The sequence below is a fragment of the Mesorhizobium sp. M0772 genome, assembly GCF_040320135.1.
GTDB lineage: Bacteria > Pseudomonadota > Alphaproteobacteria > Rhizobiales > Rhizobiaceae > Mesorhizobium.
In genome coordinates, this window is the sequence record NZ_JAMYPB010000026.1 from 1 (window position 1) to 85,343 (window position 85,343).

The 85,343-nt window shown below is 63.4% G+C and carries 74 protein-coding genes and 1 pseudogene; 27 read left to right on the forward strand and 48 right to left on the reverse strand.

Annotated features, from left to right (window positions below; translation table 11 throughout):
* The 3 genes from NKI06_RS18060 to NKI06_RS18070 form a co-directional block, all read left to right on the forward strand.
* On the forward strand, window positions 1-1,243 hold a 1,243-nt coding region (locus tag NKI06_RS18060), incomplete at its 5' end, for a hydantoinase B/oxoprolinase family protein (RefSeq protein WP_352986479.1).
* A 31-nt stretch (window positions 1,244-1,274) separates the two neighbouring features.
* Window positions 1,275-2,573, forward strand: a complete 1,299-nt coding sequence (locus tag NKI06_RS18065; RefSeq protein WP_352986481.1) for a BtaA family protein — start codon at window positions 1,275-1,277, stop codon at window positions 2,571-2,573.
* On the forward strand, window positions 2,570-3,334 hold the full coding sequence (locus tag NKI06_RS18070) for a class I SAM-dependent methyltransferase (RefSeq protein ID WP_352986483.1): 765 nt from the start codon (window positions 2,570-2,572) through the stop codon (window positions 3,332-3,334). Before NKI06_RS18065 ends, NKI06_RS18070 begins: the two co-directional genes overlap by 4 nt.
* Before the next feature lie 6 nt (window positions 3,335-3,340).
* On the opposite strand, the gene NKI06_RS18075 is transcribed toward NKI06_RS18070, so the two are convergent.
* On the reverse strand, window positions 3,341-4,720 hold the full coding sequence (locus NKI06_RS18075; protein ID WP_352986485.1) for a serine hydrolase domain-containing protein: 1,380 nt from the start codon (window positions 4,718-4,720) through the stop codon (window positions 3,341-3,343).
* Between the two features lie 283 nt (window positions 4,721-5,003).
* Between NKI06_RS18075 and NKI06_RS18080 the strand changes: the two genes are divergently transcribed.
* Window positions 5,004-5,801, forward strand: a complete 798-nt coding sequence (locus NKI06_RS18080) for a glycoside hydrolase family 25 protein (RefSeq protein WP_023668254.1) — start codon at window positions 5,004-5,006, stop codon at window positions 5,799-5,801.
* Between the two features lie 32 nt (window positions 5,802-5,833).
* A complete protein-coding gene (locus tag NKI06_RS18085) occupies window positions 5,834-7,063 on the forward strand; it encodes a lytic murein transglycosylase (RefSeq protein ID WP_502900598.1) in 1,230 nt (409 codons plus the stop codon).
* A gap of 25 nt (window positions 7,064-7,088) precedes the next feature.
* Here the strand turns inward: NKI06_RS18085 and NKI06_RS18090 are convergent, their stop codons facing one another.
* A complete protein-coding gene (locus tag NKI06_RS18090) occupies window positions 7,089-7,988 on the reverse strand; it encodes a LysR family transcriptional regulator (RefSeq protein ID WP_023682153.1) in 900 nt (299 codons plus the stop codon).
* Window positions 7,989-8,119: 131 nt separating this feature from the next.
* Here NKI06_RS18090 and NKI06_RS18095 point away from each other — a divergent pair, with 131 nt between their 5' ends.
* Entirely contained in the window at window positions 8,120-8,851 is a 732-nt protein-coding gene (locus tag NKI06_RS18095) for an SDR family oxidoreductase (protein ID WP_023682154.1), read from the forward strand.
* Here the strand turns inward: NKI06_RS18095 and NKI06_RS18100 are convergent.
* Complete coding sequence (locus NKI06_RS18100) at window positions 8,848-10,068, reverse strand: alanine racemase (protein WP_023668250.1); 1,221 nt, start codon at window positions 10,066-10,068, stop codon at window positions 8,848-8,850. The two genes, NKI06_RS18095 and NKI06_RS18100, sit on opposite strands and share 4 nt — an antisense overlap.
* 211 nt (window positions 10,069-10,279) lie before the next feature.
* Here NKI06_RS18100 and NKI06_RS18105 point away from each other — a divergent pair, with 211 nt between their 5' ends.
* Window positions 10,280-11,197 carry a DMT family transporter gene (locus NKI06_RS18105; protein WP_023682155.1) on the forward strand — a complete coding sequence of 306 codons (918 nt, stop codon included), beginning with the start codon at window positions 10,280-10,282 and terminating at the stop codon, window positions 11,195-11,197.
* 449 nt (window positions 11,198-11,646) lie between these two features.
* On the opposite strand, the gene metF is transcribed toward NKI06_RS18105, so the two are convergent.
* Entirely contained in the window at window positions 11,647-12,564 is a 918-nt protein-coding gene (metF, locus tag NKI06_RS18110; RefSeq protein ID WP_023690856.1) for a methylenetetrahydrofolate reductase [NAD(P)H], read from the reverse strand.
* Entirely contained in the window at window positions 12,564-13,586 is a 1,023-nt protein-coding gene (locus NKI06_RS18115; protein WP_023753069.1) for an ArsR/SmtB family transcription factor, read from the reverse strand. Before NKI06_RS18115 ends, metF begins: the two co-directional genes overlap by 1 nt.
* Window positions 13,587-13,753: 167 nt before the next feature.
* Here NKI06_RS18115 and tsaA point away from each other — a divergent pair, with 167 nt between their 5' ends.
* Together tsaA and NKI06_RS18125 are read left to right on the forward strand one after the other, a co-directional pair.
* Window positions 13,754-14,260 (forward strand): tRNA (N6-threonylcarbamoyladenosine(37)-N6)-methyltransferase TrmO, encoded by a 507-nt coding sequence (tsaA, locus tag NKI06_RS18120; protein WP_023753070.1) that lies wholly within the window; start codon window positions 13,754-13,756, stop codon window positions 14,258-14,260.
* Window positions 14,257-14,571 (forward strand): DUF2293 domain-containing protein, encoded by a 315-nt coding sequence (locus NKI06_RS18125; protein WP_023668245.1) that lies wholly within the window; start codon window positions 14,257-14,259, stop codon window positions 14,569-14,571. The genes tsaA and NKI06_RS18125 overlap by 4 nt, the downstream gene beginning before the upstream one ends.
* Before the next feature lie 6 nt (window positions 14,572-14,577).
* On the opposite strand, the gene NKI06_RS18130 is transcribed toward NKI06_RS18125, so the two are convergent.
* Window positions 14,578-15,084 (reverse strand): hypothetical protein, encoded by a 507-nt coding sequence (locus NKI06_RS18130; protein ID WP_023682159.1) that lies wholly within the window; start codon window positions 15,082-15,084, stop codon window positions 14,578-14,580.
* A 152-nt stretch (window positions 15,085-15,236) separates the two neighbouring features.
* Between NKI06_RS18130 and NKI06_RS18135 the strand changes: the two genes are divergently transcribed.
* Together NKI06_RS18135 and NKI06_RS18140 are read left to right on the forward strand one after the other, a co-directional pair.
* Window positions 15,237-16,199, forward strand: coding sequence for a D-amino acid aminotransferase (locus NKI06_RS18135; RefSeq protein WP_023682160.1), 963 nt, complete (start codon window positions 15,237-15,239; stop codon window positions 16,197-16,199).
* 145 nt (window positions 16,200-16,344) lie between these two features.
* Entirely contained in the window at window positions 16,345-17,187 is an 843-nt protein-coding gene (locus NKI06_RS18140) for an SDR family oxidoreductase (protein WP_352986487.1), read from the forward strand.
* Between the two features lie 59 nt (window positions 17,188-17,246).
* Here NKI06_RS18140 and NKI06_RS18145 read toward each other — a convergent pair whose 3' ends face one another.
* On the reverse strand, window positions 17,247-17,858 hold the full coding sequence (locus NKI06_RS18145) for an MOSC domain-containing protein (protein ID WP_023753072.1): 612 nt from the start codon (window positions 17,856-17,858) through the stop codon (window positions 17,247-17,249).
* A gap of 196 nt (window positions 17,859-18,054) precedes the next feature.
* On the opposite strand from NKI06_RS18145, the gene NKI06_RS18150 reads away from it, so the two are divergent.
* A complete protein-coding gene (locus NKI06_RS18150) occupies window positions 18,055-18,621 on the forward strand; it encodes a methyltransferase family protein (protein ID WP_023668240.1) in 567 nt (188 codons plus the stop codon).
* On the opposite strand, the gene NKI06_RS18155 is transcribed toward NKI06_RS18150, so the two are convergent.
* From NKI06_RS18155 to ettA, 5 genes are all read right to left on the reverse strand, one after another.
* Window positions 18,622-19,743, reverse strand: a complete 1,122-nt coding sequence (locus NKI06_RS18155; protein WP_023668239.1) for a beta-ketoacyl-ACP synthase III — start codon at window positions 19,741-19,743, stop codon at window positions 18,622-18,624.
* Window positions 19,744-19,874: 131 nt separating this feature from the next.
* Window positions 19,875-20,663, reverse strand: coding sequence for a trans-aconitate 2-methyltransferase (tam, locus tag NKI06_RS18160; RefSeq protein WP_023690849.1), 789 nt, complete (start codon window positions 20,661-20,663; stop codon window positions 19,875-19,877).
* On the reverse strand, window positions 20,660-20,962 hold the full coding sequence (locus NKI06_RS18165) for a type II toxin-antitoxin system RelE family toxin (RefSeq protein ID WP_352986488.1): 303 nt from the start codon (window positions 20,960-20,962) through the stop codon (window positions 20,660-20,662). Before NKI06_RS18165 ends, tam begins: the two co-directional genes overlap by 4 nt.
* Window positions 20,922-21,182, reverse strand: a complete 261-nt coding sequence (locus tag NKI06_RS18170) for a DUF6290 family protein (RefSeq protein WP_031194871.1) — start codon at window positions 21,180-21,182, stop codon at window positions 20,922-20,924. The genes NKI06_RS18165 and NKI06_RS18170 overlap by 41 nt, the downstream gene beginning before the upstream one ends.
* A 50-nt stretch (window positions 21,183-21,232) precedes the next feature.
* The gene (ettA, locus tag NKI06_RS18175) at window positions 21,233-22,882 is read right to left on the reverse strand and encodes an energy-dependent translational throttle protein EttA (protein WP_023668235.1); all 1,650 of its coding nucleotides are present in this window, start codon (window positions 22,880-22,882) and stop codon (window positions 21,233-21,235) included.
* Between the two features lie 234 nt (window positions 22,883-23,116).
* Between ettA and NKI06_RS18180 the strand changes: the two genes are divergently transcribed.
* Entirely contained in the window at window positions 23,117-24,403 is a 1,287-nt protein-coding gene (locus NKI06_RS18180) for a GGDEF domain-containing protein (protein ID WP_023753074.1), read from the forward strand.
* Between the two features lie 5 nt (window positions 24,404-24,408).
* Here the strand turns inward: NKI06_RS18180 and NKI06_RS18185 are convergent, their stop codons facing one another.
* The 4 genes from NKI06_RS18185 to NKI06_RS18200 all read right to left on the reverse strand — a co-directional run bounded on the left by NKI06_RS18185 (window position 24,409) and on the right by NKI06_RS18200 (window position 27,527).
* Window positions 24,409-25,023 (reverse strand): hypothetical protein, encoded by a 615-nt coding sequence (locus NKI06_RS18185; RefSeq protein ID WP_031194875.1) that lies wholly within the window; start codon window positions 25,021-25,023, stop codon window positions 24,409-24,411.
* 70 nt (window positions 25,024-25,093) lie between these two features.
* A complete protein-coding gene (locus NKI06_RS18190; RefSeq protein WP_023753075.1) occupies window positions 25,094-26,101 on the reverse strand; it encodes a ribonuclease T2 family protein in 1,008 nt (335 codons plus the stop codon).
* Window positions 26,102-26,199: 98 nt separating this feature from the next.
* Window positions 26,200-26,622: a MarR family winged helix-turn-helix transcriptional regulator gene (locus NKI06_RS18195; RefSeq protein ID WP_245267064.1), complete on the reverse strand. Its 423-nt coding sequence runs from the start codon at window positions 26,620-26,622 to the stop codon at window positions 26,200-26,202.
* Window positions 26,623-26,645: 23 nt separating this feature from the next.
* Window positions 26,646-27,527 carry an alpha/beta fold hydrolase gene (locus NKI06_RS18200; RefSeq protein ID WP_023741717.1) on the reverse strand — a complete coding sequence of 294 codons (882 nt, stop codon included), beginning with the start codon at window positions 27,525-27,527 and terminating at the stop codon, window positions 26,646-26,648.
* Between the two features lie 133 nt (window positions 27,528-27,660).
* Between NKI06_RS18200 and NKI06_RS18205 the strand changes: the two genes are divergently transcribed.
* The 3 genes from NKI06_RS18205 to NKI06_RS18215 all read left to right on the forward strand — a co-directional run bounded on the left by NKI06_RS18205 (window position 27,661) and on the right by NKI06_RS18215 (window position 31,497).
* Window positions 27,661-28,593, forward strand: a complete 933-nt coding sequence (locus tag NKI06_RS18205) for an alpha/beta fold hydrolase (RefSeq protein ID WP_023741718.1) — start codon at window positions 27,661-27,663, stop codon at window positions 28,591-28,593.
* Between the two features lie 82 nt (window positions 28,594-28,675).
* Window positions 28,676-29,851: a CaiB/BaiF CoA transferase family protein gene (locus NKI06_RS18210; protein ID WP_352986492.1), complete on the forward strand. Its 1,176-nt coding sequence runs from the start codon at window positions 28,676-28,678 to the stop codon at window positions 29,849-29,851.
* On the forward strand, window positions 29,848-31,497 hold the full coding sequence (locus tag NKI06_RS18215; RefSeq protein ID WP_352986494.1) for a thiamine pyrophosphate-binding protein: 1,650 nt from the start codon (window positions 29,848-29,850) through the stop codon (window positions 31,495-31,497). Before NKI06_RS18210 ends, NKI06_RS18215 begins: the two co-directional genes overlap by 4 nt.
* Window positions 31,498-31,713: 216 nt before the next feature.
* Here the strand turns inward: NKI06_RS18215 and NKI06_RS18220 are convergent, their stop codons facing one another.
* The gene (locus NKI06_RS18220) at window positions 31,714-32,997 is read right to left on the reverse strand and encodes a cystathionine gamma-synthase family protein (protein WP_023739888.1); all 1,284 of its coding nucleotides are present in this window, start codon (window positions 32,995-32,997) and stop codon (window positions 31,714-31,716) included.
* 121 nt (window positions 32,998-33,118) lie between these two features.
* Here NKI06_RS18220 and NKI06_RS18225 point away from each other — a divergent pair, with 121 nt between their 5' ends.
* Window positions 33,119-33,577 (forward strand): Lrp/AsnC family transcriptional regulator, encoded by a 459-nt coding sequence (locus tag NKI06_RS18225; RefSeq protein WP_023682177.1) that lies wholly within the window; start codon window positions 33,119-33,121, stop codon window positions 33,575-33,577.
* A gap of 48 nt (window positions 33,578-33,625) precedes the next feature.
* On the opposite strand, the gene NKI06_RS18230 is transcribed toward NKI06_RS18225, so the two are convergent.
* Genes NKI06_RS18230 through NKI06_RS18250 form a run of 5 tightly spaced genes read right to left on the reverse strand, consistent with a single transcriptional unit; the run spans window position 33,626 to window position 37,983 of the window.
* Complete coding sequence (locus tag NKI06_RS18230; RefSeq protein ID WP_023668223.1) at window positions 33,626-34,597, reverse strand: ABC transporter substrate-binding protein; 972 nt, start codon at window positions 34,595-34,597, stop codon at window positions 33,626-33,628.
* Between the two features lie 38 nt (window positions 34,598-34,635).
* Window positions 34,636-35,790, reverse strand: a complete 1,155-nt coding sequence (locus NKI06_RS18235) for an ABC transporter permease (RefSeq protein ID WP_352803556.1) — start codon at window positions 35,788-35,790, stop codon at window positions 34,636-34,638.
* Window positions 35,787-36,665, reverse strand: coding sequence for an ABC transporter permease (locus tag NKI06_RS18240; RefSeq protein ID WP_023668221.1), 879 nt, complete (start codon window positions 36,663-36,665; stop codon window positions 35,787-35,789). Before NKI06_RS18240 ends, NKI06_RS18235 begins: the two co-directional genes overlap by 4 nt.
* On the reverse strand, window positions 36,666-37,226 hold the full coding sequence (locus NKI06_RS18245) for an endonuclease domain-containing protein (protein ID WP_502897960.1): 561 nt from the start codon (window positions 37,224-37,226) through the stop codon (window positions 36,666-36,668).
* Window positions 37,192-37,983, reverse strand: coding sequence for an ABC transporter ATP-binding protein (locus NKI06_RS18250; RefSeq protein ID WP_023687997.1), 792 nt, complete (start codon window positions 37,981-37,983; stop codon window positions 37,192-37,194). The genes NKI06_RS18245 and NKI06_RS18250 overlap by 35 nt, the downstream gene beginning before the upstream one ends.
* 110 nt (window positions 37,984-38,093) lie before the next feature.
* Here NKI06_RS18250 and NKI06_RS18255 point away from each other — a divergent pair, with 110 nt between their 5' ends.
* A complete protein-coding gene (locus NKI06_RS18255) occupies window positions 38,094-38,498 on the forward strand; it encodes a cupin domain-containing protein (protein ID WP_031193071.1) in 405 nt (134 codons plus the stop codon).
* 17 nt (window positions 38,499-38,515) lie between these two features.
* Here the strand turns inward: NKI06_RS18255 and NKI06_RS18260 are convergent, their stop codons facing one another.
* From NKI06_RS18260 to aptA, 6 genes are all read right to left on the reverse strand, one after another.
* A complete protein-coding gene (locus NKI06_RS18260; RefSeq protein ID WP_027050643.1) occupies window positions 38,516-38,899 on the reverse strand; it encodes a hypothetical protein in 384 nt (127 codons plus the stop codon).
* Window positions 38,900-38,915: 16 nt separating this feature from the next.
* Window positions 38,916-39,293, reverse strand: coding sequence for a hypothetical protein (locus NKI06_RS18265; protein WP_023668216.1), 378 nt, complete (start codon window positions 39,291-39,293; stop codon window positions 38,916-38,918).
* On the reverse strand, window positions 39,290-40,741 hold the full coding sequence (hydA, locus tag NKI06_RS18270; RefSeq protein WP_352986496.1) for a dihydropyrimidinase: 1,452 nt from the start codon (window positions 40,739-40,741) through the stop codon (window positions 39,290-39,292). Before hydA ends, NKI06_RS18265 begins: the two co-directional genes overlap by 4 nt.
* Window positions 40,742-40,803: 62 nt before the next feature.
* On the reverse strand, window positions 40,804-42,054 hold the full coding sequence (locus tag NKI06_RS18275) for a Zn-dependent hydrolase (RefSeq protein WP_023690832.1): 1,251 nt from the start codon (window positions 42,052-42,054) through the stop codon (window positions 40,804-40,806).
* A gap of 3 nt (window positions 42,055-42,057) precedes the next feature.
* Window positions 42,058-42,504 (reverse strand): endonuclease domain-containing protein, encoded by a 447-nt coding sequence (locus NKI06_RS18280; RefSeq protein ID WP_352986498.1) that lies wholly within the window; start codon window positions 42,502-42,504, stop codon window positions 42,058-42,060.
* Window positions 42,505-42,616: 112 nt separating this feature from the next.
* Window positions 42,617-43,945 carry an omega-aminotransferase AptA gene (aptA, locus tag NKI06_RS18285; RefSeq protein WP_023705584.1) on the reverse strand — a complete coding sequence of 443 codons (1,329 nt, stop codon included), beginning with the start codon at window positions 43,943-43,945 and terminating at the stop codon, window positions 42,617-42,619.
* A gap of 255 nt (window positions 43,946-44,200) precedes the next feature.
* Here aptA and NKI06_RS18290 point away from each other — a divergent pair, with 255 nt between their 5' ends.
* Complete coding sequence (locus NKI06_RS18290; RefSeq protein WP_023697053.1) at window positions 44,201-44,830, forward strand: TetR family transcriptional regulator C-terminal domain-containing protein; 630 nt, start codon at window positions 44,201-44,203, stop codon at window positions 44,828-44,830.
* Window positions 44,831-44,839: 9 nt separating this feature from the next.
* On the opposite strand, the gene NKI06_RS18295 is transcribed toward NKI06_RS18290, so the two are convergent.
* Window positions 44,840-45,712 (reverse strand): helix-turn-helix transcriptional regulator, encoded by an 873-nt coding sequence (locus NKI06_RS18295; protein WP_023729382.1) that lies wholly within the window; start codon window positions 45,710-45,712, stop codon window positions 44,840-44,842.
* Between the two features lie 99 nt (window positions 45,713-45,811).
* On the opposite strand from NKI06_RS18295, the gene NKI06_RS18300 reads away from it, so the two are divergent.
* Both NKI06_RS18300 and NKI06_RS18305 read left to right on the forward strand, forming a co-directional pair.
* The gene (locus NKI06_RS18300; RefSeq protein WP_352986501.1) at window positions 45,812-46,651 is read left to right on the forward strand and encodes an SDR family oxidoreductase; all 840 of its coding nucleotides are present in this window, start codon (window positions 45,812-45,814) and stop codon (window positions 46,649-46,651) included.
* A complete protein-coding gene (locus NKI06_RS18305) occupies window positions 46,648-47,370 on the forward strand; it encodes an SDR family oxidoreductase (RefSeq protein WP_352986503.1) in 723 nt (240 codons plus the stop codon). The genes NKI06_RS18300 and NKI06_RS18305 overlap by 4 nt, the downstream gene beginning before the upstream one ends.
* 45 nt (window positions 47,371-47,415) lie before the next feature.
* On the opposite strand, the gene NKI06_RS18310 is transcribed toward NKI06_RS18305, so the two are convergent.
* The 7 genes from NKI06_RS18310 to NKI06_RS18340 form a co-directional block, all read right to left on the reverse strand.
* Window positions 47,416-47,913 carry a hypothetical protein gene (locus NKI06_RS18310; RefSeq protein WP_352653196.1) on the reverse strand — a complete coding sequence of 166 codons (498 nt, stop codon included), beginning with the start codon at window positions 47,911-47,913 and terminating at the stop codon, window positions 47,416-47,418.
* A gap of 106 nt (window positions 47,914-48,019) precedes the next feature.
* Window positions 48,020-48,397, reverse strand: coding sequence for a DoxX family protein (locus NKI06_RS18315; RefSeq protein ID WP_023823188.1), 378 nt, complete (start codon window positions 48,395-48,397; stop codon window positions 48,020-48,022).
* Window positions 48,398-48,473: 76 nt separating this feature from the next.
* Complete coding sequence (locus NKI06_RS18320) at window positions 48,474-48,932, reverse strand: carboxymuconolactone decarboxylase family protein (protein WP_023690827.1); 459 nt, start codon at window positions 48,930-48,932, stop codon at window positions 48,474-48,476.
* Between the two features lie 32 nt (window positions 48,933-48,964).
* Window positions 48,965-49,483: an RrF2 family transcriptional regulator gene (locus NKI06_RS18325; RefSeq protein WP_352522047.1), complete on the reverse strand. Its 519-nt coding sequence runs from the start codon at window positions 49,481-49,483 to the stop codon at window positions 48,965-48,967.
* Between the two features lie 109 nt (window positions 49,484-49,592).
* A complete protein-coding gene (gene preA, locus NKI06_RS18330; RefSeq protein WP_023699020.1) occupies window positions 49,593-50,906 on the reverse strand; it encodes an NAD-dependent dihydropyrimidine dehydrogenase subunit PreA in 1,314 nt (437 codons plus the stop codon).
* Between the two features lie 12 nt (window positions 50,907-50,918).
* Window positions 50,919-51,761 carry a class I SAM-dependent methyltransferase gene (locus tag NKI06_RS18335; protein ID WP_352986505.1) on the reverse strand — a complete coding sequence of 281 codons (843 nt, stop codon included), beginning with the start codon at window positions 51,759-51,761 and terminating at the stop codon, window positions 50,919-50,921.
* Window positions 51,762-51,766: 5 nt separating this feature from the next.
* Entirely contained in the window at window positions 51,767-53,122 is a 1,356-nt protein-coding gene (locus NKI06_RS18340; protein ID WP_023699019.1) for an NAD(P)-dependent oxidoreductase, read from the reverse strand.
* A gap of 251 nt (window positions 53,123-53,373) precedes the next feature.
* Here NKI06_RS18340 and NKI06_RS18345 point away from each other — a divergent pair, with 251 nt between their 5' ends.
* The gene (locus NKI06_RS18345) at window positions 53,374-53,778 is read left to right on the forward strand and encodes a hypothetical protein (protein WP_155923166.1); all 405 of its coding nucleotides are present in this window, start codon (window positions 53,374-53,376) and stop codon (window positions 53,776-53,778) included.
* A gap of 68 nt (window positions 53,779-53,846) precedes the next feature.
* Here NKI06_RS18345 and NKI06_RS18350 read toward each other — a convergent pair whose 3' ends face one another.
* Complete coding sequence (locus NKI06_RS18350; protein WP_352986506.1) at window positions 53,847-54,566, reverse strand: gamma-glutamylcyclotransferase; 720 nt, start codon at window positions 54,564-54,566, stop codon at window positions 53,847-53,849.
* A 192-nt stretch (window positions 54,567-54,758) separates the two neighbouring features.
* Here NKI06_RS18350 and NKI06_RS18355 point away from each other — a divergent pair, with 192 nt between their 5' ends.
* A complete protein-coding gene (locus NKI06_RS18355) occupies window positions 54,759-55,535 on the forward strand; it encodes a VOC family protein (RefSeq protein ID WP_352986508.1) in 777 nt (258 codons plus the stop codon).
* Window positions 55,536-55,608: 73 nt separating this feature from the next.
* Here NKI06_RS18355 and NKI06_RS18360 read toward each other — a convergent pair whose 3' ends face one another.
* Window positions 55,609-56,097 carry a hypothetical protein gene (locus NKI06_RS18360; RefSeq protein WP_352986526.1) on the reverse strand — a complete coding sequence of 163 codons (489 nt, stop codon included), beginning with the start codon at window positions 56,095-56,097 and terminating at the stop codon, window positions 55,609-55,611.
* A gap of 207 nt (window positions 56,098-56,304) precedes the next feature.
* Between NKI06_RS18360 and NKI06_RS18365 the strand changes: the two genes are divergently transcribed.
* Window positions 56,305-56,697 (forward strand): DoxX family protein, encoded by a 393-nt coding sequence (locus NKI06_RS18365; protein WP_023746953.1) that lies wholly within the window; start codon window positions 56,305-56,307, stop codon window positions 56,695-56,697.
* 97 nt (window positions 56,698-56,794) lie between these two features.
* On the opposite strand, the gene NKI06_RS18370 is transcribed toward NKI06_RS18365, so the two are convergent.
* Complete coding sequence (locus NKI06_RS18370) at window positions 56,795-59,236, reverse strand: GcvT family protein (protein ID WP_352986510.1); 2,442 nt, start codon at window positions 59,234-59,236, stop codon at window positions 56,795-56,797.
* Between the two features lie 78 nt (window positions 59,237-59,314).
* Complete coding sequence (locus NKI06_RS18375; RefSeq protein WP_023729390.1) at window positions 59,315-60,853, reverse strand: trimethylamine methyltransferase family protein; 1,539 nt, start codon at window positions 60,851-60,853, stop codon at window positions 59,315-59,317.
* Window positions 60,854-61,070: 217 nt separating this feature from the next.
* Here NKI06_RS18375 and NKI06_RS18380 point away from each other — a divergent pair.
* Window positions 61,071-61,653, forward strand: a pseudogene (locus NKI06_RS18380) (transglycosylase SLT domain-containing protein).
* Between the two features lie 56 nt (window positions 61,654-61,709).
* Here NKI06_RS18380 and NKI06_RS18385 read toward each other — a convergent pair.
* From NKI06_RS18385 to NKI06_RS18420, 8 genes are all read right to left on the reverse strand, one after another.
* Window positions 61,710-62,147, reverse strand: coding sequence for a TA system VapC family ribonuclease toxin (locus NKI06_RS18385; protein ID WP_352986511.1), 438 nt, complete (start codon window positions 62,145-62,147; stop codon window positions 61,710-61,712).
* The gene (locus tag NKI06_RS18390) at window positions 62,144-62,371 is read right to left on the reverse strand and encodes a hypothetical protein (RefSeq protein ID WP_023668191.1); all 228 of its coding nucleotides are present in this window, start codon (window positions 62,369-62,371) and stop codon (window positions 62,144-62,146) included. Before NKI06_RS18390 ends, NKI06_RS18385 begins: the two co-directional genes overlap by 4 nt.
* Before the next feature lie 144 nt (window positions 62,372-62,515).
* A complete protein-coding gene (locus tag NKI06_RS18395; protein WP_023804942.1) occupies window positions 62,516-64,732 on the reverse strand; it encodes a dipeptide ABC transporter ATP-binding protein in 2,217 nt (738 codons plus the stop codon).
* A 45-nt stretch (window positions 64,733-64,777) separates the two neighbouring features.
* Window positions 64,778-65,935, reverse strand: coding sequence for an ABC transporter permease (locus NKI06_RS18400; RefSeq protein ID WP_352986512.1), 1,158 nt, complete (start codon window positions 65,933-65,935; stop codon window positions 64,778-64,780).
* Between the two features lie 13 nt (window positions 65,936-65,948).
* Window positions 65,949-66,983, reverse strand: a complete 1,035-nt coding sequence (locus tag NKI06_RS18405; RefSeq protein ID WP_023668188.1) for an ABC transporter permease — start codon at window positions 66,981-66,983, stop codon at window positions 65,949-65,951.
* Window positions 66,984-67,206: 223 nt separating this feature from the next.
* The gene (locus NKI06_RS18410; protein ID WP_352986514.1) at window positions 67,207-68,859 is read right to left on the reverse strand and encodes an ABC transporter substrate-binding protein; all 1,653 of its coding nucleotides are present in this window, start codon (window positions 68,857-68,859) and stop codon (window positions 67,207-67,209) included.
* Window positions 68,860-69,112: 253 nt separating this feature from the next.
* On the reverse strand, window positions 69,113-75,160 hold the full coding sequence (locus NKI06_RS18415) for a translocation/assembly module TamB domain-containing protein (protein ID WP_352986517.1): 6,048 nt from the start codon (window positions 75,158-75,160) through the stop codon (window positions 69,113-69,115).
* 2 nt (window positions 75,161-75,162) lie between these two features.
* Window positions 75,163-77,091, reverse strand: coding sequence for an autotransporter assembly complex protein TamA (locus NKI06_RS18420; protein WP_352986518.1), 1,929 nt, complete (start codon window positions 77,089-77,091; stop codon window positions 75,163-75,165).
* A 277-nt stretch (window positions 77,092-77,368) separates the two neighbouring features.
* On the opposite strand from NKI06_RS18420, the gene NKI06_RS18425 reads away from it, so the two are divergent.
* Together NKI06_RS18425 and pbpC are read left to right on the forward strand one after the other, a co-directional pair.
* Window positions 77,369-82,855 carry an alpha-2-macroglobulin family protein gene (locus NKI06_RS18425; RefSeq protein ID WP_352986519.1) on the forward strand — a complete coding sequence of 1,829 codons (5,487 nt, stop codon included), beginning with the start codon at window positions 77,369-77,371 and terminating at the stop codon, window positions 82,853-82,855.
* Between the two features lie 83 nt (window positions 82,856-82,938).
* Complete coding sequence (gene pbpC / locus NKI06_RS18430) at window positions 82,939-85,044, forward strand: penicillin-binding protein 1C (RefSeq protein ID WP_352986522.1); 2,106 nt, start codon at window positions 82,939-82,941, stop codon at window positions 85,042-85,044.
* Window positions 85,045-85,343 lie beyond the last annotated feature (299 nt).

Here is an 85,343-nt window from a genome sequence, read left to right on the forward strand (position 1 = left end):
GAAGATTACTTCCTCCCCCTCAAGGGGGGAGGAAGTAATCTTCTACGTAGCCTCGCGCGGCCACCATGCCGACATCGGCGGCACGGCACCGGGCTCGATGACGCCGCTTGCCACCACGGTCGACGAGGAAGGCGTGCTGTTCGACAATTTCCGCGTCGTCGATCGTGGAAAATTCCGCGAGACGGAGTTGCAAACGCTGCTCACCGACCACCCCTATCCCGCCCGCAACCCGCATCAGAACATCGCCGACCTAAAGGCGCAGATCGCCGCGAACGAAAAGGGCGTGGCGGAATTGCGCAAGATGGTCACCCATTTCGGTCTCGACGTCGTCGAAGCCTATATGGGCCATGTCCAGGACAACGCCGCCGAAAGCGTGCGCCGCGTGCTGGAGCGACTGCCAGATAGTTCCGAGTACGAATACCCGACCGACACCGGCCAGGTGATCAAGGTGAAGATAACCGTCGATCGGCAAAAGCGCGAGGCGACCGTGGACTTCACCGGCACCTCGCCTGTCATGAAGAACAATTTCAACGCGCCCGAGCCCGTCGCCCGCGCCGCCGTGCTCTATGCCTTCCGCGTCATGGTCGAGGACATGATCCCGATGAATGCCGGCTGCCTGCGGCCGATCAACATCATCATCCCCGAAGGCTCGATGCTGAAGCCCGCCTACCCCGCCGCCGTCGTCGCCGGCAATGTCGAGACCTCGCAGCACGTCACCAACGCGCTGTTCGGCGCCATGGGTGCCATGGCCAATGCGCAAGGCACGATGAACAACCTGACCTTCGGCAACAAGCAGTACCAGTATTACGAGACCATCTGCTCCGGTTCGCCGGCAGGCCGGATGAACTCCGGCCGCGGCTTTGCCGGGACATCCGGCGTCCACACCCACATGACCAATTCGCGCCTGACCGACCCGGAGGTGCTGGAATTGCGCTTTCCCGTGCTGCTCGAGGATTTTCACATTCGCGAAGGCTCCGGCGGCAAAGGCGAATGGAGCGCCGGCGACGGCACCAGGCGGACGATCCGTTTCCTAGAAAAGATGGAATGCGCCATCCTGTCCTCGCACCGCAACCGCCCGCCGCAAGGCCTCGACGGCGGCGGTGACGGCGAGGTCGGCTCGACCAAGGTCCGCCGCCAGGACGGCAGCGTCGAGACGCTGAAGGCCTGCGACCAGACCGTGCTCGACGCCGGCGACGCCGTCATCCTGACAACGCCGACACCGGGGGGATTTGGCAAGGCCTGAACTCGCGTCAACAGCCTGTCACCCGCCTGTCATGCCCCTGAGTTACCCGCTTGCGGCAAAGCAAATGGGGAATCACTTTGCCATGACGGACGTCTCCTCGGATCTCGTTTTTCGCCGCGGCAAGGAAGTTGGAAAAGCCGTCTACCAGAACCGCCCGCTGTCGAAGGCCGGCATCTCGGAGCGGCTGTTCGCCCTCTTGTTTTCCGGTCTCGTCTATCCGCAGATCTGGGAAGACCCTGAAGTCGACATGGAGGCCATGCAGCTTGGCCAGGGCCACCGCGTCGTCACCATAGCGTCGGGCGGCTGCAACATCCTCGCCTACCTCACCCGCTCGCCTGAACGCGTCGATGCGGTCGACCTCAACGCCGCCCACATCGCCTTGAACCGGATGATGCTGGAGGCGGTGCGGCATCTGCCCTCGCAGGGCGATCTGTTCCGTTTCTTCGGCGCCGCCGACACCAACCACAATTCGCAAGCCTATGACCGCTTCATCGCGCCGCATCTCGACCCGGTCAGCCGCCACTATTGGGAGCGTCGCAGCTGGCGCGGCCGCCGGCGCATCACCGTCTTCGACCGCAATTTCTACCAGACCGGCCTGCTCGGCCTGTTCATCGCCATGGGCCACCGCATCGCCAAATTCTTCGGCGTCGATCCCGCCGGTATCATGGCGTCGAAGAGCCTCGCCGACCAGCGCCGCTTCTTCAACGAAGAGCTGGCGCCGGTCTTCGACAAGAAGCTGTTGCGCTGGGCTACCTCGCGCAAGGCTTCGCTGTTCGGCCTCGGCATTCCGCCGGCGCAGTACGATTCGCTGATCACCTCGGGCGATGGTTCGATGGCCAGCGTGCTGAAGGCCCGGCTGGAAAAGCTCGCTTGCGATTTTCCGCTGAAGAACAACTACTTCGCTTGGCAAGCCTTCGCCCGTCGCTATCCCAATCCGGGTGAGGCCGCCCTGCCCGCCTATCTAGAAGAGGCCAACTACAAGGCGATCCGCAACAATGTCGATCGCGTCGGCATCCACCACGCCAATCTGATCGAATTTCTGGCCGGCAAGGACGCAGGCACCGTCGACCGTTTCGTCCTGCTCGACGCGCAGGACTGGATGACGAACGACCAGCTCAATGCCCTTTGGTCGGAGATCACCCGCACCGCCTCGGTCGGCGCCCGAGTCATCTTCCGTACCGCCGCCGAGCCCAGCCTGCTGCCGGGCCGCGTCTCGATCTCGCTGCTCGACCAGTGGACCTACGAGGACGAGGCCTCGCGCGACTGTTCGGCCCGCGACCGCTCGGCCATCTATGGCGGCTTCCACCTCTATGTGAAGCGCGCGGCATGAGCGCGAGCGAGCTGCCGGCCGACCATGCCGAACTGATGGACGGCGTCTATCGCTGGCAGCGCCACATCTACGACCTGACTCGCAAATATTACCTGCTCGGCCGCGACCAGATGATATCCGGGCTGGATGTGCCGGCGAATGGCAGAGTGCTCGAACTTGGCTGCGGCACCGGCCGCAACATCGCGCTTGCCGCCCGCCGCTATCCCGACGCCCGCCTCTACGGCCTCGACATCTCGGCCGAGATGCTGGAGACCGCCGGCAAGGCGATCGGCCGCGACGGCCTGTCCGGCCGCGTCGTGCTGGCGCGCGGCGACGCCACCGATTTCGACGCCAAGACGCTGTTCGGCATCGAGCGCTTCGACCGCATCTTCGTGTCCTATTCGCTGTCGATGATCCCCGGCTGGGAAAAGACGGTTTCAGCAGCCCTTGCGGCACTCGCACCCGGCGGCTCGCTGCATGTCGTCGATTTCGGCCAGCAGGAAGGCTTGCCCAACTGGTTCCGGACATTGCTGCGCGGCTGGCTCAAGAAATTCCATGTCACGCCACGTGAATCATTGCGCGAAGTCTTGGAATCGGAATCTCGGCGAACCGGCGCAAGCTTCTGTTTCCGCGCGCTTTATCGCGGCTATGCCTGGCTGGCGGTCGTCAAGATCGCGCACTCTTACCTCCCCCTCGATGGGGGAGGCCGCGCCCAAGGCGGGGGTGGCCAGGCACCCCGCCCCGGCGCTACGCGCCGACCCTCCCCATCAAGGGGAGGGTAAAGGGAGCTAGCGCAGTGCCTTCATCAGCGCGCCGACCATCACCTGCGGCCGGTAGCCGAGCTTGGCCGGCGTCAGCCCGAGCCGCACCACCACCAACTGCTCCGACGGGATGATGGCGACTGTCTGGCCGTCATGGCCCTCCATCCAGTAGGTATCGTTGGGCAGGCCGGCGGCGACGCCGGCGCCGGGATTTCCTTCGTCCCCCGGGGCTTCGATCCAAAGTTGCCCCTTGCCGTAGACTTTCGAGGCCGGTGCCGGTTCGCGCATCCAGTCGACGAAACCGGCCGGCAGGATCTGGTTGCCGTTCCAGACGCCGCCCTGCAGCAGGAATTGGCCGAACCGCGCCCAGTCATGCCCCGTGGCATAGAGGTAGGATGAGCCGACAAAGGTACCCTCCTCGTCGGTTTCGAGCACCGCGCTTTGCATGCCGAGCGGCCCGAACAGCGCTGCCCTTGGCCACATCAGCGCCTTGTCCTTGTCGCCGATAGCATCCTGCCACAGCCGCGACAGCATCACCGCCGTGCCGCTCGAATAGGAAAAGACCTTGCCGACGTCGCCGGTCAGCGGCTTGGCCTCGGCGAAGCCCGCCATATCCGGTTCGAGGTAGAGCATGCGCGTCACATCGGCAACGTCGCCATAATCCTCGTTGAACTCGAGTCCGCTCGACATCGCCATCATATCGGCAAGGCTGATGGCGGCGCGGCCGTCCGCCTTCCATGAGCCGAACAGGCCCTGGCTGGTCACAGCCATCTTGCCGTCCTTGACCAGCGTGCCGACAAGCGCGGCATTGACCGTCTTGGTCATAGACCAGCCCAGCAGCGGCGTTTTCGCCGAAAATCCGTCGCCATAACGCTCCGCAACAATGCGGCCGTTTTTGACCACCACCACGGCGCGCATGCCGATGCCGGTCATTGCCGCACCGTCCAGGATCTTGTTGATTTCGGGATTTTGCGAGGCGTCGACTCGATCTCCCTCGGGCCACAGATCGCCCTTGGTGGCCGCCGACGCCTCGGCAGGGATTGACGTGCGCCGTGCCTTGCCGACGTCGCCATCGGGAACCGACGCGCAACCCAGGCCGGCGCGCGCAACGGCAACGCTCTTGCCGAGGAAGCCAAGCAGCCCGGCCGAGACGGTCCCCCTGTTCTTGTCGACCGACACCTTCATCAGCCTGAGAAGCGGATGGCCAGGCGCCTGCACGTCGATGGCAAGCACCTCATTGGGATCACGGCCGGCGATAAAAACATTGGAGCAGACAATCTTGGCGGAATAACCGGAACCGACCCGGATCAGGTCGGGCGGCGCGATGTAGAGCCAGGTAAACAGGGCGGCTATGGCCAACACGACCAGGCCGAGCAGCCATTTGATGATCTTCACGGCGATCCGCATCTTTCCGTCCCTGCTTTTCCGCTGGCCGTGGCTTGCGGCCCGATTTATGTCATCGATTTGCCGCCATTGCTTCCGCACAATCGGTGTTCTTGTCGAGCGCCGTCAACCTGTTATCAACCATGATCGGCGATCACTGATGCATGTCGCCCAAAAGTGCGCAGCGGTTTTGGGACAACGACATGCACGAAAATAGCGTATCAGGCGATGCTGTGGGGCGATCGCCTGAGGGGCACTTGCAACGACAACCCAACAGCGACCGGCTGATTCCGGCTCGGGAAATGCGATGCGCCGTTTCGCGGCCCTCATCACGTTGACGCTGCTGGCCGCCTGCTCGACCGCCGGCGATCTCGTGCCCTCGATGTCGCCATCCAGCAGCCCGACGGTTGCCGTGCGCGCACCGCGTTTCGAAGATTCCAAGCCGCATGAATGGGATAGCGGCGCGCCTTGGAACTATGCCGTTCACGGCACCGACGTCTCCAAATACCAGACCTCGGTCGACTGGCCGACGGCCAAGGCCAGCGGCATCTCCTTCGCCTTCATCAAGGCGACCGAGGGCGGCGACCGCTTCGACGAGTATTTCAACGAGCATTGGTCCCGCACCAAGGCCAATGGCATTCCGCGCGCGGCCTACCATTTCTTCTATTTCTGCACGCCGGCCGCCACCCAGGCGCGCTGGTTCATCCAGAACGTGCCCGTCGACCGCTCGGCCATGCCGCCGGTGCTCGACATGGAGTGGAACCCGCAATCGCCGACCTGCCGGCTGCGCCCGGATTCGGCGACGGTGCGGGCCGAAATGACCACCTTTCTCGAGATGATCGAGCGGCACTATGGCAAGAAGCCGATCATCTACACCTCGGTCGACTTCTTCGACGATAACGACCTTTCGACGTTCCGCGGCTATCCCTACTGGCTGCGCTCGGTGGCCGGCCACCCCCGCCAAAAGTACGGCAGCCACCCTTTCACCTTCTGGCAATACACCGGAACCGGTATCGTTCCCGGCATGACCGGCAAGTCCGATATCAACGTCTTCAACGGCACTGAGGCAGCCTGGAAAAAATGGCTGCGGCAGAACACCCGTTGACACCGGCTCTGCCGCCTGCTTTTCGACGTCCCATGCGCACCTACCTGCAGCCACTGGGATATCCACGCCGGAAACAGTCGAGGAGCCGATTGCGCTCCGGGCTGCTCGCGGGCCTGCTGCTCGGCGCTACGGCGATGCCGGCGGGAGCGCAGGAATGCGGCGGCGACTTCGAAGCCTGGAAGCAAGGCGTGGCGGCGGAAGCCAAGGCAGCCGGTGTCGGCGCTGTCGGCCTTGACGCGCTGGAAGCCGCCACCATCGACGACAAGGTGCTGGCGCGTGACCGCGCCCAGGGCGTCTTCGCCCAGACCTTCATCCAGTTCTCCAACCGCATGATCTCGGCCTACCGGCTGAAGCAGGGCGCGGCCAACCTGAAGAAATACGCCGAAATCTTTGCGCGCGCCGACCAGCAGTTCGGTGTCCAGGCGCCGATCATCACCGCCTTCTGGGGGCTGGAGACCGATTTCGGCGCCGTACAGGGCGATTTCCACACGCTGAGCGCCTTGGTGACGCTGTCGCATGACTGCCGCCGGCCGCAGCTGTTTCGGCCGCAACTGGTGCCGCTGTTGACGCTGATCGATCGCGGCGTCGTTCCGGCCGACGTCACCGGCGCCTGGGCCGGCGAGATCGGCCAGACGCAGATCCTGCCTTCCGATTATCTCGCGCGCGGAGTCGACGGCGACGGCGACGGCATCGTCGACCTCAGGCGCAGCGTACCCGACGTGATCATGACCACGGCCAACAAGGTGCTGTCGCGCGGCTGGAAACGCGACCAGCCCTGGATCGAGGAAGTGCGCGTGCCCGAGGACATGCCCTGGGAGCAGACCGGCCGCACCAACAAGTTGCCGCTGTCGCAATGGGCCGCCTGGGGCGTCACCAATCCCGATGGCACGCCGCTGATCGACAATGGCCTGAAGGCCGGCCTGGCGCTGCCGATGGGCCGCAAAGGTCCGGCCTTCCTCGCCTACGACAATTTCGACGTCTATCTCGAATGGAACCAGTCCTTCACCTACGCGCTGACCGCCGCCAACTTCGCCAGCCGGCTGGCCGGGGCAAAGCAGTTCGACCCGCGCAATCCCGAAACCGGGCTCAATGGCGACCAGATGAAGGAATTGCAGACCAAGCTCGAAGCCAGGGGCTATGACGTCGGCACCGTCGACGGCATTCTGGGCACCAACACCCGCGAAGCCATCCGCAAGGAACAGATGCGGCTCGGCATGCCGGTCGACGGCTGGCCGACGCCGGAGCTTTTGGGGAAACTGTGAGTAGAATCTGCCCAAGCTGGGTTCCTTATTCCCTACTCCTTGCCCGGACGAAGTCGATAAATGCCCGCAAAGCCGGGGGGACGTGCCTCGAACTCGGGTGATACAGGAAGAAGCCTGGAAAGCTGGGCGACCAGGGCTCTAGAAATCTCATCAGCCTGCCCGCATTGATCCAGGACTGGACCTGATAGTCGATCATGTAGGCAACGCCTGCTCCACCCAGCGCCGCGTTCAGCATCAGCTCGGTGTCGTTAACAGTCAGGCTGCCCTCGACGGCGATTTCCAGAGACCGTTTGCCGCGCGCGAACTCCCATCGATAGAGGTTGCCGCCACCAGGCCACTGGAATGTTATGCATTGGTGCTGATGCAACTCCTGCGGATGGCGCGGTATGGCCCGATTTTCGAGATAGACGGGAGCGGCCACCGCCGCCATCTGCAAATCCCCGCTCAGTTTCACTGCCACCATGTCCTTCTCCAGCCGCTCGCCAAGCCTGATTCCGGCATCGAACCGTCCTCGAACAATGTCGGTCAGCGTATCGTCGACGATGACGGTCAGCGCGATATCAGGATAGGCGCGTTGGAAGTCGCCAAGGATCGGGCCGATGAACCGCACCGCGGCAACACGCGGCACGTTTATTCGTAGCGAACCCGCCGGCCGATCACGCGCGGCTTGAATGTCCGCTACGGCGCCCTCCAGCTCTTCGAACGCAACGGCAAGGCGCGCAAACAGCGTCTCGCCGGCACCAGTGGGTGAAACACTACGCGTCGTGCGATTCAGCAACCTGATGCCGATGCGAGCCTCCAGTTGCCGAATCGACTGGCTGAGCGCCGGCGGGGAAACACGCAGCCGGGCGGCGGCGCGGACGAAACTACGCTCTTCCACGATTGCGGCGAATGCCTTGAGCTCGGCGAATTCAGAACCGCGCATTGTGTATCCCTAGATTAACAAGCTAGTCAGATAATAGGCCATTATCTGATCAGTTGCATGGCCCTATTTCTCGACTAGCGGACCCGTCAGATGAAACCGGCACGGGCCTGAATGATTGAAGGAAACGTATCATGCCCAAGTCCTTGCAAGGCAAAACCGCACTCGTCACCGGCAGTTCGCGCGGCATTGGGCGAGCCATCGCCGAAGGACTCGCCTCCAAGGGCGCTGCCGTCGTCGTCAACTATGTCGGCAACCACGAAGCCGCTGACGAGGTCGTGGCCGCCATCGCCGGCAGGAGAGGAAAGGCGATCGCCGTCCAGGCCGACATATCAAGCGTCTCGGATATTCATCGCCTGTTTGACGAGGCTGAGAGTGAGTTCGGCGCGATCGACATCGTGGTTGCCAATGTCGGCGTCGCCGTCATCAAGCCTCTGACGGAGGCAACCGAAGCCGATTTCGACCATGTCTTCGGCACCAATGCCAAGGGCACCTTCTTCGTGCTTCAGGAAGCAGCGCGCCGTGTGCGAAACGGTGGCCGCATCATCGCGGTCTCCACCGGCGGCACCAAGATGTTCTTCACGCAAACGGCGCTCTATCTCGGCAGCAAGGGCGCCGTCGAACAATTCGTCCGTGTGCTCTCGCGTGAACTCGGACCGCGCGGCATCACCGTGAATGCGCTGTCGCCTGGCTTCACCGACACGGACCTGCTTCCCGAGCGCGATCGCGCCGTGGCGGCCGGCATGTCTCCATTTGGCAGGATCGGCGCGCCCCGCGACGTTGCCGATGTCGCGGTCTTCCTGGCCAGCGACGAGGCCCGCTGGCTGACCGGCGAGAATATCCAGGCCGGTGGAGGCGTCGCCTAATCCGCCATTGTCTCCAGGCTGGCGAATCCCTGCGGCGCATCGCCTTCATCGAAGGGTGTCGTCACCTCGACGAAGGTATCGGGATAAAAGCCGTTGAAGCGGGTTCTCAGCGACAGCGAATAGGCACCGATATGGCCGATCTCGATCCAGTCGCCGGTGTCGACGGTTTCCGGCAGCCAGAACGGCCGCGACAGGATGTCGACGGAATCGCAGGTCGCGCCGCAGACCTTGAACGGCACGATGTTCTTCTCCTCGCCATTGCGCGAGCGGATCGCCGGATCGGGGATGAAGCGGGCCGGCAGTGTGATCTTGCCGGTCCAAGAATCCGACAGCGACGCCCAGATGCCGTCATTGATGTAGAGCCGCTTGCCCTTGCGCAGCAGCACCCGCACGATCAGCGACAGGCAGCGCGCCACGATCACCCGGCCGGGCTCGGCCACCAACGGGATCTGGTCGAACTGGTATTCCCTCAGGTCGCCCGACAGCCGCGACATGATCTGGCCGAGCGACGGCATCTCGATCTGCTTGCGATTGGGGTCATGGCCGTACTCGGCGGGAAAGCCGCCGCCGACATCGAGGCCCGCAATGTCGAAGGTCAGCCGGTTGCGCACCCAATCGGCGGAGGCCAGTGCCCGTTCATAGGTGTCGGGATCCTCGATCTGGCTGCCGACATGGAAGCACAGGCCGACCTTGTAGCCGGTGCGGTTGAGCCGCTCGGCGAGTTCCACCGCATAGGCCGGCCCGGCGCCGAATTTCTTCGACAGTTCATAGGCCGCCGAACCCTTGGTCTGGATTCGCACGAACACGCTGATGGAGCCCGGATCGATGTCAAGCGCCCGCACCACCCGCGTCAGCTTGGTGATCTCGTCCTCATGGTCGAGCGAAATGACCCGGATGGCGTATTTTTCCAGCGCAAGCTTGATGTCCGACTGCGCCTTGACCGGATGCATGTAGAGCATCTCGGCGTCGGGTGAGACGGCGCGCACTGCGGCGAACTCGCCGGGCGAGGCCACATCGAAAGCGGTGACGCCGGCTTCGACCAGCGCCTTCAGCACGATCTGCTCGCCATTGGTCTTGACTGCGTAGGCGGTCTTGCCGGGAAACATGCCCATGAACTGTTTGGCATCCGCCTTCAGCACCTGCGGGCGAAAGCAGTAGACCGGATCGTCCGGCCGAAGCGCCAGCGCCGCCTCGCGGGCATTCTCGAATCGCTGCATGGACGAATCCCCTGACTTCTCGGCTGCGCACAATTAATCCAAGCTAGCGGCCAAAGAAAACAATTCTGTGTCTGGCGGGCACTGACCCAGCGGCGCACCCTCCTGGCAGCACTGTTGCCAGCAATCAGGTTTCGGGTGGCTCTTGTCGCCGGACCCGATATGCCTTCTGCCTGAGTGGCTGGCATTGATGCCGCGGGGAAGGACGTTCACGATGGCAATAGCCACGACAGCCGTGCAGCGCGGACCGATGACGCTGAGGGACTGGGGACAGCTTCTGCTGCTCGGCGCCATCTGGGGCGGCTCGTTCTTCTTTGCCCGCATCGCCGTTGCCGAAATGCACCCGCTGGTGCTGGTGCTGTTTCGCGTTGCCATCGCGGCCATTGCACTGCAGCTCTATCTCGGCATTCGCGGTCCGTCCTTCCGTCTCGCCTTCCCGCATGCCGGCCTGTTTTTCCTTTTGGCGCTCGCCAACAATGTCGTCCCGTTCTCGCTGATCTTTGCCGGCCAGACCGCGCTTGGCGCCGGCGTCGCCTCGGTGCTCAATGCGACGACGCCGTTCTGGACGCTGATCCTCGCCAACGCGCTGACAGCGGACGAAAAGCTCTCCTGGAACAAGCTTGCCGGCATCGGGCTCGGCATTGCCGGCACCGCTGTCATGATCGGCCCCGGCCTGCTGGCCGGGCTCGGCGGCCCGGTCTGGGCGAAATTCGCGCTGATCGGCGCTTCGCTGTCTTACGCCGTCGCGCTGATGATTGCCCGCCGCTTCAAGGGCGTGCCCTCGCCGGTCATCGCCACCGGACAATTGACGGCGTCGACCATCATCATGATCCCGGTGGTGCTGCTCACCTATGGCCCGGCCGGCCTGTTCTCGGCCTCGCCGCCGGTCTGGACGGCGGTGCTGGCGCTGGCGCTGCTCTCCACCGCCTTCGCCTACATCCTCTATTTCAACCTCGTCGCCTCGGCCGGCGCCACCAACGCCTCGCTGGTCACGCTCATCGTCCCGGCCAGCGCCATCCTACTCGGCCTCCTGTTCCTCGGCGAGCGGCTCGCTCTGTTCGAGTTCTGCGGCATGGCACTGATCGCGCTTGGCCTGGTGACGATCGACGGGCGGTTGTTTGGTCGGCGCTAATGCCTGTCGACCAAAAGTGCGCAGCGGTTTTGGGACAACGACGCGCTTTAGGTCTGGTAGCGCTGCCATGCCTCGCTTTCGCCACGGCCGCGTCACAATTTATTCACAGGCTGCCAGCGGCTTTTGCCGAAGAGTTTCAACGCTTAACGACAGGTGGCAGGTCGCAAATTCCACAATCGCGTCGCATTGCAGCATATTTTCCGCTTGCCTGTGGCACAAATGCCCCTAGACTCCACCCATAGCTCTTGAAGAGGAGACTATGACATGGGACTTACGAGGCCAATCAACGCATTGATGATCTGTGCTGCATTTGCCTTCATTGGCGCCCTTATCATAGGTGTTCTTCCGTAACCGCCGGAGCGGAAGAACAGCAGCAATAGCCCACAAATTCGAAAGGCCGGGTGTTTCGCCCGGCCTTTTGCATTTCAGATTTCATACCACGATGAAGCTCAGGCGGCGGCGGATCCAGCTGCCTCTGTTTCATGGGAGCGGATGCCGATCATATGGCAGATGGCAAACACCAGGTCGGCCCGGTTCATGGTGTAGAAATGGAAGTCGCTGACGCCGCGCTCGACGAGATCGAGCACCTGCTCGGCCGCCACGGCAGACGCCACGAGCGCATGCGTCTGCGGATCGTTGTGCAGCCCTTCGAAACGCTCGGCCAGCCATGCCGGCACCAGCGCGCCGCAGCGCGCCGAGAAATTGGCGACCTGGGTGAAATTGTGCACCGGCAGGATGCCAGGCACGATCGGGATGTAGATGCCGGCACGGCGCGCCTTCTCGACATAACGCTCGTAGAGATCGTTGTCGAAGAAGAACTGGGTGATCGCCCGCGTCGCGCCATTGTCGGCCTTGCGCTTCAGCATGTCGAAGTCGGTGGCGAAGTCGGGGCTTTCCGGATGCTTTTCGGGATAGGCCGAGACCGAGATGTCGAAATCGCCGGCGTCCTTCAGCGCTCCGACAAGTTCGGCGCCATTGGCATAGCCATCGGGATGCGGCCGGTAGGCCGTACCGACACCCGCCGCCGGATCGCCGCGCAAGGCAACGAAGCGCTTCACGCCCATATCGGCGAATTCGCGGACCACGGCATCGACCTCATGGCGGGCGGCGTCGACGCAGGTCATGTGCGCCGCCGGCGTCAGCGCCGTCTCGTTCAGGATGCGCTTGACCGTGCGCGCCGTGCGCTCCCGCGTCGAGCCGCCGGCGCCATAGGTCACCGAGACGAATCTCGGCTTCAGCGGCTCCAGCCTGGTGACGGTGTCCCAGAGCCTGGCTTCCATCTCGTCGGTCTTCGGCGGGAAGAACTCGAAGGAGACGCGGACCTTGTCGCCAATGTCGGGACGGCGGGAAAAGCGGAACTGGTTCATCAGGCGATTTCCCCCATAGGGTACGCTTTGGTGGGTTGGGTGTCATTTGAAGGCTCGGCGATCAGCATGCGGCGGTCGCGGCCGAGCCACAGCTTGACGGTGAGCCTGGCTTCGTTGCCGCCGCGCGGCTCGAATTCCTGGGCATCCCCGAGATCGAGCCCGGCATCGGCAAACCATTCGGAGATCTGGCGGTCGGAAAAGCCCAGCCTGACATGCGCATGCTGGTCTCGCAGGAATTCCAGTGCATGCGGCGCGAAATCGACGATCACCAGCCGGCCCGACGGGCGCAGCAGCCTTGCCGCCTCGCGGATGGCGCGGGCGGGATCGTCCAGATAGTGCAGCACCTGATGGATGGTGACGAGGTCGAAGGCGTCGCGCTCGACCGGCGGCGCGAAAATGTCGCCTTGGCGGACCTGGGCATTGGCGATGCCTGCCTTGTCGAGATTGGCCCGCGCCACCGTCAGCATTTCGCGCGACATGTCGATGCCGACACCGCGCCGGTAGAGCGGCGAAAATATCTCCAGCAGCCGCCCGGTACCGGTGCCGAGGTCTAGCATCGACTGGAATGGCCGCTTGCCGACCAGCTTGAGGAGTGCGGCTTCCACCGCGCGGTCCGGCACATGCAGCGAGCGGATGTGATCCCAGCTGGCGGCGTTCTCGGAGAAATACTCGGCGGCACGGTCCTGGCGCTTGCGCTTGACCGATGCCAACCGCTCGAGATCGCGCTCGACCTGTGGATCGGCGCCGCGAATGCCAGAGACCAGCCCCATGACGAAGTCGCGCGCGGAATCCGTATCCGACAGCCGGAAGAAGGCCCACGAGCCCTCCTGGTAGCGGCCGATCAACCCGGCCTCCAGCAGCAGCTTCAAATGCCGCGACACCCGCGGTTGCGACTGGCTGAGGATCTCGGTGAGGTCGGACACGGTGAGATCGCCGCGCGACAGCAGCGCCAGGATGCGGAGCCGGCTCGATTCGGCCGCAGCCTTCAATGTATCAACCATCGTATTGAGCGAAACATGCATCGGCGCGTTCTCGTTGAAAAAGATATAAACATATGTTTATGTCAGCTTTGACGACATGGCAAGGCCTATGTCGCTTCCTGACAAGAAAATGCCGCACACATGATCCCCGCCTGAGAGAACCGCTTTTCCCTGACGATCAGCTGGAAACTTGTGCTAGGGCGAAAGCCATGTTCGAGAAGCGCGACGGCGAAAAGCTCCTGCAGACTGACCCGGCTGACATGCCGGCGGATGGCCATATCGTGTTTATCGGCCGCATCGCCTCGCCATGGACCACGCGCGAAAGCTGCCCGAAGAACATGCGCGCCGCCCGCGAGACAGGACAGGCGGCCACCGTTCTCATCGACCCACCCTATCGCGACGGCCTGCTTGCGCTGGAGCGGGCCAGCCACATCGTCCTCCTGTCCTGGCTGCATCACGCGCCGCGGGCACTGATTGTCCAGAGACCCCGCCATGCGGCTGAGCCGAAAGGCGTTTTCTCGCTGCGCTCCCCTGCCCGGCCGAACCCAGTCGGGCTGCATATCGCCAGGCTGATCGCCGTCGACATCGACCACGGCCGCATCGCCATCGACGCCATCGATGTGCTCGACGGCACCCCGGTGATCGACATCAAGCCCTATTTCGCCTCGACCGACGCCTTTCCCGAGGCGACCATTGCCGGGCGTGACGAAAAATGAGCGCGCCCACCGGCCGCCGCCGCGCCATCGCCAAGGCGCTGACCGCACTGCTGCCCCTGGCGCCCTATGCCGATATGGAGAAAATCCGCACCGAGGCCGGCGCCGTGCACATGAAGACGCTGCCGCCGGGCATCGCGGTCTGGCTGGCGACGATCGCCCATATCAGGCACGGCCATACCGACTATGAAAAGCTGCTGGCCGAGGGCTATGACCGCGACTCGGCGCGGTTCTTCGTCATCGAGCAAACAAACATGGTGCTGACCCGTTGGCGCGCCACGCGCCTGCTCGATGCAGAGGACGAAGAGGAATAACTTCAGCTACCGTCGCTTCAATACGGCAACCGCATTGTAGGGCTGGCCGTCGGCCTGGCCAACCCAGGTCCAGGACAGGTTCCCTTTGAAAAATCGGACGGTGATGCCGCCACCGTCGATGCACTTGTCCTGGCCATAGCTGATGTTTTCCCGGTATTCCGCCGAACTGTCGTCGCGAGAAATCTGGGTCAACGATCCGCCGCAGCCGAGCGACGGATAGTCGATCGACGCGGCGCCATCGCCGATTGTCATTGCGATCGCCCAATCGGCGCCGGCAGCACCGGCCGGACTTTGATGACCGCTGCCGGTCCAGACGCCGTTGAGCCCCGCCGCGTTGACCACGCAAGGCACGTTCTGAAAGATCGGCGTCAGTTCGCTGCCCGTCTTCTCGCAACGATAGGTCTGGCCGTTCTGGCACAGCGCCTCGCCCTCGCGAGCGCATTGCGCGAAGGCATGGCCAGTGACGAAGACGAGGAAAATTGCAAAGCTGATGGTCCGAAAAGATCTGCCCATTTTGCCCCTCACGGCCGGATATTTTCAGGCCGGACCATAGGGCATATCGAATGTGCTACCTAGGACAAACAGCGATGGTTGGGTGGCCCTATGCCGCCTGCAGGGGACCACTAGCTTGACTCTGCCGTATCAAGCCGAAGGGACCAATCGCCATGAACCGAAGCGCAGCAGCGGGTAGCATCGTGCCATTGCCTTCCATGTCCGACCGCCACATCGATCCGCATTCCTATCCCGACGGCATCGCCTTCCTCGACGGCCAGTATCTGCCGATGTCGCAGGCCAAGATCTCGGTGCTGGATTGGGGCTTTCTGCATTCCGACGCCACCTACGACACCGTGCATGTCTGGGACGGGAGCTTCTTCCGACTCGACCTGCATCTCGACCGCTTCTTCGCCGGCTTGCAAAAACTGCGCATGACGATCCCGTCCGACCGCGATGGCGTGGCCGAGATTCTGCACAATTGCGTGGCGCTGTCGGGCCATCGCGCCGCCTATGTCGAAATGCTGTGCACACGCGGCGCCTCGCCGACCTTCAGCCGCGATCCGCGCCAGGCGGTCAACCGCTTCATGGCCTTCGCAGTTCCCTTCGGCTCGGTCGCCAATGCCGAGCAGTTGCGGCGCGGCCTGCATGTCGCCATTAGCGACAAGGTGCGCATTCCGCCGGTCTCGATCGATCCGGCGATCAAGAACTACCACTGGCTCGACCTCGTGCGCGGCCTCTACGACGCTTATGACCGTGGGGCCGAAACCGCATTGATTCTCGACTTCAACGGCAATGTCGCCGAAGGCCCCGGCTTCAACGTGTTCTGCGTCAAGGACGGCAGGCTGTCGACGCCAGCCGCCGGCGTGCTGCCCGGCATCACCAGGCGCACCGTCTTCGACCTCTGCGCCGAGGCAGCGCTTCCCACCACGGCCGTCGACGTCAGCGTTGCCGCGCTGAAGGCTGCCGACGAAGTCTTCATCACTTCCACCGCCGGCGGCATCATGCCGGTGACAGTGATCGACGGCGCTGCTGTCGCCGACGGCAAGATAGGCGGGATCACAAAGCGCTTGATGGCGCTCTACTGGCAAAAGCATGACGACCCGGCCTGGTCGAGCCCGGTGCGCTATCCCTGACCGGCGAAGGTCCTGCTCCACACGATGACGTGACCAAAAAGATTCCCCCTCGCCTCTGGAAAATCGCTCGACGCACCGTATATCGCGGAAGCGGAGAAGCCTCCGCTTCCCAGTTCACGGCCCGCATGGGCAAGGATTCCACGTCATGACAAGCAAGGTTTGGTTCATCACCGGATCGTCGAAAGGCTTTGGCCGAGTCTGGGCCGAGGCCGCACTCGCTCGCGGCGACCGTGTCGCCGCAACCGCGCGCGATGCCGGCACGCTCGCCGATCTCGTCGCGAAATACGGCGATAATGTCGCCGCGATCAAGCTCGACGTCACCGACAAGAAGGCTGTCGATGCGGCCATCGCCGAGGCGCACAAGCGCTTTGGCCGGCTCGACGTCGTCATCAACAATGCCGGCTATGGCCATTTCGGCGCCATCGAGGAAGTCAGCGAACAGGAAGCCCGCGACCAGATCGAGACCAATGTGTTCGGCGCGCTCTGGGTCACCCAGGCGGCTTTGCCGATCATGCGGGCGCAGGGCTCCGGCCATATCATCCAGATCTCGTCGATCGGCGGCGTCAACGCCTTTGCGTCGCTCGGCCTTTACCATGCCTCGAAATGGGCGCTCGAAGCCTTCAGCCAGTCGCTCAGCATCGAGGTCGCCGAATTCAGCATCCATGTGACGCTTGTCGAACCGGGCGGCTTCTCCACCGATTGGTCCGGCGCCTCGGCCAAGGTCTCCAAAGCGATCGAGGCTTACGCGCCGGCCCGCGCCAAGATGGCGGAACGCCGCGCCAACTCGGTCGCCGGCGACCCCGAGGCCACCGGACCGGCGATGCTTGAAATCGTCGACGCGGCCGAGCCGCCGCTGCGCGTCTTCTTCGGCGATGGCGGCCTGCCGATGATCAAGCAGGAATACGCCAACCGCATCGCGCTGTGGGAAAAGTGGGACCACCTTTCCGTCGAGGCGCAGGGCGCCAAGAAGAACCGCAAGGCGGCCTGAGCGCGTCTTGAAATTCGGCTGCGTCGCCCCGGCGGCGCAGCCCGTGCCCTAGCCCGGTACTAGGATCGATAAATCCACTGCTCGGGCACGCGCACCGAGATCTCTTCCCCTGTTGTCATACGACCCGGTTTCTCGACCCAGGCAACGAGGCCGCGCAGCCGTTTCGCCGCCTTCGGGAAGGCCAGCGCGCCGGCCTCCCGATCGGCCATCCCGGCGTTTTCGGCGATCGAACGTCCAGCAAGCCGGCAAGGCCCGTTCTGCGCATCAACCTTGATCGTCACGCCACCTCTAAAGAACAGCAGCGTGCCTGACGGCAGCATCGAGAGATGCGGCACGCCTTCGATCAGCAGATTGGCGCCGATCCATTCCGGCTTGATCTCGGCCAGCCCCATCCGCTCGGCAACGACGCCGAGTTCATTCGCTGCTACGATTGATATCTGCCGCTCGTTGCGGATTTCGGTGCCGCGCGGATACCAGGGTTCGCGACCGCCGGAACGACGGGTGGCGCCGGCGTGGAAGTCGCCGTCGATGCCTTCGAAACCGAGCTGCAATGCTTCCACCGGGCGCGTCTGGAAGTGATTCGACGGTGCGGCGTAGAGCGCCGTCACCCTGGCTACGAGTTTTCGCGCTGAAATGATCTCGATCGGAGCCTCAGGGAAAAGATCCAGCATGGCTTACTCCTTGTGCAAGGCGGCATTAGCGATAGCCATGAGCCCGGTCCAGTCCAAAGCAATGATGATCCGATCAAGCGGGCTGATGGCAGCCGATCACGATCTTCTTACCGCGGATCGCATATCCTATCGTACTGCGCCGCATTGCCGCCGTGCTGCACCGGCCTCATGGTGAGACAAGTCTGCGGAGGTTTCCATGCGTCCCGGGACTGCAATCGCGCTGCTTTGGCTGATCTGGGTCGTGTCCTGGTTTCTAGCCGCCTTCTGGGCCGACCCGGCGAAAAAGCGTGCCGGCATCCAGGAGGAGCTTCGCTATCGCGCTTTGTGGTTGATCGGCGCGGTGCTGCTGTTCATTCCCGCGCATGGCTATGCCGGCCGGCTGCGATTCTGGTTTCCGACCCTTGCCGAAGCGTGGATCTGCGCAGGGCTTGTTGCCGTTGGCCTGTTGTTCGCCTGGTGGGCGCGGTTGCATCTCGGCCGTCTCTGGTCGGCTTCGGTGACGGCCAAGGCCGAGCACCGTGTCGTCGACACCGGTCCCTACAGAATGGTCCGCCACCCGATCTATACCGGACTGCTTCTGGCGATGCTTGCCACAATGGCGGCCAAAGGCACGGTCTGGGGAATCGCCGGCGCGATTCTTCTCACCATCGGCATCGTCATGAAGGCAAGGCTGGAGGAACGCTTTCTGCGCGGAGAACTCGGCAACGCCTATGATGACTATGCCCGCAGCGTACCGATGCTGGTGCCGTTCATGCCGGCCTGATTACAGCATCCGCAAAAGCGCGCCACCGATCGAATAGCCGGCGCCGAAGGCGCACAGCACGCCGAAATCGCCGGGCTTCATGTCGGCGTGGTTTTCCGACAGCGCGATGATGGCGCCAGCGCCGGCGGTGTTGCCGAGCCGCTCCAGCACCATCGGCGCGCGGTCATGGTCGACCTCGTGGCCGAAGGCCAGTTTCAGGATCATGGCGTTCATTCGCGCATTGGCCTGATGCAGCCAGAATCGCCTGATGGCTTGCGGCGTCAGCCCGTGCTCGGCGAGGAATTCGACAATGAATTTGTGGCCGGCGACGGTGACTTCCTTGAACACCTTGTTGCCGACCTGTTTGATCAGATTGCCTTCGAGGTTGATCATGTAAGGATCGTCCTGGGCGGTGCGGGTGTGATAGCCCAGATTGGTGCGGATATTGTTCGACATCTGCGTCCAGGTGCGCGTGTCCAGCACCTCGAAACGCCCCGGCCGCCTCTCGCCCTCGCCCAGCCCCTCGACCACCATCGCCACCGATGCATCGCCGAAGATGAAATGCGTCTGCCGGTCGCGGAAATTGAGATGGCCGGTGATGATCTCCGGCGTGACCACCAGCACGCGCTTGTGCGCGCCCGCCCGGACCAGATTGGCCGCAATGTGCAAGGCGGCCGCGGCCGATGAACAACCAAGCCCCATGTCGAAGCCGGCGCCCTTGGTGCCCAGCGCCTCCTGCATTTCGATGGCGATCGCCGGATAGGGCCGTTGCTGGTGCGAGGCCGAGCAGATCACCAGGTCGATGTCGGACGGCTTCAGGCCGGCATGGTCGAGCGCCTTCCGGGCCGCGGCCACTCCAAACTCGGCCTGCAGCGACAGCGCATCATCGGGCCGCGCCGGAATGCGCGGCGCCATGCGGGTCGGATCGAGAATGCCTTCGCGCTCGATCACATGGCGGGTCTGGACGCCCGAGGCATGGACGATGAAGGCGCTGTCGGATTTCTGCAGCAGCGTCTCATCCGTGCCTTGCCGGCGCGCATTCTCGGTGTCGACCCAGGCGTTGAAGCTGGCGACCAGTTCTTCATTGGTGATCTTGGCTTCAGGGATTTCAACGCCAATGCCGCTGATGATGACGCGATGCATATCCAGTCCGTCCATGCGCAGGCGTTGTCGTTCTCATGTGAACGACCAGGGGGCGCGACACAACACTTTTCTCACCCCACCGGTTTACGCCGGCTTAAACCACAGGCTGTGGCCGGATGTCATCGGGAGTGCTAGCCGGCCCGCTTGGCGACGATGAAAATGCGCGGGAAGCGCAGCAGCACCTTGCCGTTTGCGGTCTTCGGATAGGCCTTGGCGATTTTGGCCGTGTAGCTGTCGAGGAAGATTTTGCGCTCGCCGGCGTCCAGCGGATCGAGGAAAGGCTTCAGCCCCGTCGACTTCACCCATTCGACGATCGCCTCGGCGTCGGTCAGCGGATGATTGTAGGCCGTATGCCAGATATCCACCCGGTCGGAGAGCGGCGACAAGAGATCATAATAGAACGACACCGCCGGCAGCGGTCCGCGCGCAGCACCTGCCATCTTGGCGGCGAACGGCATTTCGGCGGCCGTCTCGCGCATCACCTGATGCGACGGCTCAAGCAGATTGTCGGGCATCTGGACGGCGAGCGCGCCACCGGGGGCGAGAAAGCCCATCAGCCGCTGGAACACTACCGGGTGGGTGGGCAGCCACTGGAATACCGCGTTGGCGAAGATGACGTTGACCGGCTCGGCCGGTCGCCATGTCGAGACATCGGCGAGGTCGAAATTGACGCTGGGCAGGCGCGCCTTCGCCTTCTCGATCATGTCGGGAGAGGTGTCGAAGCCGCTGATATCAGCATCCGGCCAGCGCTCGACCAGCAGCTCGGTCGAATTACCCGGGCCGCAGCCGATGTCGACCACCCGGCGCGGGAAATCCACCGGCACCTGCGCAACAAGATCGCGCGCGGGCCGCGTCCGCTCATCCTCGAATTTCAGATATTGGGCGGCGGACCAGTCAGGTTTTGCGGCTGTGCTGTTCATCGATAAACCTCACGACGGTTGCCAACCTCCACGACCAGCACGACAAGCCGGCTGTCCTGGAACTGAGTAATGATCCTGTGGTCACCGACACGAAACCGCCAAGCTTCTTCCTTTGTGCCCGTCAGGCGCTTGGCAAGGGCTCTCGGATTGGGATGCGCTGAAACTCTCTGATTCAGGAACTCCAGGATGCGCCGTTGATCTTTCGTCGAAAGCCGTTCGATGTCTTTCTCGGCGCGCGGCGTGAACTCGACACGCCGGTCATTCAGCGGCAGGCTTCTTGCGACGCTCCTCGGCTTCACGACGTTCGAGCTTCCGGATCACTTCATCCAGCGGAATGCGCACACCGTCATCATCTCTCAGGCGTTCGTCCGCAATTGCGGCGTCGTGCCAATCTTCGATGGCCTCGAGGATCGCTTCGGCTGCAACCTGGTCGGCGGTGCGACCGCTGGCCTTGGCCATTTCGGCCAGCAGTTTCTCGGCTTTTTGCGGCAGTTTGACTGTGATCATGGACGACTCCATCCGATCAATTTAGGTCAAACGCACACCGCCTGCAACGGATCGCCGCAGCCCTACCGCGTCAGCCTCTTGTACGTCATCCTGTGCGGGTTGACGGCCTCGGGGCCGAGCCGGCGGATCTTGTCCTGCTCATAATCCTCGAAATTGCCCTCGAACCATTCGACATGACTGTCACCTTCAAAGGCCAGGATGTGGGTGGCCAGACGGTCGAGGAACATACGATCGTGCGAGATGATGACGGCGCAGCCGCCAAAGTTTTCCAGCGCGTCTTCGAGCGCCGCCAGCGTTTCCGTGTCAAGGTCGTTGGTCGGTTCGTCGAGCAGCAGCACATTGCCGCCGGTCTTCAGCATCTTTGCCAAATGCACGCGATTGCGCTGGCCGCCGGAGAGGTTGCCGACCTTCTGCTGCTGGTCCCCACCACGGAAGTTGAACGACGCGCAATAGGCGCGCGTGTTGGCCTCGAACTTGCCGAGCTTGACCACTTCTGCGCCGCCGGAAATCTCCTCCCACACCGTCTTTGACGGATCGAGCGCATCGCGGCTCTGATCGACATAGCCGAGCTTGACCGTCTCGCCGACGCGGACAGAGCCGGCATCCGGGGTTTCCTGGCCGGTGATCATGCGGAACAGCGTCGTCTTGCCGGCGCCGTTCGGCCCGATAACGCCAACGATGCCGCCCGGCGGCAGTTTGAATTCCAGACCCTCGATCAACAGCGTGTCGCCAAAGCCCTTCGACAAGCCTTCCGCCTCGATCACCACATTGCCGAGCCGCTCGCCATGCGGAATGACGATCTGCGTATCGCTCGGACGCCGCTTGTCGGCTGCATCCAGCAGGTCCTGGAACGCCTGGATACGCGCCTTGGACTTGGTCTGGCGGGCTTTCGGGCTGGACTGGATCCACTCGCGTTCGCGACCGATGGCGCGCTGGCGGGCGTCGTCCTCGCGACCTTCCTGCTTGAGGCGCTTGGCCTTGGCTTCGAGGTACTTGGTGTAGTTGCCCTCATAGGGGATGCCGCGGCCGCGATCGAGCTCGAGAATCCATCCGGTGACATTGTCGAGGAAATAGCGATCGTGGGTGATGATCATCACCGCGCCGGGATAGGCGCGCAGGTGTTTTTCCAGCCACGCCGTGGTCTCGGCGTCGAGATGGTTGGTCGGTTCATCGAGCAGCAAGAGGTCGGGCTGACGCAGCAGCAGCTGGCAGAGCGCGACGCGGCGGCGCTCACCGCCCGAAAGCTTGGTGACCTCGGAATCCTTGGGCGGGCAGCCCAGCGCTTCCATCGCCATCTCGACCTGCTGTTCGAGATCCCACAGGTTTAACCGGTCCATCTCGTCCTGGAGCTTGGCCGACTCGTCAGCCGTCTCGTCGGAGTAGTTCATCATCAATTCGTTGTAGCGCTCGATGATGGCGGTCTTGGCGGCGACGCCTTCCATGATGTTCTCGAACACCGTCTTGTTGGCATCGAGCGCCGGCTCCTGCGCGAGATAGCCTACGGTGGCGCCTTCGGCGAGCCAGGCTTCGCCGTTCCACTCCTTGTCGAGCCCGGCCATGATCTTGAGGATCGTCGACTTGCCCGAGCCGTTGGGGCCGAGGATGCCGATCTTGGCGTCGGGATAGAAGGAGAGATGGACATTCTCAAGCACCTTCTTGGTGCCATAGGCCTTGTTGAGGCCGGCCATGTGATAGATGAACTGGCGTGCCACGCGCGCTTTCCTTGATGATTGACCGAAATGTCGGATTGAATGGAGGTTGGCCGCTATGTAGGCGATGCCGGGCCGAACGGCAATCGCTTTTGCCATTTCAAGCCGGGTGTACACCGCACGTTAAGTTTTCCGCCGGTTGTAGGGAGCGTTGAAATCCCCGGTTAACCCTTCAGCGTCAAAACAGGATCGATCGCTGACCTGTCGCGATCGAAAGTAAAGATCGGACCGAAGGTAGTGCTGAACAGTTTCCTGCTCCTTGCCGAAGCGGTCGTCTACTTCAGCGTCATGGTCACGCTGTTCCGCTTCAGGGATCGCATCGGCCTCGGCGTCTTCGTATGCGCGCTGGGCGCCATGCATTTCCTCGAAACCTATCTCGCCAGCGTCTTCTATGTCGCCCTGCCCTTCGGCATGGTCTCGCCAGGCTCGGCGGTGCTGTTTTCCGGCAAGCTGGTGATGCTGCTTCTCCTCTACATGAAGGAAGATGCGGCCACGGTGCGCCAGCCGATCTATGGCCTTTTGCTCGGCAACGCTTTGATGATCGGGCTGGTCCTGATCCTGCGCCTGCACGATATTTCAGCCTTTTCCGACGGCAAGCTTCCCGATATCGGCTTCATCGACCAGATGGGCTGGCTGATGGTGTGGGGCACGACGCTGCTCTTCATCGACGCCATCCTGATCATCCTGCTTTACGAAAAGCTCGGGCGTTATCTACGCAGGGCGCCGTTCTCCCGCATCCTGATTTGCGTCGCCTGCGTGCTCACCTTCGACCAGGCCGGATTTTTCAGCGCCCTGCATTTCGTCGCCGGCGCGCCGATTGCGGTCTTCTTCGGCGGCTGGTTCGCCAAGATGGGTGCCGCTTTTGCCTACAGCGCCATGCTTGTCGCCTACCTCAGATGGTTCGAAACGCGTCAGGTCGTGGCACCACGTGGGTTGTCCGACGTCTTCGACACCTTGACCTATCGCGAGCGCTACGAAGCCCTGGTCGAACATGTCGGCCGCGACGGCCTCACCGGCCTGTTGCACAGGGGACGCTTTGACAGCGACGGCGAACGTCTGGTCGCTGTCAGCCTGCGCACTGCCCAACCGCTCAGCCTGCTGATCGTCGACGTCGACCATTTCAAGTCGATCAACGATCGCTTCGGCCATGCCGAGGGCGACAGGGTGCTGAGATCGATCGCCCAGGTGCTGACCCAGGCGGCCGGCGCACAAGATCAGGTTTTCAGGATCGGCGGCGAGGAGTTCGCCATCCTTTGCTCGCAGCCGCATGCGGTCGCCAGGTTGCTCGGAGAAAACCTCCGCCAGGCCGTCAAAGCGTGCGTAAACCGGTTCGACATCAGCGTCAGCGCCGGCATCGCCACTGTCGATGAGACCGTAGGCTCGCTTGCCGATCTCTTCGCCCTTGCCGACGAGCGTCTCTACAGGGCCAAGTCCACCGGGCGTGACCGCGTCGTCGGCGAAGCGCATGACGATGCCGAAGACCTAACTGCGTGGACATTGCCCACGCGTGGCGTCAGCGGATAAGGCTGTCAGCTCCGCTTGCGCTGCTGCAACGCGCCGACCGCAACTGAAACGGCTATCAGCGCGATGGCCAGCCATTTCAGCACGGTGATGATCGGACTGGCATCGATGTCATAAGCGATGAACAACAGAATGCCGGGCACCAGCAGGCCGCACATGACCAGCATGATGCGGTTGATCTGCCAAGACACTTTTGCTGCCAGCGCTTCGTCACCGGCTTCGCCGACAAGACCGGCGCGCATCTCCCGGGAGATGGCCAACGCGCTCGACAGGCGCATGGAGATCGGCAAGCCAAGCCCGATTATGAGGAAGGCACACGCCGCCAGCAGAGCCGAGAATTTGAGCGCGCTGGTGTCGGCCGGCACCGGAAACAAAAGTGTCGCCAGCGGCAGGAAGACACAGACGATGCCGAGCGCGGCAATGGCGATGAAGATCGCGGCATTGACCCAAGTGAACAGCTGGTAGCGGCTTGCCCCGATCGGCGCGGCAAGCACGCGCATGCGCGCCCACTCGGCATCGGTATAGGAAAAGCCCGGCCATTCCATGCGGCCGTCTTTTATGGCGGTCATCCCCCTGGCCCAGAAAGCCAGCCGCGCCAGCGCGCCTGATGTCATGCCACTCATCGCCACCCCCGCCGAATGAAACACATCCAGACCATATCACCGCGTCACTGCCAAGCGGCAGACGGATATCCTACTGGAACCCGGCCGCATCGACCGAGCCCTTCGGACAGCCCGCCTTGGTCGTCGGCGCCGAGGCGAGCATGAGAGTGCTCAGCGAACTGTCGGGGCCGATCGGGCCGGTCAGGCCGAGCGTCAGCTCGCCGATCAGCCGCCTGCCGCTCGACGGATCGACCAGGCAGGAGACACGCACCCGCGCGCCCGCCCCGGCTCCGAAGGCGCTGTCGAAGGTGCTGCGGATCTGGTCCGAAGTCAGTTGCTTGCCGACGTTCCTGGTGAAGAGCTCGCGCACAGGCGAGGCATTCACCGCCCGCATCAGATTCAGCGCCTCGGCAAAATACTCCTGCTGGCTCTTGCCGTAGCAGGTGCCGTGCTTGATCCATTCATGCCGTTCGAGCTTGGAGGCGGTGCCAGGCATCACCTGGTCGAGTTCGGCGCGCGTATTGGCATCGAGGTTGACCGGCGGCAGGTCGGCCCAATGGGCCGGATTGTCATTGGCCTTGTCGCTCGCCGGCACCTGGCAATAGAAATTGCCGTTCGGTTGCGGCCACAGACCATGCAAGGTGAAATGCGACGCGTCGAAGCCGCCCGCCGTCTGCGCCTGGCATTCGGGCTTGCTCGACTTGGTTTCGCAGAAGGCCGGCTGCCAGCTCAGCGCGAAAACATATTCGGGTTTTCCCGAAGCCGCAGGCTTGCCCTGATCGGCGGGCGCGGCCGGCAGGGCGGCTGCGCTGCCGCCGGTGACATGACCGCAGCTGATCTTGACCCAGCGACGCTCAGGATCGGCGCCCGGCACGCGGATGAGGTAATGCGTCGGCGCATCCTTGTTGCCGGCCAGGAGGTCGTAGCTCTGTCCAGCCGTTGTCGCGATATTGCCGGGGTTCTTGCCGCTTTTGATTGCCTGCGTCGCCGGGCAAGCCGCATCGGCCACGAAGGAGCCGCTCATCTTCACATCGGCGCGCGCTAGGCCGACACCGGCCAGCGCCACCAACACCGCACCCCATATCGCCGATATCCGCATTCCAGCACTCCTAGCGTTTCATAGCGCAAGCTAGAAACGTGCGACATGTCAGAATTACGATTTCTTTCGTCCGCCGCAAAAAACAATCGCTCGGTCGATCAGACCCCGCCCTCCTCGACCCGCTTCGTCAACATACGCAGCAGATCAAGCGCTGTCTCGAGCGCGCGAGCCTCGATGCCCTCGCTGATGCGGTTGGCCCAGACATGCTGGCGCGTGCCGATATCCCGGATCGCGGCCCGGCCGGCATCGGTCATCGCCAGGAGCTTCGCGCGGCGGTGCGCCGGGTTGTCCGCATAGGCGGCAAGCCCTTCGGCGGCCAGAATGTCGGCAAGGCGCTGCACGCTCTGGCGGGCAAGCCCCATGTCGCGGGCAATGTCGGCCACCGATTTCGGCTCCTTCAGCACCGCGCCCAGAACCTGCCAGCGCGCCGCCGTCAACCCGGCAGGCTCGGCCAGCCGGTCGGCCGCGTCGAGAAACCCGCCATTCAGCCGGAACACGGCAAGCACCAGTTCGGTGAGCACATCTCCGGCTTCGGTCCTGCTTGTCATTTCTGGCCGGCCTCGATGGTGGAAACGAAAGTGTTGACGGCTTCAGCCACCGCCTCCGGGTTGTCAAGCATCACCCAATGGCCGGAACCGGCGACGGTTCTGTGGCCAATTCCGCTGCGCAGCCGAAACAGGGCCGCCGCATTGTCATTGGCCTCCGTGGCCAGCACGAAGATCGGCCCGCGATAGGCGTCGAGCGTCGGTTCGGGATTCCATTCCGCCAGCGCCTTGCCGACGCCTGCCCGAGCCGCCGGATCGACCACCGCCGCATCGGCGAGGACCTGTTTGCGGACATCTTCATTGGGGCCGGCGATCGAGGTGTAATAAGCGCTCAGGACACCGCCGCCGTTTGGCCCCGCCAGATCGCGCACGAACCCGTCGCGAATCTCTTTGGGCAGGGCGCGCGGATCGGTCGCCGGATCGACCAGCAGGATGCCGGCAACACGGTCGGCATGGCCGGCGGCATAGGCGAGCGCGGCCCCACTGCCGCCGCTATGTGCAACGAGGACAAACCGCTTCAGGCCGAACGCATCGGCCACCGCACCGATATCGTCGGCACGGCCGTCATAGCCGTAGTCGGCATCAGCTGCAGGCGCCGATGCGCCATGGCCGCGAAAATCGAAGGCGACCGCCTCACGGCCACCTGCGGTGAGCTGCATCACCCGGTTCCACTGTGTGGCGCGGCTGCAATCACCATGCGCGAACAGGATCGGCAGGCCGTCGCCGGATTTGATGTCGTAGCCGGCAAGCTGGCCCTGCGGGCCGGCAATGGTCTTCATGGTCATCTCCCTGGTCTGGCTGGAAGCAATGCCGGGCAGGAGCATTGCGGATGAAAGGCTCGCCAGCAGAAACGCGCGGCGCGAAACGGTTTTCATGGTCATGCTCCGATCCAATTGACAGTATGCTGTCATATAACCAAATTGACAGCAAGCTGTCAATAGTGGCCCCGGCTGATTTCGACCTCCCCTTGACGTCGGTCCCGCCGTCGCCCAACAGTCGCCGAGGGAGCGAGACATGGCATTTGACAAGCAGACGACGCTGGCCTCACCGACCGGGGCCACGCTCAACCTCTATGTGAAGCACGCGAGCGGCTCTCCACGGGCCGTCGTCCAGATTAACCATGGCTTGGCCGAACACGCCGCGCGCTATGCCCGCTTCGCCGATTACCTCAGCACCCGCGGCTTTCATGTCTACGTGCACGACCATCGCGGCCACGGCGCGACCAAGGCGCCCGACGCGCCGCTCGGCAGGTTCGCCGGCACAAGCGGCCCGGCCAAGGTGATCTCCGATGTCGACGCAGTCCACGATTTGATTGCGAAGGAGCAGCCCGGCCTGCCGGTCATCCTGTTCGGCCATTCGATGGGTGCGTCGGTGGCGCTCAACTACCTGCTGGCGCACTCGCCGCGCGTCCACGCCGCGGCGATCTGGAACGGCAATTTCTCACAAGGCCTGCTCGGCCGGCTTGCGCTCGCCATCCTCGCTTATGAGCGCTTCAGGCTCGGTTCCGATGTCCCCTCACGCATCTTGCCCAGGCTGACCTTCCAGGCCTGGGGCAAGGCGGTGCCCAGCCACAAGACGCCGTTCGACTGGCTGTCGCGCGACGAGGCTGAAGTGGCCAAGTACATTGCCGACCCGCTGTGCGGCTGGGATGCCTCGATCTCGATGTGGCGCGATGTCGTGGAGATGGCGCAGAAAGGCGGCAAGGATGCGGGCTTTGCCGGCATCAGGCGCGACCTGCCCGTCAGCATCGTCGGCGGCGAGAAGGATCCGGCCTCCGACTACGGCAAGGGCATCGACCATCTCGCCAAGCGCATGCGCGCGATGGGCTTTTCGAATCTGGTTTCAAAGGTTTACGCCGACACCCGCCACGAAAGCTTGAACGAGGTGAACCGCGACTCCGTCATGACCGATTTTGCCGCGTGGGCCGATAGTGTGTTGAAACGCTGACATCGCTGGCCCACCGCAAGGCCCGTGACAGCGGCATCCCGGGTTGATAGAGGCTGCGGTTCCGACCCGTTTTTGGTGATTTATGGCTGAACCTCCGCTGAAAGGCGTCCGCGTCGTCGAACTCGCCCGCATCCTGGCCGGCCCGTGGGCAGGACAATTGCTGGCCGATCTCGGCGCCGATGTCATCAAGGTCGAGAGCCCCGATGGCGGCGACGATACCCGCAAATGGGGTCCGCCCTTCGTCATGAGCCATGATGGCGAGAACCTGTCGGCCGCCTATTACCACTCCTGCAATCGCGGCAAGCGCTCCATCGCGGTCGATTTCTCGACGCCCGAAGGGGCCGAGACGGTGCGCCGGCTGGTTGCCACGGCCGACGTTCTGATCGAGAACTTCAAGTTCGGCGGCCTCAAGAAATACGGGCTCGATTACGAGAGCCTGAAGGCGATCAATCCAAAGCTCGTCTACTGCTCGATCACCGGCTTCGGCCAGGACGGGCCTTACGCCCCACGCGCCGGCTATGATTTCATCATCCAGGCCATGGCCGGCATGATGTCGATCACCGGCGAGGTCGGGCGCGAGCCGCAAAAGGCCGGCGTCGCTATCTCCGACATCTTCACCGGCCTTTACTCTGTGATCGCCATCCAGGCAGCGCTTCGCCATGCCGAAAAGACCGGCGGAGGCCAGCACATCGACATGGCGCTGTTCGACACGCAGATTTCCGCACTCGGCAACCAGAACCTCAACTATCTCGTCTCCGGCAAGGCGCCGGTGCAGATGGGCAATGCGCATATGAACATTGCGCCCTATGAGGTTGTCCCGGTCAGGGACGGCCACATCATCCTGGCGGTCGGCAATGACGGCCAGTTCGCCAAATTCTGCGCCGCCGTCGGGCTCGACCATCTCTCAGCGAATCCCGATTTCGCCACCAATCCGGCCCGCGTCGCCAACCGGGTGAAGTTGCGCGAGCACTTGATCGAGACGCTGAAGAATTGGGATCGCGACCCGCTGCTGGCCAAGCTCGAAGCGGCAAGCGTGCCGGCGAGCCCGATCAACAATATCGGCCAGATGTTTGCCGACCCGCAGACGATCGCACGCGGCATGCGCCTCGACCTCGACGATGGCCATGGCAATCGTCTGCCCTCGGTACGCGCGCCGATGGTGATGTCCGGCACACCGCTGGTCTATGAACGCCCTTCGCCGCGCCTTGGCGAACACACGCAAGAAATCCTTGCCGAACTGGAGAAGTCTGAACGATGAAGACCGGTGGACAACTGATTGTCGACGCACTCGAGGCGAACGGCACCGACCGCATCTTCTGCGTGCCCGGCGAATCCTATCTCGCGGTGCTCGACGCATTGCATGACTCGCCCATCCGCACCATTGTCTGCCGACAGGAAGGCGGCGCCGCCATGATGGCCGACTGCCAGGGGCGGCTGACGGGCAAGCCCGGCATCTGCTTCGTCACCCGCGGCCCCGGCGCCACCAATGCATCGGCCGGCATTCACATTGCCATGCAGGATTCGATACCCGTCATCCTGTTCATCGGCCAGGTCGCCAGCCACGCCAAGGAGCGCGAGGCTTTCCAGGAGGTCGACTACAAGCGCTTCTTCGGCGACATCGCCAAATGGGTGGTGGAGATCGACGATGCCGCGCGCATCCCCGAACTCGTCACCCGCGCCTTCGCCGTCGCGACATCGGGCCGCCCCGGCCCCGTGGTCATCTCGCTGCCGGAGGACATGCTGACCACTCTTGTCGACGCGCCCGCGGCCTTGCCGCACACGCCGGTCGAAACCCGGCCCGGCGAAGCCGAACTCGATGCTTTGGAAAAGCTTCTGGCCAAGGCCAAGCGCCCTTTCGTCATCCTCGGCGGCACACGCTGGGACGAGGAAGCGGTGGCACGCATGCGCACCATTGCCGAGGCCTGGTCGCTGCCGGTCGGCTGCTCCTTCCGCCGCCAGATGCTGTTCGACCATCTGCACCCGAACTATGCCGGCGATGTCGGCATCGGCATCAACCCGAAGCTGGCCACCGCCATCAAGCAGGCCGACCTGGTGCTGCTGATCGGCGGCCGCATGGGCGAGATGCCGTCCTCCGACTATACGCTGCTGAAGAGCCCTTACCCAGACCAGACGCTGGTCCATGTCCATGCCGATGCCGGCGAACTCGGCCGTGTCTACCGGCCGACCCTGGCGATCAACGCTGCGCCGTCAGCCTTCGTCGAAGCCTTCGCCAAGCGCAAGCCAACCTCCACGCCAGCCTGGGCGGATGAGACAGCGAAAGCACACGCTGCCTACCTCGACTGGTCGACGCCGCCTGAGACCGGCCCCGGCACGGTCCAGATGGGGCCGATCATGAACTATCTGGAAAAGGTTCTGCCCGACGACGCCATTTTCACCAACGGCGCCGGCAATTACGCCACCTGGGTGCACCGCTTCCACCGCTTCCGCCGCTTCGCCACCCAAGGCGCGCCGACCTCCGGTTCGATGGGTTATGGCACGCCGGCTGCGGTCGCCGCCAAGGCGCTCCATCCCGACCGCACCGTGCTGGCCTTTGCCGGCGACGGCTGCTTCCTGATGAACGGACAGGAATTCGCTACCGCCGTGCAATACGACCTGCCGATCATCGTCATCGTCGTCAACAACGGCATCTACGGCACCATCCGCATGCACCAGGAGCGCGACTATCCCGGCCGCGTCGTCGCCACCGATCTGAAGAACCCTGACTTTGCCGCTCTTGCCCGCGTCTATGGCGGCCACGGCGAGACGGTCGAGAACACGGCAGATTTTGCCCCTGCCTTCGAGCGGGCCCGCGCCAGCGGCAAGCCGGCGATCGTCGAGATAAGGCTCGACCCCGAGGCGATCACGCCGACGCGGACGATGACGCAGATCCGCGACAAAAGCTGAGTGCCGACAAAGGGTATAGGCCGAGTTCCGTCACACCCCCCTCTGTCCTGCCGGACATCTCCCCCTCAAGGGGGGAGATTGGATGTCACTTCGCCCTTCGCCAATCTCCAGCGTTGCAGACAGGGCGCTATGGTCAGAGCTGCTGATCTCCCCCCTTGAGGGGGAGATGTCCGGCAGGACAGAGGGGGGTGCTGTCCCGCCGACCTTCGTCATCAGTCAGACCGCTGCCAGCGCCTGCGTCAGGTCGGCGATCAAATCATCCGGATGCTCGACGCCGATCGACAGCCTGACCGTGGTCTCCAGCACGCCGATGCGCTGGCGCACGTCGAAGGGGATGCCGGAATGGGTCATGGCCGCCGGGTGGCTGGCGAGTGACTCCGTGCCGCCGAGGCTCACCGCCAGCTTGAATATTTGCAGCCCGTTGAGAAAGGCGAAGGCCGCCTTCTCTCCGCCTTTGATATCGAAAGAAAATGTCGAGCCGGCGCCGCTGCATTGCGCTTTGTAGGCCCGTCCCGCTGCCGTGTCCTCGCCCAGGAACGGCAGGTAATGCACCTTTTCCACCTTGGCGTGATCGCGCAGGAATTCAGCCACGAGCCGTGCATTGTCGTTGGCGCGCTCCATGCGGATCGACAGCGTCTCCAGCGAGCGGCCGAGCATCCAGCAGGAATGCGGGTCGAGTTGCGTGCCGATGGCGCCGCGCAGCGCCTTGATCGGCTTGGTCACCGCCTTGCTGCCCATGGCCGCCCCGGCGATCAGGTCGGAATGGCCGCCGACATATTTGGTCAGCGAATAGACGGAGACATCGGCGCCATGTTCGATCGGCCGCTGGAACACCGGGCCGAGCAGCGTGTTGTCGCAGACGATGATCGGCGTTGATCCTTGGCTTGCGCCGATCTCGTCGGCAATCTTCCTGATCAGCGCGATATCGACCAGGCTGTTGGTCGGATTTGACGGCGTCTCGATGAGGATGACCGAGACACGCCCCTTTGCCACCGCAGCATCCGCAGCCGAGCGCACCGCCTTCTCGTCGACGCCGTCGGCAAAGCCGACAGCGCCGATGCCGAAGCCGGACAGCGTGCGCGTCAAGAGCGTCTCGGTGCCGCCGTAAAGCGGCTGCGAATGCAGGATGACATCGCCCGGGCGGGCATAGGCGAGCAGCGTCGTGGCGATCGCCGACATGCCGGACGAGAACAGGATGCAGGCGTCCGTTCCCTCATAGACCGCCAGCCGGTCCTCGACGATCTCCGAGTTGGGGTGATTGAAGCGCGAATAGACCAGGCCGGACGCCGTGCCGCTCGGCGGCTCCTTGCGGCCGGATGTGTAGTCGAAGAAGTCGCGCCCCTCCTCCGCCGATTTGAACACGAAGGTCGAGGTCAGGAACACCGGCGGCTTGACGGCGCCTTCCGACAGTTGCGGATCGAAGCCATAGCTCAGCATCAACGTCTCGGGGTGGAGCTTGTGGTTGCCGATGTGGGTTTTCGACGGGCGCGGCGCGGTCATGGCTTTTCCTGCATTGGAGGAGTCTCGTGCGGCAATTTATGCGATCCCGGTCCGCCAGTCCTTGCTATTTTCGGCCTCGCATGGCTGCATTCCGGCAACAAATTGCCGAGCGAGAGCAAAAGTGCAGCAGAAGATAGCCGACGATTTCGACCGCAAGATCCTGCGCGAGCTGCAGGCCGACGCCCGCATCACCAACAATGAGCTGGCGGAGCGCATCGGCCTGTCGCCGTCGCCATGTTTGAGGAGGGTACGCCGGCTGGAGGAGGCCGGCATCATCAGGGGCTATACCACGCTGGTCGACCCGGCCGCCTTCGGGTGGAACATGGTCGCCATCGCCACCGTCCGGCTCAGCCGCCAGAACGAGGACGAGATCGTCATGTTCGAGGACGCCATCCGCGGTTGGGAGGAGGTGCTGGAATGCCACCTCGTCACCGGGTCGCGCGACTATGTGCTGAAGGTGGTGACCGGCAGCCTCGAACAGTACGAGCGCTTCATCAAGGAAAAGATCGCGCGGCTGAAATGCGTCGCTTCGATCGAGACCAGCTTCGTCATGAACACCATAAAGGAACGGCGCCTCTGACATTTGGTCAAAGGCACCGCTCTCGAGGTCGAAATTGCCTGGCCAGGCTTATTTGATCGCCTTGTCGGTGATGGCCGTGGTGTAGGCGCCGGTCGGCGCCTTGGTGATGATCTTCTGGTCGAGCAGCGCCTTGGCGGTGCGCTCGTAGGTCGCCGGGTCGAGCTTGCCGTCGGCATTGTCGATCAGCTTGGCGACTTCGCTCATCATCCGCTTCTGGTGGTTTTCGTCCTGGCCACCGCCGTCCATGACAATGCCCGCGGCCTCGTCATTGTTGTCGATGGCATATTTCCAGCCCTTCATCGAGGCGCGCACGAAACGCACCATCTTGTCTTCGAAAGCCGGATCCTTGAGCTTGTCTTCCGAGGCATAGAGCCCGTCCTCAAGCAGGTCGTTGCCCATCGCCGAGTAGTTGAACACGGTGAGCTGGTCCGGCTTGTAGCCGGCATCGATCAGCTGCCAGTACTCGTTGTAGGTCATGACCGAAATGCAATCCGCCTGCTTCTGGATCAGCGGCTGCACGTCGAAGCTCTGCTTCAAAACCGTGACGCCATCCGGGCCGCCTTCGGTCTTCAGGCCGAGCTTGTTCATCCAGGCGTAGAAAGGATATTCGTTGCCGAAGAACCAGACGCCGAGCGTGTGACCCTTGAAATCGGCTTCGGTCTTGATCGGGCCGTCCTTCGGGCAGACCAGCTCCATACCGGCCTTCTTGAACGGCTGGGCGATGTTGACCAGCGGCACGCCCTTTTCGCGCGCGGCGAGCGCCCCACCCATCCAGTCTACGATGACGTCGGCGCCACCGCCGGCGATCACCTGCTCGGGTGCGATATCGGGACCGCCCGGCTTGATGTCGACGTCGAGGCCTTCGGCTTCATAAAAACCCTTGGCCTTGGCGACATAGTAGCCGGCAAACTGCGCCTGCGTGACCCATTTCAGCTGCAAGGTCACCTTGTCGGCGGCCATTGCCTGGAACGCGCCCAGCGACATCGCGCCGGCCAGCATCGGAATGATCAGTCTTTTCATGTTTTTACCCTCTGAAGTTAACACCCGAACCCACCGCCCTATCCACCACGGACAGAGGGATGCCAAAACGTGACGGCTCTCTCGACGAGAGCGACCACGCCATAAAAGACCGAACCCGCCAGTGCTGCAACTGCGATTTCGGCCCAGACCATATCGATGTTCATCCGCCCGACCTCGGTCGAGATGCGAAAGCCCATGCCGACCACAGGCGTGCCGAAGAACTCGGCGACGATGGCGCCGATCAGCGCCAGCGTCGAGTTGATCTTCAGCGCGTTGAAGATGAAGGGCGCTGCCGCCGGCAGCCGGAGCTTCAAGAGTGTTGGCCAGTAGCCCGACGCATAGGTGCGCATCAAATCGCGCTCCATATGGCCGGAGGCGGCAAGACCGGCAACCGTGTTCACCAGCATTGGGAAGAAGGTCATGATGATGACGACCGCGGCCTTGGACGGCCAGTCGAAGCCGAACCACATCACCATGATCGGCGCCACACCGATGATCGGCAGCGCCGAGACCATATTGCCGATCGGCAGCAGACCGCGGCGCAGGAACGGCACGCGGTCGGCCGCAATCGCCACCAGGAAGCCGGCGCCGCTGCCGATGACATAACCGAAGATCACCGCCTTGAAGATGGTCTGCCTGATATCGGCGCCGAGCACCGGCAGGGAACTGGCGATGCGCACACCGATGGCGCTCGGCGGCGGCAAAAGGATGAAGGGAATGCCGGCGCCACGCGTCACCGCTTCCCAAATGATCAGGATCCAGGCGCCGAAGATCGCCGGGATGATGAGGCGCAGCGCCATCCGCGCCCCTTTTGCCATCGGGCGAAGCCCCGACAGCACCGCCACACAGCGCCAGGCCAGCAGCCAGGCAGCGGCGAGCAGCAGGAAATAAGGCGCCATTGCCGTGCCTTCGAACCCTGTAATGCCCGAGATCAGCATCCAGGCGACAAGGTGAGCGCCGATAAACAGCACCGCAGCCTCGGCCACCGCCGAAATTCTGATCATCGAGATCAGCCCCGCCAGCACGGCCAGGCCGATCATCGGGGTCTTTATACCGAAATAGGGGTAGTCGAAACTTGCCGTCGGGTCTGCAAGGGTGGCCGCTTCCGGCTTCGACATCGCGCCGAGCGCGACGGCGACGAGGCACAGCGCAATGGCCAGCACGGCTTGCCAGGAGGGCTTCAGCCAGTTCATGCCGGCCTCCCGCCCATCGCGCGGTCAACGAGGCGCCCGGCTATGCCGACCACCATGACCAGAAGGGCCGCCACCACCGAGCCCGCCACAAGGGCGGACCAGATGTCGATGGACTGGCTGTAATAGGCGCCTGCCAAAAGCTTGGCGCCGATGCCGGCGACAGCACCGGTCGGCAGTTCGCCGACAATGGCGCCGACCAGGCTCGCCGCCACCGCCACCTTCATCGAGGTGAACAGGAACGGCACCGAGGCCGGCACCCGCAGCTTCCAGAAGGTCTGCGAGACACTGGCATTGTAGGTGTGCATCAGGTCGAGATGCATGAGTTCGGGCGAGCGCAGGCCCTTCACCATGCCAACCGTCACCGGGAAGAACGACAGGTAGGTCGAGATCATCGCCTTTGGGATCAGACCGCTGATGCCGATCGCCCCCAGCACGACGATGATCATCGGCGCCACCGCCAGAATGGGAATCGTCTGGGAGGCGATGATCCACGGCATCAGGCTGCGGTCGAGCGTCGCCACATGCACGATGCCAACCGCGATGACGATGCCGAGCGCCGTGCCGAAGGCAAAGCCGAGCAACGTCGACGACAGGGTCACCCAAGCATTGTAGACGAGGCTTCGGCTCGATGTGATGGGCCGCAGGAAGGTGTTCTCGAAGAAGTTCACCGCCACCTGATGCGGCGCCGGCAGCGTCGGCTTGGGCTGCGACAGCGTCTTGCCGATGAATTCGACGGTGTCGTGGGTTTCCCCGGCGCGCCGGTCGAGGTCGCGCTGGAAGGGCGCGTTTAGGATGACGGCGAAGACATACCAGAGCACCACCACGCCCAGGAGGATGGAGGTCACGGGGATGAGTTTTTCGCGGAAGGTGTCCATCTATCGCGCCTCGCCAGCGGGGCGCCCTCCTCTCCCCAACGGGGAGAGGGTGGCCGGAGCGAAGCGGAGGTCGGGTGAGGGGGTAGAAATCTTTCCGTCGAGACAAGCCAAGATCGTATCCAGGACCGCTCGGCGCTCAGCCAAAACTTCGTGATTCCAGAAGCGCAGAACCGAATAACCTTGTCCGTTCAGCCAGGCTGTCCTGGCGGGATCGGTCAGTGAATCCGCGTGTTGGCTGCCATCAAGTTCGACAATCAGCCCCTGCTCGCGGCAGACGAAGTCCGCGATGAAAGGTCCGAGCGGCACTTGCCGCACATATTTGTAGCCGTTGAGATGACGTCCTCTCAATTCCCCCCAAAGCCGGTATTCAGCTTCGGTCTCGTCAAACCGCAGCTTTCGGGCGCGAGCGGTTGCCCCGACATTTCTCTTGGTCGGATCCGTCGGCGCCGCCCCCTCACCCGACCTCCGCTTCGCTCCGGCCACCCTCTCCCCGTTGGGGAGAGGAGCCAGCCGGTCGTTCGCCCCCTCAATCATCATAGCTGTGCCCTGCCCGCAACCCATCGCGCACGCGGGCCGCGATCGCCAAAAACTCCGGTGTCTCGCGGATGTCCAGTGGCCGCTCCTTTGGCAGCGTCGATTCGATGATGTCGGTAACCCGACCTGGGCGCGGCGACATGACGACGATGCGCGTCGACAGATACACCGCCTCGGGGATGGAATGGGTGACGAAGCAGATCGTCTTGTTGGTGCGCGCCCACAATTCCAGAAGCTGTTCATTGAGATGATCGCGCACGATCTCGTCCAGCGCGCCGAAGGGCTCGTCCATCAGCAACAGGTCGGCGTCGAAGGCGAGCGCGCGGGCGATCGAAGCGCGCTGCTGCATGCCGCCGGAAAGCTGCCAGGGGTATTTCTTCTCGAAGCCGGAGAGGTTGACGAGCTCCATCGTGCGCTTGATGCGCTCGGCCTGCTCCGCTCTCGAAAGGCCGATGATCTCCAGCGGCAGCGCCACGTTACGCTCGATCGTGCGCCACGGGAAAAGGGCTGCCGCCTGGAAGACGTAGCCATAAGCGCGTTTCTCGCGCGCCTGTTCCGGCGTCATGCCGTTGACCGAGATCGTGCCCGATGTCGGTTTTTCCAGATCGGCGATGACGCGCAGCAAGGTGGTCTTGCCGCAGCCCGATGGGCCGATGAAGGAGACGAACTCGCCCTTGCCGATGGTCAGGTCGACATTGGAGAGCGCCTCTACCGGACCGTCATTGGTCTGAAAGGTAAGGCCAAGTCTGCTTGCCGAGACGACGGCTGGCGATTGTCCCGTCATCGCTTGCTGCCTGCCTCTCGCAGCCGCCCAGAATGAAATGCCGTTGCATTCGCGTTGATGTTGCTTTCCACTCGTCCAATCCCACCCAATCGACGCCCGGAGCCTTGCCGATGTCGCCCAAACCCACTTGTCACCTTATCCGTCCTGAAAGCACTTATGAAGGCAAGCAGGGATTGACCTATTTTGCCGGCATTGCAGCCGAGACGGTCGGCTCGTCCGGCATCTGCATGCATCTGCTCACCCTGCCGCCTGGCGCCCGCGCCAAGGCGCATCTGCATGAAAGCCATGAGACGGCGATCTATGTGCTCTCGGGCGAGGTCCACACATGGTATGGCGACAGGCTCGAGAACCACATCGTCGTCAAGGCCGGCGACCTCTTCTACATCCCGGCCGGCGTACCGCATCTGCCGGCCAATCTGAGCAACGCCCCGTCCTCGGCCGTCATCGCCCGCACCGATCCCAATGAACAGGAAAGCGTCGTCCTGTTGCCGGAACTGGATGCGCTGGTGGCCTGACGCTGACGGGACTGCCGTCATTTGCACCGCGCCACTTCGCCCATGACATTGCCGTCGTCGTCGGCGACCGTCAGCTTCTTGGCGTTCTTGGCGCTGCGCTTGATGGTGAATTTGGTCGGCTCCTGTCCCTCTTCGCCTTCCGCCTCGCATGTTGCCGTCACCACCAGCGACCCATCAGCCTGCGCTTGCTTCTCCGTGAAGGTGCAGGCGCTGGCGGCGGTGACCAATGCCTCGTCGGTCAAAAGCAGCATCCGATCGGCGGCGACTTCCTGGCCGTTGCGGTTGATGCAGCCATATTTGTCCCCATAGGGTTTCGTCAGGTCGATGCCTGCCGCAAGGGCCTGACCCGCAGCCAGAACGACTATCATCGCAACAGACGGCCCCAAACCGCGCGCGCTCATTCCCCCAGCTCCAACGTCACGAACACGGTTGCAACGGCCCCATTTCTTCAAGACCGGGAATGGTCACGAAGAACCCACCCTCGCCCTTGTTGGTGACCACAACGGTTTCAGCCGTCGTCCCCGCCTCGCCTTCGGCGGAACAGGTCGCATCAAGCGATTGCGTGCCCGGCGCCCACGTCAATTGCTGCGCGAACCGGCAGCCGCTGCCATAGGTCTCGATGCCTTCGGCGGTCAGCACGATATAATCGTCCCGGCCCTGAAAACCGGCCTTTGCAAAGACACAGCCGGCATCGTTGCCCCAGGAGCCGGCCAGCCTCTCGGCCCCTGTTGCCGGACCAGCGACCACCATCGCCACGACCAGTGAAATGAGCGCCCCCGGGCTCCGCAACGTCAAACGCCTGTCGCCGGAATGCCGGTGCGTTCCACCTTGCGCGGCGCGGTAATGTCCTTCCAGGTCGACAGAGCCCGGTTGACCGCCGCGTTCGGCTCGCGGGCGACGAATTCGCCATGGCCGGGCTTGGCCTTGACCTCCGCTTCCTCGACCGACAATTCGCCGCGCGAAAAGACGAAGCGCGGCACGCCGGTCACCTCAAAACCTTCGAAGACGTTGTAGTCGATCACCGATTGCTGCTTCTTCGAGGTGATGGTCTTCTTGGCGCTGGGGTCCCACACCACGATGTCGGCGTCCGCGCCTTCGACGATGGCGCCCTTCCTAGGATACATGTTGAGGATCTTGGCGATGTTGGTCGAAGTCACCGCGACGAACTCGTTCATCGTCAGCCGCCCGGTGTTGACGCCCGTCGTCCACAGCACGGGCAAGCGGTCTTCGAGCCCGCCGGTGCCGTTCGGGATCTTGGTGAAATCGCCGAGGCCGTTGCGCTTCTGCTTGGTGGTGAAGGCGCAGTGGTCGGTCGCCACCACCTGCAGCGATCCCGCCTGCAGGCCGGCCCACAGCGAATCCTGGTGCAGCTTGTTGCGGAAGGGCGGGCTCATGACGCGGCGCGCCGCATGGTCCCAATCCTTGTCGAAATACTCGCTTTCATCCAGCGTCAGATGCTGGATCAGCGGCTCGCCGAAAACCCGAATGCCCTTCTGGCGGGCGCGGCGGATGGCTTCGTGGCTCTGCTCGCAGGACACATGCACGACATAGAGCGGCACACCGGCCATGTCGGCGATCATGATGGCGCGGTTGGTCGCCTCGCCTTCCACTTCCGGCGGCCGCGAATAGGCGTGTCCCTCGGGACCATTATTGCCGGCAGCGAGCAGCTTTTGCGACAGCGCCGCAACCACGTCGCCATTCTCGGCATGAACGAGCGGCAGCGCGCCGAGATCGGCGCAGCGCTGGAACGACGCGTACATCTCGTCGTCGTCCACCATCAGCGCGCCCTTGTAGGCCATGAAATGCTTGAACGAGGTAATGCCTCTGTCGACGACGGTGGCCATCTCGTCGAACACCTGCTTGCCCCACCAGGTGATCGCCATGTGGAAGGAGTAGTCGCAGGCAGCCTTCGAGGTCTTGTTGTCCCACATCTGCAACGCTTCCAGCAGCGATTGCTGCGGCGCCGGCAGGCAGAAATCGACCACCATCGTGGTGCCACCGGAAAGGGCCGCACGCGTCCCGGACTCGAAATCGTCGGCCGAATAGGTGCCCATGAACGGCATTTCGAGATGGGTGTGCGGATCGATGCCGCCCGGCATGACGTAACAGCCGCTGGCGTCGAACTCATGGTCGCCATGCAGGTTCGAGCCAATGGCGACGATCTTGCCGTGCTGCATCAGCACATCGGCCTTCCAGGTGCGGTCGGCGGTGACGATGGTGCCGTTTCGGATGACTTTGGTCATTGTCGTGTTCCCTTGTTCTCTTCGCGCTTCTTGTGAGCGTCGTTTTGAATACAGATCTTAGTTCACGCCACGATCCCCGCTGTCTCTACCACCGCATGGAACAGCACGTCGGCGCCGGCGCCGGCCCATTCCTTGGTGATTTCCTCAGCCTCGTTGTGTGACAACCCGTCAACGCAGGGGCACATCACCATGGCGGTCGGCGCAACGCGGTTGATCCAGCAGGCGTCGTGGCCGGCGCCGGAGACGATGTTGCGGTGGGAATAGCCGAGCCGATCGGCGGCGTCGCGGATCGCCTTGACGCAGCCGGCATCGAAGGTGACCGGATCGAAAGCGCCGACCTGCTCGACCTTGTACTGGATGTCGAGCGCCTCACAGATTGTGTCGATGCCTTCGCGTATGCGCCCATCCATCGCGTCCAGCACTTCCTTCTCGGGCGAGCGGATGTCGATAGTGAAGACGGTGCGCCCGGCGATGATGTTGCGCGAGTTCGGAAACACCTCCATGTGGCCGACCGCGCCGACGGCGTCGGGCTGGTAGTCCATGGCGATCTCGTGCACCAGTTCGATGACCCGAGCCATGCCGAGCCCGGCATTACGGCGCTTGGGCATCGGGGTCGAGCCGGTATGCGCCTCCTTGCCGGTCAGCGTTACCTGCAGCCATTTCAGGCCCTGGCCGTGGGTGACGACGCCAATGTCGATGCCTTCGTCCTCGAGGATCGGCCCCTGCTCAATATGCAGTTCGAAGAAGGCGTGGATCTTGCGATCACCGACTTTCTCGGTGCCTTTCCAGCCGATGCGCTCCAGCTCCTCGCCAAATTTCCTGCCCTGTTTATCAGTGTGCTGATACACGTCCGCCTGATCGAGCACACCGGCGAACACGCCGGACGCCATCATAGCCGGGGCAAAGCGCGAGCCTTCCTCATTGGTCCAGTTGGTAACGACGATTGGATGCCTGGTCTGGATGCCGAGATCGTTAAGCGAGCGAATAATCTCCAGCCCGCCGAGCACGCCGAGCACGCCGTCATATTTGCCGCCGGTCGGCTGCGTGTCGAGATGGCTGCCGACATAAACCGGCGGCAGGCTGGGATCAGCGCCTTCCCGGCGGGCAAACATGGTGCCCATTTCGTCGAGCCCCATTTCGAGCCCGGCCGCCTCGCACCAGCGCTTGAACAGATGCCGTCCCTCGCCGTCCTCGTCGGTCACGGTCTGGCGATTGTTGCCGCCGGCAATACCGGGGCCGATCTTCGCCATCTCCATGATGGAATCCCACAAACGGTCTGAATTGATTCGCAGATTCTCGCCCGGGGCGGCCATGCTCTAAAACCTCATCGGTTGCGGGGCGGCGGCGTCCCCCTCCCCCTCGAGGGGAGGGTGGCCGCGACGCGGTGGGGTGGGGTCGCCCGCGACGCGCGCGACCTTCTCTTTGACCACCTGCGCGACGTGCCAAGCGCTGTTTATGACATCGGGCTCGTCAACACGGAAGACTTCAAATCCGAGCGATCGCAGATAAGCATCGCGAACGGCATCGTGCCGCATACCCCTGTCGTGTTCGTGCATGTCGCCATCGACCTCAACGATCAGCTTCACCGCCAAGCAGGCAAAATCCACGATGTACGGCCCAATCGGGCACTGACGGCGAAACTTGATGCCGGCTGATTTCAGGTCCCGCAGTTCATACCACAGCAGCGATTCTCCCTTGGTCGCGTGAACTCGAAGCGCTCGCGCCTTTTGGCGCATTTCGAAGCTCACGCGGGTACGGGGCATCAGGAGCGGCCTTGGAACAAAAGAGCAGGTCGGCGTCCGGTCGCACCGACCCCACCCGACCGCTTCGCGGCCACCCTCCCCTCGAGGGGGAGGGATATCCGCGCCCGGTTTGTCAATCGATCGCCCTCAGCACTTCTCTGACATGGTCGATCAATTCGTTGATCTGGCCCTTGGTGATGATCAGTGGCGGCGACAGCGCGATGATGTCGCCGGTGGTGCGGATCAGCGCGCCGCGCTCGAACGCCTTGACGAAGGCCGAGAAGGCCCGCTTGGTCGGGCTGCCGGCGATCGGCGCCAGTTCGATCGCGCCGATCAGGCCGATATTCCGGATGTCGATGACATGCGGCTCGTCCTTCAGCGAATGCAGCGCATCCTCCCAGTAAGGCGCCAGTTCCTCGCCGCGGGTGAGCAGGCCCTCTTCCTTGTAGGTGTCGAGCGTGCCGAGTGCCGCGGCGCACGCAATCGGATTGCCCGAATAGGTGTAGCCGTGGAAGAACTCGATCATGTGCTCGGGGCCGGTCATGAAGGCGTCGTGGATTTCCTTCTTCACGAACACCGCGCCCATCGGGATGACGCCGTTGGAGACGCCCTTGGCGGTGGTCATGATGTCGGGCGTGACGCCGAAATAATCCGCTGCGAACGGCGCGCCGAGACGGCCGAAACCGGTGATGACCTCGTCGAAGATCAGCAAAATGCCGTGCTTGGTGCAGATCTCGCGCAGTTTCTGCAGATAGCCCTTCGGCGGCAGGATGACGCCGGTGGAGCCGGCGACCGGTTCGACGATGACGGCGGCGATGGTCGAGGCGTCATGCAGGGCAACGATGCGCTCCAGCTCGTTGGCGAGTTCCGCGCCATATTCCGGCACGCCCTTGGAGAAGGCGTTCTTTTCCGGCAGATGCGTGTGCGGCATGTGGTCGACGCCGCCGAGCAGCGTGCCGAACATCTTGCGGTTGGTGACGATGCCGCCGACCGAGATGCCGCCGAAATTGACGCCGTGATAGCCGCGTTCGCGGCCGATCAGGCGGGTGCGCGCGCCCTCGCCCTTCACACGGTGATAGGCGATCGCCATCTTCAGCGCCGTTTCGACCGATTCCGAACCGGAATTGGTAAAGAAGACATGGTCCATGCCCTTGGGCGCGAGATCGACCAGGCGGTTGGCCAGCTCGAACACGATGGGGTGGCCCATCTGGAAGGCCGGCGCATAGTCGAGTTCGGCCGCCTGGTGCTGGATCGCCTCGGTGATCTTGGGACGGCAATGGCCGGCATTGACGCACCAGAGGCCGGCGGTGCCATCGAGCACCTTGCGGCCGTCGCTGGTGGTGTAGTGCATGTCCTTGGCGGACACGAACATGCGCGGCGCCTGTTTGAACTGCCGGTTTGCCGTGAACGGCATCCAGAATGCGCTGAGATCGTTCGGCGTGACTTTCAGCCGGTTGGACATGACCAAGACTTCCCCTTGTAACCTGTTTCGGTGCGGCTAACGCTTGGTCTTTCCAAAGCTTGGTCTTTGCTGCGTTTTCATGCTACGCAAATTTTTGACCGATTGGACAAACGTTAGCACCGCCCTGTCGGCGGTCAAGGGATTACTAGCGGAAATGCGGCCTGCGAAGTGCGCTCCACGGGTAAGAGAAAAACTGGTCCAGAGAATTGGTCCAGATGAACCCTGCGGCCAAGGCTTGCAGGGGTGAGCGGCGCCATGGAAGGCTCAGCCCCTCGCCGCACCCGCATCCAGCAGGAAAAGCGCGAACTGATCCTGGAGGCAGCCCTCGAAGTCTTCTCCGCCAACGGCTTTCGCGGTTCGACCATCGACCAGATCGCCGAGGCCGCCGGGATGTCGAAGCCGAACCTGCTCTATTATTTCCGCCGCAAGGAAGACATTCACGAGACACTGATGGAGCGGCTGCTGGCGACCTGGCTGGCGCCGCTGCGCGAACTCGACGATATCGGCGATCCCCTGACCGAGCTCAGGAGCTACATCAGGCGCAAGCTCGAAATGGCGCGTGATTTTCCTAGGGAGAGCCGGCTGTTCGCCAACGAGATCCTGCAAGGCGCGCCACGCATCATGCCGCTGCTGGCGGGTGAACTGAAGACACTGGTCGACGAGAAGGCCAACGTCATCAAGGGCTGGATGCGCGCGGGAAAAATCGCCCGCACCGATCCCTGGCACCTGATCTTTTCGATCTGGGCGACGACGCAGCACTATGCCGATTTCGATGTCCAGGTCCGTGCCGTGCTCGGCGCCGATCGCGGCGGCGACGGCCGCTTCGAGGATGCGGCGCGGTTTCTGGAGCAGTTGTTCATTGATGGGCTGAAGCCGAAGGGCTGACCTTGGGCGTCAGGCGCTGCGGCGCTCCGCCGGCATCGCCTCAAGCAAATTCTGCAGCTTCTCGATCGAATTCTGTTCGGCCAGCGGCGTGTAGACGATCAGCTTCATGTCCGAGCCGTCGTCGATCGACAGGCTCATATGCTCGAACGTCATGGCGCCGGCTCTCGGATGTCGGACATGTTTCACCCCCGACAATCGGCGTGCCACGTCGCGTTGCGGCCACCAGTCGCGAAACTCCGGACTTGAGCGCGTCATAAGCACGATCAGCCGCTCGAAATCCGCATCGCCCACATAGCGGGCGCTTTCCGCCCGGAACGAGGCCAGCACGGTGCGCGCCAATTGCTCCCAGTCAACCAGCAGGCGCCGGTGATGCGGATTGGTGAACACCATGTGGACGATGTTGCGGGCGTCGCCCTCTAGCAGGCCATAATCACCGAACACCGCTACCGCCGCCGGATTCCAGGCCAGCACGTCCCAGCGCCGCCCGACGACATAGGCCGGCTGCAGCACCAGGCTCTCGAGCATATGCATCAGCGGGCCATCGACCTTTTCCGGCGCAGCCACGCGGTTCTCCGGTTGCTGGCGGCCTGCCAGGATGAACAGATGCCGCCTTTCAACGGCGTCGAGGCGCAGCGCTTCGCTGAGCGCCGCTAGCACCTCCACCGAGGGTCTGACCTCGCGCCCCTGCTCTAGCCATGTGTACCAGGTGGTGCCGACGCCGGCGATCATCGCCACTTCCTCGCGACGCAAGCCTGGCGTGCGTCTCCGCAGGCCGGTCGCGATGCCGGTGGCGGACGGCGTCAATCTTTCGCGGCGCGAGCGCAGGAAGGCGCCAAGCTCGCGCCGGCGGCTGTCTTCAGCGGAGTGCGTGGGAGCATCCATGAGAGCTATTATAGCAGTATTGATACCAGGATAAAGTTTGAACTGTTTGGGCTGCGTCAGGCGCCCCATCTTCCATCCAGAGAGATGGAGGCTCTGAATATGGATCTGAAAGACAAGACAATCCTCATCACCGGTTCGACCGATGGCGTCGGCCGTGTCGTCGCGCAAAGGCTGGGCGCCGGCGGCGCGCGCGTGCTGGTGCATGGCCGTGACGCGGCTCGCGGCAAGGCAACCGTCGCAGATATCGAATCCGCCGGCGGCAAAGCCGAATTCCTCGCCGCGGACCTTGCCTGGCTAGCCGAGGTCCGCCGCCTCGCCGAGGCCGTACGCGCAAAAACCGACCGGCTCGACATCCTCATCAACAATGCCGGCATCGGCACGGCCGGCGCCAAGCGACAGCTCAGCGCCGACGGCTTCGAACTGCGCTTTGCGGTCAACTATCTCGCCGGTTTCCTGCTGACCTCGGAACTGCTGCCGATGCTCAAGGCGAGTTCGCCGGCGCGCATCATCAACGTCGCCTCGGCCGGCCAGCAGGCGATCGATTTCGGCGATGTCATGCTGACACGTTCCTATGACGGCGTGCGCGCCTATTGCCAGAGCAAGCTGGCGCAGATCCTGTTCACCATCGACCTCGCCGGAGAGTTGAAAGGCAGCGGCGTCACCGTCAACGCTCTGCATCCGGCGAGCTACATGAACACCACCATGGTCCGCCAGGCCGGCGTGACGCCATGGAGCTCGGTCGAAACCGGCGCCGACGCCATTCTCAACCTCGCGACATCGCCCGCGCTGGAGGGCCGCAGCGGCCTCTATTTCGACGGCCAAAGGGAGGCCCGCGCCGACGCACAAGCCTATGACGCCAAGACCAGACAGCAATTGCGAACCCTGAGCCTCGACTTCGTCGGCCAGGCTTCCCCACAATCGAAGGAACAGCATTCATGACCGGCAAGATCGAACACACGGTAGTCATCGGCGGCTCATCCGGCATCGGCCTGGCGACGGCGCGAAAACTGCTTGGCCCGGGCATGAAGGTGACCATCACCGGACGAAACCAGGACAAGCTCACCCGCGCTGGGAAGAGCCGCGGCGGCGCCGCCGAGAAAGCTGCCTTCGATGCTTCGAAGCCGGACGAAGTCCGCCAGTTCTTTGGGGAACTCGGACCGTTCGATCACCTCGTGCTGGCTGCCAGTGGCGGCAAGGGACTTGGGCCGTTCGAAACCCTCGACCTCTCAGACATCGCCGGCGGCGTCGACGAGAAAGTCCGGCCGCAGCTGTCCTGTTTGCAGGCAGCCTTGCCGACGCTCAACAGATCGGGATCGGTCACTTTCATCTCGGCGGTGTCGGCACAATTGTCGGTGCCCGGCGTGGCCGGCATCGCCGCCGTCAACGGCATGCTGTTGACGGTGGTGCCGATCCTGGCGGTCGAACTGAAGCCTCTGCGCGTCAACGTCGTGGCGCCCGGCGTCATCGACACGCCATGGTGGGATTTTCTGGCCGAAGACCAGCGGCAGGCGGTGTTCAGCGAATATGCCGGCAAAACCCCGGTGGGCAGGATCGGCCGCGCCGAAGACGTCGCCGGCGCAATCGCCTTTCTCGTCTCCAACGGCTTCATGACCGGCCAGGTGCTGACCTGCGATGGCGGTTTGCGCTTCGCGGCGTAGCAAATGGTGTTGCAATGGCTTCCCGCCGCCACTGCGGCCACCAAACTACTGGCTCGCCACCACGCCGACACCAACGGACACAACGATGAAAATTACCAAAATCAAAACGCCAACTGAATTTGCCCTCTGGTAGATGGCATTTCCGGAGCCGAGTTTTGTCCTCAGAAAAAGGAGGACATCTGGGGACATTGCCGCTAGAAAAATCACTAGAAAACTGAAATGCCCGATAAATTCAGGCTGAAACCGCTTTTCCACAAAGGGGTACAATATGATTGACGCATATACGAGATAGAAGACGAGCGTGAATCGAGTTGGTGAGCTTGTCAAACCAAGTGACGAAAGAGCGCTTTTCTCTTCAGATTCGTGTAGAAAATACAATACACTCAAGATGCTTGCTGTGAAATAAATACTTAGCAGAGCGTACGAATTTCTGGCGCTAATTGCATGGACATAATTTAGGGCAGCTACCAAGGCCACCGTCAGGAGCCCCACCACAAGCAACCATCTGAGCGCAACGCGTCTTTTACCTTTAAGAATGTACATTGATTGCCCCACACGTCGCATCAAGGATCAATACCGTAACGGTCTTAACTCTAAGTATCGAAGACAATGATAAATGGCGACGCCATGGTGGCAGCGCCATTGCCGACTAGAGCGACTGCGCGATCAGCGTCAGGAATCCGCCGGCGAGCGCGACATTGCCGACGAAGCCGTTGATGCGCGACGCCCGGTCCGGGCCCTGATGGTCCCAGAAATTGTGGAACATCGGCGTGGCGACGATGAGAAACAGCAGCAGCACGGCGCAGGCGGTCGCAGTCCACAGGCCGGCCATCAACAGCGCGCCGGCAATGGTCTGCAGGACGATGCCGGCCCACAACGCCAATCTCGCCTGCGGCACGCCGCGCGCGGTCATCAGCCCTGTCAGGAAGGTCTCGTTCTGAACATTGCGCAGGCCGGCGAAAACGAAGGCGCCGCCGAGCAACAGGCGGCCGAGAAACAAAAAGGTCGAAGGCAAATCGACAGGCATGAAATCTTCCCCATACTTAAGCATGAAACAGGTGGAGCGCCGCCCTTTCGACGGCGCTCCATGACTAACCGGACGGTCAGGCTGCTTTGGCAGCCGGCATCGGGTGAATGGCGTGGAACGGGATGCAGAGCCGGTTCCAGGTGTTGATCATGCCGATCGCGACCGACAGCTTGACCAGTTCCTCTTCCGAGAAGTGCTCGAGCGTGCGGGCATAGAGTTCGTCCGAAACGCCATTGTTGGCGATCAGGGTCGTTGCCTCGGTCCAGGCAAGGGCCGCGCGTTCACGTTCGGAAAACAGCGGCGATTCCTGCCAGGCCGAAACCAGATAGAGCCGTGTCTCGGTTTCGCCGTCGCGCCTTGCCTCGCGGCTGTGCATCTCGACGCAGTAGGAGCAGCCATTGATCTGCGAGGCGCGGAGCTTGATCAAATGCAGCAGGCTCACTTCAAGCCCGCATTCGTCGACCGCCTTGTTGAGCGCCGACACGGCTTTCATGATCTCAGGCGCCTTGGCGAAGAATTGCAGTCTCTGTTTCATCGTCTTTCCTTTCACATCTGTTTGGCGGGGGATTAAATCTGTTTGGTCGAAGCGGGTTTCTGCGGCCGCTGATGGCGCGCGACAAAGGCACAGCTGGCGGCAAACGATCGCGGATCGCCTTCGGCCTTGTAATCAGCCACGATGTCGGACAACCGGGTTTCCGCGAGGGCCGCGCGATAGGCGCGCTCGGCCTTCAGCATCGCGGCATTGATGCCGCACGGCTTCACATAGGCCGAAGCATCGATCTTGACCGGGCCGCGCTGGCGGATCTCGCCGCAGCGGAAGGCCGGCTCGCGACCCTCGACCGCAAGCACGATATCGAGCAGCGTGATGCGCTCGGCCGGACGCGCCAGCCGGTAGCCGCCCGCCGGTCCCGGCACCGATTCCAGGATGCGCGCAGTAGTCAGCTGGTTCAGATGTTTCAGCAGATAGCTCGGCGACAGGCCGAAGGACTCTGCCAAAGCAGCACCCGGCATCGTGCTGTTGCCCTCCACGCTGGCCAGTGTGGCCGCGCAATGGATGGCCGCTTCTACACCCTCGCCCAGCTTCATGATGTTGCGCTCCTATTCATGGATATCTTTTATCTTAGATAAATTTTATCTGCAATAGGAAAATGAAAAACGGCGCTCGAAAGCGCCGCTTTTTTCTTCGACCCGTTCCCTACTCCGCAGCCACCTTGGCCATCGGGTTGTTCGGGTGTGTCGTCCAATTGGCATAGACCGGCGACACCGGCTTGCCGGTGCGCTGGTCCATCACGCCGGCGGCCAGCGGCTCCATAGTGATGCAGTTCTCGACCGGGCAGACATTGACGCACAGATTGCAGCCGACGCATTCGGCCTCGATCACCTCGAAATGCCTGACGCCGTCGACCATGTTGGTGATCGCCTGGTGCGAAGTGTCCTCGCAGGCGATGTGGCAGCGGCCGCATTTGATGCAGGCGTCCTGGTCGATATGCGCCTTGGCGATGTAGTTGAGGTTGAGATACTGCCAGTCGGTGACGTTGGGCGTGGCGCGGCCGACAATGTCGTTGAGCGAGGCGTGGCCTTTCTCGTCCATCCAGTTTTCGAGACCGGCGATCATCTCCTGCACGATCTTGAAGCCGTAAGTCATCGCCGCCGTGCACACCTGCACATTGCCGGCGCCGAGCGCCATGAATTCAGCCGCATCGCGCCAGGTGGTGATGCCGCCAATGCCGGAGATCGGCAGGCCGCGCGTTTCCGGATCGCGGGCGATCTCGGCCACCATGTTCATGGCGATTGGCTTCACCGCCGGGCCGCAATAGCCGCCATGCGAGCCCTTGCCGTCGATGGTCGGCTGCGGCGCGAAACTGTCGAGGTCGACGCCGGTGATCGAGTTGATGGTGTTGATCAGCGACACCGCGTCGGTTCCGCCGGAGAGTGCGGCGCGCGCCGGCTTGCGCACATCGGTGATATTCGGCGTCAGCTTGGTGATGACAGGCATGCGGGTGTTGGCCTTGCACCAGCGCACCACCATTTCGATGTATTCAGGCACCTGGCCGACAGCCGCGCCCATGCCGCGTTCCGACATGCCGTGCGGGCAACCGAAATTGAGCTCGATGCCGTCGGCTTCGGTCTCCTCGACCACCGGCAGGATCGCCTTCCAGCTTTCCTCGACGCATGGCACCATCAGTGAGACGACGATGGCGCGGTCGGGCCAATCCTTCTTGACCTGCTTGATCTCGCGCAGATTGACCTGCAAATCGCGGTCGGTGATCAGCTCGATATTGTTGAGGCCGAGCAGGCGCCGGTCCGCCCCCCAGATCGCGCCATAACGCGGGCCGTTGACGTTGACCACCGGCGGACCTTCTTCGCCCAGCGTCTTCCACACGACGCCGCCCCAGCCCGCCTTGAAGGCGCGGATGACATTGTAGGCCTTGTCGGTCGGCGGCGCCGAAGCCAGCCAGAACGGATTGGGCGATTTGATGCCGACGAAATTGTTGCGGATGTCTGCCATGACAGGTCCCTTTCAACCGAGACGAAGGAGCATTTCCACGGGTGCGAGAATGCCGCCTTTAAGCGCGGGGGTGAGATTGGCGATCTTGGTGCCGGCGTTCTCGCCCATGATAAGATTAACGCCAGGCGGCGGCTTTTTTCCTTCCGCCTGCGCCGCAGCCATGCGCGCCCGTATCGTGTCGAAAAATTCGATGGCGAAGGCGCCACGAGGGCGCTCGGCGGTTACAGAGAACCCCGCGGCGGCGGCAGCCGAACGATAGTCGTCGGGCGTGGCAACGAAGGACATGCTCTCGTCGGATGCCCATGGCAGCGGATAGGTCAGCGCACCTGCCTTGAGCCGCATCACATCGTAGACGGCAAAGACGCCGCCCGGCGTGAGCACACGCGCCGCCTCGCTCATCAGCTTTTTCTTGTCGGGAAGATTCATGCCGACATGCAGGATCATGGCCGTATCAAAGCTTTTGTTGCTGAACGGCATGTCCAGCGCGCTGCCCTGCACGAACCGGACTTTGTCGGCCATTCCCACCCGCTTCGACAGGCTGGTCGCGATGTCGACATAGCTTTGCGTCAGATCAATGCCGGTGACATCGGCGCCGGCATTGTTGGCGGCGAAGCGGGCTGGACCACCCACGCCGGAACCAATGTCGAGCAGCCTGGCCCCCGGCTTCAAACCCATCTGGCCTATGAGTTCCCTGGTGGCGGCGATACCGCCAATGTGGAACTCGTCGACCGCTTCGAGATCGCCAGCGCGTAGATGGGCAATTTCCACGCCGGTATCGGCGAGCACGGCAAGAATGTGCTGCTCAAGATCCGAGACGTCGTAGTGACGCGCGATGCCTGATTCCACTGAGGCCATGATCTCTATCCCTGTGCCAGACTCCGGTTGATGCTCTCCGCCGCATCGCGGCCTTGCGCGACGGCCGATACCGTCAAATCGTCGCCGCCAAAAATGCAGTCGCCGCCGGCCCAGACATTGGCGAGCGAGGTGCGCCCTTCTGCGTCGACCTTGATGCGGCCGGCTTCGAGTTCGATCGCAGCACCGCTGCCGTTAAGTGCCGCCGGCACAAAGCTCTGGCCGATCGCCTTGAACACCTGGTCGGCGGCCAGCGTCAGCCGCTCGCCGGTGCCGACAAGCGTGTCGCCGTTCATCGCTGTGTATTCGAGCTCGATGCCCGACACTTTGCCACCTTCGACAATGACCCGCTTCGGCTGCAGCCAGTGGCGGATGGTGACGCCGTTGGCGGCTGCCAGATCCTGCTCGAACTCGGAAGCGTTCATGTGTTCCTGGCCGCGCCGGTAGCAGATCGTCACCTCCTCGGCGCCGAGCAGCTTCGACTGGACGGCGGCGTCGATCGCCGTCATGCCGCCGCCGATGACGACGACGCGCCTGCCGATTGGCAGGCTCGCGAGATCGCTGGCCTGGCGCAGTTCGGCGATGAATTCGACTGCATTGACGACGCCACCGGCCTCCTCGCCATCGGCGCGCAGCGCATTGACGCCGCCAAGCCCCATGCCGAGGAAGACGGCATCGTAATTCCGGATCAGGTCCGACAGCCGGTAGTCGCGGCCGAGCGCCCTGCCGTTCTGGATATCGATGCCGCCGATCCCCGCGACATAGTCGACCTCGGCCTGGGCGAAGTTATCGATGCTTTTGTAGGCGGCGATGCCGTATTCGTTGAGGCCGCCGGCCTTCGGTCGGGCTTCCAGTATGGTGACCTCGTGGCCATGGCGGGCGAGCCGGTGCGCCGCGGCGAGGCCGGCCGGACCGGCGCCGACCACGGCGACCGACTTGCCGGTCGATTCAGCGCGCGAATAAAACTGCTTGTGCTCGGCCATGGCGACATCGGTGGCGTAGCGCTGCAGGCGGCCGATCTGCACCGGCTTGCCTTCCGCCACCTCGCGCACGCAGACCTCTTCGCACAGCGTCTCGGTCGGGCAGACGCGGGCGCACATGCCACCTAGTATGTTCTGGTCGAAAATCGTCTTGGCCGAACCGATCGGGTTGCCGGTCGAGATCTGGCGGATGAACAGCGGAATGTCGATCGAGGTCGGGCACGCATTCATGCACGGCGCATCGTAGCAGAAATAGCAGCGGTCGGATTCGACCAGCGCTTCGTGGTGATCGAGCGGCGGATGCAGATCGGAAAAATTCTCGGCGTACTGGTCGGCGGCAAGCCGGCCGCCGGCAATGCCGTCCTTGAACTGGCCTTCTGGCATCGTCAGTTCCCCTGTTTTCGTTTTGGGGAAGGCTAGCACGTTTTATTTTTTTATCAATTGGTCAATTTTCGACCCAAGCCGCTGAAAAGACTAGCTGATAATATGATTTAGTTGCTCATGTTATGAGTGACGGTTGCGTCCTCAAAGAGGGGAGCGCGACAAGCTCCAAGTCGCGGCAAGCTGTTCCAGTCCAGCGCGAAATGATAGGGCGCTTGAGCACGATGCGCGGCTTTCATTCAACGGAGAAGACGATGACCGATGATAGGGAGACGGCTCACCGGTGGGAGCCCGTGGGAGATTTACCTCTGGCTGCCTGTCAGGTGTGGCGTCTAAAATCCGACAATAACTTTGAGCTGACCGTCGAAGGCGACTTCGGGACATCGGAACGAACTCTCAAGATCGATTTTCAAGGGGTAGTAGCCCTGGCTGCCCATGATGACATGCTGGGACTGACCAAAATCCGTGCGGACACCTCGATCCCATTGATTGGATCTGGCAGGCAAGCCTCCTACAGGTGGCCGATCCTGCGAGTGGAGAACTCGCATTGGTTGCGATCGACACTTGGCCCGACAGTAGACTGTACGCATTTTCTGCTGCTCAGTCTCGAATGCACGGTTGAGGTCATTGCTCGTGAAGCCACTCCTTCTTGGATCTGATCACCCGAGGAGCGAAACGCCTTGAAACCGCATACGCTCCGGCACAGGCCAAGATTGGTGGCTGTTCGCTACGAAGGTGCCAGCTGTAGGCTGGCATCTGAGGGGCCGCCATGAATCGACCTGATCTCGTCGGCAACCAGTTGCTGCAGCCGCCACAGATTGCGGTCGCGGATGCCGAATTCCTCGAGGTGGCTGACGGTGTTGTAGAGATATTCCGCACCCGAGCCGACATGGCCGCAGGCCCGCGCCAACACCCGCGCCACCCGATCTAGCGGCTGCCCAAGCGAGGTTCCCCTGCCCGTCACCCCGACCCAGAAGCCGAGCGCCCGTATCCGGCCCTGCTCCGTGCGCACGGGAACCCACCGGACCGAGCTGACACTCTCATGGTCGTCGATCTCGCGCCGCAACAATCTTTCGATCTGCTGCGGCTTGTCGCCGTCGGGCAGGCGGTAGATGACGCCGTCGCATCGGCCGCCGCGTTCGAGCGCCATCATCAGCCCCGGCTGCGCGACGCTGCCGCGCCAGCGCACCATGTCGAGGCAGAAGGAGCGATGCCAGCCAAACGCAGTGGCGCGCTGGCGTTCGACGGACTCGAAAGCCGGCTTCCAGATCAGCGAGCCATAGGCGAACACCCATAACGGCCCCGCATCGGCTTCGTCGGAGAGCCGTAAGGCAAGCGTGCGAAAATCCTCATCGTTCAGCTGCGTCCAACTGCAGTCGGGTCCGGGATCGACCTCTTCGCGATGACACAGTGACACAAGCTCAGGCGTGAGCGACATAAGGCGCATGAAACGACTACCCCTCGTTTGCCCAAGGAAAGTCGAAAACCGCCGCACGTGCAAGGCGTCGGTGGGGCGAAGTGCGGAACGATGTGTCAACGCAGCCGTTGAATTTTCTCCGGTTCGCTGTCGGATTCGCGTCGCTGAAAACGTCCTTTGATGGATCGGACGACGATCTATGCTTAGGTGAGGAGACCGAGAATGCCGAGATCCCCAATGCCCTTCTTCTGGTACGAGTTGATGACCAGCGACCTCGATGCGGCGCAAGCGTTCTACACAACCGTGGTCGGCTGGCGGGCTGAGCCCTTCGACAAGGCGCCCGGCATGCCGCGCTATATCGTGGTGAACTCCGCCGAGCGTGGCGTCGGCGGGCTGATGACCCTGCCCGAGGAAGCAGCCAGGACGGGTCTGAAGCCGGCCTGGTTCGGCTATATCCACACCAGCGATACCGATGCCTCGACCGAGGCACTGAAAGCCGCCGGCGGGGCTGTTCACCGCGAACCCGACGACATTCCCGGCGTCGGCCGCTTCTCCGTCGTCGCCGACCCGCAAGGCGCCGCCTTCATGTTCCTGCAGCCCAATGGCCCCGACCAGCCCGTCCTTCCGGCAACGACGCCGGGCCATGTCGGCTGGCACGAGCTTTATGCGTCCGACCGCCAGAAGGCCTTCGATTTCTACTCAAGCCAGTTCGGCTGGACCGATGCCGGTAGCATGGACGTCGGCGAGATGGGCATCTATCAGACCTTCTCGGCCGGCCCTGAATCCGGCGGCGGCATTATGAACAAGCCGCAACAGCTGCCGGTGCCGGTCTGGCTGTTCTACTTCAATGTCGACGCCATCGACGCAGCCGCCAAACGCGTCACCGACAATGGCGGCAAAATTGTCATGGGTCCGATGCCGGTTCAGACCGGCCAATGGATTGCCCAGTTCACCGATCCGCAAGGCGCTTATTTCGCGCTGATCGCGCCCGGCCGCTGATCCCCTCCGGTACTCGCCTGCACGGAACTGCTCTCATCGCGCCGCCGGTGCGATGAGAGGCGTCCGGGCGCGGTCACTCCGGCGCCAGCACCGCGACCTTGAGGTTCTCTTTCCTGGCGCCGCTGAGCTGGATCGTGGCTGCGCCAGGCATCAGCTTGAAGCGCACGCTCTTGCGGATGCCGGGGCAGGTCTTCACGCCGCTGAAACCGGCTGATTTCACGGCCTGGCCATCCTGAATGACGTCGACCCAGGCCTCATCGGACAGGCTGATCTGGAGCTCTCCTTCCGTTGGCACGGCCACGTTTGCCGTCGCGCCGAACGTGCCGGCTGCCGGCGCGCGTTGCGGTGAGACCGTGAAGCTGACCGCATCGACCGGCTCCAGCGCCATATCCGCGGCTTCGCCGAAAGCAAGGGAGGCACCGGACTGCGCGGCGGGCGCTGCCGGAAACAGTTCCTGCTCGCGTGTCACCGGCCATTTGAAGGCATCGCAGCCAGCATCAGCGGCCATGGCGAAACTGGTGCTTGCGAGGATTGCGAACAGGCTGATGGCGACTTTTTTCATGGCGAAGGAACCCGTCTGGTTTGGAGTGTCTACACGCAGATATACAACCTCAACGAGATGTATGCAACCATAACGAGAGCAAATTTCGAAGTCAGACTGGAAATAATTGCAATCACCGATTGTTGATGACAGGCCATGGGAAGTGAATGGTCCAGCGCCGGGTGATGATTTATGGCCGGGCCACATGGTTGGAAAAATGGAGTTTAGATGAAGCTTTTTGACGGTCTCGCCAGATTTCAGCCGCAGGCACTCGGCGTCCTGCGCATCATGACGGCCCTGCAGTTCCTCGAGCATGGCTCGCAGAAACTGTTCAATTTTCCGGTCAGCGCCGAGCCTCACGCTCTTAGCGGCCTGACGGCGACGGCAGGCATCCTGGAATTCGCCGGTGGCATCTTGCTGGCGCTCGGTCTGTTGACCCGCCCGGTCGCGTTCCTGCTGGCCGGCGAGATGGCCATCGCCTATTTCATGGCGCACTACCCGCGCGACTTCTTCCCGGTCAACAACAGCGGCGACGCGGCAATCTCCTTCTGCTTCATCTTCCTCTATCTGGTGTTTGCCGGCGCCGGCGCCTTCGCGCTCGACAACCGCCGCAGCACCTGACGCGCCTGATGCATGTCGCCCAAAAGTGCGCAGCGGTTTTGGGATAACGACTTGCACAAAACAAGAATCTGAAGCGCCTCGGCGAAGCCGAAGCGCTTCAGGCGCGCATTCGCTCGAAGTTCGCGTCAAAGAGCGGCGCTGCCTGAACGCGCGCCGTGTGACGCTTGCCCAAAAGTTCGATTTCGAAGCCGTCGCTCTTGTCTGCGATCTCCTTCGGCACATAGCCGATGGCGACGGATTTCTTCGAGTGATGCGCATAGCCGCCCGACGTCACCCAGCCGCGCACCGCGCCATCGTACCAGATCGGCTCGTCGCCGATGACATCGGCATCGTCGGCATCGAGGATAAATGTGCGCAGCCTGAGCTTGCCGCCCTGCTTGCGCTCGGCAAGAGCGCCGGTTTTACCGATGAAATCGGCATCCTTGCCATAGGCGACGAAACGGTCGAGCCCGGCCTCCAGCGGCCCGTAGATCGGCCGGTATTCGCGCGCCCATGAGCCGTAGTTTTTCTCCAGCCGCAGCGCATTGAGCGCGCGCGTGCCGAACAGGCCGATGCCGAATTCCGCGCCCGCCACCATCAACGCCTGGAAGGCAGCGCGCTGATATTCCGGCGCCACCCAGATCTCGTAGCCGAGATCGCCGGTATAGCTGACGCGGCCGACCAGGCACGGCGCCGTGCCGATGTCCATTTTCGCGACCGCCATGAACGGAAAGGCGGCATTGGAGACATCCGCGCGGCTCACTTTGGCCAAGACATCCCGCGCCTTCGGGCCGGCGATTGCGAGGCCGGTCAGCTTCTGCCCCAGCGCCTCTAAACGAACCGATCTATCCGCAGGTAAATGCGCCTCGAACCAGCGCATATGATACTGCTCGGCAATGCCGGAGCCGGCGATGAACCACTCATCGCCGTTGGAATTGGGGGCACCGAGATTGGCCAGGGTGAAATCGCCGATCAGTTTTCCGTCGTCCTTCAGCATCGGCGCCAGCGTCATGCGTCCGGGCTTCGGCAGCTTGCAGGCGAAAATGCGATCGAGCCAGTTCGCGGCCCCCTCGCCGGTCACCTTGTATTTGGCGAAGTTCGAAATCTCCGCCAGGCCGACGCTCTCACGAACCGTCGCAACCTCATTGGCGACCTGGGAAAAATCGCTGGACCGACGCCACGAGAACTCGTCCTTGACGCCCTCCGGCGCATACCACAGCGGCACTTCCAGCCCATAGGACACACCCCATTGCGCGCGCCTGGCCGACAGCAAATCGTAGATCGGCGTCGTCTTCAGCTGCCGCCCGGCGGGCAGTTCCTCATTGGGGAAGCGGATCGAGAAGCGGCGCGAATAATTCTCGCGCACCTTTGCATTGGTGTAGGCTATCGTCGCCCAGTCGCCGTAGCGCGCCACATCCATGGCCCAGATGTCGGCGCCGGGATCGCCCTCGATCATCCAGTTGGACAGCGCCAACCCAACGCCCCCACCCTGGCTGAAGCCCGCCATGACGCCGCAGGCGACCCAGAAACCCGGTAGCCCGCGCACCGGCCCAACCAGCGGATTGCCGTCCGGTGCAAAGGTGAAGGGCCCGTTGATGATCTGCTTGATGCCGGTCCTCTCGAAGGCCGGGAAATGCCGGAAGCCGACCTCGAGCGACGGCGCGATGCGGTCGATGTCCGGCTCCAGCAGTTCATGGCCGAAATCCCAAGGCGTCTGGAACTCGGACCACACCTTGTTGGCCTTCTCATAGGTACCCATCAGCATGCCGCCGCGCTCCTGGCGCAGATAGAGCTCACCGTCGAAATCGACGGCGTGGATGATCTCGGTGCCGGTCTTGGCGTTCCACGCCGCGACTTCCGGCATATCCTCGGTGATCAGGTACATGTGCTCCATGGCCAGCACCGGCAGTTCCAGCCCGACCATGCGGCCGACCTCGCGCGCCCACAGGCCGCCGGCATTGACGACATGCTCGGCCACGACCTCGCCCTTGTTGGTGATGACCCGCCACATCCCGTCGGGCCGGCGCACAATGTCTTCCACCTTGGTGAAGCGCTCGACCTCGGCGCCAAGCTTGCGCGCGGCCTTGGCGTAGGCATGCGTCACACCGGAGGGATCGAGATGGCCGTCTTCCTTGTTGCGAACGGCGCCGACGAACTGCTTGGGATCAATCAGCGGCATCAGTTCAGCCGCTTCGTTGGCCGATATTTCCTCGAGATCGATGCCGAGGTAACGCCCTTTGGCAACGACGCCACGCAGCCAGTCGAGCCGCGCCTCGGTCGCCGCCAGCAGCACGCCGCCGGTCAGATGCACGCCGGTCGCCTGCCCCGACAGCTCCTCGATCTCCTTGTAGAGCGAGATCGTGTATTTCTGCAGCTTGGCGACGTTGGGGTCGCCATTGATCGTGTGCATGCCGCCGGCCGCATGCCAGGTCGAGCCCGAGGTCAGCTCGTCGCGCTCCAGCAGCACGACATCGGTCCAGCCATGGCGGGCCAGATGGAACAGCACCGAACACCCGACGACGCCACCGCCAATGACCACGACCTTTGCATGCGATTTCATGAGTTTTGCTCTGTTATCAATGAGTTGAGGAGATAAGGTGAATCAGAAAGGCAGCGCCGCGCGCCGATGTTGAAAAAGTCATGGCTCGCCCTGCCCGATCGCTTCCTTGCGCCTGGCCATGTATGCCTCCAGCGCCTCGCGCACGGCGATGTCCATCACCGGCTCGACATAGTCTTCCAGCGCCTTCTTCCACAGCCGGGTCGCGCGCGCCGTGGTGTCGAGGCCGCCGGCTTCCTGCCAGGCCTCGTAATTCTGCCAGTTGGACAGCATCGGCTGGTAGAAGGCGGTGGCATAGCGTTCCAGCGTGTGCGGTTCGCCGAAGAAATGGCCGCCGGTCGGCACCGCGCCCAGCGCCTCGACAGCAAGCTCCGCCTCGTCGACGACGATCGGGCGCAGGAATTCCATCATGTGCTGGATCATCTCGACATCGATGATGAGCTTTTCGAACGATGCCGTCAGCCCGCCCTCCTGCCAGCCGGCGGCGTGGTAGACGAGGTTGCCGTGGCCGAGCACAGCGCCCCACAGCGCCATCAGCGTCTCGTAGGCGCCTTGCGCGTCCGCCGCATTCGATGCCGACCCCGGCGTCGTGCGGTAGGGCAGACAATAGCGCCGCGCCAATTGCCCCGAGGCGATATTGGCCTTGGTGTTCTCCGGCGTGCCGAAGGCCGGCGCGCCCGACTTCATGTCGACGTTGGAGGTGAAGGCGCCGTACATCACCGGCGCGCCGGGGCGCACCAGTTGCGTAAGCACCACGCCGAACAGCGCCTCGGCATTCTGCTGCGCCAGGGCGCCGGCGAGCGTCACCGGGCTCATCGCGCCCATCAGCGTGAACGGCGTCACCGCGACCGACTGGCCGAACTCGGCCATGGTCATCAGCCCTTCGGCCATCATCTCGTCGAAACGGCGCGGCGAGTTGACCGAGATGATGGTGGCAATGCCGGGATCATCGCGCATTTCGTCCAGCGTCAGCCCGCGCGCGATTGCCATCATCTCGATACCGTCCAGCGCCCGGCCTCGTCCGATCGCCGAGACATGGAAGGATTTGTCGGTCAGCGTCAGATTGGTGAAATAGGTATCCATGTGCCTGGTGTTGGCCGGCAGTTCCACCGGCGCGCAGACCTGGTTGCCGAGCATGTGGATGCAGTTGAAATGCTGCGCCAGCCGGGTGAGATCGGCATAGTCGCGCAAGTTTCCGGCGCGCCGGCCGCGCTCCATGTCGTGCACATTGGGCGGCCCGGCGACGAGGGTGAAATTGATCGTGTTGCCGCCGAGATAAATGGTGTTGGCGGGGTTGCGCGGCGTCAGCCGGTAGCTGGACTGCGTGGTCTTCAGCGCCTCGGCGACAAGGCCCCGGTCGATGCGGACGTTCGCCGTTGCATGGTCGACCTTTGCGCCCGCCTTCTCGAACAGCGCCAGCGCCCGCTGAGACATCACCTCGATGCCGAAATTTTCCAGAATATGCATCGACGCCTGGTGGATCGTTTCGACCTGGTCGACTGAGAGCATCGCCATCGGCGGATAGGGATTGGTCACCCGCCGCAGTGGAAGTTGCGGGATGGCGGCAGGCCCCCGGTTGCTGGTTCGCTCCGCGCCGCGCTTGCGTCTTGGTTCATTCATGCCTGGCATCAGAGCGCCGGCATCCGGACATCGCTGTCAGAAATCCGCCCTTGGCGGACGTGATTTTAGCCAAGGCGGCATTTTTGAATTCTGACGGAGATAAAGGCGACGCGAAAGGTCGGAATAATGATACAGGCCCACTGAGCGCAGCCAGGCCGGCAAGCCGTTAAGAAACGCCGAAAGATTCCCTTTATGATTTCGGCCTATTCGTTTTCCAATGCGTAGTTCGAGTTTGAGTAAAATTGTAGCGGTTGGCGTGCTGCTGGCTTTGCCGGCCTGCGCGACGCCGCCCAACCATATCAACAATGTCTGCGCCGTCTTCGACCAGAACGACGGCTGGTTCGACAACTGGCAGTCGGCCGCCGAGCGCGCCTCGCAGAAATACGGCGTCCCCGTCCCCGTGCTGATGGCGACGGTGCGCAAGGAATCCGGCTTCAAGAGCAATGCCAGGCCGCCGCGTACCAAACTGCTCGGCTTCATTCCGTGGAAACATGTCTCGTCGGCCACCGGTTTCTCGCAGGCGCTCCTGGTCGCAATATCAGAGCGAGACCGGCAGCTGGGCGGCGCGGCGGACCAAATTTGCCGATGCCGTCGATTTCGTCGGCTGGTATCATTCCAAGACATCAGACACGTTCGGCGTCGCCCGCAACGACACCTACAATCTCTACCTCGCCTATTATCTCGGCTGGACCGCCTACGGCCGTGGCAACCGTGGCGACGCCGGCGTGCAGGGCTACGCCAGGGCGACCGAAAAGATGGCCCGCGACTATGCCGAACAGCTGCGGCAATGCGGCAGCTGACGTTGCCAAGCGGTCTTGCAGCCACGCAGTTTGCGCTCGAAGCGGAACTCAGCCATTCATTCGCTTGGGATCAGGTGGAGGATCGACCTCCCTCCCCTTACCGCTGCCGTCGACAGCTTTCGGTCAAACGTCGCCAATTGGCCGTCACGCGCCTTGGCGAGTCCCAACAGATAGCTATCCGTTACCTGTGCCGGGGTGAGGATCCTGGCTGCATCGATGTCGTTGGAACCGACAAGGCTGATCTCGTCAGGCCAGAACTGATGTCCTGAAAGGGCATGCAGCTTGCCGACAATCTGCGCCACCACGGCGGGCGAACCCGGAGAATTGGGGTATTTCGGGTTGCTTACAATCCTGATGACGCCATTCTCGGTAGTGGGACATGTTGCCCATGATAAATGCCCGGTGGATTGAAACCACCGATGGGCATCTTCATGCGCGACGTGAGCCGGATCGATCAACGCAATGAAGACATTGACGTCGAGCAGGAAGGTCACGGCAATTCGTCGCGAAGCGCATTGACCATTTCGAGATCGACCATCGGGCCGTCGGGCCGCGATGCAAGCAAGGGGATGCCGTTGCGTTCACCGCCGGTCGGTGGCCGGCGCAGTGAGCGGCGAGCCAGATCGGAAATGACATCGCCAACGCTGCGATCCTGCTGTCGCGCCATGGCCTTGGCCGCAAGTAGGACATCGTCATCGATTGCAAGTGTGGTTCTCACAATATGTTCCCTATCGCGCATCAAACATCACGCATCACATAAAAGCAATGGACAGCAATATTCAAGCGAACGTAGCCTGTCGTTCCTTGAGCTATGGCGACGCTGCGGCAATGCGCCAACGAGCGGCATTGCCTCTATGGCTGGTCAGCTCGGCTTCTTGCCATGCGGGCGCTTCGGCGGTTCGCCGGCGAAACCGGGGCCGATCCCATCCGGTGCGTCTTCCGGCACGCCCTCATGCGCTGCGTGTTCCCTGTCGAACTTGATCACCGGCTCCATCGTCGCCAGCACATCGTCCGACAGCCAGCACAGGCTCATATGGCCATCGCCGAGATGCTTCACCGGCGGCACCTTGGTCTCGCACAGATTGTCCGGCACCAGCCTCTTGTAGCCGCAGCGCGTCTGGAACGGGCAGCCGCTCGGCGGGTTCATCGCCGACGGGATATCGCCTTCGAGCACGATGTGCCGTTTGACCACGCTGGTGTCGGCGATCGGGATAGCCGACAGCAGCGCCTCTGTGTAGGGGTGATAGGGTGGCGCGAAGATCTGGTCGGTCGTGCCCTGCTCGACGATGTAGCCGAGATACATGACGACGACCCGGTCGGCGATGTAGCGCACGACGGACAGATCGTGGCTGATGAACAGCATCGTCGTCTTGTTCTTGCGCTGGATGTCCATCAGCAGCTCGGTCACCGCCGCCTGCACCGAGACGTCGAGTGCCGACACCGGCTCGTCGGCCACCACCACCTTGGCATCGCCGGCAAAGGCACGCGCCACGCCGATGCGCTGCTTCTGGCCGCCTGAGAGCTGACGCGGCTTGCGCGTCTCGAAGGCCCGCGGCAGCTTCACCAGGTCGAGCAGCTCCAGCATGCGCTTGCGCCGCTCGGCGACATTGTTGCCGACTTTGAATTTTTCCAGCGTGCGGATGATCTGCGAACCGACGGAGTGGCTGGGATTGAGTGTATCGAACGGGTTCTGGAACACCATCTGGATCGACGACACCGTTTCGACGCTGCGCTTCTCGATGCCGGTCGACTGGATCTCCTTGTTGCCCAGCGTCACTGTGCCGGCACTTGCCGTCTCCAGCCCCAGCAGGACCTTGGCCAGTGTCGACTTTCCGCAGCCGGACTCGCCGACGATGGCGACGGTCTCGGATTCGCGCGCCATGAACGAGATCGTCTCATTGGCCTTGACCACGCGGCCTTCGCTGGAGCCGAACACTTCGCTGCCGCCGACCTTGTAGTATTTTCTCAAATCCTCGATCTTGAGCACCGGGGCGCCGGGCACGACCTTCTCATTGACCTTCTTGGCGCCGGGCGGCAGCGCTTCCCAGTCGATCTCGTTGAAGCGCACGCAGCGCGAGAAATGCCCTTCGTGACCGGCGACCTCGATCATCGGGATTTCGGCGGCATTGCAGACGCCCTCGACGAAATGGTGGCAGCGCGGCCCGAAATTGCAGCCCTTGGGCCGCTCATGCGGCAGCGGCAACTGGCCGGGGATAGAGATCAGCGGCCGCGAATTCTTGTCGGCCCCCGGCAGCGGGATCGAACGGAACAGCCCTTGCGTATAGGGATGGCGCATCCGGTCGAAGACGTCCTTGATCTTGCCGGTCTCGACCGCTTCGCCCGAATACATCACCGTGATGCGGTCGCAGGTCTCGAGGATGAGGCCGAGATTGTGCGACACGAAGATCATCGACGTGCCGAACTTCTCGCCCAGCCCCTTGACCAGTTCGACGATGCCGGCCTCCACCGTCACGTCGAGCGCCGTCGTCGGCTCGTCGAGCAGAAGCAGCGCCGGTTTCGACAGCAGCGCCATGGCAATGACGATGCGCTGCTGCTGGCCACCGGACAGCTGGTGCGGATAGGAACGCATCATCCGTTCGGGATCGGGCAATCTCACCGAGCGCACCATTTCGAGCGCCCTTTTGTAAGCCTCTTCCTTCGACACCTTGTCGTGGATCAGCGGCACTTCCATCAATTGCTGGCCGACCTTCATCGCCGGATTGAGGCTCGCCATCGGCTCCTGGTAGATCATGGCGATCTTGTTGCCGCGGATGGAGCGCAACTCCTCGTCGGACAGCTCGCCCATGTCCTTGCCCTGGAACTTGATCTTGCCGCCGACAATCTTTCCGATGTTGGAGAGGTCGCGCATGATGCCGAGCGACACGGTCGACTTGCCGCAGCCGGACTCGCCGACGATGCCCATGGCTTCGCCCGGCATCACCGTGCAGGAAAAGTCCATGACGGCGGGGATCTCGCCCTTGCGGGTGAAGAAGGAGATCGACAGGTTCTCGATCTCGATGATCGGCGCAGCGCTTGGCCCAAGGGTCGGCTTGCCGGGATTTCGAACTGCCTCATTCATGGGTCGCTCCAATCCTATTTTCATGCTCGCGGGCCGACCCGCAGATCAGTCTTTCATCGATTGTTCGCGCAGCGAGTCGGCAAGCAGGTTCAAGCCCAGCACGAACGACATCAGCGCGATGGTCGGCGGCAGCGCCGGGTGGATGAAGGAGCGCAGCAGGCGGCTGGCGTCCTTGATCGCGGTGCCCCAGTCCGGGCTCTCCGGCGCCAGGCCCAGCCCGAAATAGCCGAGCGTGCCGAGCAGGATCGTGGTGTAGCCGATGCGCAGGCAGGCATCGACGATCAGCGGCCCGCGCGCATTGGGCAGGATCTCCCACAGCATGATGTACCAGGGCGATTCACCGCGCGTCTGCGCCGCCGCCACATAGTCGCGCGTCTTGATGTCCATCACCAGGCCGCGCACGATGCGGAACACGCCGGGGCTGGAGGCGAACACCACCGCCACGAAGATGTTGAGCTGGTTGGGATCGATGTGGATGATCTTGAACGGATCGGCGTCGAACACCAGGCCGGCATAGACCCAGCCGCCGATGATCAGCGTCAGCCCGAGCAATATATAGAGGCGGTCCGGCCGGTTCTTGTAGCGCGTCCAGAACAGCACCGAAAAGAAGATGATCGGGAACAGGAAGAACAGCCCGGCCATGGCGTAGGGGATCGGCGTATCCATGATGCCCGGCGTCACCAGCAGGTAGAACAGCAGGATCACCGGGAAGGCCAGCACCAGATTGGCCAGGAAGGACAGCACAGTGTCGATCCGGCCGCCATAGTAGCCGGCGGGCAGACCGAGCGTAATGCCGACCATCAGCGCGAAACCGGTCGCAGCCGGTGCGATGATCAGCACGATCTGGCTGCCATAGACCATGCGCGAAAAGACATCGCGGGCGAGCTTGTCGCCGCCGAAATAGTAGATGAGTTTCGATACCGGCTCGAGCGCGCCCGGCAGCGCATCCTTCATAATCGGCACCTGGGCGAGCGGATCGAAGGGCGCGACGGTCGACGCGAAGATTGCCGTGAACAGCCAGAACAGGCAGATGCCGACACCGACTATGCCGACGCCGCTATCGAACAACTGGCCGTAGAGGCCGAGCCTTTTCTTGTAGGTGAAGCTCGCCCCCATCACCAGGGCAAGCCCTAACCAGACCGGCCAGAAACGCCCAATCACGCCGAGCACGACATTGGAGGCACCGATATATTCGACCTGCATCTGCCCCAGCCCCCTATTGAACTCTGATACGCGGATTGAGGAACGCGTAGCCGACATCCGAGATGAGCTGCGTGATCAGCACGATGAACACCGAGACCAGTGAACAGCCAAGCAGCAGATCGATGTCGTTGTTGCCGGCGGCCTCGACCAGCGTGTAGCCAAAGCCCTGGTAGCGGAACATCACCTCGACGATGACCACGCCGGTAAGCAGCCAGGGAAATTGCAGCATGATGACGGTGAAGGGCGCAATCAGCGCATTGCGCAGCGCGTGCTTGACGACGACGCTGCCGAAGGAAAGCCCTTTCAGCCGGGCGGTGCGGATATATTGCTGCGTCATCACCTCAACCATCGAGGCGCGTGTCATTCGGGCGATGTAGCCGATGCCGTAGATCGCCAGCGTCATCACCGGCAGGGTGAAATTGTAGAAGGTGATGCCCTGGCTTGCCGAGGCAGCCGAACCGTTGAGCCAGCCGAGCCAGGAGGCGAAGATGACGGTGAAGATGACGCCCGACACATATTCGGGCGTCGCCGTCGACGCGATCGAGGCGACGGACAGTGTTCGGTCCGTTCGCGAGCCCTCGCGCATGCCGGCCAGGATGCCGATCAGCAGCGAAATCGGCACCATCACCAACAGCACACAGAGCATCAGGATACCGGTGGCGGCGAGTGCGGGGAAGAGCTTTGACGCAACGGAGGTTTTGAACTTGGTCGAGCAGCCGAAATCACCTTCCAGGATGCCGGAGAATTTCGGCTCCAGCGGATCGTTGCAGAAGGAGAAACGCTGCGTCGGCTTGCCGGTCGCCGGATCGGTCACCGGTTGCTTCGGGACGACGCCCAGCCATTGCCCGTAGCGCACGAAGAAGTTCTGCCGGTAGCCATGGTTGACCAGCCAGCTTTCGAGCTGTTCGGCCGATGTGTGCATTTCGGTCTGGCTGATCGCCAGCTTCTTCAAATTCGGCTCGAGGTTGATCAGGAAGAAGACGATCATCGTCAGGCACAGCATCGTCAATGCCATGGTGCCGAGACGCCGGATTACGAAAGAAAGCATGGCGGTCCCCTGCCGGTCTGGTTGGGGTTGGAGCCAGTTCGAAAAACCAGCTTTGCCGTTGCCGGCAGAGTTGGCCATCAAATCGGCACTCGGATGCAATCAACCCAGTTTTATTGAACGGTCTTTCAGGAGAGTCCGCAACTTTTTGCTGCGGCGGCTTCCGGTTCTGGGCCATGCGAGGCGTGACGGGAAGGAGCGAAGCGCCCCTTCCCTGACGTTCCAATCACGCCTGGTCGAGCCAGACCTTGCCGTAGTCGCGCTCGAAGGTCGGATGCATCTTGTAATTCTGCACCGCCTTGACCGAGTGGCTGTAGAGCTTGCGCCAGTATGGCTGGATCATGATGCCGGAATCCTGCAGGATCTGCTCGATGTCCTTCATCATTTCCTTGCGCTTGGCCGCATCGGCGACGGCCAATGCTGCATTGAGCTTGGCATCCCATTCGGGGTTGGAATAGGCCGACTCGTTCCACGCCTCGCCGGTGCGGTAGCCGATCGCCAGAACCTGAACGCCGAGCGGGCGCATGTTCCAGTTGGTCATCGACAGCGGGTACTTGGTCCAGTCGTTCCAGAACGTCGAGCCCGGCAGCACCGTGCGCTTTACCTTGAGGCCGGCGTCGCGCATCTGCGCGGCGATGGCGTCGCCGGTATTCTTGTGCCAGTCTTCGTCGACCGTGATCAGCTCATGCTCGAAGTCGGCCTGGCCGGCTTCCGCCATCAGCGCCTTGGCCTTGGCCGGATCGCGAGCGACTTTGGGCAGCTCGTAATATTCCGGGTGGATTTGGCAGACATGGTGGTTTTCAGCCACCGTACCGGCATTTCCGTAGCCAAGCTGCAGAACGACATTGTTGTCGACCGCCAGTTGCAGCGCGTTGCGCACTTTCTGATCGCCGTAAGGCTTGTTGTTGATGTTGGTGCGGCACACGATGGTCGAGGCGGTGACGATTTCGGACTTGACCAGGTCCAGTCCGTCGAGGATCGACACATAGTCGGCCGAGGTCTCGAAATTGGTATGGACTTCGCCGGCCTCGAAGGCACTGACCATGGCTGCCGGATCGGTGCCGTAGTCGACGAATTCGATGCCGTCGAGGAACACCTCGCCGTCCCACCACTTGTTGTCCTCGCGGCGCTTGTAGACCACCTTCTGGCCGACATCGTAGGAGACGAGCTCGAACGGACCGGTACCGATCGGGCAGGCTTTGAAGTCGCCGCCCTTCTCGTCGAAGCTCTTGTGGACGATGAGACCGGGATAATCGCACATGTTCGGAATGAGCGCGATGTCGGCCTTGCCGAGCTTCAGCTTGACGGTGTGGTCGTCAACCTTGGTCACGGCGCTTTCGTCGAGCTTGTCCTCCTTGACCAGCGTGCCGAGACGGCCAGGCATGGAATTGCCCTCGGCCTTCTTGTCGGCCCAGCGCTTGAGATTGAAGATGACGTCATCGGCGGTGAAGTCATCGCCATTCGACCAGGTCACACCCTTGCGCACATGCAGCGTGTACTCGGTGGCGTCGTCGTTGACCTCCCAGCTCTCCAGAAGGTACGGGCGGAACGTGTATTCGCTGGTGTACTTGACCAGCGGCTCAAGCGCCTGGCGCTCGGCATTGGCGATTTCCGACCAATCGGCCTTGCGTGGATCCTTGGGATCCTTGACCCACTGCGCGACTTTCAGGATGCCGCCCTTCTTGCCCTGCACCTCTTCGGCCCTGGCTTGGGTCGGCACGGCTACGCCGAGCATGCCGTAGGCCATCGCAGTCGACGCGCCGAACACGCTCGCCATGGCGAGGAACTCGCGGCGATCGACTTTGCCTGCCTTGGCTTCTTCGGCCATGGCCAGGATATGATCGGGAACGCGATCGCAATTGCTCTTGTAATTTATCATACCTTAACTCCCATTGTTGGCTTTCCGCCTTTTAACATTCCGCATCCCTGCCGTGATGTCAAAGACGGCATGGCTACGGAACCTGTTAGGGAATGTGCAACTTTGAAAAGGGAGCGGTTCGCGTGATAACGACAGACTTGGCGCAAAAGTGCTAGCGCGCCCAGATTCCGCCGGAATCTGCTTAGGCGAGTAATTGATACATTTTGGGCGGGTTGAGACAGCGCCAGTTCCGGCGGCGGTAAGGGCCAGGAACTCAATATTCCTTTTCGTAGAATATGCCGCCCTTGGCCTCGCCGCCATCGTTGGCCTCGCCACGCAGCTTGACGCCGCGTCCGACATTGAGGTCGATCGTCGCCTTGCCCGATCCTGGCCTGTCGCCTTTCTGGATCGTCACATAGGTGCGGTCATTGAGATACTTGCCCGCCGACACGGCGGTGCCGCCCTGGTCATCGGTGGTCACGTCCAGGTCGTCGACGCCGATTGCACTGCGCAGGTTTTCGAGCAGCGAGGTCGAGCCGCCGACGCCGGCCAGTTGGCCGGCGGCCTCGGCCAGCTGCGCGATCTGCAGCGGCGACAGGTTCGACATAGAGCGGCCGAAAATCAGCTGCGCCAGCACCTCGTCCTCGGGCAGCGCCGGCACCGATGAGAAGTCGAATTTCGGATTGGTCGCTTCGCCCGAGACGACGATGGTGACGGTGGCGCTGGTCGTGGTCGATGTCGCGGTCAAATTGAGGTAGGGCACCAGCGAGCCCGAAAAGCCGACCGTGCCTTCGGTAAAGGTCAGCCGCTTGCCGAGAATCGACAGCCGCCCACGCTGCAAGGTGAAGGTGCCGACCGCCTGCGGCGAAGCCGCCGGGCCGGTCAGCCTCAGCGAACCGCCGAACTCGGCATCGACGCCCCTGCCCTGGATGAAGATCTGGTTCGGCGCATTGACCGTGACGTCGAGGACAAGCCCACTGCCGCCACCACCGCTGGCCGCCGCCGGTCGCAAGGCCTTGTCCTGCGCCCGCACGGAGGCGGGCGCGTTCTTGTGCTTGACACCGAGCGCCGCCAGCGAGCCCGGCAGCTTATCGGGAACGGTGATGACGGTCTTGGCCAGATTGACGGTGCCCGAAATCACCGGGGCCGAGGTGAGCGGCCCCTTGATGGTCAGGTCGCCGCCGAGATTGGCTGTCACCACCCTGCCGTCGGTATAGCGGCCGTCGACCAGCTTGATAGACAAATCGGCTGGGAAACCTTGCGCCGGATTGATGCCGAGTGTGCCGGAGGCCGACAGGCTGCCGCGTGTCGACAGCGTGCCGGTCAGCCGGTTGATCCGGGCAACGCCGTTGCCGATCGAAATGTCGGCGGCAATGTCGTTGACGGCAAGGCCGGAGCGCGCGTCGACCAGGCGGGCGCCCGACGTGCTGACCGTGCCGCCGATCACCGGCGACGCCGCCGGGCCGCGCACCTGGATATTGACGTTGGCGGTGCCGCTGAGCGACAGGCCTTGCGCCGCAAGCTTGGCGGCCAGGAAGGAAAATGGCACCTTGCCGTTGAAGTCGAGCACCAGCGCTGGTGTGCCGGCCGTCGTCACCGTACCGCCGCCCTTGAGGCCAAGCCCGGCGCCGTCGCTGATGTCGGCGTTGAAGGTGAGCTTCTTGCCGGCGAATGTTCCCGACGAAGAGATATTCATGCCGCCAAGACCGGCGCTGCGCGTCTGCGAGGTCTGCACCCCGCCGGCATCGATGTCGAAGGCGACGGCCGGATTGGCCAGCGCGCCCGTCACCTTCACGGTGCCTGAGATTGAACCGGCGGCCTGAAGGCCCGGCGAAAAACTGTTGGCCAGCGAAGCCGGCACCTTCGACAGCGCGGCGCTGATGTCGAGTGCCTGCCCGACCTTGCCGGTCACCGTCGCCGTGCCGCCACCGAGATTGAGCACCAGCTTGTCCAGCGTCGTCGTGCCGTTGGCGATGCTGACGGTCGAGGCCTGGGCGATGGCCGCCTTGATGCCCTGCACCGTGGCCTGGCCGGAAGCGAGTTCGATAGTGGTGGTGCCGCCAGCCACCTTTACCCTGCCCGCAGCCTTCGCCGGAATGCCCTTGACGGTGGCGCCGCCGGAAAACCCGGTCCAGTCGCCGTCGCGCTTCAAATCGACATCGATGCCGCTGATGGCGGTGCCGCCGGAAATGACGCTGTCGGCGCGAATTTTGCCCGAGATGACCGGCGCGGCGAGATAGTTGGCGACCAGCGCATCGATCGACACCGTCTTCGCCTGCAGGTCGCCGCGCGTGATCGAAGCGGTCGCAGCCTTGACGGCGACGTTCGGGCCATCCGCGGTCTTGGAGAATGCAATAGTGCCGCGCACGTCGCCTTCGGCCTTTTCCAGTGCCAGCGCTGCCAGGGGCCCGATATCCGGCAGGTCGAGCGCGATGGTGCCGACCGGCACGAAAGCCTCGTCGAGCGCGAGGTCGCCGGAAATCCTGTTCTTGCCGAGTGACAACAGCAGGCCGTTGATGGCGCTCTTGCCGTCGGCCGTGGCCAGCACCGCATTGCCTTGAAGCGCCTGCCCCGCGACATTGCCGGTCAGTTGCACATTGGCTGCCGGGTTCGCGGCATCGGCCTTGCCGGTCGCAATCAGCTTAAGTCCGGTGATTTCGCGTTCCGCCACCAGCAGGCGGTCGCTGTTGACCGTCAGCGACAGGTCCGGCGCCAGGCTGGGCCCCTGCGCGTTGAGTGCAAAGCTGATCGCGCCTTTGGCATCTTTCGACAACAGCGAGATGTCGGCCAGTGCACCCTTGATATCTGCGCTAAGCTTGTTGTCGGCGAGGCTGGCCTGACCGTCCGCGGTCAGTGCGCCCGACGCCAGCGTGACCGGATTGGCGCTGACATTGCCATTGGCATCCCGCTTCAGCGTGGCGCTGAGCTGCGTGCGCTCTGCCAGCACGCTGCGCGCCGCAGCCGGCAATGCCGCCGACAGCACGTCGGCGTTGAGGTTGAGGTCGATTGCTCCATCGGCAAAGCCGACACGGCCATTGAAGGCACTGCCCAGCGCATCGCCCTGCACCGAGCCGCTGTCGATGGTAATCGCATCGGCCGCCAGGCTGCCAGCGACTTTGGCGGTGATTTTGCCGGCGATCAGCGGTGCGATGGTCGGATTGTCCAGACCGATCTTCTCCGCCGTCACCGTGCCCGAGATCGGACCGGTGCGGCTTCTCACATCGAACGCATCGGAATGCAGCGCCAGCTCGATGCCATCGATCTTGGTGAAATTCGTCGCCACCGACGGCAACACCGCCGAGATATCGAGCTTGGCTTGCGCAGCCTGCCCCGCCGCCTTCACCGACAGCGCCTGCAGTTCGAGCTTGATCGGGCCTTCCACGCTGCCGAGCGCCACCGGCAGGCTTGGCCCCGAAGAGGTCAGGTCGAGCGCGAAGTCGCTGGCGCCGTTCGGGTTGATGGTGCCGGCCGCCTTGCCGGAGATTTTCTCACCCGAAAGCGTCGCCTGGTCGAGCACGACGCCGCCGGCCGCGGAATAGCTGCCGGCCGCATCGACATCGAGCGGCCCGAGCCCGGCCTGACGGGTCTGGCTCGTCTCGGCGCCGGCCAGCTTTGCATTAAAGCGAATGTCGGGATTTGCTGATGGCCCGGTGATTTGCGCCGTGCCGTCGAGCGTGCCCGCGGCATCGAGGCGGGGCGAAAAGCCATTGGCAAGCGCAGCCGGCAGCGCCGAGAAGGTCGCCGCCAGATCGAGCGTCTGGCCCGCCGTGCCCGACAGCGTCACCGAGCCGCCGCCGAGATCGACTACCAGCCTTTGAATGTTGGTTATGCCATCGGCAATGGTCAGGCTCGACGGCTCGGCGATCGCCACCTTGATGCCGCGCACCGTCGCCTCGCCGGACGCGATCTCGACGCTGGTCACGCCGCCAGCAATCTTCGCCCGCCCGGCAGCTGTCGCCGGAATGCCTGATATGGTTGCTCCGCCGGTGAAATTCGTCCAGTCGCCGTCACGCTTGAGGTCGACGCCGATGCCACTGACGACGGTCGTTCCCGAGGTCACGCTCTCGGCCTTGATCGTGCCGGAGATCGCAGGGCTGTTGAGATAGTTGGCGATCAGTGCGCTGACGGTGACTGCCTTGGCTGCCACATCACCGCGCGCGATCGACACGCTGGCTGCATTGATGGTGACAGTGGGAGCCTCGCCGTCTTTGGCGAACACCACGGTGCCGCCGATATCGCCGGCCGCCGTCTGCCCGGCCAGCGACGCCAGCGGCGCGATATCGGGCGCGGAGATCGTCAGCGTCCCCAGCGGCAGGAATTTCTCATCGAGCGTGAGGTCGCCCGACACCTTGTTGTCGCCCAGCGCTACGCTGAGCCCCTTGATGGAGCGCTTGCCATCGCTCGTCACCAGCGCCGCCTTGATGGCGAGCGGCTGTTCGTCGACCGCGCCGGTCAGCGAGATATCTGCGGCCGGGCTCACAATGTCGGCCTTGCCCGATGCGGTCAGCTTGATGTCCTTGACCGTGCGGCCGGAGGCCGTCAGGCTGGCACTGTCGGCCGAAACCGAGAAATCCGGTGCGTTGCGCGCGCCGCTTGCCGTCAGCGCGAAATCGACCCCGCCGGCGACCGGCACGCCGACCAGCGAAGACAGCACCGAGACGTCGCCGAGCTTGCCCTTGATGTCGGCCTGGATATCGCTGCCTTGCGCGCTGGCGGTGCCGCTGGCGCTCAGCGAACCGGAAGTGAGTTCGATCGAGTTGGCGGCGAAAGAGCCCTGCGGATCGCGCGTCGCGGTCGCCGAGAATTTGACCCGTTCGCCAAGCAGCGAACTGATCTGCGGCGGCAGCGCCGTCGACACAGCATCGGCATTCATCTTCAGCGTCATGGCGAGATCGGCCAGCGTCACCTTGGCCGTCAGCCCGGCATTGAGAGCATCGCTGCGCAGCGTGCCTTCGTCGAGGGAAATCTCGTCCTTGCTGATCGAGCCGGCAAGAGAGGCCGTCAGCTTGCCGGTGATCAGCGGCGCCAGCGTCGCCACGTCGGTCTTCAGCCCGGCGGCCGCCAGACTTACACTGACCGGGCCGCTGCGGCTCTCGATGTCGAAACCGTCGGAATGGATCTTCGCATCCAGATTGTTCACCTGAGAGCCGCCCGCCACCACCGACACCAGTGAAGCGCTGGCGTCAATCATCGGCGCCTTGCCGTCACCGAAGGCGCGCGCGGTCACATTGTTGATGGCCACCATGATCGGCTGCGCCTGGGTACCGACATTGACCGTGACCGGCTTGGCTTTGGCCACGAGTTCGACCGAAAGGTCGCTGGCGCCCTTGGGGTCGACCATGCCGGCAGCGGTACCATGAACTGCGTCGCTCTCGATCGCAGCGCGCTCGATGTCGACGCCGCCGGTCGCGGTCGCGGTGCCGGCTAGGTCGAAGCTGGTCTTGCCGGCAAACAGCGACTTGAACCGTTCCGGCAGGAAGCCTTCGAACGAACCGTCGCCCTTGGCCTCGATCCGGTTGCCCTTGTCGGTGAGCTGGTGCCGGCCGGTGAGCTGGGTAACGATCTGACCGTCGACCATGAAGGTGCCGATGCCGCTCCAGTTGGCCAGCGGCCCGGTGCCCGAGACGACGATGTTGACCGGCGGCGCGCCGGGTAGCTTGAGCAGGTTGGCGATGATGCCGCCGGCCGGCTCGGAAGCCTTGAGATCGAGGTCGAGCTTGTTTTCATCCGGCGCGAAGTGGATGTTGGCGTCGACATTGCCTTGCTTGCCGTCATGGCGGGTAACGTTGAGCACCGTCTGGATCGCCAGCGGCGACGCATCGACCTTGGCCGATCCCTTGGCCGCAAGTTCGGCAATGCCGCTGCCGGCAAGTTGCTGGCCGAGCGCGATCTCCGGCAAATCGATCGCTCTGATATCAAGCGAAACCGGCAGGCCGGTCGACCCGCTCTTGCTCGGCTCGGTGCTCGCCATAGGCAGCCGTGCCAGTTCTATCCGTTCGGCCGCTATGCGGTCGGCGCTGAAATTCTTCGACAACAGCGCCAGCGGCGACCAGTCGACGGCCACCTTGCGGGCCACCAGCCAGGCGCCCTCGCGGTCTTCCAGCACGACATGGTCGACCGTCAGCGCGCCGGACCAGATACCGTTAATGCCGCTGACCGTGACTTTGCTGTCCCCTGACGAGGCCATGTCAGAGATGATGCCGGCGAGATTTTCGCGGCCGCGCTCGGTCTTGGTCAGCACGACCAACGCGCCGATGCCCGCCGCCGCCACTATCAGCAGCGTGTAGAAAAACAGGCGAAGGATGCGTTTCAAAATCTTCATCGTCAGAACGCCTGTCCGATCCCGGCATAGATGCCGAAACGCGGGTCGCCACGGTCGCGGTTGAGCGGCACGGCGGCGTCGATGCGCAGCGGCCCGAACGGCGTGATGTAGCGCAGGCCAACGCCCGCGCCGACCTTCACGTCTGAAAAGTCCGGCGTCGCTGTGGTCGAGACAGTGCCGGCGTCGACGAACGGCACGATGCCGATCGTGTCGGTCAGAGCAATGCGCATTTCGACCGATGTTTCGAAGAAGGAAAGCCCGCCGATCGGCTGATTGTCGATGTCCTTCGGTCCGATGCCCTGATAGGCATAGCCCCGCACCGAGCCGCCACCGCCGGAATAGAAGCGCCTGTCGGCTGGAACGTTCTGAAGGCCGGTGCCGACGATCGAACCCAGCGCGACGCGTTCGGCAAGCACGAATTTCGAGGCCGTGTCGAGCGACTGATAGGCCGACCCCTCGCCCCTGAGCTTGAGGAAGGCGGCGCCGCTCAGAATGTCGTAACTCGGTTCGGCATAGGCCAGAACCCTGAAGCCGCTGGTCGGGTTGAGCCGGTTGTCCCTGTTGTCGTAGACATATTGCAGCGGAATGCTGGCGATCAGGTATTTGTGCTTGCCGAAGGCGTCGGTGATCCTGGAGTAGTCGAGCGCGATTTCAGCCGAAACCGTCTGCTTCTTGTCGATCTCATAGGACAGGCCGGTGCTGCCCTTGACCGAAAAATGGTCGTAGGCGTCGGGATGTTCGAGTACGGTCTTGACGCTGGCGATGAATTTCGAGGCCGGCCCGACCACCCCCGGCTTCTCGAACATGAGGCCGGCATTGTAGTTGAGCTCGCTGAGATCGTTGCTGCCGATGCCGCTGATCTTGCCCTCGATGCGCAGCTTTTCGGCCCGGCCGAACAGATTTCGGTGGCCCCAATAGCCTTCCAGGCCTAGCCCTTCGGTGTTGGAGAAAGTGCCGCCGACGCCGAAATAGCGTGGTTTGCGCTCGCTGACCTGAACGCCGATCGGAATGTTGCCGTCGGGGTCAAGACTGTCGGCTTCCTTCAGCGTCACGCTGTTGAACACTTCGAGCCTCAGCAGCCGGTCGCGGGCATCGTCGATCTCGTCAGGCGAATATTGCCGGCCGCGTTTCAGCCCGGTCATATATTCGGTGAACTCGCGATCGACCTTCTCGGTGCCATCGACGGTGGTGTCGCCGTAACCGGCAACCGGCCCGGCGGCCACCGTCAGCGTCACGTCGAGCGTCGAGGTGGTGTGCTCGGCCACGACCTGCCTGTCGGTGATCCGGGCCAGCGGCCGGCCCTCCTGCTTCAGCGCCCGCACGATCAGCGCCTCGGCCTTGAGCACGGCGCCCGAGCCGGCATCGCCGCCGGCTATCAGCCCGAAATCGGCGCTCGCCAGCCCGGCGGCATCGCCCTCCAGCCTGATATTGCCAAGTGTGAATTTGGGCCCGCTCGAAATGCTGATCACCACCGGCACCGGCTGCGGAGCTGTAAATTCGGCATCGGGCGGCAAATCGTCGAGCACCTTGCCCTGGATGGTGATGGTGACGACGCCTTCATAACGGGCGTCGGCATAAAGCGCGGCGACCAGCTGTTCGCGGTCGCTACGCGCCTTTGCCAAAAGGCCGAGCGAGCCGGAAACCGGGCGGTCCTCGTCGGATTTCAGCGACGAGGCGTTTTCGAGCTTCTTGACCAAGTCCTTGTCGGCATCGGGCGCTTCGATGGTCACCGCATAGCGCAGCGGGTCGACGATATCGGCGTCTTCGTCATTCGAAGAGCCCCACAATTTGATGCCGAAGAGCTCGAAGGCGGCCGCCGACCCCGATTCGGCAACGAGCACGGTCGAGCACGCCAACGCCACAATCAGCGCACGCGAAAGCGTGCGCCGTGGCGCACTTACCTTCGACATCTGCGCTTCATACGCCGGCATCAGGACAACCTAGGTTACAAAACTAAAATTGGAATGAAGTTTTGAAGCGCTCGTAAAGGGGCCACAATCCAATTGTCTGAAATAGGCAGGGCTTGGAATTCACACCTTCTGCGTTTTCGCAAGAAAGCGTGATCCCTTTCCCGTGGATGAACTATCGGCATACCGGTCATTGGCCGGTTTGGGAACCGTTGGCGGGCGGAAACCTGCCCGTCCTCGTGTTGACAAGCTTGACTGAAGCTTGAACATGCCGCGGACGTAGCAGTGTCTGGAGGGTGTTATGGCGATGCGCGCGGCGGCTCGTGGTCTGTCGATCTTGATTCTTCTCATTTTCGCCTGGGGGTCTGTAGCGCAAGCGGCCGAAGCCCGCCGGGTGGTGACCTCAAATAATTCCGACTATTTCGGCTTCGATCTCAGATCGGACCAGAATGTCAGCCTCGATCAGTGCAAGACGACATGCCTCGGCGACCCCGCCTGCCGCGCCTTTACTTACAACAACAAGGCCAAATGGTGCTTCCTAAAGTCCGACTATAACCAGTTGAAACCCTTCAGCGGCGCGGTCGCGGGCAAGGTCGTCAATGTCGATGGCGACCCCGATATCGGCGCCCCGCCGGAACTCGCCTTCTTCCCCAACTGGATGGCCGACCAGGCCCAGCAATACCGCAACAAGCTGACCGATCCGGCCTATGACAAGCCGACCGACGGGCTGGAATCACTCCGCGCCGCCGCCGAACAGGCTGCACTGACCGGCGACCATGGGCAGGCCATGAACAAATACGAGGCCGCGGTCTCGGTCCTGCCTGACGACGGTCAGCTTTGGCTCGGTCTGGCGCGTGAAACGCTTGCCATACAGCCGGCCAGCGGCACCTCCGAATCCTACAATCTGCCGGTCAAAGGCACCTCCGCCGCCATCAACGCCTACAAGTTGCTGCGCACCACCAAGACCCGCGCCGAAGTGCTGGCGCTGCTCGGCAACGGCCTCGACCGCCGCGATCTCTACCGTCCGGCCCTGCAGGCTTATGAAGCCAGCCTCGCGCTGGTCAGTTCGCCGGCGGTCAAGGCCGAATATGAGGATCTCAAGGCCCGCAAGGGCTTCCGCGTCATCGATCACTCGATCGACGCCGACACCAGCGCGCCGCGCATTTGCGCGCAGTTTTCCGAGGAGCTGGTCAAGACCGGCGTCGACTACGCCCAGTTCGTCACCGTCGACAACCAGCCGCCCAAGGGCGTCGAGGCCAAGGACAAGCAGATCTGCGTCGAAGGCCTGGAGCACGGCCAACATTACGAAGTGACCTTCCGCGCCGGTTTGCCGGCCGCCATTGGCGAGGTCACCGCCGCTCCGGTCGTGCTGTCGATCTATGTGCAGGACCGCGCGCCGTCCGCCCGCTTCACCGGCGACAGCTTCGTGCTGCCCGCCGGCGCCCGCCGTGGCATCCCCATCGTCACCGTCAACATGAACACCGCGCAGATGAAGCTCTACCGTATCGGCGATCGTTCGCTGGCGCAGCTTCTGTCCGGCTATCAGTTCCTGAAGCAGCTCGACGGCTACGATATCTCCAGCATTTCCGACCAGATGGGTGAGCCGGTCTGGCAGGGGCAGCTGGATATCGCCAACGATCTCAACAAGGACGTCACGACTTCGTTCCCGGTCGACGAAGCCTTGCCGCAGCGCAAGCCCGGCGTCTACGTGCTGACCGCGCAAGCGGTAAATGAAAATGACGAGGACAATTACAATTCGCTTGCCACGCAGTGGTTCGTCGTCTCCGACATCGGCCTGTCGACCTATACCGGCCAGGATGGCCTCAATGTCTTCGCCCGCTCGCTCGGAACCGCCAAGCCGATCGCCGGCGCCGAACTGACGCTGCTGGCCAGGAACAATGAAATCCTCGGCACAGCCACGTCGGACGCCGAAGGCCATGCTGTCTTCAACCCCGGCCTGACGCGCGGCGACGGCGGCATGGTGCCGGCCGTTCTGATGGCCAAGCAGGGCGACAACGATTTCGTCTTCCTCGACATGGGCCGCGCCGGCTTCGATCTGTCCGATCGCGGCGTCGCCGGACGCGCCGCACCGGGCGCGCTCGATGTCTATGCCTGGACCGAACGCGGCATCTACCGCGCCGGCGAGGATGTGCATGTCGCAGCCCTTGCCCGCGACGGCGCCTCCAAAGCGGTGGAAAACCTGCCGCTGACCTTCATCTTCACCCGTCCCGACGGCGTCGAGAACCGCCGCATCGTCGCCGATGGCGTCTCGGCCGGCGGCTATGCCGTCGACCTGCCGCTGGAAGCCAACGCCATGCGCGGCACCTGGACGGTGTCGATCTATACCGATCCCAAGCAGGCGGCCGTTTCCAGCCAGATGTTCCTGGTCGAAGACTTCGTGCCGGATCGCATCGAGTTCGACATGAAGTCCGACAAGCAGGAGATCGCACAGGGCGAAACCGCCAACATCGACATTGACGGCCGCTTCCTCTATGGCGCGCCGGCCGCCGGCCTCGCGCTCGAAGGCGAGCTGACGCTGTCGACGGCGCGCGACTGGGACCGTTTCGCCGGCTATTCGTTCGGCCTTGCCGACGAGCAGTCGGCCGAGCCTTCGGTCACCCCGTTCACCGGTCTGCCGGTGGTCGGCGACGACGGCAAGGCGACCTTCCCGGTCACGGTCGACCAATTGCCCGCGACCACCAAGCTGGTCGACGCCAAGGTCACGGTTCGCATGCGCGAAACCGGCGGCCGCGCCATCGAGCGCTCGCTCAACATCGGCATCCGCCCGCAAGGCCACATGATCGGCATTCGTCCGGATTTCGCCGACAATGAGGTGCCGCAGGGCGGCACCGCCAAATTCAGCCTCATCGCGGTCGACCCCGACGGCAAGCGCGAGACGCTGAAGGGCGCGCAGTGGTCGCTGGTCAAGGTCGAACGCAATTACCAGTGGTATCGCAACAACAACTCGTGGAACTACGAACCGGTCACCTTCACCAAGTCGATCGCCAACGGCCAGGTCGATCTCAGCGCCGATGCCGAGGCGACCGTGACGATGCCGGTCGACTGGGGCCAGTACCGGCTCGAGATCGAGACTACCGACCCCGAGGGACCGGCGACCAGCTATGAGTTCGACGCCGGCTGGTATGTCTCCTCGACCTCCACCGAAACGCCTGACGGGCTCGAGATCGCTCTCGACAAGGACAGCTATGCCGTCGGCGACGTGGCCAAGCTGAAAGTGTCGCCGCATTTTGCCGGCGAACTGCTGGTCACCATCGGCGCCGACAAGCTGCTCAAGACCGTCACGGCAACCGTGCCGGCCGGCGGCAGCACTGTCGAGATCCCGGTCGGTGACGACTGGGGCGCCGGCGCCTACATCACCGCAACCCTGTTCCGGCCCGGCGATGCGCAGGAAACCCGCATGCCGGCGCGCGCCATCGGCGTAAAATGGCTGACGGTCGACCCAGGCTCGAAAAAGCTCGCCGTCACCCTGACGCCGCCGGACAAGACGATGCCGCGCCAGCAGCTGTCGATCCCGGTTTCGGTCGCCGGCGTAGCACCGGGCAGCAATGCCTATGTCACGGTCGCTGCCGTCGATGTCGGCATTTTGAACCTCACCAACTACAAGGCGCCGGATCCGGAGGGCTGGTATTTCGGCCAGCGCATGCTCGGGCTTGAAGTCCGCGACATCTATGGCCGTCTCATCGACGGCTCGCTCGGCACCACCGGCAAGCTCAGGACCGGCGGCGACGGCGCCTCGATGCAGCCGCAAGGCAGTCCGCCGACCGAAAAGCTGGTCGCCTTCTTCTCCGGCCCGGTCCAGCTCGACGCCGACGGCAAGGCAAGGATCGACTTCGACATCCCGCAGTTCAACGGCACCGTGCGCGTCATGGCCGTCGCCTGGACCAAGGAGGCCGTCGGCCATGCCACGACCGATGTCATCGTACGCGATCCGGTGGTGATCACCGCCGGCCTGCCCCGCTTCCTGGCGCCTGGAGATGCAGCGATCATGCGGCTCGATGTCGCCGACACCGACGGTCCGGAGGGCGACTATGCCCTGTCGATCGCCACGACCGGCGACCTCTCGACCGGCGACAAGCCGTTGCCCGAAAAGCTGACTCTCGCCAAGGGCAAGCGCCAGACGCTGACCGTGCCGCTGATTGCACAGACGGCGGGTAATGCCTCGATCACCATCAAGCTCGCCCATGGCGACGGCACCTCCGTCGAGCAGACGCTGTATGTTCCGGTGCGTCCGGCGCAATTGTCGGTCACCAACCGTCTGGTCGTCGACCTCAAGGGCAATGGCGGCTCGCTGCGCGTCGACAAGGAGCTGCTCGCGGCAAGCCTGCTCGACGGCGCCTCGATCAGTGTCGGCGTTTCACAGGCTGCCGCCTTCGACGTGCCGTCGCTGCTGATGACGCTCGACCGCTACCCCTATGGTTGCGCCGAGCAGACCACCAGCCGCGCCATGCCGCTTCTCTACGTCAACGATCTGGCGTCCGGCGTTGGCATGCAAAGCGATCCCGAACTGCACGGCCGCGTGCAGGCCGCCATCTACAAGGTGCTGAGCTACCAGGCTTCTGCCGGCAGCTTCGGCCTGTGGGGTCCGGGCTCCGGCGATCTGTGGCTCGACTCTTACGTCACCGACTTCCTGACCCGGGCGCGCGAGCAGAACTACAACGTGCCGGCCCTGGCGATGAGCCAGGCGCTGAGCAATCTGCAAAACTCGGTCGGTTACGACCAGGACGTCCAGGATCGCGGCAGCGAAATCGCCTACGCGCTCTATGTTCTGGCCCGCAACAAGAAGGCCTCGGTCGGCGATCTGCGCTACTACGCCGACACCAAGCTCGAAGCCTTCTCGAGCCCGATGGCCGTCGCCCAGTTGGCGGCGAGCCTGGCGCTCTACGGCGACGCGCAGCGTTCGGAAACAACCTTCCAGACGGCGCTGCAGCTGGCCAAGTCGACCACCGAATACGACTACTACCGGTCCGACTATGGCTCGCGGCTGCGTGATGGCGCCGCGATCCTGGCGCTCGCCGCCGAATCGAGGCCGGTGCCGACCATCGTGCCGGAGCTGATCCGGCTGGTGGCAAGGGAACGCGCCGATGCCCGCTGGACCAGCACGCAGGACGAGTCCTGGATGCTTCTGGCGGCCCGCGCGCTGAAGTCGGGCAACGACTCGATCACGCTCTCGGTCAACGGCGCGCCGCATGCCGGTGGGTATTCCAACCACCTCAGCGGCACCGACATTGCAGACAGCCCGCTGACCATCGCCAACACCGGCGCCACGCCGCTGCAGGCGGTCGTCACCACGGTCGCCTCGCCGGTAGAGCCCTTGCCGGCCGGCGGCGACGGCTTCACCATCGACCGCACCTACTACAAGCTCGATGGCACCGAAGCCAACGTCACCGAGGCGACGCAGAACGAACGCTACGTGGTCGTGCTCAAGGTTTACGAGCAGAACCGCTGGCCTTCGCGCCTGCTGATCACCGACCTGTTGCCGGCCGGCTTCGAGATCGACAATCCGGGCCTTGTTTCCAGCGCCCAGCTGTCGAACTTCACCTGGCTGGCGCAAACCGACGCCGCCCATCTCGAATTCCGCGACGACCGTTTCGTCGCGGCATTCAATCCCAATGACGGCGATGGCGACCGCAACATCATGCTGGCCTATGTCGTGCGTGCGGTGACGCCGGGCACCTACGCCCATCCGGCGGCCACGGTGGAGGACATGTACCGGCCGCAATATTCGGCCCGCACCGCCACCGGTATGATGGAGATCAAGGCGCCGTAAGGCGCCTTGACGAAGATGAACACGCCGATGTCCGCGACCATCTCCTTCTCCCCGCTATGCGGAGAGAAGGAGCCGGCAGGCGGATGAAGGGCACCACCATGCTCTCCAGAAAATTTCTCCGTCGAACAGGCATCGCCGCCGCCTCCCTCGTCGGCTTTGCGGCGATCGCTGCCGCTTCTCTCTGGGAACTCGACCGCGCTTTTCCGCCGCCGCTGCCCGGAAGGCTCACCGTCTCCACCGAGGTCCAGGACCGCGACGGCCAGCTGTTGCGCGCCTTCGCCACGCCGGACGGTTACTGGCGGCTCGACACTCATCTCGACCAGGTCGACAAGCAGTTCGTCAACATGCTGGTCACCTATGAAGACAAGCGCTTCTGGGACCATGATGGCGTCGATGTGCTGGCGCTGGCGCGCGCCGCCGGCCAGTTCGCCACCAGCGGCCATATCGTCTCCGGCGGCTCGACCCTGTCGATGCAGCTTGCCCGGCTGATCGAGCCACGCGAAAACCGCAGCCTCGGCTCGAAGATCAAGCAGATGCTGCGTGCCATCCAGATCGAGCGGCGGCTGTCCAAGCAGGAGATCCTCGAACGCTACCTGACCTTGGCGCCCTATGGCGGCAATCTTGAAGGTGTGCGCGCCGCCTCGCTCGCCTATTTCGGCAAAGAGCCGAAGCGGCTGACGGTCTCGGAAGCAGCACTGCTCGTCGCCTTGCCGCAATTGCCGGAAAAGCGCCGGCCCGACCGCAATCTCACCATCGCTCATGCCGCCCGCGACCGCGTGCTGACCCGCATGGTTTCGGCAGGCCTGCTTGGCGAGCGCGAGGCCGCGCGCGCCGCCCTCGACGATGTCTCGGGCCTGCGCCGCAAATTGCCGGCGCTGGCGCCGCACGCCGCCTACGCCATGCTGCCCAAGGCCGTGCCCGGCAAGCCACTGCAGCTTATGATCCGCAAAAGCGTCCAGCAAGGGCTGGAACAGGTAGCGCGCGATGCCGCGATCAAGCTTGGCCCGCGCCTGTCGGTCGCCATGGTGATGGCGGACGCACGCACCGGCGACATTCTTGGCGAAGTCGGCTCGGCCGATTTCTTCGATGCCAGCCGCTCCGGCTGGATCGACATGACCAGGATCGTGCGTTCGCCCGGTTCGACGCTGAAGCCGTTCATCTATGGCCTCGCCTTCGAGCAAGGGCTGGTGGCGCAGGAAATGCTGATCGAGGACAGTCCGGTCGATTTCGGCGGCTACCGGCCAAAGAATTTCGACATGGGCTATCAGGGGGATGTCTCGATCCGCCAGGCGCTGCAGCTGTCGCTCAACGTTCCGGCGATCCGCGTGCTCGACTCGGTCGGCCCGGCACGGCTGATGGCGCGCTTCCGCCAGGCCGGCGTCAGCCCGGTGCTACCGGTCAACGAGGCGCCGGGCCTCGCCATCGGCCTCGGAGGCGTCGGCGTAACGCTGCGCGATCTCGTCCAGCTCTATACCGGCCTGGCCAATGGCGGCAAGGCAAACACGCTGCATGACGGCACCGAGCCGGCCAACGACGAGCGCGCCACCGCCACCATCCTCGACGCCCAGGCGAACTGGCAGATCACCGACATATTGTCGGGCGTAAAGCCGCCTGAGGGCGCCTTGCAGCGCGGCATCGCCTACAAGACCGGCACGTCCTACGGCTATCGCGATGCCTGGTCGGTCGGCTTCGACGGCCGCTACGTGCTGGGTGTGTGGGTCGGCCGCGCCGATGCCGGTGCGGTGCCCGGCCTGTCCGGCTATGTCTCGGCCGCCCCCATCCTGTTCGAGGGCTTCGTCCGTTCAGGCCTGACCGCCGTCCCGTTGCCCAGCCAGCCGGCCGGCGTCGTCAAGGCCAGGCGCGAAGACCTGCCGGTGACATTGGCGCGCTTCGGCGCCGGCGCCGACGGACTGGTGCAGGCAGGCCCGACGGAACCGGCGCCAACGATCATTTTCCCGCCCAACGGCGCCCGCGTCGATCTCGCCACCAATTCCGCCGAGGCCTCGCCGCTGGTGCTGAAACTGCAAGGCGGCCGCGCGCCGTTCCGCTGGCTGGCCAATGGCAAGCCGCTCGTCGGCATCGACCGCCGCCGCACTGCGACCTGGCTGCCCGACGGCGCCGGCTATTCGACGCTCACCGTCATCGACGCCGTGGGACGCGCGGCAAGCGTGAAGGTGTTCGTTGAATAGATGGCGCCAAGCGATTCAGGGGATTGGGCTTCTTCGCCCGAGACCCGGCGCGAGGCACCCCCCTGGGGGGGGGGGGGGGGGGCGGGCCGGGGGGGGCCGCGGGGGGGGGGGGGGGGGGGGGGCGGGGGGGGGGGGGGGGCGGGGGGGGGGGGGGGGGGGGGGGGCGGGGGGGGGGGGGGGGGGGGGGGCGGGGGGGGGGGGGGGGGGGGGGGGGCGGGGGGGGGCGGGGGGGGGGGGGGGGGGGGGGGGGGGGGGGGGGGGGGGGGGGGGGGGGGGGGGGGGGGGGTGGGGGGGGGGGG

Excerpts from the sequence above, each read along its gene's own strand:
- NKI06_RS18240 (WP_023668221.1), bottom strand. The coding sequence starts at position 36,665 with ATGGACACCTTCCGCGAAAAACTCATCCCCGTGACCTCCATCCTCCTG.
- NKI06_RS18200 (WP_023741717.1), bottom strand. The coding sequence starts at position 27,527 with ATGACCATGAAAACCGTTTCGCGCCGCGCGTTTCTGCTGGCGAGCCTT.
- NKI06_RS18425 (WP_352986519.1), top strand. The coding sequence starts at position 77,369 with ATGGCGATGCGCGCGGCGGCTCGTGGTCTGTCGATCTTGATTCTTCTC.
- NKI06_RS18075 (WP_352986485.1), bottom strand. The coding sequence starts at position 4,720 with ATGCGGATCGCCGTGAAGATCATCAAATGGCTGCTCGGCCTGGTCGTG.
- NKI06_RS18400 (WP_352986512.1), bottom strand. The coding sequence starts at position 65,935 with ATGCAGGTCGAATATATCGGTGCCTCCAATGTCGTGCTCGGCGTGATT.
- NKI06_RS18215 (WP_352986494.1), top strand. The coding sequence starts at position 29,848 with ATGAAGACCGGTGGACAACTGATTGTCGACGCACTCGAGGCGAACGGC.
- aptA (WP_023705584.1), bottom strand. The coding sequence starts at position 43,945 with ATGTCCAACCGGCTGAAAGTCACGCCGAACGATCTCAGCGCATTCTGG.
- NKI06_RS18235 (WP_352803556.1), bottom strand. The coding sequence starts at position 35,790 with ATGAACTGGCTGAAGCCCTCCTGGCAAGCCGTGCTGGCCATTGCGCTG.
- NKI06_RS18100 (WP_023668250.1), bottom strand. The coding sequence starts at position 10,068 with ATGCAGCGATTCGAGAATGCCCGCGAGGCGGCGCTGGCGCTTCGGCCG.
- NKI06_RS18255 (WP_031193071.1), top strand. The coding sequence starts at position 38,094 with ATGTCGCCCAAACCCACTTGTCACCTTATCCGTCCTGAAAGCACTTAT.
- NKI06_RS18145 (WP_023753072.1), bottom strand. The coding sequence starts at position 17,858 with ATGCTGGATCTTTTCCCTGAGGCTCCGATCGAGATCATTTCAGCGCGA.
- NKI06_RS18115 (WP_023753069.1), bottom strand. The coding sequence starts at position 13,586 with ATGCATGTTTCGCTCAATACGATGGTTGATACATTGAAGGCTGCGGCC.
- NKI06_RS18105 (WP_023682155.1), top strand. The coding sequence starts at position 10,280 with ATGGCAATAGCCACGACAGCCGTGCAGCGCGGACCGATGACGCTGAGG.
- NKI06_RS18405 (WP_023668188.1), bottom strand. The coding sequence starts at position 66,983 with ATGCTTTCTTTCGTAATCCGGCGTCTCGGCACCATGGCATTGACGATG.
- NKI06_RS18300 (WP_352986501.1), top strand. The coding sequence starts at position 45,812 with ATGGATCTGAAAGACAAGACAATCCTCATCACCGGTTCGACCGATGGC.
- NKI06_RS18350 (WP_352986506.1), bottom strand. The coding sequence starts at position 54,566 with ATGCGCCTTATGTCGCTCACGCCTGAGCTTGTGTCACTGTGTCATCGC.
- NKI06_RS18140 (WP_352986487.1), top strand. The coding sequence starts at position 16,345 with ATGACAAGCAAGGTTTGGTTCATCACCGGATCGTCGAAAGGCTTTGGC.
- NKI06_RS18170 (WP_031194871.1), bottom strand. The coding sequence starts at position 21,182 with ATGGAGTCGTCCATGATCACAGTCAAACTGCCGCAAAAAGCCGAGAAA.
- NKI06_RS18315 (WP_023823188.1), bottom strand. The coding sequence starts at position 48,397 with ATGCCTGTCGATTTGCCTTCGACCTTTTTGTTTCTCGGCCGCCTGTTG.
- NKI06_RS18290 (WP_023697053.1), top strand. The coding sequence starts at position 44,201 with ATGGAAGGCTCAGCCCCTCGCCGCACCCGCATCCAGCAGGAAAAGCGC.
- NKI06_RS18325 (WP_352522047.1), bottom strand. The coding sequence starts at position 49,483 with ATGAAGCTGGGCGAGGGTGTAGAAGCGGCCATCCATTGCGCGGCCACA.
- NKI06_RS18340 (WP_023699019.1), bottom strand. The coding sequence starts at position 53,122 with ATGCCAGAAGGCCAGTTCAAGGACGGCATTGCCGGCGGCCGGCTTGCC.
- NKI06_RS18090 (WP_023682153.1), bottom strand. The coding sequence starts at position 7,988 with ATGCGCGGTTCTGAATTCGCCGAGCTCAAGGCATTCGCCGCAATCGTG.
- NKI06_RS18415 (WP_352986517.1), bottom strand. The coding sequence starts at position 75,160 with ATGAAGATTTTGAAACGCATCCTTCGCCTGTTTTTCTACACGCTGCTG.
- NKI06_RS18230 (WP_023668223.1), bottom strand. The coding sequence starts at position 34,597 with ATGAAAAGACTGATCATTCCGATGCTGGCCGGCGCGATGTCGCTGGGC.
- NKI06_RS18355 (WP_352986508.1), top strand. The coding sequence starts at position 54,759 with ATGCCGAGATCCCCAATGCCCTTCTTCTGGTACGAGTTGATGACCAGC.
- tsaA (WP_023753070.1), top strand. The coding sequence starts at position 13,754 with ATGTTCGAGAAGCGCGACGGCGAAAAGCTCCTGCAGACTGACCCGGCT.
- tam (WP_023690849.1), bottom strand. The coding sequence starts at position 20,663 with ATGAACAGCACAGCCGCAAAACCTGACTGGTCCGCCGCCCAATATCTG.
- NKI06_RS18275 (WP_023690832.1), bottom strand. The coding sequence starts at position 42,054 with ATGGCCGCCCCGGGCGAGAATCTGCGAATCAATTCAGACCGTTTGTGG.
- NKI06_RS18245 (WP_502897960.1), bottom strand. The coding sequence starts at position 37,226 with ATGGGTTGCGGGCAGGGCACAGCTATGATGATTGAGGGGGCGAACGAC.
- NKI06_RS18155 (WP_023668239.1), bottom strand. The coding sequence starts at position 19,743 with ATGCATCGCGTCATCATCAGCGGCATTGGCGTTGAAATCCCTGAAGCC.
- NKI06_RS18250 (WP_023687997.1), bottom strand. The coding sequence starts at position 37,983 with ATGACGGGACAATCGCCAGCCGTCGTCTCGGCAAGCAGACTTGGCCTT.
- NKI06_RS18280 (WP_352986498.1), bottom strand. The coding sequence starts at position 42,504 with ATGCCCCGTACCCGCGTGAGCTTCGAAATGCGCCAAAAGGCGCGAGCG.
- pbpC (WP_352986522.1), top strand. The coding sequence starts at position 82,939 with ATGAAGGGCACCACCATGCTCTCCAGAAAATTTCTCCGTCGAACAGGC.
- hydA (WP_352986496.1), bottom strand. The coding sequence starts at position 40,741 with ATGACCAAAGTCATCCGAAACGGCACCATCGTCACCGCCGACCGCACC.
- NKI06_RS18085 (WP_502900598.1), top strand. The coding sequence starts at position 5,834 with ATGCGCACCTACCTGCAGCCACTGGGATATCCACGCCGGAAACAGTCG.
- NKI06_RS18065 (WP_352986481.1), top strand. The coding sequence starts at position 1,275 with ATGCCCCTGAGTTACCCGCTTGCGGCAAAGCAAATGGGGAATCACTTT.
- NKI06_RS18335 (WP_352986505.1), bottom strand. The coding sequence starts at position 51,761 with ATGGCCTCAGTGGAATCAGGCATCGCGCGTCACTACGACGTCTCGGAT.
- NKI06_RS18320 (WP_023690827.1), bottom strand. The coding sequence starts at position 48,932 with ATGAAACAGAGACTGCAATTCTTCGCCAAGGCGCCTGAGATCATGAAA.
- NKI06_RS18305 (WP_352986503.1), top strand. The coding sequence starts at position 46,648 with ATGACCGGCAAGATCGAACACACGGTAGTCATCGGCGGCTCATCCGGC.
- NKI06_RS18345 (WP_155923166.1), top strand. The coding sequence starts at position 53,374 with ATGACCGATGATAGGGAGACGGCTCACCGGTGGGAGCCCGTGGGAGAT.
- NKI06_RS18080 (WP_023668254.1), top strand. The coding sequence starts at position 5,004 with ATGCGCCGTTTCGCGGCCCTCATCACGTTGACGCTGCTGGCCGCCTGC.
- NKI06_RS18135 (WP_023682160.1), top strand. The coding sequence starts at position 15,237 with ATGAACCGAAGCGCAGCAGCGGGTAGCATCGTGCCATTGCCTTCCATG.
- NKI06_RS18150 (WP_023668240.1), top strand. The coding sequence starts at position 18,055 with ATGCGTCCCGGGACTGCAATCGCGCTGCTTTGGCTGATCTGGGTCGTG.
- NKI06_RS18310 (WP_352653196.1), bottom strand. The coding sequence starts at position 47,913 with ATGTACATTCTTAAAGGTAAAAGACGCGTTGCGCTCAGATGGTTGCTT.
- NKI06_RS18095 (WP_023682154.1), top strand. The coding sequence starts at position 8,120 with ATGCCCAAGTCCTTGCAAGGCAAAACCGCACTCGTCACCGGCAGTTCG.
- NKI06_RS18395 (WP_023804942.1), bottom strand. The coding sequence starts at position 64,732 with ATGAATGAGGCAGTTCGAAATCCCGGCAAGCCGACCCTTGGGCCAAGC.
- NKI06_RS18410 (WP_352986514.1), bottom strand. The coding sequence starts at position 68,859 with ATGATAAATTACAAGAGCAATTGCGATCGCGTTCCCGATCATATCCTG.
- NKI06_RS18070 (WP_352986483.1), top strand. The coding sequence starts at position 2,570 with ATGAGCGCGAGCGAGCTGCCGGCCGACCATGCCGAACTGATGGACGGC.
- NKI06_RS18220 (WP_023739888.1), bottom strand. The coding sequence starts at position 32,997 with ATGACCGCGCCGCGCCCGTCGAAAACCCACATCGGCAACCACAAGCTC.
- NKI06_RS18260 (WP_027050643.1), bottom strand. The coding sequence starts at position 38,899 with ATGAGCGCGCGCGGTTTGGGGCCGTCTGTTGCGATGATAGTCGTTCTG.
- metF (WP_023690856.1), bottom strand. The coding sequence starts at position 12,564 with ATGAACCAGTTCCGCTTTTCCCGCCGTCCCGACATTGGCGACAAGGTC.
- NKI06_RS18370 (WP_352986510.1), bottom strand. The coding sequence starts at position 59,236 with ATGAAATCGCATGCAAAGGTCGTGGTCATTGGCGGTGGCGTCGTCGGG.
- preA (WP_023699020.1), bottom strand. The coding sequence starts at position 50,906 with ATGGCAGACATCCGCAACAATTTCGTCGGCATCAAATCGCCCAATCCG.
- NKI06_RS18365 (WP_023746953.1), top strand. The coding sequence starts at position 56,305 with ATGAAGCTTTTTGACGGTCTCGCCAGATTTCAGCCGCAGGCACTCGGC.
- NKI06_RS18295 (WP_023729382.1), bottom strand. The coding sequence starts at position 45,712 with ATGGATGCTCCCACGCACTCCGCTGAAGACAGCCGCCGGCGCGAGCTT.
- NKI06_RS18130 (WP_023682159.1), bottom strand. The coding sequence starts at position 15,084 with ATGGGCAGATCTTTTCGGACCATCAGCTTTGCAATTTTCCTCGTCTTC.
- NKI06_RS18190 (WP_023753075.1), bottom strand. The coding sequence starts at position 26,101 with ATGCGGATATCGGCGATATGGGGTGCGGTGTTGGTGGCGCTGGCCGGT.
- NKI06_RS18360 (WP_352986526.1), bottom strand. The coding sequence starts at position 56,097 with ATGAAAAAAGTCGCCATCAGCCTGTTCGCAATCCTCGCAAGCACCAGT.
- NKI06_RS18375 (WP_023729390.1), bottom strand. The coding sequence starts at position 60,853 with ATGAATGAACCAAGACGCAAGCGCGGCGCGGAGCGAACCAGCAACCGG.
- NKI06_RS18210 (WP_352986492.1), top strand. The coding sequence starts at position 28,676 with ATGGCTGAACCTCCGCTGAAAGGCGTCCGCGTCGTCGAACTCGCCCGC.
- NKI06_RS18420 (WP_352986518.1), bottom strand. The coding sequence starts at position 77,091 with ATGCCGGCGTATGAAGCGCAGATGTCGAAGGTAAGTGCGCCACGGCGC.
- NKI06_RS18205 (WP_023741718.1), top strand. The coding sequence starts at position 27,661 with ATGGCATTTGACAAGCAGACGACGCTGGCCTCACCGACCGGGGCCACG.
- NKI06_RS18185 (WP_031194875.1), bottom strand. The coding sequence starts at position 25,023 with ATGAGTGGCATGACATCAGGCGCGCTGGCGCGGCTGGCTTTCTGGGCC.
- NKI06_RS18125 (WP_023668245.1), top strand. The coding sequence starts at position 14,257 with ATGAGCGCGCCCACCGGCCGCCGCCGCGCCATCGCCAAGGCGCTGACC.